Here is a 112042-nt window from a genome sequence, read left to right on the forward strand (position 1 = left end):
GTCCAGCTCGTCCTTGGGGGAGTCCAACAGGTAGCAGGACGACATCTGGGGGTGCCGGGTGCCGGAGTTGAAGAGGGTGGGGGAGGAGGGGAGGTAGTCGAGGCGGCTCATGAGCCGGTAGAGCGCGGCGACTTCGTCCAGGGCGCGCGGGGTGTCGTCCTCGGCGAGCCCGGACGCCACCCGGAGCATGAAGTGCTGGGGGGTCTCGATGACCTTGCGGGTGATCGGGTGCCGCAGGAGGTAGCGGCTGTACAGGGTGCGCAGGCCGAAGTAGCCGAAGCGGTCGTCGGCCTCGGTGTCGACCAGCGCGTCGAGCCGCTCGGCGTGGATGCGCACGAACTCGGCGGTCCGGTCCGCGATGAGACCCTCGCGGTGGCCGACGGCGACCGAGCCGGTGAACGAGGTCACGCCCTGCGAGGCGGCCTCGGCGGCGATGGAGACGGTCAGCAGCCGGGCCGCCAGCCTGCTGTACGCGGGGTCCTCGGAGATGAGGCCGGCCGCCGCCTCGGTGGCCAGCTCGCGCAACTCCACGACCATTTCGGGGGAAGCCGCACGCGAGGAACGGCCCCGCAGCGCGGCGGCGGCGACCCGGCCGGGGTCGGCGTCGGGGAGGTCGGCGGTCAGCGCGGTCAGGGTCCGCAGCAGGGCGGCACCGGGGCCGTCGTGGTCCTGCTGTGCGGTCCGCTCGGTCGCTGAGGCCGGATCGGCCGGCGCGATGGTCACGTGGGGCACTCCCTCGCTGGGCACGGGGGCCTCGCGGAGGGCAGGGGGCAGCACACGAGCGCGCACGGCGTCGCGTCCACCGGCCCATTCCACGAGGCCCGGACGTCATGACACCCGGGCCGGTGCGGCACGGGCGGCTGTCGGCAGGTCCTCGGACTGACGCTCATGTGCGCTTATGCACGCATGAGTACACCGTTGCGGGACAGTTCCGGATTCGCACCGGATTCCCCTGCGGCGACAGCGAGCATGAGCATACATCTTGTGCCGGGTGAGGAAAGCAGGCCCATATGTTGTGTCGCGGTGACTTCAGAGCGTCAACTCATAGGCGAGAAGCGTGAACTCGTCGCCGGGGATCGGCTTCCAGTCGCGCTCGGGGGCGCGGGTGAAGCCGAGGCGTTCGTAGATGCGGTGGGCGGTGTGCATCGTGGGCTGGGTGCACAGGACGATGCCGGTGGTGGCCGCGGTCCCGGCGCGCTCGACGCAGGCCTGGACGAGGGCTTGTCCCACGCCTCTGCCGCGGGCCGCGTGAGCCACCGCGAGCATGCGGATCTCCGCCTCGCCGGGGCGGGCGAGGTCGGCCAGCGGGCCGCCGGAGGGGACGAAGGTGACCGTGCCGAGGACGGTGTCGTCCGCCACGGCCGTCAACACGTCCGCGGCGGCAGCCCGCTTGGCCACGTCCCTGAGCTCTTCGAGGTACCAGTCGCTGTCGCCGAACAGCAGGAGGCCGTCCTGGAGATAGGCCTGGGCGGTGATCTCGCCGAGGGTCTCGTACTCGGCGGGTTGCGCGGTCCGGATCACGATGTCCATGCCGGTGAGTGTGCCCGACGGGTACGACAACGGGCCGCCGGACGACTTCTCCGACGGCCCGTGGACACCGTGACTAGTGGACCGAACCCGCTGTCGCCGGCGGGAGTTCCGTCTGGACCCCCGGGTCGCCCGCGTCCGCCGTGTAGTCCTCCGGCCTGGTCTCGTCCACGCCGTCGGGAGCCTTCAGCGCCTTCAGCACGAAGGTCAGGACCACCGTGACGACCAGGTTGAGCACGAACGCGGTCAGACCGATGTAGCCGATCTCGCCGATGCCCGGGATCTCCTTGGCCGAGCCGCCGAAGTGCTTCTGGGTCGGGGAGGCGACGCCATACGCGGCGACCGTGCCGTAGACCATGCCGACCGCCCAGCCGGCGAGCAGGGCCCAGCGGTGGAACCAGCGGGTGAACAGGCCGCCGACCAGGGCCGGGAAGGTCTGCAGGATCCAGATGCCGCCCAGCAGCTGGAAGTTGATGGCCACCGTCTTGTCCATGGTGAGGACGAAGACCAGCGCGCCGACCTTCACCAGGAGCGAGACCAGCTTGGAGACCTTGGTCTCCTGTGCGGGCGTGGCGTCCGGCTTGATGAAGTCCTTGTAGATGTTGCGGGTGAACAGGTTCGCGGCCGCGATGGACATGATGGCCGCCGGGACCAGCGCGCCGATGCCGATCGCCGCGAAGGCCACGCCCGCGAACCAGTCCGGGAACATGTCCTCGAACAGCTGCGGGATCGCCAGCTGCGGGTTGGTGACCTTGACCCCGGCCGCGATCGCCATGAAGCCGAGCAGCGCGAGCAGGCCCAGCATCAGGGAGTACAGCGGCAGGATCGTGGTGTTGCGGCGGATCACCTCACGGCTGCGCGAGGAGAGCGTCGCGGTGATCGAGTGCGGGTACATGAACAGCGCGAGCGCGGAGCCCAACGCCAGCGTGGCGTACGTCCATTGGCCTGCCTCCAGCGGGACGAGGCCGCCCGCCTTGGCCGCCGTGTACTTCTCGCTCGCCGCGCCGAAGACGTCGTCGAAGCCGCCCAGCTTGATCGGGATGTAGATGATCGCCACCGCGATGACGATGTAGATCAGCGTGTCCTTCACGAACGCGATCATCGCGGGGGCCCGGAGGCCGGAGGAGTACGTGTAGGCCGCGAGGACACCGAAGGCGATCAGCAGCGGCAGGTCCTTGACGAACCAGTTCGTGTTCTCGCCGCCGCCGATGCCCATGACGTCCAGGACCGCCTGGATGCCGACCAGTTGGAGCGCGATGTACGGCATGGTCGCGAGGATGCCGGTGACCGCCACCGCCAGCGACAGCCCCTTCGAGCCGAAGCGGCCGCGCACGAAGTCCGAGGTCGTCACGTATCCGTGCTTGTGGGAGACCGACCACAGGCGGGGCAGGAACGTGAAGATCAGCGGGTACACCAGGATGGTGTACGGCACCGCGAAGAAGCCGGCCGCGCCCGCCGCGTAGATGGCCGCGGGGACCGCGACGAAGGTGTACGCCGTGTAAAGGTCGCCGCCGAGCAGGAACCAGGTTATCCAGGTGCCGAACGAGCGGCCGCCCAGGCCCCATTCGTCGAGGCTGTGCTCGTTCTCGGCCTTGCGCCAGCGCGAGGCCAGAAAGCCCATGACCGTGACGGCCAGGAAGAAGAGGATGAAGACGGTGAGAGCCACACCGTTGACGCCGTCGTTCACTTGGTACCTCCACGGCGGGCACGCTGGTCACGCTGCCACAGCTGGTACGCGATCATCGTCAGCGCGGTGGAGATCAGCACCCACAGCATCTGGTACCAGTAGAAGAACGGGATGCCGATGAACGTGGGGTCGACCTTGGCGTACGAGCCGACCCACAGCATCGCCACGAACGGCGCCAACAGGCAGAGGGCGATGACCACTCGTACCGGCGTCACCACCGGTGGTCCGACTTCAGGTGCATCCGACATGTCGCGACTCCTGCCCCTCACTGATCAGCGCTGATCACCTGCAATGCGCAGGCAATCTAGGCGCTGGTGTCGTGAGAGCGGAAGACCTCGTCCGCATATCGGTATGTCGATTCTGTGAAGCACGCCTGCTGGGCACTCCCAGGGCACTCCTAAGGCACTAGTCGACCGGCCTCTTGAGGCGGGCCACGAACTTGTACCGGTCCCCGCGGTACACCGACCGCACCCACTCCACCGGTTCGCCCGTCCTGTCGATCGAATGACGGGACAGCATCAGCATCGGCAGGCCCACGTCGGTGCCGAGCAGGCCGGCCTCGCGCGGGGTGGCCAGGGAGGTCTCGATGGTTTCCTCGGCCTCGGCGAGGTGGACGTCGTAGACCTCGGCGAGCGCCGTGTAGAGCGAGGTGTACTTGACCAGCGACCTGCGCAGGGCCGGGAAGCGCTTGGCGGAGAGGTGGGTCGTCTCGATGGCCATCGGCTCGGCGTTGGCCATGCGCAGGCGCTCGATGCGCAGCACCCGGCCGCCGGCGGTGATGTCGAGGAGCTCGGCGAGCCGGTCGTCGGCGGTGATGTAGCCGATGTCCAGGAGCTGCGAGGTGGGTTCGAGACCCTGGGCGCGCATGTCCTCGGTGTAGGAGGTGAGTTGCAGCGCCTGGGAGACCTTGGGCTTGGCGACGAAGGTGCCCTTGCCCTGGATCCGCTCCAGGCGCCCCTCGACCACGAGTTCCTGCAGCGCCTGGCGCACGGTCGTGCGTGAGGTGTCGAACTCGGCGGCGAGCGTGCGCTCGGGCGGTACCGGCGTACCGGGCGACTGCGTCTCCGTCATGTCGAGCAGGTGCTTCTTCAGGCGGTAGTACTTGGGCACGCGCGCGGTACGGACGCCTGCCCCTCCCTCGGTCTCCGCACTGCTGACGTCGCTGCTCATGGTCTGCCTTCCCGGCTCCGGATGCGGGTCACATCGTGATCCCTTCTGTATACCGTCGCCGCCTCTTTTGGTCTAGTCCACAGTGGTGAGTGGTATAGCGGACGAGAGTACTCCGCCGCCGCTGTTTTCGCTGGCTTCTTTAGTAATGGTTCCTGCATATGTAGCTCGCATAACGGCTGGTCAGGGCCTTTTCGGCACCTCTTGACAGGCCTTCTGGTCTGGTCCAAGCTCCCCCTACTGGTCTACACCATTGGTCCAGGTCCCGGCTCGTGAGCGGGAGGTGTGGGCATCCCTGAGGAGGGTGGCGTGAAGCGCAAGCTGGCAGCCGCGATCGGCATCGCGGGCATGATGGTCTCCGTCGCGGCATGTGGGGGCAGCGACAGCGGAAGTTCGGACAACAGCGGCGCGGACGCCAAGGAGCTGACCGTCTGGCTCACCGTCGACGCCCAGAACAACTGGCCCGGGCTGGTGAAGGCCGCGGACGCCGCGGTCCAGAAGAAGCACCCCGGCATCAAGATCAACCACGAGTACTACGGCTGGCCGGACAAGAACACCAAGCTCGACGCGGTCCTCGCCACCGACAAGGCCCCCGACGTCGTCGAGATGGGCAACACCGAGATGCTCGGCTACATGGTCAAGGGCGCCTTCGCACCCCTGGACACGTCGGCGTTCACCAACTCGTCGGCCTGGCTCGACGGCCTCAAGGCCTCGGTGACCTACGACGGCAAGACCTACGGCGTCCCGTACTACGCGGGCGGCCGGGTCGGCAACTGGCGCAAGGACCTCTTCGCCTCGGTCGGCGTCAAGTCCACCCCGAAGACCTACGCGGAACTCACCGCCGCCCTGGACAAGGTCCAGAAGAAGGAGGGCGACAAGTTCTCCGCGTGGTACCAGCCCACCCGTGACTGGTACGCGGCCATGTCCTTCGTCTACGACGCCGGCGGCTCCATCGCGGTCGAGTCGGGCGGCCAGTGGAAGGCCAACCTCTCCTCGCCCGAGTCGGTCAAGGGCCTCACCGAGTTCAAGAACGTCGTCGACAAGTACATGCACGGCGACAAGACCAAGGACGAGTCCGACCGCTACATCGTCTACGGCCAGGGCAAGTCCGCCATGATCTTCGGCGCGGCCTGGGAGGGGGCGACCTCGGCCGACCCGAAGAACGACAAGACCGGCAAGCTCAAGGACAACCTCGAGAACTTCGTGATGCCGGGTCCGTCCGGCAAGAACCTGCCCGTCTTCCTCGGCGGGTCCGACCTCGCCGTGCCGGTGAAGTCGAAGGCGCAGGCCGTCGCCGCCGAGTGGATCAACGCCTTCACCGGTCCCTCCGGCCAGAAGGGCCTCATCGCCAAGGGCAACCTGCCCAACAACAAGACCGACCTCGCCACCCTGAAGAAGGACCCGGCGACGGCGGTCCCGGCCACCGCGGCCGAGTCCAACTGGTTCGTGCCGATGGCACCCGGCTGGGGCCAGGTGGAGAAGGCGCAGGTCCTGCAGACCATGCTCCAGAACATCGGCACCGGCAAGAAGTCGGTCGAGGCCGCCGCGAAGGACGCGGACACCGCGATCGACAAGGTCATCAACACCAAGTGACCGGCAGCAGGGCCCCGTTGACACCGGCGGGGCCCTGCCTCCCGTACGACCGTGCGGGCTTCGCTTTCGTAGGACCGGACCGTGCGGGCAACGCTCTCGTACGACCAGAGGGACCGCTGAGGAGCGCGCCATGAGTGCCGCAGACACGACCACCCCCACCGAGGTGCCGCCGCCGATGTCGGTACCCCCGCCGTCCAGGCCGGCCCCACCGGGCAGAAAGCGGACCTTCAGCGCGACGCCCTGGCTGCTGCTCGCCCCCTGCCTGCTGATCCTGGTGCTGGTCCTCGGTTATCCGATGGTCCGTCTGGTCGGTCTGTCCTTCCAGAAGTTCGGGCAGTCCCAGCTGTGGGGCTTCCAGCCGGCCGAGTGGGTCGGCTTCGACAACTTCACGGGCGTGCTGGGCGACAGCGAGTTCTGGGCGGTCGTCGTGCGGACCATCGTCTTCGCGGCCGGCTGCGTCATCCTCACCATGGTCATCGGCATGCTGATCGCGCTGCTGCTCCAGCGGGTCTCCGGCTGGGTGAAGACCCTGATCAACATCGCCCTGGTGGCCAGCTGGGGCATGCCGATCATCGTCGCCACCACCGTCTTCAAGTGGCTGTTCGACGCGGACTACGGCATCCTCAACGCGCTGCTCAGCAAGCTGCCCGGCGTCGAGATGATCGGCCACAACTGGTTCGCGAGCGGCCCCCAGGGCCTGGCCGTGATCATGCTGCTCGTGGTGTGGGGCGCGGTGCCCTTCGTCGTCATCACGCTCAGCGCCGGACTCACCCAGGTCCCGGCGGAGCTGGAGGAGGCGGCCCGGCTGGACGGCGCGAACGCCTGGGGCGTGTTCCGGTACGTCACCGTGCCCGTCCTCAAGCCGATCATCGTGATGCTGACGACCCTGTCGGTGATCTGGGACATGGGCGTCTTCCCCCAGGTGTTCGTGATGCGCAACGGTCACCCGGAGGAGGAGTTCCAGATCCTGACCACCTACTCCTACGACCGTGCCTTCGTGGTCAACGACTACGCGCAGGGCTCGGCGATCGCCCTCATCACCGTGCTGCTGCTGCTCGGGGTCGTCGCCGTCTACATGCGTCAGATGCTGAAGATCGGAGAGGTCGAATGAGTGCGCTCGCCACGGCCGGCGGCCGTCGCCGCGGGAAGTCCAGGCTCGGCTGGAACCTCGTCGGCCTCCTCGTCTTCGTGACGGCCGGCTTCCCGGTCTACTGGATGCTCAACACGGCGTTCAAGCCGGCGAAGGACGCGATCGACCCGGATCCGAGCCTGCTGCCGACCGGCATCACCTTCTCCAACTTCAGCCGCGCACTGGACATCGCCGACTTCTGGGGCCCGGTCGGCCGCAGCCTGATCGTCTCCCTGTCGGTCGTGGTGATCGGCATCGTCGTCGGCACGCTGGCCGCGCTCGCCATCTCCCGGTTCGCCTTCCGCGGCCGGAAGATCGTGATCGTGGGCATCCTGGCGGTGCAGATGGTCCCGCTGGTCGCGATGATCATCCCGGTCTTCCTGCTCCTGAACGACCTCGACCAGTACGACAAGCTGTCGGGCCTGATCATCACGTATCTGACCTTCATCCTCCCCTTCACGGTGTGGACCCTGCGCGGCTTCATCGTCAACATCCCGAAGGAGCTGGAGGAGGCGGCGATGGTCGACGGCTGTTCGCCCACCGGCGCCTTCCTGCGCGTGGTCTTCCCGCTGCTGGCCCCCGGCATGGTCGCCACCTCGGTCTACGCCTTCATCCAGGCCTGGAACGAGTACCTCTACGCCCTCATGCTGCTCAGCCAGAAGAACCAGACCGCGACCGTCTGGCTCGGCAACTTCAGCACCAAGAACGGCACCGAATACGCCCCGATGATGGCCGGTTCGACCATGATGGCCGTGCCGATCGTGGTCCTCTTCCTCCTCGTCCAGCGCAAGATGGCCGCGGGTCTCACCGCGGGCGCCGTGAAGGGATAACGCCCCCCGATGACGACATTCGCCAGCGGCACAGACACCTTGACGCGGGACGCCCTCACCGTCCTCCAGCCCGGCTTCACCGGCACCACCGCCCCCGACTGGCTGCTGCGCCGCCTCGGCGAGGGCCTCGCCTCGGTCGGCCTGTTCGGCCGCAACATCGCCACGCCCGAACAACTGGCTTCCCTGACGGGCCAGTTGCGCGCCGAACGCGACGACGTCCTGGTCGCCATCGACGAGGAGGGCGGTGACGTGACCCGCCTGGAGGTGCGCACCGGCTCCTCCTTCCCCGGCAACCACGCCCTGGGCGCGGTGGACGACGTGGACCTGACGCGCGCGGTGGCCGCGGAGCTCGGCCGGCGCCTCGCGGCCTGCGGGGTCAACCTCAACTGGGCCCCGTCGGCCGACGTGAACTCCAACCCGTCCAACCCGGTGATCGGCGTCCGCTCCTTCGGCGCCGCCTCCGACCTGGCCGCCCGGCACACGGCGGCCTATGTCACGGGGCTGCAGTCGGCGGGCGTCGCCGCCTGCACGAAGCACTTCCCGGGCCACGGCGACACCGCGATCGACTCCCACCACGCCCTGCCGCGCATCGACGTGGACGAGGCCGTACTCCTGGAGCGGGAACTGCGGCCCTTCCGCGCCGCCATCGCCGCCGGCACCCGGGCGGTGATGACCGCCCACATCCTGGTCCCCGCCCTGGACCCGGACCGCCCGGCCACGCTGTCCCCCAAGGTGCTGACCGACCTGCTGCGCGGTGAACTCGGCTACACCGGCCTCATCGTCACCGACGGCATGGAGATGCAGGCCATCGCCGGCACCTACGGCATCGAGCGCGGCAGCGTCCTGGCCGTCGCCGCCGGCGCCGACGCCATCTGCGTGGGCGGCGGCCTCGCCGACGACGAGACGGTACGACGCCTGCGCGACGCCCTGGTCTCGGCCGTGCGCTCGGGCGAACTCCCCGAGCAGCGGCTCGCGGAGGCGGCGGAACGCGTGCGCACGCTGGCCCACTGGACGGCGGCGGGAGCGGCCGAGTCACAGCTGGCGGCCGACGAGGAGGTGGGACTGCGTGCGGCCCGCAGGGCGCTGCGCATCACCGGCGCGGACGGCTTCACCCCCCTCACCACGGCGCCCTATGTCGCCGCCTTCACCCCGGTGGCCAACGTGGCCGTCGGCGACGAGACGCCCTGGGGCGCCGCCGCCGAACTCGCCCGGCTGCTCCCGGGCACGGAGACGGGCAGCTTCGCCGGCGAGGACGCGGGCCTCGCCACCCTGGCCGCCGCCGGCCCCCGGCGCATCGTGGCCGTGGTCCGCGACGAACACCGCCACCCGTGGATGGGGGCGGCCCTGGACACCGTCCTCAGAACCCGTCCCGACACGATCGTGATCGAAATGGGCCTGCCACAGGCCCCCGCCCGAGGAGCCCTGCACATCGCGACCCACGGCGCGGCAAGGGTGTGCGGCAGGGCGGCGGCGGAGGTCATCGCGGGGGAGTAGGGGGTACGACAGACAGGTGCCGGTTCCTTGTGAGGGAACCGGCACCTTGGCGTGCAGGGTCTTAAATCCCCTGCCAGTCAGGCTTGTTCACAAACGTGTGCCGGAAGTAGTCCGCCAGCTTCAACTTGGAGGCGGCCCCCTCGTCGACCACGACCGTCGCATGCGGGTGCAGCTGCAGCGCCGACGCAGGACAGACCGCGGCCACCGGTCCCTCCACCGTCGCAGCCACCGCGTCGGCCTTCCCCTCACCCGTGGCGAGCAGCACCAGATGCCGGGCCTCGAGAATCGTCCCGATCCCCTGGGTGATCACATGGTGCGGCACCTGCGAGATGTCCCCCTCGAAGAACCGCGCGTTGTCCACCCGCGTCTGCTCGGTCAAGGTCTTGATCCGGGTCCGCGAGGCCAGTGAGGAACACGGCTCGTTGAACCCGATGTGCCCGTCCGTCCCGATCCCGAGCAGCTGCAGATCCACGCCCCCGGCATCGGCCAGCGCCGCGTCGTACGCCGCACACGCAGCGGTGATGTCCTGAGCCGTCCCGTCCGGCCCCATGAAGGAGGCCATCGGTATGCCCAGCGGCTCCAGCACCTCGCGCCGCAGCACCGAACGGTACGACTCCGGATGCTCGGCCGGCAGCCCCACGTACTCGTCGAGCTGGGCTATCCGCGCCCGCGAGGCGTCCACGGCACCGGACCGCACCTTCGCCGCCAGGGCCTCGTAGACGGGCAGCGGGGTGGAGCCGGTTGCCACACCGAGCAGGGCGTCGGGCTTGCGCCGAAGCAGCTGGGCCATGGCCTCGGCGATGAGCTCGCCACCCGCCTTGGCATCCGGAACGATGACAACTTCCACGCTGGGCCTGCCGATCTGAGGAAACGGTCTGATCTGTCGAAACGGTCTGAACGGAGAGGGCTCGACCGGACCCCCGGTACGGCCCATGTGGTGTAGACCAATCTAACAGAATCGGGTTCCCCGGCCCAGGTCCCGGAAGGCCGCCCCCGCGCCGCGTCAAGGACAGGCGGCGTTCCGTGCGGGGAGCGGAACGGGGAGTGGGAACAGGGCCATGACCACCGTCACGACACCCGCCCTCGCCTACTCCGGCGCCGACCTGCCGCACAGCCCTCGCCATGGTCGGCAACGTCTCGCCCGTCGTCGCGGTCGTCACTGATGGCAAGGGTGAGGCGCCGCGGGCGGGGCCCTCCAGTCCGTCCTCGACCCACTGCGCGGGCGGGGCTCGCACCTGGTCGTGGTCGTCCCCCGGAGTCAGGTCGGCCGTCCGCACCCGGCCGGCCCGTCCTGGAGATCAACCCCCATCAACTCCCGGCCGCGAGGTGACCGTCACCCGCGGCCAGAACCCGGACGCGCCGCGCGCCCTTCGAGGGTGACGGAGACACAGGCGAGCCCTGGCGAAGGCGACCGACCCGCACTGCGCCCCGCCCGGCGGCTCACGGCATCGAACCCCCCGTCGCGTCCACCCAGCTCCCGGTCACCCACCGCCCGTCGTCCGAGGCCAGGAAGGCCACCACGTCCGCGACATCGGCCGGGGTCCCCACCCGCCCGAGCGCCGAATAGGCCTCCGCCTGCGCCCAGCTGCCCTCGGTGCCATGCAGGAACTCCGCGGTGTTGTCCGTGTCGACCAGGCCCGGTGCCACCGAGTTGACCCGGATGCCCCGGGCGCCCAGCACCTTGGACAGATCCCGGGAGAACACGTCCAGTGCGCCCTTCGTCATGGCGTAGGCCATGTTGTGCGGCATGGCCGCGGTGCGGGCGAGTCCCGACGAGATGTTGATGACCCGGCCGCCGTCGCGCAGCCGTATCGCGCCCTCCTTGACCAGGAAGAACGGGGCCTTCACATTCACCGTGAAGAGACGGTCGTACTCCTCCTCGTCGATCTCCTCGATGGGACGTGAGCTGCCGATGCCCGCGTTGTTCACCAGGATGTCCAGCCCGTCCGCGTGCCGGTCGAACTCCTCCCAGAGGGCCTCGACGGCTCCCGGTGTCTCCAGCTCGGCCCCGATCGTGAAGGCGGAGCCGCCGGCCGCCTCGATCGCGGCGGCCGTCTCCTTCGCCGCCGCCTCACTTCTGCCGTAGTGCACCGCGACCCGCGCGCCGTCCCGCCCCAGCCGCTCGGCGATCCCCCGCCCGATGCCCCTGCTCGCACCCGTGACCAGAGCTGTCCTGCCCGCAAGCACGCCCATGTCGGCGCCCCCTCACATTGTCTAATGGTCGCTACAGAAAACCGTACAGCAGGCGCCGGAAGTTTCTCTAGTACCCGCTATACAATTCACTCCATGGTGAGCAGCGAGGACACCGAAGCGCGGGTCGGGCCCGCCCCCAAGGCGTCCAGGACATCCAGGCCGCGTGGCCGTCCCCGCTCCTTCGACCGCGAGACCGCGCTGGAGAAGGCGATCCTGGCCTTCTGGGAGCACGGGTACGAAGCCACCTCCGTCTCCGACCTCACCCGCGTCATGGACATCGGGGCCCCCAGCCTCTACGCGGCCTTCGGTGACAAGCGGTCCCTGTTCGACGAGGTCGTCCGGGAGTACGGAGAGCGGTACGGCTCCTTCGGTGACCGGGCCCTCGCCGAGGAACCCACCGCCCGGGCCGCGGTGGAGCGGACGCTGCGCGAGGCCGCGGCCGAGTACACGGCCCCCGGCCGCCCGCACGGCTGCCTGGTGATCCATGCCGCCACCAACTGCTCCACCCCCGAGGTCGAGGAGTCGCTGCGGGCGCGGCGCAACGCCAACATCGCCGCCTTTGAGAGCCGTATAAGAGCGGGAATCGCCGCAGGTGAGCTCCCGGCCGGAACCGACGCCGCCGCGCTCGCCCGGCATGCCGGCGCGGTCATCCAGGGCATGTCCCAACAGGCGCGCGACGGCGCGAGCCGGGAGGAATTGGAGGCGGTCGCGGAAATTGCCATGGCCATCTGGCCCCGCACATGAACCCACACGCGTTAGGCTGCGTGGAGGGTGTGAGGACGTCCGACTAGGTGAGTCCGGCGGGGGAAAGCTCCAACAACAAACAGGCTCCAACGCATGGACACACCTAGTGGTCTAGTCCACAATTGAACCGTGACTTCCGTCTTCCCCGCACAGGAAGGCGGACCGAGGAACCGGAGCTCTCTGCCCTGACTGCCCCGGCTCCTCATCCTTCGGCCGACCGGGACCGCACACCCCACGGCCGATATTGCTCCGGGCTGCGGTGCCGGGAAGGTTGAGGGTCCTTCCCAGGCGCCGCGGCCCGCGGGTGTTTTCAGGACGGTGCTTTTAGGTCACTCACATACCCCCAGGTACGCTCGCACCCGTGCCCTCCATGAACGAACTGGTCCGCCAGCACACCGCACTCGACGACTCCGACCTCGAGTGGCTGCATCTGCTGGTCTCGGAGTGGCAACTGCTCTCCGACCTCTCCTTCGCCGACCTCGTGCTGTGGGTGCCCACTCGCGACGGCACCCGCTATGTCTCCGTCGCCCAGATGCGGCCCAACACCGGCCCCACCTCCTACCAGGACGACATGGTCGGCCACCTGGTCCCGCGCGGCCGCCGCCCCCTGCTGGACGCGGCGCACGACGAGGGCCGGATCGTGCGCGAGGGCGACCCGGAGTGGCGCGAGGAGGTCCCGGTCCGCGTCGAGTCGATTCCGGTACGACGGGAGGGGCGCGTCCTCGGTGTCATCGCGCGCAACACCAACCTGTTGACGGTCCGCACCCCGAGCCGACTCGAACTGACCTATCTGCAGAGCGCGTCCGACCTGGCCCAGATGATCGCGGCCGGCTCCTTCCCGTTCCCCAACCAGCAGATGGACATGGACGCGGCCCCGCGCGTCGGCGACGGCCTGATCCGCCTCGACGCCGACGGCATCGTCCAGTACGCCTCCCCGAACGCCCTGTCCGCCTACCATCGCATGGGCCTCGCCTCCGACCTCGTGGGCCAGCACCTCGGCCGGACCACCGCCGAACTCGCCCCGACCCGCGGCCCGGTGGACGAGGCGCTCGCCAAGGTCGCCAGCGGCTGGGCGCCCCGTGAATTCGAGATCGAGGCACACGACGGGGTCATCCAGTTCCGGGCGATCCCGCTCAAACCCAAGGGCATCCGCATCGGTTCACTGGTCCTGCTACGGGACGTGACCGAACTGCGCCGCCGCGAGCGCGAGTTGATCACCAAGGACGCGACCATCCGGGAGATCCACCACCGGGTGAAGAACAACCTCCAGACAGTGGCGGCCCTGCTGCGCCTGCAGGCCCGGCGCATCGAGTCCGACCGCGGCCGGGAGGCCCTCGAAGAGGCGGTACGGCGCGTCGGCTCGATCGCGATCGTGCACGAGACGCTGTCTCAGAACCTTGACGAGCGCGTGGAGTTCGACGAGATCGCCGACCGGGTGCTCGCCATGGTCGCCGAGATCTCCCCGGGCAAGGTCACCGGCCGGCGCAGCGGACGCTTCGGCATCCTGGACGCCGAGGTCGCCACCCCGCTGTCCATGGTCCTCACGGAAATCCTCCAGAACGCCCTGGAGCACGGCTTCCGCGAGGGCGAGACCGGCACGGTCGAGGTCTCGGCCGTCCGCGGCGGCACCACCAAGGAGGCCCGCCTCCTCGTCACCGTCCAGGACGACGGCGTCGGTCTGCCCGAGGGCTTCGACCCGCACACCGGGGGCAACCTGGGCCTGCAGATCGTACGGACGCTGGTGGAGGGCGAGTTGGGCGGTACGTTCGACATGGTCCGGGCACCGGAAGGTGGCACCCGGGTGATCCTGGACGTCCCGGTGCAGGCGCACAAGTAGATCCGCACACGGGGCGGGGCGCCGGCACAGCAAAAAGCCCCGGACCGTTCAGGGGTCCGGGGCTCACATGCTCGTTGCCAGCGTTTGCTGCGCATCGGGGGTACTGCGCGCTGCGGCTCGGGGGCGGGAGAAGCGTACGCGGTGTACGCGCCGCCAAGCTCAGGCTGTTTTAGGGGCGGGTGTCAGGCAGAAGCCTGACGGGCCCGGTTGCGGGCGGCACGGCGCTTCATGGCGCGACGCTCGTCCTCGCTGAGACCACCCCAGACGCCGGAGTCCTGGCCGGACTCGAGCGCCCACTGCAGACACTGATCCATAACGGGGCAGCGACGGCAGACGGCCTTGGCTTCCTCGATCTGCAGCAGCGCAGGACCGGTGTTGCCGATGGGGAAGAAGAGCTCGGGGTCTTCCTCGCGGCAAACGGCGTTGTGACGCCAGTCCATGGCTGCTACCTCTCCTTGGTATTACGTGCAAGTTGCTTGTGAATGTGAACGCTTTCACGAATCCCTCAACAAGTGAAGGGCCGTCCACCGAGTCTTCCTCGGCGTGGTCCTGTGGATTGAAGAGGGGTTCCGGTGGCCTGTGGACGCCGGTGTTGCGGGCTGTCCCGACCGCCACGTAGAGACTCGCAAACCTCAGCGGCGGATACAACCCCTTCTGGAAAGTTTTTTTTGATTCCTCGGTGTCGACTAGGTCACAGCCGTACTTCCATGGGGTGGACCCTGGCCTAAACGTTCGAGTGAAAGGAGTTTAGCCTCTTCTGCTCACACAATCACACGCAGTGCACGGCGTACGCCTGTGAACGTCACGCTCGTACGCAGCCCGAGGTGGTCGCCGTCCATCTGGAGGGGTAGGGGGACCTTCGAATGCAAGGTGAAGCGGTCCAGGTCGTGCAAGGACACGGCGTGCTTGCCATGGGGGCCGCGTTCGGGGGACGAAGTGAGCAACTGGGTGCCATATCGGGCGATCGCGGTCGTCGTCATACGGCTGAGACCGAGTATGTCCAGGCCTTTATCGAACGAGGCCTTAGGCGACGCGTACATCGGGTGATTGCCCAGGAAGGTCCACGGAGAGGTGTTCGAGACTATGGAAAGGACCAGATCGGTCACCGGCTCCGCATCCGGACGTTCCACGGTGATCGTGCCGTGCCGGCGGTGCGCCTCGCCGAAGAACTGGCGCAGTGCCTGGCGGACGTAGAGAGCGTGGGTGGATTTCCTGCCGCGCTCCCGCTGCTGCTCGACCCGGCCGACCACACCGGCGTCGAATCCGAGCCCCGCGTTGAAGGTGAACCAGCGTTCCGGGACGGCTTCGTCCTCGGTGCCGGGCGTCCCCGCGGTCAGCCCCAGGCCGACCGTCCGCTCGCTGCCCTCGCGCAGGGCGTCCAGGAGGGCGCCGGTGGCCTCGACGGCGTCGTTGGGCAGACCGAGGGCGCGGGCGAAGACGTTGGTGGAGCCGCCGGGGACCACGGCGAGGCCGGGGAGGCGCTCGGGGTCGGGGCCGGCGTGCAGGAGGCCGTTGACGACCTCGTTGACGGTGCCGTCGCCGCCGAGGGCCACGACCAGGTCGATGTCCTTGCTCTCCGCCGCCTGGCGGCCCAGGTCGCGCGCGTGGCCGCGGTACTCGGTGGTGACCGCTTCCAGTTTCATCTCGCTCGCGAGCGCGTGGATCAGTACATCGCGCGTACGTGCGCTTGTGGTGGTTGCCGCCGGATTGACCACGAGAAGTGCACGCATGGGTTGCAGCGTACCTACTGGGTGGTACCGGGCACAGGTCGAGGTAGGGATCACGTAAGACTTCGGAGCGTGAACCTTGCCACGGGGGCGTGGGGCAACCCGCGCGCGGCGGTGTGCGTTGCCCGCGCCTCACCCGGGAAGCTTCGGGCGCGAGGGCTACTCTTCAGGAGTGAGCAGCGAGCAGACCCCCGCCACCCCTTCGTCCGCCGAAACCGCCGGTCCGCGCCCGCGGCGCCTGACGTACGCCGCCGTCCTGGCCGGCCTGGAAGGGCTCGCGCTCGTCGCCGGAGGCGTCTGGATGCTCGTGGAGGGCCTGGCCGGTGACCCGGACGACCGGCAGTCGGCCGTCACCGGAGGCGTCACGCTGATCGTTCTCGCCCTGCTGCCGCTCCTCGCCGCGCGCGGGCTGCTCGGCCGGCGCAGCTGGAGCCGGGGCCCGGCCGTCATCACCCAGATCATGGCGCTGCCCGTCGCCTACAACCTCCTCCAGGCCGACAGCGTGGCGATCCCGGCGGGCATCGCCCTCGCGGTCGTCGCGGTGGCCGCGCTGGTCCTGCTGATCAACCCGGCCACGACCCAGGCGCTCGGGATCAGGGGACCGGGCCGGGCGCAGGACGGCAAGCAGTAGCCGTAGGGCCGGCTGCGGCGAGCTGGGCTGTTCCGCCCGAGTGCCGGGTGCGGTGTCGACGGACCGACGTTGCCGCTGGTCCCAGGTGTGGCGACCGCGGTGGCGGGTAAGCGGCCGTAGGGACGGCAGAACTGCGGTGACGGTCCGGGGCCGGGAGAGACGGTGATCGGCCCCGGGCCTGGTTCGCAGGGCCGGGCTGCGGCGACGGGCTTCCCCGACCGGCCGTGCACCGGCACGAGGCGTCGGTCCCCCGGAGCAGGCCGGTGGCCTACTCCTCCACCAGCAGCTTCTCCCGGAGCTGGGCCAGGGTGCGGGCCAGCAGGCGGGAGACGTGCATCTGGGAGATGCCGACCTCCTGCGCGATCTGCGACTGGGTCATGTTGCCGAAGAAGCGCAGGAGAAGGATGCGCTTCTCGCGCGGGGGGAGATCCTCGAGCAGCGGCTTGAGCGACTCCCGGTACTCGACGCCCTCCAGCGCCTCGTCCTCCGCGCCGAGGGTGTCCGCCACCGCCGGCGACTCGTCGTCCGTGTCGGGGACGTCCAGGGACAGCGTGGAGTACGCGTTGGCGGACTCCAGACCCTCCAGGACCTCCTCCTCCGAGATGGCCAGCTTCTCGGCCAGCTCGTGGACCGTGGGGGAGCGGCCGTGCTGCTGGGAGAGCTCCGCGGTGGCCGTCGTCAGGGCCAGGCGCAGTTCCTGCAGGCGCCGGGGCACCCGGACCGCCCAGCCCTTGTCACGGAAGTGGCGCTTGATCTCGCCCACGACCGTGGGGGTCGCGTAGGTCGAGAACTCCACTCCGCGGTCCGGGTCGAAGCGGTCGACCGACTTGATCAGGCCGATGGTGGCGACCTGGGTCAGGTCGTCGAGCGGCTCGCCGCGGTTGCGGAAGCGGCGCGCGAGGTGCTCGACGAGCGGCAGGTGCATCCGGACCAGCTGGTTGCGCAGCTCCGCGTACTCCGGGCTGCCGTCCTTCAGCGCGCGCAGCTCGATGAACAGGGCTCGCGCCCCGCTGCGGTCCTGTGGGTCGTGCCTCGGGACCGGCGTGTTGTTCGCGCCCGCCGCGCCGTCCTCTGCGTTTCGCTCGTGCTCGCTCATCGTCCCGCCCGTCGCCCTTCCACGAGCCCTCGCCTCCGTCGGCACCGGGAGGACCCCGTCCCGCCCTGCCGGAGGCGCACCCTGCACGGCACCCTTCCGCTCTCGCTGCCCGTCGTCCGGGAGGCCGGGCGCCGTCGTGTCGACGACGTCTTCCTCCGGATGCGGCCGGGCCTGCTCGGGGATGCCGTCGATGCCGTCCGCCATGCGGCGGGCACCGCCGGGGCCGTCGTCGCCCAGGCTGTCGGCGCCGCTCGGGCAGGGAGGACGGTGTCCGTCCTCGGCCGGCAGCTCCCTTGTGCCGCGCTCTTCGTCCCGCACCGGCCCGTCCCCGTTCCTCACGCCGGCCCGGGTCCCGCGCCGCGCTGTTTGTAGAGGCTGATCGAAACGGTCTTGTCCTCGTCCACGGCCGAGGAGACCTTGCCCGCGAGGGCCGAGAGGACGGTCCAGGCGAACGTGTCCCGTGACGGTGCGTGACCGTCCGTGGTCGGGGCGGAGACGGTGACCTCCAGCGAGTCGTCGACGAGTCGGAAGACACAGCTGAGCACCGAGCCGGGCACGGCCTGCTGGAGCAGGATCGCGCAGGCCTCGTCCACCGCGATGCGCAGGTCCTCGATCTCGTCGAGGGTGAAGTCCAAACGGGCTGCGAGGCCGGCCGTGGCCGTCCGCAGCACCGACAGGTAGGCACCCGCGGCCGGCAGCCGGACTTCCACGAAGTCCTGGGTCGCGGGCTCGCCTGCGATCTGGGACACCCTCACCTCCAAGGTGGTACAAGCTTTACGGGGGCCGAGGGTCGCCCCCCGGAGTAACGCGACGTGTGGTTCAGCGGTGACGCTACCGCGCTCTCGACTTTCCTGTCCCCGGGACCCCACCCCCTTGCCGTCACTCACAGTAAAACTGTGGACACGCTCCGTGTCTAGGGGTTTGCGGCTCCAATTGGGAAGAACGCGCGCCGGGTTGACGTACCCAGACGTCAGACGGTCGAACCGTCCTGGAACCCGGAGGTCCAGGGTCACACAAGCACGTGGTCCACGAAGCACCAACGCCAGTTCTCACCGGGTTCGTAGGTCCGCATGACCGGGTGGTCGGAGTCCTTGTGGTGCTTCGTCGCGTGTTGTCCCGGCGAGGAGTCGCAGCAGCCGACGTGACCGCAGGACAGGCACAGGCGTAGTTGTACCGGGTGGGTACCGTCCCTCAGACACTCCGGGCACGTCTCGCTGAGCGGCTCGGGCTCGGGGTGCGGCAGCGCGTCGGCGTGCGTGCACTGTTTCATGATTGCCAGGTTACGACGGCCGCGAGGGCGGCCGCGCGGAAAAAGAGGGCGGGCGCACGACGATGAGCGAGGGCGGGCGAGGGCCATGGACGTGATGCCACTGCTGTTGCTGGTGGCGGGGAGCGCGGCGATCGCCGCGGCCGCCCGGCGCACCCCGATTCCCGCGCCGCTGCTGCTGGTCGCGGCCGGCCTGCTGATCTCGTACGTTCCCGGGGTCCCCGAGTACACGCTCGACCCGGACGTCGTGCTGCCCATCATCCTGCCGCCGCTGCTGCACTCCGCGGCCACCGACAGCTCCTATCTCGACCTCAGGGCACAGATGCGGCCCGTGGCGCTGCTGTCGGTGGGATACGTGCTCTTCGCGACCTTGTTCGTCGGCTGGGCGGCGTACCGGATCGTGCCGGGCCTCTCGCTGACCGGGGCGCTGGTGCTGGGCGCGGTGGTGGCGCCGCCGGACGCGGTCGCGGCGACGGCGGTGGCACGCCGCGTGGGGCTGCCCTCCCGGATCACGACCATCCTCCAGGGCGAGTCCCTGGTGAACGACGCCACCGCGATCACCGCCTACCGGGTCGCGCTCGCGGCCGCGATCGGCGAGGGCGCCACCTGGGCCGGCGGTATCGGCGAGTTCCTGCTCGCGGCGGTCGGCGGGGTCGTGGTCGGACTGGTGCTGATGGTGCCGATCCACTGGCTGCGCACGCACCTCAAGGAGCCGCTGCTGCAGAACACGCTCTCCCTGCTGATCCCCTTCGTCGCCTACGCGGCGGCCGAGCAGTTCCACGCGTCCGGCGTGCTCGCGGTGGTCGTCGTGGCCCTCTTCCTCGGACACCGCGCGTGGGAGGTGGACTTCGCGACGCGCCTCCAGGAGGACGCCGTCTGGAAAATGGTCGCCTTCGTTCTGGAGTCGTCGGTGTTCGCCCTCATCGGGCTGCAACTGCCCGTTGTGCTCAGGGGCCTCGGGGAGTACGAGGGCGGCCCCGCCGCCTGGTACGCCATCGCCGTCTTCCTCCTGGTCGTGGCGTCGAGGTTCGTGTGGGTCTATCCGGCCACCTTCCTGCCGCGCATCGTGTCCGCGCGGATCCGCGCGCGTGAGGACAACCCCACCTGGAAGGCGCCTTTCGTCATCGCCTGGGCAGGGATGCGGGGCGTGGTCTCGCTGGCGATCGCCTTCTCGATCCCGGAGCACCTGCACGACGGCGAGCCGTTCGAGGGCCGCAACCTGATCCTCTTCCTGACCTTCACGACGGTCATCGGCACCCTCGTCGTCCAGGGCGTCACCCTGCCCCCGCTGATCCGCCTGCTCAAGCTCCCCGGCCGCGACCAGCAGGCCGAGACCCTCGCCGAGGCCAATGCCCAGGCGCAGGCCTCGCGGGCCGCCGAGCGCCGCCTGGACGAACTCCTCGCCGACGAGCACAACGCCCTCCCGCCGCCCCTCGCCGACCGCCTGCGCATGGTTCTGGAGCGCCGCCGCAACGCCGTCTGGGAGCGCCTCGGCCAGTCCAACCCGCTCACCGGCGAGACCGTCGACGACACCTACCGCCGGCTGTCCCGCGAGATGATCGGCGCCGAGCGCGCGGTGTTCGTCAAGCTGCGGGACCACCGCTACATCGACGACGAGATGCTGCGGACACTGCTGCGCAGGCTGGACCTGGAGGAGGCCGCGGCGTACCGGGAGGCCGCCGAGTAGAGCCGGCCGGACCGACCGGGTGGACGTCAGGGGAAGGGACGGCCGGTGACCACGGCTGCCAGCGTCGTCCCGCGCGGGAAGGCACCCTCATCGGCGAGGGTGACAAGTCCGTAGAGCAACTTGGCGACATAGAGACGTTCCACGGGGACACCGTGACGGTGCTCGAAGTCCTCGGCGAAGGTGTCGAGTTCGGGGGGTGTACGTGCGTAGCCGCCGAAGTGGAAGCGGTCGTCGAGCGTCCAGTCACCGCGTCGGGCACCGAAGGCGCGGCGTTGCAGAGCCTCTATGTCGGCGGGCAGGAAGCCGCCCTTGAGGACCGGGATGCCCAGGCAGCGCTGATCCCGGGCCAGCCCGGCCGCCAGGCCTGCGAGGGTGCCGCCGGTGCCGCAGGCGATCGCGACGACATCGGCCCGCCCCGCCAGCTCCTCGCCCAGTGTCCGGCATCCTCGTACGGCGAGGGGGTTGCTGCCGCCCTCCGGAACGACGTACGCGTCCTCGGCGTCCGCCGCGCGCAGCACGCGCGCGAGGATGTCCGGTTCGGTCTTGCGGCGGTACGTCGCCCGGTCGACGAAGTGCAGTCGCATGCCGTCGGCCGCGCACCGGGCGAGGGAGGGGTTCAGGGGACGGTCGGCGAGTTCCTCACCGCGGACCACCCCGACCGTGGGCAGGGTCAGCAGGCGGCCCGCGGCGGCCGTGGCGCGCAGATGGTTGGAGTACGCGCCGCCGAAGGTGAGGAGCGTACGGCCGGCCGCCGCGGTGAGGTTCGGCGCGAGCTTGCGCCACTTGTTGCCGATCAGCTCGGGGTGGATCAGGTCGTCGCGCTTGAGGAGAAGGCGCACGCCACGCCGGGCGAAGCGGGGGTCCGACAGCTCCTGCAGGGGCGAGGGGAGGCGGGGGCGCAGGGTGTCGAGACCGGTCACGCCCCCATTGTGACCTGCGCGGTCAGTTCAGGCGCTGCCGGATCCGGCCCCGCATCGAGGCCATTGTGAAGCCCCGCGGATCCACCTTGCCCGGCTGCCACTCCAGGTGGCCGATGACCGACCGTTCCGTCCAGCCGTGGTGGCGGCACACCGCCGCGGAGACCCGCTCGATGGCCGTCAGCTGGGCGGCCGGCCAGGGATCCTCGCCGTCGCCGAGGTTCTCGCACTCGAAGCCGTAGAAGTGGCGGTTGCCGTCGGTGTTGGCCTCGTTGTCGACGGGGAGGGCCGTCTCCGCGATCACCGCGCGCAGGACGTCGTCGTCGCCGAGACCGGCGTGGTTGGCACGGCCGTAGCCGACGAGATGGACAGTGCCGTTCTTGGTGATGACGCCGTGGCACAGGGGCCCCGGCAGGTCGGTGTAGCCCTTGCGGCACAACTCCACCGTCGCCGCGCTGCCCTTGGTCACCGTGTGGTGGATCATCACGCCGTGCACCGGTCCCCAGGCGCCGACGTGGTTGCGGTTGTGGTGCTCCCAGTCGCCGACCTCGACGACGGTGGCGCCCTCCGCCCGCAGGACGGCCAGGAATCTGCCCGCGGACATGGGTGAGGCCATGGCTGCCTCCTTCGCGCTGCGTGCCGGCCGCCGAACGCGGCCGGTCCTCCTGGTGCTTGTACCGAAAGCGGCGGACTCCGACTCCTGGGCCGCACAGCGTGCGAGCCGATTCGGACAGTCAAATTCCGTTCAGAAAAGTGGAATTGACTGGACGTCAGGGGATAGGAACCGCGCATATGCCCAACGCCGCGGTGATCCATTCCCGCTCTTTCGGGTAATAGCATCAGCACGCTCCGTGAGGAAGGCTTGCTCCTGCACATCGATGCCCGGGCGTACATCGCGTCCGGGCATGTACCGGGAGGGCAATTCCTTATGTCGGTAGGCGAAGAGGTCCGCACCGAGCAGGGCCGGCCGCAGCAGAGTCTCGGCACAGCGGCCGCGCGGAACCTGGCCACCACCACCAAGTCCGCACCCCAGATGCAGGAGATCAGCTCGCGCTGGCTGCTGCGCATGCTGCCCTGGGTGAACGTACAGGGCGGTACGTACCGGGTGAACCGGCGCCTGAGCTACGCCGTGGGCGACGGCCGGGTGACCTTCGTGAAGACAGGGGACCGCGTCGAGGTGATCCCCGACGAGCTGCGCGAGCTGCCGGCGCTCAGGTCGTACGAGGACGACGAGGTGCTTTCCGAACTCGCCCAGCGCTGTGAACAGCGGGAGTTCACCCAGGGCTCGGTGATCGCCTCGTTCGGCGCCCAGGCCGACGAGGTGTATCTGCTGGCCCACGGCAGGGTGGAGAAGGTCGGCACCGGCCCCTACGGCGACGACGCGGTGCTCGGAGTCCTCGCCGACGGCGCCTACTTCGGTGACCAGGCGCTCCTCGACCCGGACGCCATCTGGGAGTACACCGCCCGCGCGGCCACCGTCTGCACGGTCCTCGTGCTGCGCCGCCAGGACGTCGACCAGGTGGCGGAGCGCTCCGAAGCCCTGCGCGAGCACCTGCAGGAACAGCGCGCGATCCCCTCGCAGCGCACCAACAAGTACGGCGAGAAGGAGATCGACCTCGCGGCGGGCCACGAGGGCGAGCCCGACATCCCGCACACCTTCGTCGACTACGACGCCCGGCCCCGCGAGTACGAACTCAGCATCGCCCAGACCGTCCTGCGCATCCACACGCGTGTGGCCGACCTCTACAACCAGCCGATGAACCAGACGGAACAGCAGATCCGGCTGACCGTCGAGGCACTCAAGGAGCGCCAGGAGCACGAGCTCGTCAACAACCGTGAGTTCGGTCTGCTGAACAACTGCGAGTACGACCAGCGGCTCCAGCCCCACGACGGCGTGCCCAGCCCCGACGACCTCGACGAACTGCTCAGCCGCCGCCGGGGCACCAAGCTGCTGCTCGCCCACCCGCGCGCGATCTCCGCGATCGGCCGTGAGCTCAACAAGCGCGGACTGGTCCCCGAGACCATCGACGTGGGCGGCAACCGCATCCCCACCTGGCGCGGGGTGCCGATCTACCCGTGCAACAAGATCCCGGTCACCTCGGAGCGGACCACGTCGATCATCGCCATGCGTACCGGTGAGGCCGACCAGGGCGTCATCGGCCTCCAGCAGGCCGGGATCCCGGACGAGATCGAGCCGAGTCTGTCGGTGCGGTTCATGGGCATCAACGAACAGTCGATCATCAAGTACCTGGTGACGGCCTACTACTCGGCGGCCGTGCTGGTGCCGGACGCGCTCGGGGTCCTGGAGAACGTCGAGATCGGCCGCTGGAGGTGACGTTCCTGCGCCCGGGAGCCGTGTCCCCGCCCACCTCGGCGGGTACACCCCGGCCGGTCACCGGGGTGGAGACACCTCGCAGGAGCGCGCCCGCCCACAGCGGAAGCACCACCGTCCGCGGCCTGACCGAGGGGGGTTCCATGGCCGAGTTCACGACGGGTACACAGGCGGTGGCGACAGAGGGGGCGGAGGGGCGGGCGCCGGGCAGTGGCGCGATGGAGGCTCGGGCTGCTGGGGGGACGGGGACACGGGCCGTTGGGGGAGTGGAGGTGCGGCCGTCGGCCACCGGGGGGACGGAGGCGCCCGCCACCGGGTGGACCGGGGTGGGAGCACCGGCCGGGGAGACCCGCCCGCTGCCCAGCCCCGGCGACCCACCCAAGCCGCATCCGCACGACGGGCACGAGGCCGGGGTGATTCTGGAGCGGGCCCGGGCGTCGGTCGACCCCGCGTTGCGGTCCGCGCTGGAGTCGTTGCCCGGTTCCCTGCGCAGGGTCGGGCTCTACCACTTCGGCTGGGAGCACGCCGACGGCACTCCCGCGGCGGGCAACGCGGGCAAGGCGATACGGCCCGCACTCGTGCTCACGGCGGCCGCCGCTCTCGGCGGGGACCGGGCGCGGGCGGCGGCCGTCCGGGCGGCCGTGGCGGTGGAGCTGATCCACAACTTCACGCTGCTGCACGACGACGTGATGGACCGCGACACCACCCGCCGGCACCGCCCCACCGCGTGGACCGTGTTCGGCGACGCCGCCGCGATCCTGGCCGGGGACGCCCTCCAGGCGCTGGCGCTGCGGCTGCTGGCCGAGGACCCGCACCCCGCGGCGGGAGCGGCCGCGGCCCGGCTCGCGGACTGTGTCGTCGAGCTGTGCGAGGGCCAGTACGAGGACACCGCCATGCAGGAGCTCGGTCCCGGCGAGGTCACCCTCGACCAGGTGCTCGTGATGGCGGAGGCCAAGACGGGCGCGCTGCTGGGGTGTGCCTGTGCGCTCGGCGCGCTGTACGCGGGCGCGTCCGCCGAGGACGTCGGGGCGATGGACGCGTTCGGCCGGGAGGCGGGGCTCGCCTTCCAGCTCATCGACGACGTGATCGGCATATGGGGCGACCCGAGCCGCACCGGCAAACCGGCCGGCGCGGACCTCGCCGCCCGCAAGAAATCCCTCCCGGTGGTGGCCGCGCTCACCTCGGGCACGGCCGCGGCCGCCGAACTGGCCGAGCTGTACGCGGCGCCGTACGCCCGTCCGGACCTGGCGCGTACGGCCCTCGCGGTCGAGGCGGCGGGCGGTCGTGACTGGGCGCAGGCGCAGGCGGCCGACCGGATGGCCCGGGCGATGGGGCAGCTGGCCCGTGCGGTGCCCGATCCGGAGGCGGCGGGAGGACTGCTCTCCCTCGCGGAGTTCGTGACCCGGCGCAGCGCCTGAGGACTCCGGGGCGCCCGGCACCGCGGTCCTGAGGGTCCCGCACATCCCCACGGTGTGCGGGGCCCGTTAGGCATGCTCACCGGATAGTCTCAACACCCTTGTGACCAACGGTGGTTGAGTTGAAGGGGTGGGCCATGGGCGTGGCGATACGGACGGCCGACGGAAGCGATCGTGAGCGGGTGACGTGGCTGTTGGACTCGGCTTTCCAGGACGATCCGGTCAGTGGGTGGATCTTTCCGGAGGAGCAGTACCGCCGTGCGACGCATCCCCGGTTGATGGCCGCGTTCGTGGACATCGTGATGGCCGAGGGGCGGGTGGATGTCACGGAGGACGGGAGCGCGTGCGCGTTGTGGCTGCCCGTCCCGGCGGACGGGGGTGACGAGCATGATGGCGAGGACGAGTTCGCCGCGCTGCGGGAGGCTCTCGACCCGGACAACGAGCGCATCGAGCTGATCGGGCGGCTCACGGCCGAGGTGCATCCGGCCGGGCGGGCCCATGAGTACCTGTGGATGATCGGCGTGGCTCCCGGGCGGCAGGGGGAGGGGCTCGGGACCGCGCTCATCGGGTCGGTTCTGGAGCGGTGCGACCGGGAGGGGGTGCCGGCCTACCTGGAGGCGAGCAGTGCGCGGAGCCGCGGGCTGTACGAGCGGCTCGGGTTCGAGCTGGTGGAGCGGCCGCTCGAACTGCCTGACGGACCCCGGATGTGGCCGATGTGGCGCGAACCGCGCGCTTCGCGGTAGGGCCGGGTGGGGGGCCTGGTCGCGCCCACGCGGCGGTAGCCGCAGCGCCCCGGACGGCGTCAGGTACTCCAACGGCAGGCCCGCCTGGCGGTGGAACCGGATGCCCTCCCCCAGGCACGCTCGGACCGAATAGCCCAGCGGTCGTGGGTCGCGCGGGCCATCAGGTCAGTTCGGCGAGATTGTCCGGGTCGGGGGCCGGCCGGATGTGGAGCCGTCAGCCCGCGTGCCCCCTCACAGGCGAGCACCGGAAGACGCAGAGGCCGACAGCGGCAGGCGCCGGCGCCCCCCTCGTCCTACCCTGAAGGCATGGGCAGCGACGAACGCGTCTGTCCCGTTTGCGGACAGCCGGTCGAGACAGTCGTACGGCGTCACAAGACGCTCGGTGCGTGGGTCCCCGTGTGGACGGGCGGCCCGTGCCACAACCCCGAGTGCGAGGCGAGCGCCGACCGGGCCGCCGAGTCCGACGAGGACCGCGGCGGCGCACCCGCGGAAAAAAGTTCCTGAACCCGTGTCGAGAATCCGTCCCCGGCTACGACGTCCCCGGTGAGAGCCGCCCCACCGGGTGGCCGGACCGACCGAAGCCGAAGGAGCGGAATCATGAAGTACCTGGTCATGGTGCAGGGAACACAGGCCGACTACGAGGCCATGCGCGGCAAGGGCTCCGAGCACTCCCCGGTCTGGAGCGAGCAGGAGATCCAGACGATGTACGCCTTCATGAGCGCCATCAACGACGACCTCTCCGAGACCGGCGAGATGCTCGACGCACAGGGCCTCGCCGAGCCCGCGAAGATCCGGCACGTCAGCCGGGACGCGGACGGCAAGGCCGTGATCACCGACGGGCCCTACAGCGAGACCAAGGAACTGCTGTGCGGCTACTGGGTCCTGGAGTGCGAGAGCCTGGAGCGTGTCACGGAGATCGCCGAGCGCATCGCCCAGTGCCCCCAGCCCGCCGGCGCCCCCGAGTACCCGGTGGTGATCCGGCCCATCCTGGATGGCGCCGGGGACATCTGAGGACCGTGCGGCCGACGAGCGAGACCGAGGACCTGCTGCGCCTGCACGCGCCGCAGGTCCTCGGCGCGCTGGTCAGGCGGTACGGCCATTTCGACGCCGCCGAGGACGCCGTACAGGAGGCACTGCTCGCCGCGGCCCGGCAGTGGCCGGCGTCGGGGGTGCCCGGCAATCCGCGCGGGTGGCTCATCAAGGTGGCCTCGCGGCGGCTGACCGACACCCTGCGGGCGGAGGAGGCGCGGCGGGCCCGGGAGGAGCGGGTGGCAGTGCTCAGCGTGCGCGACACGGCCGTCACCGACCGGGCGCCGCGCGCGGACGACACCCTGTCCCTGCTGTTCCTGTGCTGCCATCCGCAGCTCACCGCGTCCGCGCAGATCGCGCTCACCCTGCGCGCGGTCGGCGGTCTGACCACGGCGGAGATCGCCCGGGCGTATCTCGTCCCCGAGGCGACCATGGCCCAGCGGATCAGCCGGGCCAAGCAGAAGGTGCGGGGCGTCGGCTTCGGGCGGCCCGACCACTGGGAGGAACGGCTGCCCGCCGTCCTGCACACCCTCTACCTGATCTTCAACGAGGGCCATACGGCGACCTCCGGACCGGCCCTGCAGCGGCGCGACCTCGCCGGCGAGGCGATCCGCCTGACCCGCACGGCCCACCGGCTCCTCCCCGAGGACTGCGAGATCGCCGGCCTGCTCGCCCTGATGCTCCTCACCGACGCCCGCCGCGAGGCCCGCACCGGCCCGGACGGCGACCTGGTCCCCCTCGACGAGCAGGACCGCACCCGCTGGGACAAGGCCGCGATCGAGGAGGGCGTCGCGTTGGTCACCCGTGCGCTGGCCCGCCGCCGTGCCGGGCCCTACCAGATCCGCGCGGCCATCGCCGCCGTACACGACGAGGCGCCCTCGTCGGAGGCGACCGACTGGCGGGAGATCCTCGGGCTCTACGACGTACTCGTACGGTTCGTTCCGGGGCCCGTGGAGCGGCTGAACCGGGCGGTCGCGGTCGCGATGGTGCGCGGCCCGGAGGCGGGGCTAGCGGAACTCGGAGGCCTCGACGACGAGTTGGGACACCGGCTGGACGCGGTGCGCGCGCATCTGCTGGAGCGGGCCGGTTCGCACGAGGCGGCGCGTGCCGCGTACGAGTCGGCGGCGGCGAAGACCCTGAGCCTGCCCGAGCAGCGCTACTTGCAGGGGCGGGCGGCCCGGCTGAGGCCTTAACGTGACGGCATGTCCACAGCGAACCCCATCGTGCACCTGACCGAACGCTCCCTCTGGGAGGAGGCCCGAGTCCGGGGCACGTACGAGATCTCCACGCGTGGTCGCACCCTCCAGGAGGAGGGCTTCATCCACTGCTCGACGCGCGAGCAGCTTCCGGCCACGGCCGCGCGGTTCTTCGCCGATGTGCCGGACCTTGTGCTCCTTGTCATCGACCCCGCCCGGCTGGACGTGCCCCTGAAGTACGAGGCCCCCGAGCCCGGCGCCGAGGAGTTCCCGCACGTCTACGGGCCGATCCCGGTGGACGCGGTCGTCGACGTGGAGCCGTGGGGGTGAGCGGACGCCGTCGCCCATGGCGCTGGGCCCTGCTGGTGTGGGCGGTTCTCGTGGTCGTCGCGGGCGGGCTCACACTCTGGCTGCGGGACTCGACGGAGCCGACGGGGCCGTACGTATGGCAGGAAGCGAGTCCCACCCCCTCGCTTCCGCAAGGGTGGGAGAGGGCGTGCTCCCGCTCCACGCCCGACGCGCAGGGCCGGACCCTCTGCTTCTTCCTCAGGACCCGCTAGGCAGCCCGCCGGTCTCCGGGTCCCGGCCCGTCAGGCAGTAGGTGCCGCCTGCCGGGTCCCTCATCACCGTCCAGTGCCTGCCCTGGGCGACGAACTCGGCGCCCCGGCGCTCGTGTTCCGCCCGCGTCGCCCCGATGTCCGCGCAGGCCAGGTCCAGATGGGCGGAGGCGGGGCGCTCCTCGTCGAGTCGCTGGAGGAGGATGCGGACCGGGAGGCCGGCCGGCGGCTTGAGCACATGGAACTCGGGGAGCGAGCCGGACACCGACTCCCAGTCGGGCAACAGGGCGGTCCAGAAGGCGACTTCGGCGTTGTGGAGGGAGGGTGGGGTGTCCAGGCAGACCTGGTCGAGACGGGTGCCGTGGACCACCGGCGGGCGGACGGAATCGCTGTTCCCCCAAGGCCCGACGCAGAACAACTGCCCGGCGGGCGAGCGCAGCACCGCCCAGTGCGCATGCTCGGTGACGAGCCCTGCCCCGAGGCGGAGCGCCGACTCGACGAAGCCCGGCACGTTCTCCACGGCGAAGTCCAGGTGTGAGCCACCCTCGCCCGAGACCACCCCCTGCACCTTCACACAGGCCTCGGCGTCCTTGGGCAGCAGGGTCACGAACTCCCGCTGTTCACCCCTGAATTCGGACAACCGGGTGTTCGTGACCGCTGCCCAGAACTCGCAAGCCGGGCCGAACAGCTCAAACGGCCGGTCAATGAAGGCGTGGGTCCACAAGACGGGTTGGCTCATGCCGGCGATCGTAGGTCAGCGCGCCTGCATGAACCGCAGCATGTTCCCCGCCGGATCCCTGAACGCACAGTCCCGCACCCCGTACGGCATGTCCGTCGGTTCCTGGATCACCTCCGCGCCCGACTCCCGTACCCGGGCGAACAACGCGTCACAGTCGGTGGTGGTGAAGTTGACGCCTCGCAGCAACCCCTTGGCCAGCAGCCGTGCCATCGCCTCCTTGTCCGCGGGTGACGCGTCCGGATCCGCGGCGGGCGGCTCCAGGACGATGTCCACGTCCGGCTGGAGCGGCGAGCCGACCGTCACCCAGCGCATGCCCTCGTACCCGACGTCGCCCCGCACCTCCATGCCGAGGACGTCCCGGTAGAACGCGATCGCCTTGTCGTGGTCGTCGACGGCGATGAAGCAGTTCTTGAGTTTGATGTCCCTTTTGATGTCCATGGATTCACGTTAGGCCCGCCGGGGCCGGGTGTGCCTGCGGACCACGCACGGCGGGATCCCGGCGATCTCCTCGTGGGAGCGGGCGCGATAGGCGCTCGGCGTCTCGCCCACCAGCTCCGTGAAGCGCGAGCTGAAGGAGCCGAGGGAGGTACACCCCACGGCCATGCAGACCTCGGTGACGGACAGATCGCCCCGCCGCAGCAGCGCCTTCGCCCGCTCGATGCGCCGGGTCATGAGATAGCCGTACGGCGTCTCACCGAACTCCGCGCGGAAGCTGCGCTGAAAGTGGCCCGGTGACATCAGCGCGGTGCGGGCGAGCGCGGTCACATCGAGCGGCTCGGTGTACTCACGGTCCATCCGGTCCCGCGCCTGCCGCAGCCGCACCAGATCCTCGATGCCCACCATCACGCCAGCATCGCATGGAGCACAGCGGGAGGTACCGCGCCTGAGTACCCGTACTCAGGCCGGGGGCGGCGCTCGGCTCTGGCGGGGGCGGCGCGGGTTTTCGATGATGCGAGCCAGCCGCGTCGAAAGAGGTGCCCATGGTTCGCGACCTGCAACTGCGCTCAGCCACGTCGGAGGATCTCGACTGGATCCACGAGCTGCGCCACCGGGTGTACGCCGAGGAGTTGGGCCAGCACCCGCCGGATCCGGCGGGGCGGCTGAGCGACGGTCTCGACGGCGACAACGTCTACCTCGTCGCGGCGCGCGGAACGACCCGCATCGGCTTCGTCAGCGTGACCCCTCCCTGGCTGGGCCGGTTCGGACTGGACAAGTACCTGACCCGCGAGGAACTGCCCACGCCGACCGGCCACGACGTGTTCGAGGTGCGCATCCTCACCGTCGAGCCGCGCTGGCGCACCACCTCGGCGGCGCCCCTGCTGATGTACGCGGCGCTGCGCTGGATCGCCTCCCGCGGCGGTCGCCGGGTGCTCGCGATGGGGCGTACCGAGGTGCTCGACATGTACCGGGCCGTCGGCCTGCGCCCGGTCGGCCGTACGGTCCGCAGCGGGGCGGTGACGTTCGAGGTGCTGACCGGCGGTGTGCCCGAGCTGACGAGGCGGGCGCAGGAGCGGTACGGCAGCGCGCTGGAGCGGCTGCGGTCCGTGGTGGACTGGCGGCTGGACATGCCGTTCGCTCCCCGGCCGGACGGCTGCGAGCACGGCGGTGCCTCGTTCACCGCCATCGGCACGGACTTCCGCACCCTGCACCGGCGTCACGACATCGTCATGGCCGATGTGCTGGACGCCTGGTTCCCGCCGGCCCCCGGAGTGCGGGCGGCCCTCGCGGACGACCCGGACTGGATCGCCCGTACCTCGCCGCCGTCCGGCGCCGAAGGCCTGTCGGCGGAGATCGCCGCGGCCCGTCGACTGCCGCCGGACGCGCTGGCGGTGGGCGCCGGTTCGTCCGACCTGATCTTCCGGGCGTTCGGCCGCCGGCTGACCCCGGAGAGCCGGGTGCTGCTGACCGACCCCTGCTACGGCGAGTACGCGCATGTCACGGAGCGGGTGATCGGATGCCGGGTGGACCGGTTCCCGCTGCGCCGTGAGGAGGGCTGGCGGATCGATCCGGACCGGCTGTCCGCGGCCGTCCACTCCGGCCGCTACGACCTCGTGGTGGTCGTGAACCCGAACAACCCGACCGGGCGGCACGCGCCGGCGTCCGCGCTGCGCGCGCTGATCGAGGCCGCGCCGGACCGTACGCACTGGTGGATCGACGAGGCGTACCTGGGCTACGTCGGCCTGGACGAGTCACTCGCCGGCCTCGCCGCGACGGACCCGCGGGTGACCGTCTGCACCTCGCTGTCGAAGATGTACGCGCTGTCCGGCGTGCGGGCCGCGTACGCGGTGGCCGAACCGGCCACGGCGGCGGAACTGCGCCGCTGGACCCCGCCCTGGCCGGTCGGTCTCCCGGCCCAGCTGGCCGCCGTGGCGGCGCTGCGCGACCCGGAGTACTACCGCGACCGCTGGCTCGCCACGCACGCCCTGCGCCGGGGACTGGCCGCGGATCTGGCCGGGGCGGCGCCGGACGTGACGGTCGAGGAGTCGGTGGCGAACTTCCTCTCGGTCACCCTGCCGCCCGGCGGGCCGAGTGCCGCGCAACTGGTGGACGAGTGCCGCCGTCACGGCGTGTACCTGCGCGACCTGTCGCCGTTGTCGCCGTGCTACGAGGGGCGCACCGTGCGCATCGCGGTCCGCGACACCGCCGAGAACGCGCGCATCGTGGCCGCGTGCCGGGCCGCTCTGGACGTGCTGCGGCCGGCTCTCGCCACGAGCTCCGGCCGATGACCACCGTCGCCTCGCTGGCGCCCTGCCTCGGTGGGGCGCTGGCCCTGGGAGGTGTCGCGGTGGCCGCGTCCCGGCGCCGCGAGCTGATGGTCAGGTGGTGCGCCTGGGCGGTCGGAGTGCCGCTGGTCACCGGGGCCTTCTGGTGGGGCGAGCCGGGTGTCGCGGCCGTCGCCGTCGTGGCCGGGGTGATCGCGGTGCTGGAGTTCGGCGGGCTGATGCAGCTGGGCCGGGTGGACCGTGCGGTGCTGGCCGCGGCGGTGGCGGGCGTGGTGCTGACCGTCTGGCTGGCGCCCGGAGAGGTGCTGCGGGCGCTGGCGGCCGGGGCGCTGGCGGTGGCCGCGGTGCCGTTGGTGAGCGGCGACGCCGACCATGGTCTGCGCCGGCTCTCCGCCGGGCTGCTCGGGCTGGCCTGGCTGAGCGTGCTCGCCGCGCTGGTGCCGCTCGGGGCGAGCGGGCTGGCGTTGTTCGTGGCGGTCTCGGTCGCCGACATCACGGCGTACTTCGCCGGGCGACGGCTGGGCGGGCCGCGCTTGTCGCCGCTGTCACCGGCCAAGCGGTGGAGCGGGACCCTGGCCGGGGCCGCCGCCGGGCTCGGCGTGCTCGCCGCGCTGTCCGCGCTGAGCGGGCCCACGGCGGTCGCGGTGGTGATCGGCGGACCCGCCGGTGACCTGCTGGAGTCCATGATCAAGAGAGGTGCGCGGGTCAAGGACGCCGGTCACTGGCTGCCCGGCTCCGGCGGCCTGCTGGACCGCATCGACTCCCTGCTCGTCGCCTTGGCCGTGCTGCTCGTCCTGAGCTGACGTGCCGTATCGCAGAAGGGCTCGACCGGTATCAGCCGGCCGAGCCCTTCCACACGTTCGCAGACCCGGGAGTCAGGCCTTCTTGGTCTCCTAGTAATGGGCCAGGTCGGTGACCTGCGGGGATCTTTCCTGTGCCGCGCTGACCTGGCCTTTTGGTGATTGGTGGCGATGGGGTGCGACGGTCTTGATTGGGTGTCTTGCGGACTGTGTGCGGACTGGGCGGCGCAGTCGGATCGAGTGCCCGATCAGGCAGTTAGCTGCATGCTTGTAACTCTCGTGCGGGAGCGGACACAAACAAGGTGAAGCCATCGCGTAGGGGGAGGGGCGGGCGTGAGCAGACCGATGGAGGACCCGCGAGGGTTCGAAGAGGTCTATCGGCGTACGTATCTGCCCGTGCTGCGGTTCCTGCGCAGGCGCCTGCCCCCTGCCGCGGCCGAGGATGCCGCAGCAGAGGTCTTTGTGGCGGCCTGGCGCCATCTGCGCGAGGTTCGTGGCAAGGAGTTGCCGTGGCTCTACGGCATCGCTCGTCGCGTTGCGGCCAACGCGTTACGGGCCAGGGACCGTGCCGACAGGCTGGATGACCGTGTACGCGCGGACTACGAGGACGGGGCTGAACCCGCGGCTGAGGAAGCAGTCATGCGGAGGCTGGGGGCGCAAGGGGCGTTGGACCGGCTCCCGGCGCAGGACCAGGAGGTGCTGCTCCTTGTGGCCTGGGACGGACTGAGCGCGCACGACGCGGCCAAGGTTCTCGGCTGTAGCAGCGGAGCCTTCAAGGTCCGCCTGCATCGAGCCCGTCGAATGCTGGAAGCGGCGGTGGCCGAGGACCGGGCTCAACTACCCGAGGTGGGACTGGCAGCGGACGGGAGGACACGGTGAGGGGAGATCTCAGGAAGGTGCGGGAGCTGATGCCTCCTGACCCGGAGGCCGAGTTCGCGAGGGAGGAGGCTCTCCCAGAACGTGCCGAGCGGGAGTTGGCAACGCTGCTGACGGTGGAGGATCCGAAACCTCAGGTACGCCCAGGTGTGCCTCGTCGGCGTGTTCTGCTGGCGGGCGGCGTGGTGGCCACGGTGACTGCGGTGACCGCGTCCGGTGAGTTGGGCCGGTTGCTGGGTGCGCAGGGTGGGGAAGCAGAGACCATGACGACGCCACCGGTTCTGGCGCTGCGGAGGATCGCCGGGAAGTCGCCGCACGAGGTGCTGACCGAGCTCGCTGAAAAGGTGGGCAGGCTCGCTCCCGAGACCGCGCACGGCCCGTACCTGTACATCAAGAGCTGGGGATGGGCGCTGAACTCAGCCGGTGATGTACCTGGCGGAGTCGCCAACGCGGCTGTGCCGACGGTGACGGAGCAGTGGATCAGGACATCGGACGGTGCCGGCCGTGAGCGTCGAAAGTACGGCAAGCCCTATTTCCCCAACCCGGACCAGGAACGGGACGCCCGCGAGGCGGGCCTGATCGAAGGCAAGGGCGTACAGGACAAGACCTATGGCGCAGGGCACTTCACGCAGGACTACGGATGGAACAGGCTGATTCCCTTCTCGACCGACCCCGATCGGCTTCTCAGGCAGATGAAGGAGGTCAACTGGGAGGGCGGGCGGCTGATCTGGGGCGTCTCCGCCATGCTGGCAGCAGCCCAACGGGCTTCGGACGGCAACGTCGAGCCGGAGCTGCGCGCGGCAGCGCTCCGAGTCCTCGCAAAACGTACTGACGTGACGGTGGCCACAACAACCACGTGGCAAGGGCGGAATGCGCTCGCCGTCACGCAGGAAGGCAGGCGCAAAAAGGCTACCTTCAGGGATTCGCTGCTCATCGATACGGCGAACGGTTACCCGATCGGTGGTGAGGAAGCGCTGCTCGGTGATTCGCTGGCACTGAAAATCGCGGTTCCTGGAACGGTTTCGGTGAGTGAGGTTTTGTCGCGGGGCACGGTGAAGGACGCCAAGAGCAGGGTGTGACGTGAAGCCGTGTGCCCGCAGCGGGCATGAAACCTTCGCTGTGGGCACACCAATTCAGCGCTTCAGGTAACCGTCAGGGGCCAGGATTCGACGAATCGGGCCTTGTTATCGTGCGGCAACTGGCTCATTGCATTAGCCGTTGTAAAGTATAACGCGCTAGCCGCTATGTCAGAGAAGGGGTCGCTGACCCGTTGGCTGAATCCCCCGCCTCATCAATGAATACTGGAACTCCGTGAACATGCCGCATGGGATGAGAATTTCTCTCGCGGGTTGCAAATTTCTCCAAGAGTTCATACCCCACGCACAGCACAACTTCATTCCCTCGATATGATTCAAGGTTAATGACAGCAGCCTCTAGAGAGCCAATCTCGGTGACGAGAAAAGGAATGTTACAGGCCCCTTTGATCGACGCCAAACCAACTCGCGCATAGAGCGAAGGCACCAGTAGGTGTCCGCTGGCATTGTCGATCACAGCCCCATCCGCGTCACTCAATTCGGAAATGCGGTCATGAGCATGCTCGAAAATCCCCACGAGGGTTACTATTTCTTGAACGGTAACCGCAATTACGTCTGAGGCGGCTGACGCCGGGGGATCGGGCCTGCCGCTACGGCGTGGACGCATTTATGCGCTCCTGGAAAGTCTGCAGCAAGGAAAGGGCTGCGTCTTGTACGTCTAACTCCCTCGCGGCAGAGCTAGGTTACCCAGGAGTCAGGTGGCAATCGAGAGTCTAGCGCAAGCGCTTTCTCGATCGCCTGTCACACAGTGTCAACGATGTGATATTCATCACCGCTACATGCTGAGGCGTCACCGCTAGCGCCATCAGTCCGTGCCGCGCAGTCGAAGACAGCGGCCATGCTCTTACTAATGACAGCAGGCCAGCTTCGCGAGGAAGCCGGCCTGCTGCGGTTCTTCAGCTATGCGCGCCGTCTCTTGCGAGTTCTACGCAGGATGTCTCCCACGTACGTCGCGCTTCCCGCCGCAAAGAGAGCAGCGAGGATCGATTCTCCTTGCATGGCCAGCCACAGGGTAAAACTGGCCAGCAGGATCGCCATCACGGCTTCACCAATGACTTGGATCTCGCCGCGTCTGAGATTTCTCAACTTCCCCTCCCTTCTGAGGAATCACTCAGCATCTGACTGCCCAAGCATTCCATGTGGCAAGCACGGTCCCCCTGACTGCGCCAGCGTATAGCTTGGTGCACTTCCTGCGGGACGCGGCGAAGGCCGATACGGCGGATATGTACCAGGCCACCGCCCGAACGGCTGCGATGACGTGCGCGTACCTCTTCGGCAGGTAGTCCTTGACGATGGACAGCATGGTGCCAACCACACCTCCGCCGATTGCCATGTCTCTTGTCTCACGCCTATTGAATTTTACGGTGATGTAGTAGACCGGGGAATACCAGGGACTCCACCACGACACTCGGAAGGCTCCGGTTAGGTCGGTGCATCCTGTGGGGTCTGCTGCGCAGTACTCGTAGGCGGTGGCGTTGCCGTTCGGAATGGGGTCGGCCGAGAGGAACCGCCCGGCGGTCGGGTCATAGAGGCGTACGCCCATGAGCATCGCACCGCTGGGTGTTTCGCTGGAGCGCTGTTTGCCGCCGAGCCAGCCGTAGCGGGTGGGGTCGGTGCCGGGCAGCAGGTTGCCGTACTCGTCGTAGGTGTTGACCACCGGGGTGGTGCTGTCGACGAGCGGGATCTGGGTGGCAACGTCTCCGTGCAGGTTGGTCAGTTGCAGGATGACGTCTCCGGTCGCGCCGGTTATAGCGATCAAGTCGCCTGTCAGGTCCTTCACGCTGCGGCTGATGCTGCCGTTGTTCGCTGCGGTCCAGTCCGGGCTGTCGCTGCCGTTGCCGTAGTGGTTGGTCAGGGTGGCGGAGTTGCTCCAGGTGCCGTCTTCTGCCTGTTCCTCCGTGGTCCAGGAAGCGAGGCGCCCGGCGGCGTCCAGATTCCAGGTGGTGCGCTTCGAGTTCGCTGTGCTCTGGCGAACCATGTCGTTGGCGTAGTAGGCGTACTGGGCCCCATTGGCCTGTTTGGTACGGCCGAAGGCGTCGTAGTCGATGCCTGTGCCGATCAGTCGGTCCGCTGTGTCGTAGGCGTAGTTGACGGTCTTCGTGTCGGCTGCTCCTCCATCGACGTCATCGATCGTGGTGGTCAGAGCCTTGCGGTTGGTGTTGTCGTCGAACGTGTACGCGCGGTGGGTGGTGACGCCGGCCTGTGAGTCGTCTACCCGGAGGAGACGGCCGGCCGCGTCGTTGGTCTGCTCCTGGTAAGCGCCGCCCCCGGTATAGGTGGTGCGGTTGGCGACCTGGCCGTGGATGTCTCGGCTGGTGGATTCGCCCTGGACAGTCCATCCGGATTCCCAGTGCCAGTAACGGGAGGTTTCGGTGCCCGTGGGGTCGAGGTTGAACTCGACGTCCATGTTCCACGGCAGCTTCTGCTTGTAGAGGCGGCCGTCGGAGTCGTAGGAGCCGGTGACGTCGCCGATGGTCCCCATAACGGAGTCATGGATTCGTGTGGGCATGCCCCCGAGGTCGTCGTAGTCGTAGGTGATTGTTGACGGCGCCGAGTCGGCCACCCGAACCTTGCGGTCGCGGCTGTCGTACTCGGTTCGGGTGGTGTTGCCCGCGCCGTCGTCGTAACTGATCTCCCGGCCGAGCAGGTCCATCGTGTGACGGATGGTGGCGGTGCCATCTGAGGCCGTCGCTACCCTGCCGTTGGCGGAGTCGTATGTAGTGGTTTGAGTAGCTATTGCTGTGCCCACGCCGCCGGTGATCTGGGTCTGCTTCGCGCGCCCCGCGTCATCGTAGGTGTGAACCGTCGTGCGGGTCACGCCGCTGGCAGTCTCGGTGATCTTGGCGGGGTTGCCCCATCGGTCGTACTCGATGGTGCTGGTGGGCAGTTCATCGGGGTTCGAACCGCCTCCGGTGATCTTGGCAGCCGGGCCCGTCGAGCAGACAAGGTCAGCCCATTCTGGGCGCCCCTCGCACGTTCCGGTTCCGGTACCGGACCAGTATCGTGTGGTGGTCGCGCCAGCATCGGAGCCGTTGGACTTCGGCGTCGTCGTCTTGGCGATGCGGCCTTGGGTGTCGTAGCTCATCGACGAGGTGAGCTTCAGCCCGTTGGGGTCCACCACGGCGGAGGTCGGCAGCCCCTTCACCCAGTCGTAGACGGTTGCCGCAGTGCGGGTGTCGCCGTCGGTCGGGTAGCCGTCGATCACAGCTCCGACGGTTGTGCTCGTGACCTGGTCAGACACCGTGGCGGTGCCGTCGGTGGGCCGGCCTTCGTCGTATCGGATGCTGGTGTGCGCCCGAGCCGCGACCTGAACTCCGGCCGGGAGATCGGGGCTGTCCGCGTCGCCCTGGAGAGCCTTTGTCAGGGTGACGAGGTGCAGCGGACCGTACTCCTCGAGCTTGCGCGTGCCGTCGGCGGAGAACACCGAGACGGTACCGAGCTGGCGGGCGCGTTCAGCCGGGGAGGCGGCGAGGATGCCGAGTTCGCTTTGGGTGGTGACCTGGTAGTCGGCGGTGCCCAGTGCCAGCTCACGGTTGGTGGCCAGCAGCTCGAAGGTGGTGTTGCCGAATCGGTCGTACTGCGCCACGGTCAGGTGCCTGCCCGGCAGGCCGGTGTTGACGGACCTTCCCGAGGCGTTGGTGTAGGTGATGGTGGCCTTGTCGTAGTCGGTTGCTCCCAGATCACCTCCGGTGTGCGAGGAAGGAACCTGGTCGGCGGGGAAGACGGCGGTGGCGTCCGTGGGCGCGTCCGTCTGGCTCCACTTCGCGGCCTCGCCAGGGGAAACCTGGTTGGGGGCCTTGTCACCGGACAGCGGCACGTCGTAGACGAGGGAGGTGATGGCCTTGTTGCCGTCCTGCTCGTCCTTGGTGCCGGCTTTGAGCGTGGGGCGGGAGACCGCCAGCAGCATGCCGTCGCCAGATACTGCGTTGGAACCGGCCTTGCCGTACTCGAACGTGTATGGCAGTTCGCCGGGTGGGGTGAGGGTGAGCACGCGGCCGGCGCTGTCGTAGGTGTATGTGGTCTTCAGCGCGGGGGAGATGCGCGGGTCCCATTGTTCGCGCAGGCGGCTCTGGCTGTCGTAGCCGTACTGGGAGACGGCCGTTGCGGTGGAGGTCGATGCCCCCGGAACAGTGGTCCAGAGTCGGATCCCTGAGACCTGTCCCGCCACGTTGCCGAGCGAAGTACCGCTGGCTGTGGTCGTGGTGGCGTACTGGTACTCCAGGATCCGGCAGCCCTTAGTCGACGGTGTCGCGGCGCACGTGGCTGCAGGCACCGCCGAGGACGGTGCGATGACGTACTTGGGACGGGCTAGGGTCTTGCCGTCCACGGTGACCTTCTCCGAGATCACGGTCGTGGTCGAGTTGTCCGTGGGCAGGAAGGTCCGGGACAACTGCCAGGCAGTGGCGGCCGAGTCCACCTTGGTGAACACGGACGTGGCACCCTTTGTGTCCTTCAGTGTGAAGGAGCCTGTCAGCGTGCCGGTCAGTGCCAGGCCCTCCGCGCCTGTCTCAGGCTTCCAACCGCCACCCGTGGTCGCGGTGAATCCGAGTTCCGCGCCTTCCACGTCCACTACGGCCACCGAGGTGGCCGAGGTCGTGCGCACATATGCCCAGTCGCTCTCGGAGAGTTTGGCCAGGGTGCCCGCGGTCCACTGCGGCCCGAAGATGGCCACCTGCCCCTCCTGCTGAGAGCCGTAGGCGGGGCGGCGGGAGGAGAAGGAACGCGTAGCGGTCAGGTCGAAGCCGGAGGCGTCGGTGGCTGACAGTCCGAGGTCGCCGGTGAGCGTGTTGACGCTGCCAAGTTCGAGGTCCTCGCTGGGGGCCTCACCCGCGTTGCGGTCCACCGTGATCGTGGTGGGCGGGGACGTGTCACTGGTACTTCCATCCGTGAAGACCGAGCGCACATCCACTGGACCGTCTTCGCTCAGGGTGTCAGTGACGTTCCAGGTCAACGCTTCGGCATCCCCGCCGGCGACCTTCGCGGGCCAGGCAGAGAGAGTCGAGCCGTCCGCCTTGCGGCGCACATCCTTGACGGGAACGTCCTTCCAGGTGTCCGTTTCGCCGCGGCGGTACTGGTAGCGGACCCCGGTGTCGCTGGTCTTGCCCTGGCCGGTCAGCTCGGTGCGGCGTGCGGGACGGTCTCCGTCCCCAGGGGTGAGCAGCGCGGCGCCGGACCCTGCGTAGAAGGTGTACCCCGTATCCACCGAGACGTTTCCGGCTGCGTCCTTGGTCCGCGCGGTCAAGACGTGCTTGCCGGCGCGGAAGACGGGCTTCTGAGTGACAGCGGTACCGGTCGTGGCAGCCGACTGCCAGGTGCCTGAGTCCAGCTTCCACTGGACTTCCTTCACATCGCTGGTCGGCGGCGTGAAAGTGAACGTGCCGGCGAAGTCCCCATTGCTGTCTGGCGTACCGGACCACTGGCCGGCCGGGAACGCGGTGGAGGACACCGTTGTCGTGGCGGGTGCCGTGGTATCGACAGTGAGCGCGCGGAAGGCGGAGTAGGCGCTGTTCGCAGAACCGTCCGAGGAACGCGCACGCCACTTGTAACTGCCCGCCGGCAGGGCTGCGGGCTTCCAGGAGGCTTGCGCACCCGAGGCCACATAGGCGCTAGAGCCCGTACGCAGCGCGGAGGTTCCGTTGGAGGCCCATACCTCGAAGTCGAACTTGACCTGTGAACCGTCGCCATCCAGAGCCTTCGCTGACAGCGTGGGCGTGGTGACGTTCGTGGCGGCCGCGGCTGCGGGGGATATCAGCGTCGGGACGCCGGGGATCGAGTTGTAAGTCACCTACAGGTAGGGGGTGTTGCTGGCGGCGTTGCCCGAGTTGAACCGCTTCCATCCATAGGGATCGGACTCGTCGGAAGCACGCAGGCCCAAGTGGTTGGTGGCGTTGCCGTTGGCGGCCCACGCCTGCACCAACGAGGTTGCGTCTACATTGACCCAGCCGTCGTTGCATGAACTTGAGAAACCCTTGGTCTGCGTGCTGGTGGCGTACTTGGTGCCCCAGCTCGGCTGGTCCGTCCAGCGGGCGCTCGTCGAGGCAGCCCCCGTGCTGTACAGGTCCCAGCCCTTGGCCGTGCACGACCAGGAGTGGTACTCGAACAGGTTGAGCTTCGCGGCGCTGATCTGCTTCCCGCTGATGTTCTTCATCGGGAAGGACAGGAAGGAACGGGCAACCTGACTCGACCCGTTGTTGCCGATCTTCAGTTCGGTGGCGGTGGACTGGTCCGTGGTGTAGCCCTGCTGAACGAACGTGTCAAAGCTGGCCCCGACGTTGATCGACGGATCGATTGTGACCGGGAACTGGGTCTTGTCGTCGGCCAGGAACTCGGCGTCCGGCGTCAGGGTGATCGTGATCGTGTCGCCGTCCTGGGCCACCTTCACGCCGACCTTCGCGGTGCGGGTGTGCTCACCGGAGTTCTTGTCGACGGGGGCGTCCCACATCACCGGCGACGGCAAAACCCCCGCGGCCTTGCCCTTCGAGTCGGTGAAGGTGATCGATCCGTCTTCGTGCGCCTTGGCCTTCAGTCCTTTGGCCTGCAAGCTGTAGGAAACCTGGCCATTGGCGTCGACGGCGGAACGATCCTTCAGCTCCAGGAACTGCTCGTAACCGGTCCGCGTTGACTCGATGAGCATGTCGGTCGCCGGCATCACGTTCTTGTACCGGGCGACCGTGTCCCCAGCGCCTTCAATCATGGGCGCAGGCAAAGACCCGTACCAGCCGAGCTGCATCTGCCGACCCGTACGATCGTCCAACGTCACCAGCGGCACACCCTCCGAGGCGTTTGCCGCCCCGGTCGCCTTCAGTCCCTTCGGGGCAGCCTTCTTGCCTGCAAGGGTCAGCCCGTGAGGATGCCCTTTCGCCCTGATCGACCCGTCCTTGGACAAAGTCAACGAAAGATCGACGGCGTGCCACTCGCCGTCGTCTCCGTGGAAGCGGATCGGGCCGGCATACATCTCGGTCGTGACCGTGCCATCGGCGTTCACGTAGGTGGTCGACGTCTCCGAGCGGGCGTCAGTGACCTCGATCCGGCGGTTCTGAATCTTGGCCTTGAGCCGCGCAGCCGCCTCGGAAGCGGCAGTCGCTGGTCCCAAGTTCTTGGGCTTCCCCGGCGCCTTCGCAGTCTCAGCCTCGCTCGACAGCGCGACGGCCGTACCGGTGGACTCGATGAGCACGGCCGCCTGCACGGCCATCAGAAGCGTCAGCGCCAGGGCAACGGGCCGCAGATTCTGCTTGGAGGGCAGCGGTCGGAACGGTTGGACAGAGTCCGTGGGTCTGTGCCGCGTACCTCTATGAAAGACGGGTGACATGTGAAGTCCTCACTGGTGCAGACGCTCTGCACCGGCTGGTGATCTTCACACAGCGATCACGACGTGTCATTACCCTTTCATGACTACGGCCTAAACAAATGCATTCCTTACGACAGGCTGTTTACTCCCCAAATCGTGCACCATCAGACCCCAGCCGCCTTTACTCGCAAGATTAGAAACCGGGCATAGATGCTCAAAATGTCAACAGTTGAACCGTCATGTAGCGGGTGAGATTTCGCCAAATCCGCCAACAAGATGAGGCGTGTTTCATCCCATATGCTCCACTTGGCCGCCGAGGCCCGCTCGGCGGGTACTACAACGGCGCCCTTCGGCTGGGTGCACTCCGAATTCCACCCCCACCAGCCTCCACATCGGCCGACACGGCTGGAGCTCCTGGACTTCGCCCGCGCCTTCACCGGCCCCGGCCTGCTCGACCTCGCCAGCTGGCACGGCACCCTCGACACAACCAGATGGTGACCGGGTCGTCGGCGCTGCGGCCGGTAGGGACGATCAACGCCGCCCACGGCCCCATGCTCATGGAAGTGATTCGTACCGGCATGGTCGTGGACACCTTGGCCAGTGCCCTCCATCACTACCTCACCGGGGGATCCCAGGTGTCGTTGGACGGCTGGAAGACATCCTGATCCCCGTGCCGGGCTGCGGGCTGAGCACCTGACCGAAGCCCGAGCGTGGGCCTGGCGGCTGCTCGCCGTGCGGACTGGTGCACCCGCTGCTCCGAGCGGAACCGAAACAGCCTGACGCGAAGCCGTGGCAGAACAGTCGATGCCCCCGCCGCGCCGCATGGCGAGGGCATCTGACCGGGATCAGTGGCGACGACCACGTTTTTCGGGCGTCATGTTCACTGGTGTGGCCGGAGGATGTGGAGCGGCGGACACGGACGACGTGCCGCTGACGGTGCTCCGCCTACCTGCTGCCTGAGCGCGCCTGTTCGGTTGAGCGGTGATGCGCCAGTTGAGGACTTCGGTGGGATGCTCGGCACTGTCGAGTTCCCGCCGGGCGCCGACCTCGGACAGGAGGCGCCGCGGGTTGTGGCCGGCGGTCTCGGCGCGGGCGAGGGTCGTGGTCAGGGCTGGCCAGGCGGGATCGGCGAGGACGCGGTCGGCCTGGTCGGGGTGTACTGCGCGCAGATCCTGCTCGAAGCGGCTGGCGGTTGTGGCGCGCGGTGCGCGACGGGCGAGATCCGCCAAGACGGGCTGGGCGGCCTGCTGGTAACCGGCCTGCAGGTGGCGGAGAGCTTCTTCGGCCGCTGCGGCTTGCTGCTCGTGACCCCGCTGCTCATGCCACGTGGCGGCGGCGCGGGCCACGTGGAGCGCGGCGACGATCAGGGCAATGGCGAGTCCGCCCGGATCGTGTGTGGCGTAGGCGAGTTCCTTGGCGGCTTCCCGCAGGGCGGTGGCAGCCCGATGATCGGCTCGGATCGCCGAGCGACGGGCGCGGTTGAACGCCCTTGCCGCAGCTTGTAGTTCTGCCCGGTGTGCGCCCTGGGTGGCGAGGGCCAGGTTGTGGAGGGCGTCGCCGAAGGCATCCAGGTGGCCCTGGGCCACGGCGTCGTCGCCCGAGTCGAGGACGGTGTGGGTGTGGCGGATGGCGGTTTCGGCGCGGTGCCACGGTTCGGCCGGGTCCGCCAGCGGCTCGGGGCGGTCGGCCAGGTCCTGGGCGGGGAGACGTTCGCGCAGGCGGTTGTAGGACAGGTCGGGGGCGAGCTTCGAGCCGCCGTACCAGACCGGCTCGCCGCTGGTCGTGTCGCCGGGCGCGGCCAGGCTGTAGCCGGTCACCTCGCCGGTCTCGGGGCCGATGCGTGGCCTGACCTGGATGCCGAGGGAGCGCAGCACGGTGAAGTACTCGTCGATGCTGCGTACGGCGGCGGCGACCGCGTATGCCTGCTCGCGCAGCCACTCCCGTGCGGCCTGCTCCCGGCCCTGGCGCTCGGCCTTGGCCCGCTCGGCGCCGGTGGGGGTGCGCGGGGCGGTGAGATCGCCGGACTTCAGGCGGCGCAGCCCGAACTCGGCCTCGATCTTGCGGCATTCCCGCTGGGCCCGCCAGCCGTCCCGGTTCGTACGGGGGCGGCGGCCGTCGGCCCGAACGGTGGTCGCGAGGATGTGGATGTGGTCGTCGGCGTGCCGTACTGCGATCCACCGGCACGCCTTCTCGTCCCCCTCGGGAGCGATGCCCGTGGCAGCTACGACCCGGCGGGCGACTTCGGCCCATTCGCTGTCGGTGAGGTAGCGGTCGCCGGGCGCGGTGCGCACGGGGCAGTGCCACACGTGCTGCTGTGGCTTCTCACCGCCCAGTTCACGGGTGCGCAGGTCGACGTGATGGTCCAGGCGCCGAGTCAACTGGGTGTACGTAGCCTCGGGGTTGCGGCCGGGGTCCGGGGCGCCAGCCATGTCCCAGGCGGCCACGATGTGCGGATCGGTGTGCTCGTCGCGCCGCCCCTTGCCGAACAGGTAGTTGATCAGGCCGAGTGTGCTGGAGCCGGTGGAGACGTCAGGCATCATGCGGGATTCCCTCCGTCAGGAGCCGGTCGATGAGCTGGTAGCTGTTCTCGGCTGCCTGCTCGACGAAGGCCAGCACGGCCTCGGCGTGCTCGGGAACAGTTCCGCAGTGGATGGCCCCAGTGATCTGGTTGAGGTTGTTGCCGGTGCGGTTAAGCGCGACCGTGTGAGCCTCGATGGCTTCGATCAGCGGGCGTATGGGATCGTCCTCCGGGCTACCGACCAGACCTGCCTTGCCCAGGGCGACAGCCAGAGCGGCGTCGCCGACGAACCCTGCGAACTTCTGTCCACGCCGCTCGGCTTCCTCGGTGATGATCCGGACCGCGGTCGGGGTGAAGCGGACGGTCTTCTCCTGGTCGCGCTTCTCGGTGGTGCGCTTGCGGTTCATCAGCGCGGGGAGCGTCGGGGCTTCGGGTTCGCGCCAGGAAGGCTGCTCGATAGGCGGGGGTGTGTCGGCGGGCGGCTCGACGGGGGAGGACGCGGGGTCGGCGACGGGTGTGGTCATCTCCTTTCCCGGCTCGTGCGCCCGCTGGCGCCCGGCCTCCTCCTCCGCCACCCCTGGGGCGGGGGCAAGCGCGGACGAAGCCTCGTTAGAGGCTCGTTCGCTCCAGCTTGCTGCTGTTCGTCGGGCCAGGCCGAACAGTCCCCTGTGGCGGCTGCTGTGGGCGCGGTTGTCGTGCATGGTGGTGCTCCGATGGCGTGTAGGCGGGGCGGCGTCGCGGTCCGTCGCGTCCGTCGCACGCCTGGTCGGCACAGGTACGGACACGGGCGGAGGTACGGAGAGATCCGTATCGGCCAGGAAATCCGTCCCCGCGCTGACCTGCGCGGGGACGGATGCGACGGAGTGCGCCGGGCCCCGCGGAAGGTGGGTTAGCGGGCGCGCTTGGGTCCTGCGGCGCCGCCGGGCGGGCCGACAGGCAGGGTTCCCGTCGCAGTGGCGGGCGGCAGGCCCTTGGCCGGAGGTACGGGGGCGCCCTTCTGCATGGGCAGGGCGGCCGGTTGGGCGGTGTCGGGGCAGTAGCGAATCCAGGCATCGAGGAACCGGTTGCGCATGTACGCCTTGGCCTGCCTGCCCTCCTCGAAGCGGTAGTTGGCCGGGCTGATGTTGAAGTCCCGCAGCAGATTGGCCAGGTGGTAGGCGTTCAGGCCCTTGGTGCGTACTCCGCCCAAGGCGCTTCCGCATCCACGGTGAGTTCATGGACCAGGTCATGGGTGCGTAGGGCCTCGGGGTTGTCCCGCTCAGCGAAGACGCGGCGGATGTCCCGCAGCAGCCGCGTCTTCAGGCTGCTCTGCTCGTCCTGGACGACTTCGTTGCGGGTCATCGCCACGCAGGCTGCCCGAGCACTCGCGGGCCAATGACCACCGCCCATGTCGGCGACGATGACCAGGGGCTCCCAGGTGTCCGCAGCTCGGTCCTCGACCGGCATCGTCGGCACCAGGCGGGCAGCGGTGGCATGCAGTGGGGTCAGCCATGCAGCCAGCTTGTCCCGCAGCGCGTTCAGTTCCGGTACGGCGTAGCGCGAGCGGAACGGGGTGACCTTCTCGCCCGGCTTGCGCTTTTGCATCCGCAGCACGACCGCCCGGTCCATGATCGTGTCGGGCAGGTCGCCGATCGCGGCCAGTGCTGCCATCGCGAAGGTCGGATACGGGGTCGGCTTGTGCTCCGGACCGGAGATGCGCCAGGCGGGCCGGTTGCGTTGGTGTCCGGCGTTCAGCAGGCCGCGCAACTCCTCGTTCTCTCCGGCCTTGGGGCCGAATATGGTGTCGGCCTCGTCCACCAGGATCGTGCGCGGGACCTTGCCGATGACCCGGAAGAGCACCGCCGTGGACATGTTCACCGTCATGATCGGCTTGTGGACGGTCTCGTGGAGCACGTCCAGGACGCGGGACTTGCCGCACCCCTTGGTCGGCCCGACCACTGCCAGGCGAGGAGCGTGCTGCAGCGCGGGCTGGATGTGGGTGGCCGCCACCCACAGCGTGACCGCGTTCAACGCCTCCTCGCTCGGCAGCACCACGTACTTGGTGATCGCCGCCCGCAACTCGTCCAGCAGCGCGGCACCGTCAGCAGCCGACGCGGTGTCGGAGCCTTTGTGGTCTCCGGAGCCCGACCCGTCATCGGGGACCGGGGCGTCATGCTGCACGGTCCCCTCCACGGGACCGTCGGTCCCCATCGACCGGCGGGGACCGCGATCACGGTCCCCATTGCGGTCCCCTGGTGCAACTTCCGTGTCTTGGGGACCGGTCCCCGTTGTCACGTCGCTGGCCTGCACGTTTCCGCCGGATGCAGATATCGGGACGACGGCTTGCGGGGACGGGGACCCGGGCACATCGCGGCGTCGGTCCCCGCGGTGCCAGGGGATGCCCTGGCCGGGGACCGCAGCGGGAGGCCAGGCGGTGGTCAGGGATGTGTTCGTGGTGTTGGGGGACGTAGAGTCCTCCATAGACGTTCCTCTCCGGTGGGGGTAGGGCGGGCAAGGCCCCACCCCTCACCAGCTCGTTCGTTCAGGGATGGGCGATCAGTTGGGGAATCTCCGGCCCTCGGCGTTGGCGCGTCGAGGGCCGTTGTCGTGTTCGGGTCTTCCGGCAGCTCAGGAAGCCAGACCCCACTCGTCTCGGCCGTCGGCCAGCGTGCGCTCGTACCGGAGCAGCTCGGCCTCGGGGTACAGCACCCGCTTGCCGATCTTGATGCCGCGCGGGCCTTTGCCGATCTGGCGCCAGTAGCGGACGGTGCTCTCGGCCGTGCGGTAGCGCTCGGCGACCTCGGCGGTGGTCAGGTATCGCATGCTTTCCAATTCGACTAGGCAGCAATCCGTTCTGTATAAAGTGTCGATGATCGCCGGTTAGCCAAATCGCATAGGGTGTGTTTCAATATGGATAGGGATGGTCATGCTGGAGGTGTGATGACAGGCGACAAGCGCGACGGCGGTGAAGTGCCGCTGCTCTACAGCGAAGGCAACATCGCCGGGCGGGTGGCACTGGAGCGTGAGGTCAGAGGGTGGAGTACGACCGAACTCGCAGACCGGGTGTCCAAGGCCGGCGTCAAGATGAACCAGACCGCGGTCTGGCGCATCGAGAACAGCACCCCTCGTCGCCGCATCAACGTCGACGAGGCGCTCGCCTTCGCCCGCGTCTTCGAACTGCCCCTCGAAGAGCTGATGTCCCCGCCCCTGGAGGGGCTGGACCTCGACAGTAGACGGCTCGTCCAGGAAGCCGTCGAGGCGTACTACGAGACCCGCGACGCCGAAGACCGCCTGCATCGCGCCGTCGTAGGCATCGCCGAGCACGTCCAGGCCCGCCCCGACAGCACACGGGCCATCCACGAACAGTGCCTTCGTCTCATGGGCGACGAGCGCGACGCCCGCACCCTCACCGACTACATCGAGGGCGGCGGCTACCACCGATAACCAACCAAGGGAGAAGCCACTTGGCGAACATCCAGAAGCGCCCCAACGGCAAATGGCGTGCCCGCTACCGCGACCTCGACGGCAAGGAGCACGCCCGCCACTTCGACCGCAAGCTCGACGCCCAGCGCTGGCTCGACGAGGTCACGACCAGCATCGTCATGGGTCAGTACGTCGACCCCCGCGCCGGACGGACCACGTTCGAGACGTACGCGAAGAAGTGGGAGCAGTCGCTCATCGCCAGCGAGGCGGGCGAGCGCATCACCGACAACGCGCTCCGGCTCCACCTGGTCCCGGCGCTCGGCTCCCGCGCCATGGCGGCGATACGCCGCAACGACCTCCAGGTGCTCTTCAAGAGCCTGTCGGAACAGCTCGGGCCCGGAAGCGTGCGCAACGTCTACGACGTCCTCGTACGCCTCATGACCGCGGCCGTCGAGGACAAGGTCATCGCGTCCAGCCCGTGCCGCCGCATCACTCTCCCGCCCATGCCGGACGAGGAGGTCACCCCGCCCACGGTCGCGCAGGTCGAGGCCATGGCCCGCGTGATGCCACCGTACATCCGCGCGGCGATCGTCATGCTCGCCGGATCAGGATTGCGCATAGGCGAGTTGCTCGGCCTCAAGATCTCGGACGTCGACTTCAAGGCCGGCACCATCCGCGTCGAGCGGCAGCGCCTCCAATCCGGGAAGATCGGGCCGCCGAAGACCGCCAAGTCCCGGCGTACCGTCCCGGTAGGCGAGGTCGTCACCGATGTGCTGCTCGCGCACCTCGCCGCACGCCCCTCCAAGGAGTGGCTGTTCACGATGGAGGAGGGCGAACCGCTCAGCTACCGTCGCTGGAAGACGGAGTGGAACTGCGCCCGCAGGACGCTCCAAGCGGCGGAGAACGAGGCGGCCGAACGCGAGGGCCGCAAGCCCGTCGAGCTGCCACACATGGTGACCCACGACCTGCGCCACTTCTACGCCTCCGCCCTCATCGCCGGCGGAGCGAGCGTCAAGCAGGTCCAGCTGGTCCTCGGCCATGCGTCCGCCGTCATCACGCTGCGGATCTACGCGCACCTGTGGCCGGGCGAAGAAGACCGCACCCGGACCGTCATGGACGCCGTTCTCGGCGGCCTGCGGACCGGGTGCGGACAGGTAGGCGATGCGACCCGCGAAACCGCAGGTCAGATGGCCTAGCCATAGATCAAGCCTTCTTGGTCTCCCAGAAGATCTTGTCGATCTGGGCGATGTAGTCCAGAGCCTTCTGACCGGTGGCCGGGTCGGTCGACGCCTTGGCGGCCGAGAGGGCCTTGAGGGTGTCGTTGACCAGCTGGTGCAGCTCCGGGTACTTCTCGAAGTGCGGGGGCTTGAAGTAGTCGCTCCAGAGCACGGAAACGTGGTGCTTCGCGAGCTCGGCGCGCTGCTCCTTGATGATCGTGGCACGCGACTGGAAGTGCGGGTCGTCGTTGGCGGCCATCTTCTCCTGCACGGCCTTCACCGACTCCGCCTCGATGCGGGCCTGGGCCGGGTCGTACACACCGCAGGGCAGGTCGCAGTGTGCGCTGACCTTGACCTTGGGGGCAAACAGGCGGGAAAGCATGGAGCATTCCTTCCTCGTGATCGTCTTCTCAGGTGCGACATTACTCCCTGGGAGAGGCGAATTCGCGGGTGCCCCCATGGGCTTAGGACAAAAGTCCGGGGTCAGACTGAGACTGGTGGATGAACGTACCGGGGAGGTGCCGGGGATGCCGGAGCTGTCGCAGGAGACCGAGCGGGAGAGGTCGTTGCTGCCCTTCGTGGGGGTGGCCGAGGTGACCGGGCCGTCGATGGTGCCCACGCTCCAGCACGGCGACCAGCTGGTCGTGCACTGGGGGGCCAGGATCGTCCCCGGCGACATCGTGGTCCTGCGGCATCCGTTCCAGCAGGACCTGCTCGTCGTCAAGCGGGCCGTCGAGCGGCGCGAGGGCGGCTGGTGGGTGCTCGGGGACAACGCGTTCGCGGGCGGCGACAGCACGGACTACGGCGTCGTCCCGGAGGAACTCGTCCTGGGGAAGGCCCGGTTGCGTTACCGGCCCCTCAAGCCGGGTCAGCGCTCGCCGCTGGCCGCCGCGCGCTGGGCGCTGTCCGCCGTACGGCCCGTCTTCCCCGACCGGTCGGCCTCCAGGCGTTTGCGGGCCCGGTAGGCGGCCACGTTGGCGCGGGTGGCGCAGCGGTCGGAGCAGTAGCGCCGGGAGCGGTTCGTCGAGGTGTCGAGGTAGGCGTTGCGGCAGGGCGCGGCCTCGCACAGGCCCAGGCGGTCCACGCCGTACTCGGTGAGGTGGAACGCCAGGCCCATCGCCGCGATCGCCGCGTACCCGGCGGTGGCGTTGGACGGGTGGTCCGCCAGGTGCATGTGCCACAGCGGGCGGCCGTCGTCGTCGCGGAAGTCGTGCCCGGAGATCTGCGGGCTCACCGGGAACTCCAGCAGGAGCGAGTTCAGCAGGTCCACCGCGAGCGTCTCGTCGCCCTGGTCCGCCGCCTCGAAGACCGACCGCAGCCGGGCCCGCACCGAACGGAACCTCGTGACGTCGGCATCGGTGGCCCGGCGGGCGCCCGTGCCGTTGCCGCCGAACAGGTCGCGGACGGCCTCCACCGAGGTCAGGGTGTCCTTGCCGCGGGCCGGGTCCTCGCTGTTGACCAGACGCACGGCGTAGTCCGAGTAATAGGCCAGTTCCACTTGTAGTCCTTACGGAGGCGTTCTATCGTCGTGGCACGGTCGGGTAACAGCTGATCGTGCTTCCAGGGTATTACGACAGTGAGCGGACAGGGGGCTCCCATGACGACTGGTGTCGGCACCGACTGGCAGGCCTGGCAGGAGAGCTGGGACCGGCAGCAGGAGTGGTACATGCCGGACCGCGAGGAGCGGTTCCGGGTCATGCTCGACATGGTCGAGGCCCTCGTCGGACCCCGGCCACGCGTGCTCGACCTCGCGTGCGGCACGGGAAGTATCACGGCCAGGCTGCTCGCCCGGTTCCCGGAGGCCACCAGCACCGGCCTCGACCTCGACCCGGCGCTCCTCACCATCGCCGAGGGCACGTTCGCGGACGACGAGCGGGTGACCCTCGCGACGGCCGACCTCAAGGACCCCGACTGGCCGGCGAAGCTGCCGTACGACTCCTACGACGCCGTCCTGACCGCCACGGCCCTGCACTGGCTGCACAGCGAACCCCTCGCGGCCCTCTACGGGCAGATCGCCGGACTCGTCCGCGACGGCGGTGTCTTCATGAACGCCGACCACATGATCGACGAGACCACACCCCGCATCAACGCGGCCGAACGCGCCCATCGCCACGCGCACATGGACCGGGCCAAGCGCGACGGCGCCCTCGACTGGGCCGAGTGGTGGCAGGTCGCCGCCGAGGACCCCGTCCTCGCCGGACCGACGGCGCGCCGCTTCGAGATCTACGGCGAGCACGCCGACGGGGACATGCCGTCCGCGGCGTGGCACGCACGCGTGCTGCGCGAGAAGGGCTTCGGGGAGGCCCGGCCGGTGTGGTGCTCGCCCTCGGACACGCTGCTGCTCGCGCTCAAGTAGGCGCGCCTGCGGCCCTGCGCCCATGCGGCCCTGCGCCCATGCGAAAGGGGCGGTACGGGAATCCCGCACCGCCCCTTCGTCGTCGTACCGCTCAAGAGCTTTCGATCAGAGGACCTTCGACAAGAAGGCCTGGGTGCGCTCGTGCTGAGGGTTCGTCAGGACCTCGCGAGGGTCGCCGGACTCGACGACCACGCCGCCGTCCATGAAGACCAGGCTGTCGCCGACCTCGCGGGCGAAGCCCATCTCGTGGGTGACGACGACCATCGTCATGCCGGACTCGGCGAGGTCGCGCATGACGTCGAGGACGTCACCGACCAGCTCCGGGTCCAGGGCCGAGGTCGGCTCGTCGAAGAGCATCAGCTTCGGGTCCATCGCCAGCGCCCGGGCGATGGCCACCCGCTGCTGCTGGCCGCCGGAGAGCTGGGCGGGGTAGGACCCTGCCTTGTCGGCCAGGCCGACCTTCTCCAGCAGCTCCCGCGCGCGCTCCCGGGCCTGGGCCCGGCTGGTGCCCTTGACCTGGACCGGCGCCTCCATGACGTTCTCGGCGGCCGTCATGTGCGGGAACAGGTTGAACCGCTGGAACACCATGCCGATGTCCCGGCGCTGGAGCGCGACCTCGCTGTCCTTGAGCTCATACAGCTTGTCCGCCTTCTGGCGGTAGCCGACCAGCTCGCCGTCGACGTAGAGCCGGCCGGCGTTGATCTTCTCCAGGTGGTTGATGCACCGCAGGAAGGTCGACTTGCCGGAGCCCGAGGGGCCGATGAGGCAGAACACCTCGCCCTGCTTCACTTCCAGGTCGATGCCCTTGAGGACCTCGACCAGACCGTAGGACTTGTGGACGCTCTCGGCCCTGACCATGGCCGTCATACTGCCGCACCCCCTTCGCTCCGGAGCGACAGCAGGTTCGCCCTGATCTTCTGGAACGGCGTCGGCGGCAGGTTCCGCGACGAACCGCGGGCGAAACGGCGCTCCAAGTAGTACTGGAAGACGCTGAACACGCTGGTCATGACCAGGTACCAGATGGACGCCACGAACAGCATCTCCATCACGGCGTACGAGGTCGAGCCGATCGTCGAGGTGGCGCGCAGCAGTTCGTTGTACGTCACCGCGTACACCAGCGACGAGGTCTTCAGCATGTTGATGAACTCGTTGCCCGTCGGCGGCACGATCACCCGCATCGCCTGCGGGATCACGATCCGGCGCAGGGTCTTGCCGTGGCTCATGCCGAGCGCGTGCGCGGCCTCCGTCTGGCCCTCGTCGACGGCCATCAGACCGGCGCGGCAGATCTCCGCCATGTACGCGGCCTCGTTGAGACCCAGGCCCAGCAGGGCGCACATGAACGGGGTCATCACGTCCGTCATCTCGTCCTTGTAGATCGGACCGAGATTCAGCATCGGGAAGATCAGCGCCAGGTTGAACCAGAGGAGGAGCTGGACGTAGACCGGGGTCCCGCGGAAGAACCAGATGTAGAACCAGGCCACCCAGCTCGTCACCGGGTTCTTGGAGAGCCGCATCACGGCCAGCACGACGCCGAGGACCACGCCCACGATCATCGCGAGGACGCTGATCAGCAGGGTGCGGCCGGCACCGGCGAGGACCGTGGAGTCGAACAGCTTGTCGCCGACCGCGCTCCACTGGATCTTCTCGGCGGTGGCGAACGCGTTGACCAGCAGGGCCACCAGCGCCAGCACGATGACCGCGCTGACGTAGCGGCCGTAGTGGCGGACCGGGATGGCCTTGATGGTCTCGGGGGCGGGGGAGGTGTGCGGCGGTGTGTCCGCCGGCCCCTTGTCGATCTTGTCAGTCACCGTGACTGCCCTTCAGTGGTACGGGGTCCGTCACTTGCCGCCGTTGACCGCGGCCTTGTCCACGGCGCCGGTCTGGGCGCCCCACTTGTCCAGGACCTTCTTGTACGTGCCGTCCTGGATGATGGCGTTCACGGCGGCCTCCAGGGCGCTCGTGAGCTCCTTGTTCTCCTTGTTCACAGCGATGCCGAACGGACCTGCGTCCACCTGCTCGCCTACGACCTCGAAGGCGTTGCCGCCATCGGCCTTGCGGGCGAGGTCGACGGCGACCGGGTAGTCGTTGACGCCCGCGACCGCGCCGCCCGACTTCACCCGGGTCTGGGCCTCGGTGTCGTTGTCGAACGACTCGATCGTCATCTTCTTCTTGCCGGCCTCGGTGCACGCCTTGGACTGCTTCTGCAGGGCCTGCTCGTAGGTCGTGCCGCGCTGCACGGCGACCTTCTGGCCGCAGAGGTCCTCGATCGAGCCGATCTTCTTCGGGTTGCCCTTCTGGACGTAGATGGCGGTGCCGGCCGTGAAGTAGTCGACGAAGTCGACACCCGGGCCGAGCTTCTTGCCCTTGTCGTCCAGACCCTCCTGGCGCGCCTTGGTGTCCGTGATGGAGGACATGGCGACGTCGTAGCGCCCGGAGTTCAGGGAGCTGATCAGGCCGTCGAAGGAGCCCGAGGTGAACTGGAACTCCACGCCCAGCTGCTTGCCCAGCGCGGCGGCGATGTCGGGGTCGACGCCGACGATCTTGCCGCCCTCCTGGTACTCCATGGGGGCGTACTCGGCGTTGGTGCCGACCTTGATGACACCGGCCTTCTGGATCTTCGCGGGCAGCTTGTCGAACAGCGGGGCCTTGCTGGACGACGCCGACTCGTTGCTGCTGCTGCCGCCGCTGTCCGTCTGGTCACCGCAGCCGGTGAGAAGCAGGGCGCCAGCGACCGCGATCGCACCTACCGCGGCTGTCCTGGTGCGCGCGACGGTCGTACGACGGGTGGAGCTTGCGGTCATGGTGGGTTCCTCCGGCGGATGGGTGGAGTTGCCGATGGGCGGGGCGGCTGCCGATCGGTTCGGCAGCGCTGCCTTCATTCCTCAGGTCGACGAGAGCACACGCCTTCGAGTGTCGCGACCTCGTGTGATGACGGCATCTTGCCATTCGGACTGGACCATTCAGGACGCCGGTCATGTCAAAATCGGATAACGGGTGACCCCCGAACCGCACCATGTCCGTACATCGCGACCGGACCATCTGCGGGAATCTGGCATTCCGGCCGGAAGATCTTCGGTGTGCGCGGTCGCTCGAGCGCCTCTCCAGTGATCGATGATCGATTTTCCGTTCGGGCATGTGACCTTGGACGTATTGGACTCGTCCTCGACGCCGGTCGTCCGGTAAGAAGGTTCTTTACACCCCTCATCCGGGGCTCAGGGCGCGTGTGCGGCGCGCCCGTCGCGTACCGGCCCGTACGCATCAGTGACCAGGGCCGTACGCGGTGCCCGCCCACTTCTCAACCAGGAGTGGCCACCCTCAGACCAGAAGACCTAAGGGGTAAGACAAAGTGGCAGCGGAGATCGTCAATCCTCGCAGCGACAGCGATACGGGACAGGACGGAGGGGCGGAGCCCCTCGATTCCTTCGACCCCGCGTTCGCGCTGCACCGCGGCGGCAAAATGGCTGTGCAGGCCACCGTGCCGATCCGTGACAAGGACGACCTGTCCCTCGCGTACACGCCCGGCGTGGCGAAGGTGTGCAGCGCCATCGCCGAGCAGCCGGACCTCGTCCACGACTACACGTGGAAGTCGTCGGTCGTCGCCGTCGTGACGGACGGTACGGCCGTGCTGGGGCTCGGTGACATCGGGCCCGAAGCCTCCCTCCCGGTGATGGAGGGCAAGGCGATCCTGTTCAAGCAGTTCGGCGGGGTGGACGCGGTTCCGCTCGCGCTGGCCTGCACCGACGTCGACGAGATCATCGAGACCGTGGTCCGTCTCGCCCCGTCCTTCGGCGGCGTGAACCTCGAGGACATCTCGGCTCCCCGCTGCTTCGAGATCGAGCGGCGGCTGCAGGAGCGGCTCGACATTCCCGTCTTCCACGACGACCAGCACGGTACGGCCGTGGTGACGCTGGCGGCGCTGCGGAACGCGGCGCGGCTGAGCGGGCGGTCGATCGGAGATCTTCGTGCGGTGATCTCCGGTGCGGGCGCGGCGGGCGTGGCCATCGCCAAGATGCTTGTCGAGGCGGGCATCGGGGACGTGGCCGTCGCCGACCGCAAGGGTGTCGTGTCCGCCGACCGGGACGACCTCACGTCCGTGAAGCGGGAGCTTGCCGGGTTCACGAACAAGGCGGGTCTGTCCGGGTCCCTGGAGGACGCGCTGGCGGGCGCGGACGTCTTCATCGGCGTGTCCGGCGGGACGGTGGCGGAAGCGGCCGTGGCCTCCATGGCCTCCGGTGCCTTCGTCTTCGCCATGGCCAACCCGGATCCGGAGGTGCACCCGGAGGTCGCGCACAAGTACGCGGCCGTGGTGGCGACCGGGCGGTCGGACTTCCCGAACCAGATCAACAACGTGCTGGCGTTTCCGGGGATCTTCGCGGGGGCGCTGCAGGTGCGGGCCTCGCGGATCACCGAGGGCATGAAGATCGCGGCGGCCGAGGCGCTGGCGGCGGTCGTCGGTGACGATCTGGCGGCGGACTATGTGATCCCGTCCCCGTTCGACGAGCGGGTGGCACCGGCGGTCACGGCGGCGGTTGCGGCGGCGGCGCGGGCGGAGGGTGTTGCTCGGCGCTGAGTGGTGTTTTCGGCGTGAGGTGGTCCCGTCCGGGGTGTTTCCGGGCGGGGCCGTTTCTTTGCCGTGGGGTGGGGCCGATTGGGTGGCGGGCGGCGGTGCGGGTGGGTGGGTGCGGGTTCGGTGGGGGCGGGCGTTGTGCGCAGTTCCCCGCGCCCCTGAGTGCCTGCGGCGTCCTGTTGCGGTTCGGTCGGTGACTGGAGCCCCTCAGGGGCGCGGGGAACTGCGCGACCAGCCCCCACCGGCCCGCACTCGCCCGACAGCCTCACCCGGCACCCCCATACGCGCCCCGTTCCGCAACAGGGCATGTGTCACAACGTGTTCCTGTTCCCCGTGCCGGCGGCGGACCCTATCGTCAAGGTCATGTTCGCTGTCTATGCCGCCCGAATCGACCGCGACAACCCGCTCTCGGGACTGGAGTTGGGGGAGCGTCCGGCCCCCGAAGCCCGGCCGGGTTGGAGCGTCGTCGATGTCAAGGCCGCTTCCCTCAATCACCATGACCTCTGGTCCCTGCGCGGCGTAGGCCTCGCAGAGGACAAGCTTCCGATGATCCTCGGCTGTGACGCCGCCGGTGTCGACGAGGACGGCAACGAGGTCGTCCTGCACTCCGTCATCGGGCAGAGCGGGCACGGGGTCGGCCCCGAGGAGCCGCGGTCCATCCTCACCGAGCGCTACCAGGGGACGTTCGCCGAGCAGGTGGCCGTGCCGACCTGGAACGTTCTGCCCAAGCCGAAGGAGCTGTCCTTCGCGGAGGCCGCCTGTCTGCCCACCGCCTGGCTGACGGCGTACCGGATGCTGTTCACGAATGCCGGGGTGCGGCCCGGTGACTCCGTGCTCGTGCAGGGCGCGGGAGGCGGTGTCGCCACGGCCGCGATCGTGCTGGGGAAGGCGGCGGGACTGCGGGTGTTCGCCACCAGCCGGGACGAGGCCAGGCGCAAGCGTGCGGTGGAGCTCGGAGCCCTGGAGGCCGTGGAGTCGGGTGCCCGGCTGCCGGAACGGGTCGATGCCGTCATCGAGACCGTGGGCGCGGCCACGTGGTCGCACTCGGTCAAGTCGCTGAAGCCGGGGGGCACGATCGTCATCTCCGGTGCCACGAGCGGCGACCGCCCCTCGCACGCCGAACTGACCCGGATCTTCTTCCTGGAGCTCAAGGTCGTGGGGTCGACCATGGGGACCAAGGACGAGCTGGAGGACCTGCTGGCGTTCTGCGCGGCCACCGGTGTGCGGCCCGTCATCGACGAGGTGCTGCCCATGGACCGCGCCCGTGAGGGCTTCCAGCGGGTGGAGTCCGGTGAGCAGTTCGGGAAGGTCGTGCTCACCAACGGCTGATCCCTTCCGTTCGCCGAGTCCGTTCGCCGAGGTTGTCAACTGTGGTTGACATGCCGAAGTGTGTCAACCATAGTTGACGTCATGACCGAAGCAACGGATCTCGCCGAGCGTGCCGGTGATCGCGATCCCCGGGTCGGACTGCGTGCCGTCGCCGCGCTGCGCAGGCTGCTGGAGCAGCTGGAGGCGGTGCAGGTGCGCAGTGCGCGCCATCAGGGCTGGTCGTGGCAGGAGATCGCCGCGGAACTCGGCGTGAGCAGGCAGGCCGTGCACAAGAAGTACGGGAGGCATTGATGTTCGAGCGGTTCACGAAGGATGCCCGGGCAGTTGTCGAGGGCGCGGTCGAACATGCCGAGGGGGCAGGGGCCGTGGACGACGGGCATCTGCTGCTCGCCCTGCTGGACCGGGAGGGCAGTCGCGGCTCCTTCGCCCTGGCCGCTCTCGGGCTCGCCGAGCGCGGGGACGCCGTACGGGAGGCGCTGGGCGAGGCCCGGCGGCGGGCCGGGCTGTCCCAGGCGGACGCCGAGGCACTTGCCGGGCTCGGTATCGACGTCTCGGAGATCGTTGCCCGCGTGGAGGAGGTGCACGGGGTCGGGGCGATGTCCGGCGACCGGAAGGGCAAGGGGTGGCGGTCCGGGCGGCATTCCTTCGGGCGGAGCGCCAAGGAGATCCTGGAGAAGGCGCTGCGTATCGCCGTGGCCCGGCGGGACCGGCATATCGGCGACGAGCACATTCTGTTGGCGCTGACGGTACGGCCGGGGGTGCCGGGGGAAGTGCTCGCCGATCACGGGGTGACCTACGAGTCGGTCGTGCGCGTCCTCTACGGCGAGGGAGAGGCGAAGGCCGGCTGAGCCCCGCCGGGCGCCGATGTCGGAGACGGCGGCGCCCGGCCGGTTCACACCTTCGGTGCCCGCAGCAGTGCCCCGATGTGGGCCGCCGCCGTCGACAGATGGCGGCGCGCGTCGTGGAACTGGTCGGCCGTGATCCCGTGGTCGCGGGCCGCGTCACGGATGTCGTCGCGGAAGCGGTCGAGGAGGCGGTCCAGATCGCGGGCCGGGTCCCCGGTGGAGTCCTCGTGGGCCCAGGAGGGCTCGTACTCGGCGGGGAAGTCCTCCGGGGTGTGCGAGTACTCGGGGCCGGACGGTGTCCCCTCGGCCTTCTCGGACCTCGCGCGGCCCCGGCCGAAGCCGAAGTCCTTCCCGAACTCCTTGCCGTAGTCCTTCCCGAACTCGCCGAACTCCTTGGCCAGTTCGGTCAGGCCCTCGCGCACCCCGGTCGGCCAGTCGCCGCGCGCGAAGTGGTCCTGCACCTGCTCCTGCACCCGCCGGGCGATGCGCTGCACCTCCTCCTGTGCCTGCTCCCGGGCCCGGTCCTGGGCCTCCTTGGCCTGGCGGCGGGCCCGCTGGGCCTCCTCGCGGGCGCGGCGGCTCTCGTCCTTGGCGCGCCGGGCCTGTTCCTTCCACTCCTGCTTGACGCGGCGCATCTCCTCCTTGGCGGCGCGCCACGCCTCGTGGTCGGTGTACTCCGTGAAGTCCCCGAAGGGGCCCTCGTGTTCGCCGGTGCCCGCCTTGGTGCCACCGCCTCGCCGGGCCTCGGTGGCGGCCGCCCGTACCTCGCGCCGCAGATCACCCGCCGCGCCCCGCACATCGGCGCGGATCTCGGCGGCGAGCTCGGCGACCGACTCGCGGATCTCCAGTTCCAGGTCGGCCAGTTCACCGCTGCGGTCGGCCAGCTCGGCGCGGCCCGCGTCCGTGATGGCGTACACCTTGCGGCCGCCCTCGGTGGTGTGGGTGACCAGGCCCTCCGTCTCCAGCTTGGCCAGCCGGGGGTAGACGGTGCCCGCCGAGGGGGCGTACAGGCCCTGGAAGCGCTCCTCCAGGAGCCGGATCACCTCGTAGCCGTGGCGCGGGGCCTCGTCCAGGAGCTTCAGCAGGTAGAGGCGGAGGCGGCCGTGGGCGAAGACGGGGGGCATGTCAGAGCACCTTCTTGTCGGTCGTGCCGTCGGCCGGGGCGCCGGGTGAGGAGTCGCCGTCCGGGCCGGAAACGGAATTGTCCCCCGAGTCGCTCTGTGCGCCGTCCGCCGGGGAGTCCGTCACCGGAGCCTGCGCCTCCCATGGCTCCTCCTCGTCCTCCCGGGGTGGGCGGCGCAGGAGGGCGATGGAGCCCGAGACGGTGGTCGCGCGGAGCTTGCCGGTGCCGGCGCCGAGGCGGCCGGTGACCTTGTGGGCGCCCCACTGGCCGTGCACGCGCAGGCCGTCGAAGGCGTTGGAGATCGTCCCGCTCGCGGTGTTGGCCTCCACCTCCGCGTCCGCGGGCTGGGGGAGCCGGATGGCGATCTCACCCGAGACACTGGTCAGCCGGACGTCGGTCGGGCCCTCCGGGTCCAGGTCGACGATCATCGAGCCGCTGACCGAGTCGGCCCGCACGGAGGGGCCGGAACCCTCCACGACGGTGAGATCACCGGAGACCGAGTTGAAGCGCAGGTCGCCGGTGACGGCCTGGGCCTCCAGATTCCCGGAGACGGTGTCGGCGCGGACGGAGCCCGACAGTCCCACGAGGGTCGTGTCGCCGTTGACCCCCTTCACCACCGACGGGCCGCGCAGCCCGGACACGACGGCGGCGGCGCTGACCACTCCCACCTCGACGCGGGTGTCGGCCGGCACGGCCAGCGAGACGACCGCGCTGCGCCGCCAGCCCTTGCGGTCGAGCCACTTGAGGAAGCCCTTCCAGGGCAGGTCCTCGTAGGCCACCGTGAGGGTGCCGCCCTCTTGCGTGACGACGAGAGGAGGTCCCTCGATCTCGGACACCTCCAGGCGTGCGGAACCTTCGTCCGTGCCCACCACGTTCACCGTTCCGTTGACGGTGCGTACGTGGAGTTCGCGTACGGGCTCGTCGAAGGTGAGCTTCCTGGGCTCCGTGACGGACCACTCGGGCATGGTGCAGACCTCCCCGTAGCAACGCGCCATATCGCGTCTCCTGCAATTCACGATATATCGTGGACGTCGAAAGTCAAGACACTCGTTCTGGGGATGCGGAGGGTGTAAATATGACCAATCGGAGTGAATCGCCCTAGCGTGTGATCATGTCGACGGAAGCCACCTCCCGTGCCGGTCGCACCGGTCCCGCCCCCGGCGCCCTGCTGCTGTGCCGCGCTGAGCCGGATTCTGTCGCTCCCGTCGCCCGGCTGCTGCGCGAGCGGATGCTGCTCACGCGCGCGGGGCAGGGGTGGAGCGTCCTCGTGCCGGAAGGCGGGCCGTGGCTGCGCGGTGAGGAGCCGGTCGACCGTGTCATGACCGGTTGGGCCACCGCCCTGGCCGTCGGCGCTCCCTGGGCCGTCCTCGCGCTGTGGTGGGACGCGGAGCGCGGCGGCTACACCCTCGCCTCCGGCTTCCGCCGCCCAGTCGGCTACATCTGGCTCACCAACGGCACGCCGGCCGGCGAGGACGAGGCCATGCGTACCTTCGCGGCCCGTCTCGGCCTCGACCCCGTCCTGGACGTCCAGTCCCTGGACCGCCTCACGCAACCGGACCCTGCCTCGGACGCCCGCGCCCGCCTGCGCGGCCTGCTCGCGATCCTCACGCGCGTGGGCCTCAGCCTCCCCGCAGGTCTCGCTCCCGGCGAACCGGCCGACCGCCTCCGCGAGGTGGTCCGGGACCGGCCGGACGCCGTCCCGATCGAGTGGGAGGGCGGGTGGGAAACGGTCCGCGACGAACTCCAGGTGGCCGCCGGCCGCCGCCTCACGCCCTGGCTCCCCTGGTCAGGCGACCCGAAGGCGCGCACCCTAGCCCTGGCCCAGCTGGCAGCAGGCCTCCCACTGGCCGCCTGGGGCCTACGGCACCGCAGTGCCGGCTGGCTGACGGCGGGGACGCTGCTGCTGGCGCACGGCGCGCTCGGAGTCTTGTACGACCTGTCGCATCCCCGCGACTGACCCCCGGGCCTGATCGCCGGCACGACAACTCGCCCTGGACCCGTCCCCGTTGGCCACCTGGGGCCTACGGCACCGCAGTACCGGCGGGGCTGCGGCCGACGCAGTGTGCGCTGGGGGTGTCGTACGACTTGACGCACCCCCGCGGCTGACGCCGGTGCAGGATCGCGCTGGCCTCCGGCTGGTCGCCTGGGGCCTACGGCATCCCGGCGGCTGGCTGGCGGCGGAGACGCTGCTGCTAGGGGCAGGTGGGCTGGGGGTGTCGTACGACTTGATGCACCCGCGCGACTGACGCCGATGCTGGATCGGGCCGGCCCGCCTCCGCTGGTCGACTGGGGCCTACGGCGCCCCGGCGGCGGCCGGCTGGCGGCGGGGACGCTGCCCCTGGCGCACGGCGCGCTCGGGGGTCGTACGACCTGACACGCCCCCGCGACGCCCCCCCAACTGACCCCCTCACCGGACCGCCGGCACCAAAACCGGGGCGTCTCAGAGGGCCCCGCGGTCGGCGAGCCGTACGGCCTAGTCGTCGTCCTCGTCGTCCAGGCGGGCCAGCCATGTGGCCAGTCGTTCCACCGGTACCTCGAAGTCGGGATTGAGGTCGACGAAGGTTCGCAGTTGCTCGGCGAGCCACTCGAAGGTGACCTCCTCCTCACCGCGCCGCTTCTCCAGTTCCTCGATGCCACGGTCCGTGAAGTACATGGCTCAAGGATAAGTGCGCCGAAACGGCCGGGCCGCACCCCTCGGGAGAGGGATGCGGCCCGGTCACGTACTGCCCCGAAGAGGGGTTACGCGTCGAACACCTCGCGCACCAGCTGCTCCTGCTCCGCCTGGTGCCGCTTGGCGGAACCGACCGCCGGGGACGAGCTGTGCGGGCGGGAGATCCGCCGCAGCCGCTCGCCGTGCGGAACCTCCGCGCCGACCGCGAGGTCCAGGTGGTCGATCAGGTTGAGGGCGATGAAGGGCCACGCGCCCTGGTTCGCCGGCTCCTCCTGGGCCCACAGGTACTTCTCGGCGTTCGGGTACTTGGCGATCTCCGCCTGGAGCTCGGCACCCGGCAGCGGGTACAGGCGCTCGATGCGGATGATCGCCGTGTCCGAGATGCCGCGCTTCTGACGCTCGGCCTCCAGGTCGTAGTACAGCTTGCCCGCCACGAAGACGACCTTGCGGACCGCCGCGGCGTCCACGGACGTGTCGCCGATGACCGGGCGGAACTGACCCGTCGTGAACTCCTCCGTCTTCGACGCGGCGGCCTTGAGGCGCAGCATCGACTTCGGGGTGAAGACCACCAGCGGCTTGTGGTGCGGGTTGTGCACCTGCCACCGCAGGAGGTGGAAGTAGTTCGACGGCAGGGTCGGCATCGCGACCGTCATGTTGTTCTGGGCGCAGAGCTGGAGGAAGCGCTCCACGCGCGCGGACGAGTGGTCCGGGCCCTGGCCCTCGTAGCCGTGGGGGAGGAGCAGGGTGACGCCGGACGTCTGGCCCCACTTCTGCTCCGCCGCCGAGATGTACTCGTCGACGATCGTCTGCGCGCCGTTGACGAAGTCGCCGAACTGCGCCTCCCACAGCACGAGCGCGTCCGGGCGGGCCAGCGAGTAGCCGTACTCGAAGCCCATGACCGCGTACTCGGACAGCAGGGAGTTGTAGACGTTGTAGCGGGCCTGGTCCTCGTTGAGGTACTGGAGCGGGGTGTGCTCCTCGCCCGTCTCACGGTCGATGAGGACCGCGTGCCGCTGCCCGAAGGTGCCGCGCTGCGAGTCCTGGCCGGACAGCCGGACCGGCGTGCCCTCCAGGAGCAGGGAGCCGACGGCCAGCGTCTCGCCCATGCCCCAGTCGATCGTGCCGTCCTCGACCATCGACGCCCGGCGCTGCAGCTGCGGCAGCAGACGCGGGTGGACGTTGAAGGTGTCGGGGATGTTGACCTGGGACTCGGCGATCCGCTTCACGACCTCCGCGGAGATCGCGGTGTTCACGGCGACCGGGAACTCGGCCCGCGGGTCGGAGACGGGACCGGCGGCCGGCTGGGCCGTGGCGGCCTCGCGGACCTCGGTGAAGACCTTCTCCAGCTGGCCCTGGTAGTCCTGCAGCGCCTGCTCGGCCTCTTCCAGGGTGATGTCGCCGCGACCGATGAGGGACTCGGTGTAGAGCTTGCGCACCGAGCGCTTCTTGTCGATCAGGTCGTACATCAGCGGCTGGGTGAAGGCCGGGTTGTCCGACTCGTTGTGACCGCGGCGGCGGTAGCAGATGAGGTCGATCACCACGTCCTTGTTGAACGCCTGGCGGAACTCGAAGGCCAGGCGCGCGACGCGGACCACGGCCTCCGGGTCGTCACCGTTCACGTGGAAGATCGGGGCCTCGATCATGCGGGCCACGTCCGTGGCGTACATCGAGGAACGCGACGACTCGGGGGCCGCCGTGAAACCGACCTGGTTGTTGATGACGATGTGGACCGTGCCGCCGGTGCGGTAACCCCGCAGCTGCGACATGTTCAGGGTCTCGGCCACCACGCCCTGGCCCGCGAAGGCCGCGTCACCGTGCAGGGCGACCGGCAGGACGGTGAAGTCCGTGCCGCCCTTGTTGATGATGTCCTGCTTGGCGCGGACGATGCCCTCGATGACCGGGTCGACCGTCTCCAGGTGGGAGGGGTTCGCGGCCAGCGAGACCTTGATCTGCTCGCCGTCCAGGCCGGTGAAGGTGCCCTCGGCGCCCAGGTGGTACTTCACGTCGCCGGAGCCGTGCATCGACTTCGGGTCGAGGTTGCCCTCGAACTCGCGGAAGATCTGCGCGTACGACTTGCCGACGATGTTCGCCAGGACGTTCAGCCGGCCGCGGTGGGCCATGCCGATGACGACCTCGTCCAGGCGGGACTCGGCGGCCGAGTCCAGCACCGCGTCGAGCAGCGGGATGACGGACTCGCCGCCCTCCAGGGAGAAGCGCTTCTGGCCGACGTACTTGGTCTGCAGGAAGGTCTCGAAGGCCTCCGCGGCGTTCAGCCGGCGCAGGATGCGCAGCTGCTCCTCGCGCTCGGGCTTGGTGTGCGAGCGCTCGATGCGGTCCTGGATCCAGCGGCGCTGCTTCGGGTCCTGGATGTGCATGAACTCGACGCCGGTGGTGCGGCAGTACGAGTCGCGCAGCACGCCGAGGATGTCGCGCAGCTTCATCAGGGACTTGCCGGCGAAGCCGCCGACCGCGAACTCCCGCTCCAGGTCCCACAGGGTGAGGCCGTGCTCGGTGATGTCCAGGTCGGGGTGCTTGCGCTGGCGGTACTCCAGCGGGTCGGTGTCGGCCATGACGTGGCCGCGGACCCGGTAGGAGTGGATCAGCTCGAAGACGCGGGCGGCCTTGGTGACGTCGTCGTCGTGCGAGGCGTCGATGTCCTTGAGCCAGCGGACCGGCTCGTAGGGGATGCGCAGGGCCTCGAAGATCTCGTCGTAGAAGCCGTTCTCGCCGAGCAGGTAGTTCGCGACGATGCGCAGGAACTCGCCGGAGGCGGCGCCCTGGATGACCCGGTGGTCGTAGGTCGACGTGAGCGTCATGACCTTCGAGATACCGAGCTTGTTCAGGGTGTCCTGGGAGGTGCCCTGGAACTCCGCCGGGTAGTCCATGGAGCCGACGCCCATGATGACCGACTGGCCGGGCATCAGACGCGGCACGGAGTGGACCGTGCCGAGGCCGCCGGGGTTGGTCAGGGAGACCGTGACACCGGTGAAGTCGTCCATCGTCAGCTTGCCGTCACGGGCGCGGCGGACGATGTCCTCGTAGGCCTGCCAGAACTCGAAGAAGTTCAGCGTCTCGGCCTTCTTGATGCCCGCGACGACCAGCTGGCGGTCGCCGTTGGGCTTCACCAGGTCGATGGCGAGGCCGAAGTTGACGTGCGGCGGCTTGACGAGGGTGGGCTTCCCGTCCTTCTCCGCGTAGTGCCAGTTCATCGACGGCATGGCCTTGATGGCCTGCACCATCGCGTACCCGATCAGGTGCGTGAAGGAGATCTTCCCGCCCCGGGCGCGCTTGAGGTGGTTGTTGATGACGATGCGGTTGTCGAAGAGCAGCTTCACCGGGACCGCGCGCACGGACGTGGCCGTGGGCAGCTCCAGGGAGGCGTTCATGTTCTTCGCGACCGCGGCGGCGGGGCCGCGCAGCGTCACCAGCTCCGGGCCCTCCGCGGGGGCGGCCTCGGCGGCCGGCTTCGCGGCGGGCTTCGCAGCCGCCGGCTTGGCGGCCGGAGCGGCCTGCGCCGGAGCGGCGGCCGGTGCTGCGGCCTTGGCCGGGGCCGGAGCCGCGGCGGCCGGCTTGGCGGCCGGAGCAGCGGCCTGAGCCGGCGCGGCAGCCTGGGCCGGGGCGCTGGGAGCCGGGGCGGCCTGCGCCGGAGCGGTGGTGGTCTCCGCGGCCCCCGCGGCCGCGGTACCCGCCGCAGCCGGGGCGGCACCCCCCGACTTGTAGTCGGCGAAGAAGTCCCACCAGGCACGGTCTACGGAATTCGGATCCTGGAGGTACTGCTGATAGATCTCGTCGACGAGCCACTCGTTCGGCCCGAACGCGGCAGCGGGGTTCTTGCCCGCTTGGTCTGCGTCGGTCGAGATGCTCGAGTTACTGGGGGACTGTGGCGACACGGCGGCAACCGCCCTCTTCCGCTTCTCACAAGGTGATGGACAGCGGGAATAAAGGCTACGCCCCCAAGACCGCGAAGGTCAGGCCGGGCCCGTCCATCGTCGTGTAAGTCACATCGAAGAGCGTGTTTCGCGGGTGGAAATGGCGGGAAACAAGCGTGGTTCCGGTACGCGCGTCCGCCCCAGGGAAGGGCCGAGCGGGGCTCTGCGCGACTGCGGCGCGGCCCTCTGCCTGATCACACGTGTCCGTCAGCGCGGAACAGAGATGGATCTTGCGGCTCCGCTTCGAACTTTACGTCAACTTGGCAGAGAGGGAAGTCCCGGAAGGGTGACAAGGATCCGGCAGCCCCGCTCGGATTCGGCCACTCCGATCCGGCCGCCGTGCAGATCCACCGCCCAGCGGGCGATCGCGAGCCCGAGCCCGGTGCCGCCGTCGCTGCCCGGACCGTGCGGCCGCATGACCTGACCGCGGTTGAACCGCTCGAAGACGCGGTGCCACTCCGAGCGCGGAATGCCGGGGCCCTCGTCGAGGATCTCCAGTTCGAGCGACTCGGGCAGGGCCCCGCGCCGCGCCTTGACCGTCACCCGTCCGTGTGCCGGGCTGTGCTTCACCGCGTTGTCGATCAGGTTGGCGACGACCTGGTGGATGCGCTCCGGGTCGGCGTGCGCGGTCAGCTCGGGCGGCGAGACGTCGAGGTGCAGATGGACGTCGTTGCGCGTGTGGCTGCCGGATCCCGAGGCGATGCCCGCGCGGGCCGTGGCGACCATGTTGGCCTCCTTGAGCACGCCCGAGAGATACGGCCACACCTCGAACCGGCGCTTCTTCAGCGGTACGACGCCGTTGTCGAGGCGGGACAGGTCCAGCAGCGTCTCCACCAGCCGGCCCAGCCGCTCGGTCTGTTTCAGAGCCGTGCGCATGGTCTCGGGATCGGCCTGGGTGAACCCGTCGACGATGTTCTCCAGCACGGCGCGCAGGCCCGCGATGGGTGTGCGCAGCTCGTGGGAGACATTTGCCACAAGTTCCTTGCGCTGGCGTTCCTGGGCCTCCAGGTCGTCCGCCATGCGGTTGATCGTCTGGGCCAGGTCACCCAGTTCGTCCCGGCGGTTCTCGCGGACCCGGCGGGTGTAGTCGCCGTGCGAGATGGACCGGGCGACCGCGTTCATGTCGTCCAGGGGCGCGGTGAGCGAATGCGCCACGAACTGCGTAATCAGGAGTGTGGCGATCATCGAGAAGACCGTGATGAAGCGCAGCTCGGTGGCTGTGCGCATCGCGATCATCATCAGCCCGGTGGTGATGAGGACCGCGATGACGACCAGCGCACCCAGCTTGGTCTTGATCGAGAAGGGGCTCACTCCGCCCCAGGGTTCCCTGGGGTTTCTCCGGCCGGCCGGACCCTCGCTCATGGCGTCGGCGTCTCCAGGGCGTAGCCCACGCCGTGCACCGTGCGGATCCGCTCGGCGCCGATCTTCCGGCGCAGGGCCTTGATGTGGCTGTCGACGGTCCGGGTGCCGGAGGCGTCCGCCCAGTCCCACACCTCGGCGAGCAGCTGCTCACGGGAGAGCACCGCGCGCGGGGTGTTCGCCAGGCACACCAGGAGGTCGAACTCGGTGGGCGTCAGGTGGACGTCCTCCGAGCGGACCCGCACCCGGCGCTGCGCGTGGTCGATCTCCAGCTCGCCGAGCCGGAGGATGCCGGAGCGCGGCGTGGTGGCGGCCAGCGCGGCCCGCTCGACGCGCCGCAGCAGGACGTGCACGCGCGCGGCCAGCTCTCGCATCGAGAACGGCTTGGTCATGTAGTCGTCGGCGCCGACACCGAGACCGACCAGCATGTCGGTCTCGTCGTCACGGGCCGTCAGCATGAGCACCGGGACCGGACGGGCGGCCTGCACGCGGCGGCAGACCTCCAGACCATCGAAGCCGGGCAGCATGATGTCGAGGATCAGCAGGTCCGGCTGCCAGGCCTCGGCCGTGTCGACCGCTGACGGACCGTCCACCGCCGTTTGCACGAGGAATCCCTCGGCGCGCAGGCGGGTCGCGATGGCGTCGACGATCGTCGGATCGTCCTCGACGACCAGGACCCGGCGCTGGGCGCCGGGAGTGGCCGTCGAACCGTTGTGGGAGGTGTGTGTCTGCTCCATCGCCCGCCCCTGGGGAGTGCTTTCCGGAACCATGTGGGGTGATTCCTTGTCTGCGCATGACTGCGATTGACGCTTGAATGATCGGCGTAGGGAAGCAGAGTACGGGGAGCCGTCACCCCTTTGCTATCCAGGTCGGACGGCGAGATGGACGACGTCGGGTACGCCCCGGGCAACGGGGATCTCCTCGGTACGTACCTGTTGGAACCCGGCATTTGCCAGTGATTGCTCAAATTCCGGAGAGGGTTTGGCCGACCACACGGCCAGTACACCGCCCGGCTTCAACACCCTTGCGCAGCTTGTGAGTCCGGTACGCGCGTAGAGTCCGCCGTTGCTCTCCGTGACCGTCCAGTCGGGTCCGTTGTCGATGTCGAGGCACAGCACGTCAAAAGTGGCGCATGTCTCATTGACGAATTCGACCAGATCCGTTTTCAGAATGTTCGTCCGGGGATCGGCGAGCGCCTTCGCCGTGAGCGCCGAGAGCGGGCCCGCGCGGTGCCAGTCGATGATCGCGGGTTCCCGCTCGACGACCGTGATCCGGCCCCACCGGGGGTTCGCGACCGTGTGTGCGAGCGAGAAGCCGACGCCGAGGCCGCCGATGAGGACGTGCGGATCGGGACGGTCGTCGAGCGCGGCGAGCGCCGCGTCGACGAGCCTCCGCTCCGAGCGTCCGTCGGAGGTGTCCATCAGGAAGCAGCCGTTGGCGATGATCTGGAGCAACTCGCCGTGCCGCCGCAGGACGACCTCTCCGTACGGGCCCTCGCGACGGTCCAGGACTTCGGGAATGTCGTACGAGGTGGGCATCGGCCCATCTTGGCAGGTACGGCGACCGGGCCGGGGCTCCTTGAGAAGTCCCTGTGAATCGGGGCCGGGGTGGCGTCGGTCACAGACAGCGGGCGGGTGGGGCGCGAAGGGTGGGGTGGGACGGAAGGAGCAGCTCACCTTGGAACGGACCACGCCCCCAGCCCCTTCCGACCCGCCCGCACCGAAAGCTCCTGCCCCGGACGCGTGCTTTCCGGACGTGGCCGCGCTCCTCGACGGGGTGCCCCGGCAGCGGGGACGGGCCGAGCGGTGTGCCGCCGGGACACCCGCGACACCCCCGGCAACGACCGCCCCGGACACCGGATTTCGCGTCCTCCGGCTCCAGCGGCTGCTCCCCACTCCCACCGGGACACCGTTCACCTTCGTCTACGGCGCCGTCCTGGCCGCCGTCTCCCTGGTCGCCGCGCAACTGGACCCCGCCCTCGTGCACACCCTGTACCAGGGCTCCAGCACCGATGTCGCGCACCTCGTGCGGATGCCCGTCCTGGTGCTGGTGGCCAGCGCGCTGTGGATCGCGGGCGGGATCCTCTCGCCGTACGCCCTCGCCCTGCTGTTCGTCCTCACCGCGCTGGAGCGGCGGATCGGCGGAGTGCGCACGGCGGGTGTCTTCCTGCTCGGGCATGTCGGGGCGACCCTCGCCACGGAGGTCCCGACAGGCCTCGCGGTCCTGGCCGGGCATCTGCCCGCCAGTTCGCTGCACCGCCTCGACTACGGCGTCAGCTTCGGCGTGGCCGCGTGCCTCGGCGCGCTGGCCGGACTGCTCCGGCCGTGGCTGCGCTGGTCCTTGCTGGCCCTCTTCGGCTGGCTGCTGGTGACCGACCTGATCGCGTTCACCGACCCGATGACCGACTGGGGTCACCCGATCGCCCTGGCGATCGGTGTCGCGACCTGGCCGCTGCTGCGGCGCCGCGGCGCAGTCAGCGGGCCGGCGGGGTCCAGACGTACGGCGTAGTCGTGGTGATCGCGTGGAAGCCGAGTCGGCGCAGGATGGGCGCGCTGTCGTCCGACGCGTCCACGTGCAGACAGGTGACCCCGCGGGAGACGGCGAGAGCGGCGCGTACGGCGACCAGGGCGCGGTAGATGCCCCTGCCCCGCCACTCGGCGAGCGTGGAGCCGCCCCACAGGCTCGCGAACTCGGTGCCCGCGCGGAACACCAGCCAGGCGGCGCACACCACTTCGCCGCCTGCCTCGGCGACGTACACCGCGATGTCGTCCGGCGCGGTGGCGACCCGGCCGATCAGGTCGTCGGCGAGCCAGCTCCGGTCCTCTCCCCACACCGTCGACTCCATCGCGGCGATCCGGCGCATGTCGGCGTCCGCCATGACGCGACGCACGGTGACGCCTTCCGGGAGCACGGGCTGTCGTACGGCCAGCTCGGCGGCCCGGCCGACCAGGACGGTCTCCCGCTCCTCGGGCACGAAACCGGCCGCGCGGAGTCGTTCGGTTAGGTCGGCCGGGGTGTCGTGGGAGCGGGTCTTCCACTCGACGGCCTCGCCGCGCGCCGCGAAGAAGTCCCGTTGCCGCGCGATGAGTTCGTCGAGCGCGTCGCCCTCCACGCCGAGGTCGCGCGGCCCGCTCACGAACCCTCGGAACTGACCGACGATCCGCAGCAACGGCCCGTCCTGCTCGTACGTCACCCCCGCGGGCGGGGTCGGGGGAGCACCGCGCATCTGGTCGTCGTAGGCGGAGAGGAGCGGGTGTGTGCCTGCCGTGATGATGGTCGGCCTCTCGGTCGTGATGGTCGTCCCCCGCGCGCGTGTCTCGTGGCCGTCGGGAAGAGGAAGGGCCGGCCCGGTGTTGCCCGTCGTGCGGCCGGTGGGAACCACCGGAGCATGACAGAGACCGTCCTCTGCCGTCTCCGGATTTCCCGCGGGCGGTGACGGGCCGTCACCCGGCGTCCGGTCCCACGAACTTCGCACTGGTGAGCGGAGCTTCCACATGCCAGCCCAGAGCCTCGTACAGGCCCCGGCCCGCGGGCGTCCCCGCCAGTACGCCGGTCTGCGCCCCCGTGGCGGCCGCCACGGCCTGGAGGGTGCGCATGACGAGACTGCCCAGTCCCCGGCGCCGATGGGCGGCCGCGGTCTCGATCTGGTCGAAGACGGCGGTGGCGCCGGTCGGGGCGACCTGGCCGCGCGCCGCGAGGGAACCGTCGGGCGCGGCGACGAGCATGCGCGTGACGCCGCGGACGGTCCAGGTGCGCAGCCGGTATCCGGCGGGCGCGGCGGGGCGTTCGGCCGGCGTGGTCGTGGTTGTGGCCGTGGTCAGGGGGACCGTCATGAGGAAGCCGGGTTCGGGATCCACCCACCAGCCCTCGCCGAGCCAGCCCCCGACCACCTCCGGGTCCTGGAACACCTTGAGCCACACCCCGGCCCCCGTCACCCCGTCCGCCACCTGGCGTACGGCCTTCTCGTCCACGTCGTCGCCGAGCGCGTCGAAGACGTGCCGGGACACATGCGCGAGCTGTCCCACGTCGATGGTGAAACCCCACGGCTCATGCTCCGGAGCCGCCGCCCCGCGGGACACGACCCAGCCGGTCACCCACGCCTTTACGACTCCGTCCATGACATCCATGACATCCCCCTGTAATGGTCGCTCGCGGTAGGTGGCTATTACCTGTCCGGTACCGGACGACCATAGGGCCCTACCCGCCGATTCCGGCAGTCGTGATCGCCGACAGCGAACAGGCAAACGGGTGGGGAACATTCGAAGGCCGCGGGGCATTGAGTCGGCATAGCTCAACTTGACTGCCTAAGGGGAGATCATGGCTTCGACGTCCACACCGCTCACCCTGCCCGTGCTGCCGCTCGACGACGAGGTCGTGCTGCCCGGAATGGTGGTTCCGCTGGACCTGAACGACACCGACGTACGCGCCGCGGTGGAGGCCGCCCAGGCCGCCGCCCGCTCGGAACCCGGAAAGCCCAAGGTCCTCCTGGTGCCACGCATCGACGGCACCTACGCGAGCACCGGAGTGCTCGGCACCGTCGAGCAGGTCGGCCGGCTGGCCGACGGCGACCCCGGCGCGCTCATCCGCGGCCGGAGCCGGGTGAAGATCGGTGCGGGGACCACCGGCCCGGGCGCCGCGCTGTGGGTCGAGGGGACCACGGTCGACCAGACCGTCCCCGACCCGCTGCCCGGCCACGCGACCGAACTGGTCAAGGAGTACAAGGCACTCGCCACCGCCTGGCTGCGCAAGCGCGGCGCCTGGCAGGTCGTGGACCGGGTGCAGGCCATCGACGACGTGTCCACCCTCGCCGACAACTCCGGTTACTCGCCCTTCCTGACCACCGAGCAGAAGGTCGAGCTGCTGGAGACCGCCGACCCGGTCGCCCGCCTCAAGCTCGCCACCCAGCAGCTGCGCGACCACCTCGCCGAGCAGGACGTCGCCGAGACCATCGCGAAGGACGTCCAGGAGGGCGTCGACAAGCAGCAGCGGGAGTTCCTGCTCCGCCGTCAGCTGGAAGCCGTACGCAAGGAACTGCGCGAGCTCAACGGCGAGCAGGAGGGCGAGGAGTCCGACGACTACCGCGCCCGCGTGGAGGCCGCCGACCTGCCCGAGAAGGTGCGGGAAGCCGCCCTCAAGGAGGTCGACAAGCTGGAGCGGTCCAGCGACCAGTCCCCGGAGGGTTCCTGGATCCGCACCTGGCTGGACACCGTCCTCGAACTGCCGTGGAACGAACGGACCGAGGACGCGTACGACATCCAGGGTGCCAAGGAGATCCTCGACGCCGAGCACGCGGGCCTGGAGGACGTGAAGGAGCGGATCACCGAGTACCTGGCGGTGCGCAAGCGCCGTAACGAGCGGGGCCTCGGGGTCGTCGGCGGCCGGCGCGGTGGTGCCGTGCTCGCCCTCGTGGGCCCGCCCGGCGTCGGCAAGACCTCGCTCGGCGAGTCCGTCGCGCACGCCATGGGCCGCAAGTTCGTCCGCGTCGCCCTCGGCGGCGTCCGGGACGAGGCGGAGATCCGCGGCCACCGGCGGACGTACGTCGGCGCGCTGCCCGGCCGGATCGTGCGGGCCATCAAGGAGGCGGGGTCGATGAACCCGGTCGTCCTGCTCGACGAGATCGACAAGGTGGGCTCCGACTTCCGCGGCGACCCCGCGGCGGCCCTCCTGGAGGTCCTGGACCCGGCGCAGAACCACACCTTCCGCGACCACTACCTGGAGGTCGAGCTCGACCTGTCGGACGTCGTCTTCCTCGCCACGGCCAACGTGCTGGAGGCGATCCCGGAGGCGCTGCTCGACCGGATGGAGCTGGTCCGGCTCGACGGGTACACGGAGGACGAGAAGATCGTCATCGCCCGTGACCACCTGCTCCCGCGCCAGCTGGAGCGGGCGGGACTGGAAAAGGACGAGGTCGTCATCGACGAGAGCGCCCTGCGCAAGCTCGCCGGCGAGTACACGCGCGAGGCGGGCGTCCGCACCCTGGAGCGGTCGATCGCGAGGCTGCTGCGCAAGGTGGCGGCCCAGCACGAACTGGGCGAGCGGGAGCTGCCGTTCACGGTCACGGACGAGGAGCTGCGCGGTCTGATCGGCCGGCCGCACCACGTGCCCGAGTCGGCCCAGGACCCGGCGGAGCGCCGGACCGCGGTCCCCGGTGTCGCCACCGGACTCGCGGTCACCGGAGCGGGCGGGGACGTGCTGTTCGTCGAGGCGTCGCTGGCCGACCCGGAGACGGGCGCGGCGGGTCTGACGCTGACCGGCCAGCTGGGTGATGTGATGAAGGAGAGCGCGCAGATCGCGCTGAGCTTCCTGCGCTCGCACGGCGCTGAGCTCGAACTGCCGGTCGCTGACCTGAAGGACCGGGGCGTGCACATCCACTTCCCGGCGGGCGCGGTCCCCAAGGACGGCCCGAGCGCGGGCGTCACCATGACGACGGCGCTGGCCTCGCTGCTCTCCGGCCGGCTGGTCCGCACGGACGTGGCCATGACGGGCGAGGTCTCGCTGACCGGCCGGGTCCTGCCGATCGGCGGCGTGAAGCAGAAGCTGCTCGCCGCGCACCGCGCCGGGGTGAGCACGGTCATCATCCCCAAGCGCAACGAGGCCGACCTGGACGACGTCCCGGCGGAGGTGCTGGACAAGCTCGACGTCCACGCCGTCACCGACGTCCGACAGGTCCTGGAGCTGGCGCTGTCCCCGGCGACGAACGGGGCCGCGCCGGAGGTCCCGGTGGCGGCGTGACGCCGTAGCCCGTCAGCGGGCTGCGGCCGCCGACACCGGTTGAGGTGGAGGCCCGGGTTCTCGTGAGGGAGGCCCGGGCCTTCGCCGTACCCGGGGCGGGTCAGCCGTTGGCCAGCGCCTGTACGCGGTCCGGGGCGCCGTTGAAGCGGTCGTGGTCGCCGACCGTGGGGCCGGTGGAGGTGTACTGCCACATGGTGTACGTGCTCCAGCCGGCCGGGAGGGTGCCGGCGGTCGAGGCGTAGTGGGCGATCCAGAGCGGGTTGGCGGAGAAGCCGGCGTAGTTGCCGGTGCACTGGTTCCACCAGCTGGTGGCGGTGTAGATGACGGCCTGCCGGCCGGTGCGCGCCTTGTACTGGTTCAGGAAGTCGCGGATCCAGGTGACCATCGCGCTCGGCGACTTGTCGAAGCAGGCGTCGCCGTACGGGTTCCACTCGATGTCGAGCACCCCGGGGAGGGTCCTGCCGTCATTGGACCAGTCACCGCCGTGGTCGACGAAGTAGTCGGCCTGTGTCGCGCCGCTCGTGGTGTCCGGGGTGGCGAAGTGGTAGGCCCCGCGGATCATCCCGACGCCGTGGGCGCCGGTGTACTGCTGGGAGAAGTAGGGGTTCGTGTAGTACGTCCCCTCGCTCGCCTTGGTGTACGCCCACCGGACGCCGTTGTTCCACAGGGTCGGCCAGGCGACGTTGCCCTGATAGCTGGCGACGTCGACCCCCTCCGTCTGGGTGGCACGGATGTCGGCGGGCAGGCCGTCCTGGCCGTCGTGCGCCACGACGCCCATGCCCATGTGGGCGTCGCCGCGGGCCGGGGTGGCGGTGGCGGTGGCGGTGGCGTCGGGGGCTTCCGCGGCCGGGGCGGGGGCCGCGAGGAGCAGGGAGAACGCGGTGAGCAGGAGACCTATGAGGAAGAGGCGTCGGGGACGTATCTGTTCGGGTCTGCGCACGGGCATGGCGTGCCTCCGGGGGCTCGGTGACGCTCGGTGGGACATGACTGAGTGACCTTTGGGGATGACGTGGGCATGCCAGTCACCTCTCTGAAGACGCTCCGTACGAGGACGACGGGTCGGGAAGTGGGACCGGCGGCTGCCATTGGTCCAGCCCTGCGAAATACTTACGGGGCTGCGGTGATGTCGCAATCTGGCGGAACATTCACGGCCGGGAAATTCAAGGCAGGGGCTGACGTGCACGAAGAGGAAAACGGCGGCGGTGTCCCGGGCGGGGCCGAGGTGGCGCCGAGCGGTGTGGACAAGCCCGGATTCCTGGCGCTGGAACGTGAGTTGACCGTCCTGCTGCGCCGTGCCCGGGCCAACCAGGGGGAGATGGCCCGCGAGGTCCACCCCGACCTGGAGTCGGCGGCTTACGGGCTGCTCGTCCGTCTGGATGAATGCGGCCGTCAGCGCGCCACCGAACTGGCCGCCTACATCGGAGTCGGCAAGGCCACGATGTCCCGTCAGCTGCGCGCCCTGGAGGACCTGGGCCTGGTCGCCCGCGCGCCGGACCCGGCGGACGGCCGGGCCTGGCTGGTCGACCTCACGCCGGAGGGCCGCTCCCGTGTCCAACGGGTCCGCGACGCACGCCGGGCCCGGTACGCGGGCCGCCTGGCGCACTGGGACTCGAGAGAGGTGACGGAACTGGCGCGACTGCTGCACCAGCTGAACCGGGGCATGGAGAAGTAGGTGGCGTTCCACCATGTGAGGTAGCGGGGCGTCCGTTGGTGGTGCCGTTGAGCAGGCCGTGCGGTGGTCTGCTCCGAGCGGGTGCCGTCTGCTGGTCCGGTCCGGCTGGGTGTCCGTGGTGGTGGTGCCGGGTGGGTGCCGTCGAGTGCGTTGGTGGTCTCGTCCGGCCGGGTGTCCGTCGAGGTGGTGCCCGGTTGGCACCGAGGGCGCCGCACGGCGGTCTGTTCCGCCGTGCCGGTCGCCGGTCGACGCAGTCGAGGATGCCGTGCAGGGTCCGCTCCGGCTCGGCGTCCGCGGTATCGCTGCCCAGCCGACGCACGCGCGTCCGCTCCGCCGGGCCGTACCCCGACCGTCAGGCGGGTCGGCGACCGCTCGTGCGGGCCGACGGGGCCGATCTTCTCGCGCCGCTCGGCAGGCCGCAGCCCTGGCCGTGTCCTCGCCCGTGCAGCGTTCGGGGTGACCCGCTCACGGGCCTGTCTGCGACCGCCCGTGCGGCCCAACGCGGCCGGGGTTCCCCACCGCTCTCCGGGACGCAGTCCGGACCGTGCCGCCAACCCGTCAGGGCTCGGGGTGACCAGTCACGGGCCGGCCGGTGACCGTCGGTGCGGGCCGACGTGGCTGGGGTTGCCCACCGCTCGGCGGGACGGGACGCGGTCCTGTCCGTGCCGCCAGCCCCGTCCAGGGTTCGGGGTGACCCCCCGCTCACGGGCCGGCCGCCGCCGGCGCGCCCGGGCTCTCCGTATGGATCTGCGGGACGCGACCCTGGCCGCCTGCCTCCGATCGCCCAGGGTTCGGAGCTACCGGTACTGCCACTACCGACCGGCGTGGCCGGGATTCGCGCCTGGACGTGCGTCCCGACCTCCCAGGGCGGGCCGGGCTCACAGTTCCGCGTACACCACCGTCGCGTCGTCGTGGGTCTTGCTGCGGCCCAGGTGCGTCCGGGGCTTCGCGTCCGCCCGCTCCAGCTCCCGGACGCGGTCCACCAAGGCCTGTGCCCCCTCCTTCCGGACGAAGGTGAAGCAGTCGCCCCAGCCGCCCTCGTGGAACTTCTCCACCCACCGGGCCGCCCCGTCCGTCAGCGCCAGCAGGGTGCGTACCGACGACCGCGGCAGCACCCCCGTCACCGCGCGCCCCGCCACCGACGGATCCGCCGCCGCCGTGAAGAAGCCCCCCTCCTTGTTGCGCAGGTGGGCGTCGATCAGCGCGTCCGTGGCCAGGGAGGCGTGGGGGAGACGGGAGAGACGGTCGTCCAGCACCGCCGTGACCCTGCCGTCCGGCGCCTCCACCAGCAGTGCCGAGTCCGACAGGACCAGGTACTCGACCGACTCCGGGGACCACCGCGCCATCACCACCGTCGCCTGCGGCGTACGCGGGTGAGAAAGGTCACAACCTTCACCATGTGTCTCAGCTGTGCGTGCGATGGCGCGGGACAGCACCTCGGCCGGCGGAACATCCATGAGCGAAACGGCCAGTTCGGTCAGCGCCCCGCCGAGCCGGGCCGTGAACCAGGGGACGGAATGCAGACAGCCGGTCGGACCGGTGGGCGGGGTGACCCCGTCGAGGGCCACCAGGACGCCGCCCCGTCCGGACGCGGGGAGCGCGACGCTCGCGAAGTCCTCGTTGGGCCGCTGGACATCGCCGGGTTCCGAGACAAGTTCCGTACGCATTCGGCCAGTCTGCACGAGCCCTTCACAAGCTTCGCCAAAGCATGGCAACGATCCCGGAATTGACGCAGTCGCGCAGGTCAGCCGCCAGGTTTGAGGTGGAATGGCTGCCCCCGGGCACGCGTGGTGGCGAATCCTGCCATCGGTCTTCGCCGGCGTCCAACCGGCCCGCCGCCCCGGGTCCGTGCGTGTGCCGCGGGAACTTGCCCGCCAACTCCCCTCCGGGGTTCACTCCTTCGGGTGGCGGCTCAGGCGATGGGCGACCACCGCCCACCGGCGCTGGGAGGGTCGGGAACCGTACCCCGGTGTGCACACCAGTTGACGGAGCGTCACCCCGGGCCCATGGGTATCACGAGTTCAGGAATGCGAGCAGCGGTGCAGAAGACGCGGCCTCGTCGCACAGGCAAGCAGACGGCCTCCGGCAACGGCGCGGAGCACACATCCGCCACGCCGGGCGCCCCCGGGACTCCTGTCGGCAAGGGCCGCCCCACCCACGTCCGCACCCGGCTGATTCTCGCCGCCGCCGTCGTGGCCGCCGCGATCGCCGGGGCCGGCGCCCCCTCCCTCGTCACCGCCTCCGGAGAACTCCACGACTCCCAGGACCTGGTGACGCTCGCCGAGCAGACCCAGGACGCCCTCGACCTCGCCCACGCGCTCGCCGACGAACGCGACGAGGTCACCCCCTACATCGCGGCCGGACGGCCCAGGGCGAAGGCGCCCGGCGAGCAGTCGAGCGCCCGCGTCGACCGCCAGGCCGAGGAACTGCGCGCCGACAGCGACCTGTCCCCGACCCTGCGTGCCGACCTCGACGACATCGCCGCCGTACGACGCTCCGCGCTCACCGGCAGGACCACCGCGCTCGAGACGCACAACGCCTACTCCGCAGCCATCACCGAACTGCACCGCCTCGCCGAGGAACTGGCCGAGAAGATGCCGGCCCGCGCCGGCTCCGGCGCCTACTCCCTCGCCGAGCTGGACTCCGCCGTACAGCAGGCCGCCGCCACCCGCGGACTGCTGCTCGCGGCGCTCGGCGTGCCGACGTCGACCGAGAGCGACTACGACCCGATCACCGGCCTGACGACCACCAGGAAGGTCTCCTCGGCCGCCGACGCCAAGCAGCGTGAGGCGCTCAGCGCCGCCGCCCAGCAGGCCCGGCTGCGCTCCGACGCGGCCCTCGCCGACTTCCGGGAGTCCGCGCCCGCCGCCGCCAAGGCGAGCTACGACTCCACGGTCACCGGCCCCGAGGTCAACTCCGCCGACAAGTACCTCGCCGCCCTCACCGACCAGCCCACCTTCACCGACGGCGAACTCGGCACGAGCACGAGCAAGGTCGACGCCGCCCTGTCCGCCCGCGTCGACCTGATGCGCGGCGCCGAGTCCGCGCTCTTCGACCGCCGCGTCAAGGCGCTGGAGCAACTGCGCGACGACGACGTCACCGCGCTGGAGCTGCGGGTCGCGATCCTCGGCGCCCTGATGCTGCTGGCCGTCGGTATCACCACCGCCATGGCCCGCACCCTGACCCGGCCCCTGTCCGTGCTGCGCCGCGGCTCCGCCCGGCTCGCCGGGGCCGAGGACCCCACGACCCAGGAAGCGGTCTCCTTCACCGGCCGCAACGACGAGTTCGCCCAGGTCGTCCGCTCCGTCAACACCCTGCACGCGCACGCCGTCGCGCTCGCCGAGCGGATCGCCACCCTGGAGTCCGACCGCAAGCACCTGGTCGGCCAGCGCCAGAAGATGGCGGACGCCCGCGAGCAACTGAAGGAGGAACTCGCCGAGTCCGCCGCCCAGTTGGAGCGCCTGCGCACCACCATCGGCGCCACCTTCGTCAGCCTGGCGCTGCGCACCCTCGGCCTCGTCGAGCGGCAACTGGCCGTCATCGAGGGCCTGGAGGAGCGCGAGCAGGACCCGGAGCGCCTGGCGACCCTCTTCAAGCTCGACCACTTCGCCACGGTCATGCGCCGCCACAGCGAGAACCTCCTCGTCCTGGCCGGCACGGAACACGTGCAGCAGAGCGCCGGGCCGGTCCCGCTCGTCGACGTGGTCCGCGCCGCCGTCAGCGAGATCGAGCGCTACGAGCGCGTCCGCATCGCCGCCCTGCCGCCGCACGCCCACGTGGCCGGCTTCGCCGCGGACGACCTCTCGCACCTGCTGGCCGAACTGATGGAGAACGCCACCTCGTTCTCCCCGCCCGACCTGCCCGTCGAGGTCTCCGGCTGGCTCCTGGAGAGCGGCGAGGTCATGCTCTCCGTGCAGGACGAGGGCATCGGCATGACCGCCGAGCGGATGACCACCCTCAACTCCCGCCTCGCCGACTTCGATCCCGAGGCCGCCTACGAGTCGCGCGACGAGGGCGACGAGGGGCTGGGCCTCGGCCTGTACGTCGTGGCCCGCCTCGCCCACCGGCACGGCGTCCGCGTGCAGCTGCGCGAGCAGAAGCAGGGGGGTGTGGCCGCGGTGGTGGTCCTCCCCAAGCCGCTGCTCACCGCCGCACCCGCGTCCGCCGTACCGGCCTCCGGCACCGGCCCGGTCACCGGCGCGACCCACTCCTTCTCCCTCCCCGGCGCGGACGCGGAGGCCAACTCCAACGTCCTCAGCGGCCGTTCGGAGGGCGGCGACCCCCTGGTGGCCCTGGCCGAGAACGCCGTACGCGACGCAGAGGCGGAAGCGGAGCCGGAGTCGAAGCCGGCGCCGGAGTCCCCCGCCGAGACGACGATGGAACTCCTCGCCCCGGTACCGGCACAGGGAGAGCCGGACCCCGTACCGGACGAGCCGTCGGCACCGGAACCCGCCGCCGCAGGCGAGACCGAGACCGAACACACCCGCGCCGACGAGGAGCCCCTCACCGACAAGGGCCTCCCCAAGCGCACCCCCAGGATCACCGCACCCACCACCCCGGCCCCGCGCCGGCGCAACGCGTCCGTGGACGCCGACGCACTCCGCCGCAGGCTCGGCGGCTTCCACCGGGGGGCGGAAGCCGGACACCGCGACGTGGCGGCGGAGATCAAGGAACAGACCGGCGAGACCCAGCTGCCGGCCGCAGAACACCGCACACAACGCACCGCATCCGAAGAAGCCACGGGGGGCACAGCCGAGGAGGCAAGCAGTTGACCGCGCCCAGTACCTTCGGACTGAGTCGTGAAGCCCGCAATCTCCACTTCCTGCTGACCAACCTCGTCGAGGAGGTCCCCGGCGTCCAGTCCGTCGCCGTGGTCTCCTCCGACGGCCTGCTCCTGCTCTCCTCCGACGCCGAGCGCAACGCGGAGGCACGCGAGGCCCGGGACGGCAAACCCTCCGGCCCGCGAGGCTCCGCCGCCGACCTCGCGACCATCGTCTCCGGCATCGGCAGCCTCACCCTCGGTGCCGCCAAGCTCATGGACTTCGGCGCGACGAAGCACACCATGATCGCGATGGACGAGGGCAGTCTGTTCGTGATGTCGATCAGCGACGGCTCGCTGCTCGGTGTGCACGGCTCGGCGGACTGCGACATGAGCGTCGTGGCGTACCACATGGCCCTGTTCGTCGGCCGTGCCGGACACGTCCTGACCCCCGAACTCCGCAGCGAGCTACGGCAGTCGCTGGAGCACGACGCGACAGGGAGCGCCCGATGACGAACAGGCCCGAGCTCCCGGTCCGCGGCGGCGACCGCAAGGCCGCCCGGGTCCGCCCGTACTCGCTCACCGGCGGCCGGACCCGCTTCGGCCACGTCCTCCTCGTGGAGACGTTCGTGGCGAGCACAGCGGCCCTCGAAGCCGCCGAGGAGCGCAAGGAGCTCACCAACGGCGGGCTGCGGTCGGTCATGCCGGAGCTGCGGGCCATCGTCGAACTGTGCCGCCGGATGCGCACGGTGGCCGAGATCGCCGCGCTCCTGAAGATGCCGCTCGGCGTGGTCCGGGTGCTCCTCAGCGACCTCGCGGACCAGGGAAAGATCCGTGTGTACGGCACCGGGACCGGTCACGGTACGGGCCGTCCCGACCGCGCTCTGCTGGAAAGGGTGCTGAGTGGACTCCGTCGTCTCTGACGCCGCCGCCTCCCAGGCGTTCGGCGTCACCCCGTTCGTCGATGTCGAGACCGACGACAACCTCAGGTCCTGGCAGACGGACCGCACCCGGGCCCCCATCGCCACGAAGATAGTCGTGGCCGGCGGCTTCGGCGTCGGCAAGACCACCCTCGTCGGCACCGTCTCGGAGATCGAGCCCCTCCAGACGGAGGCGCTGATGACCGAGGCCAGCGAGCAGGTCGACGACCTCACCGGCACCCCGGAGAAGGTCACCACCACCGTGGCCATGGACTACGGCCGCATCACGCTCGACGACGACCTGGTCCTGTACCTGTTCGGCACACCGGGCCAGGAGCGGTTCTGGTTCATGTGGGACGACCTGGTGCGCGGCGCGATCGGCGCGGTCGTCCTCGCGGACACCAGGCGGTTGAAGGACTGCTTCCCGGCGCTGGACTACTTCGACGGCTGTGGGATGCCCTACGTTGTCGCGGTCAACCACTTCGACGGCAGCGATCGCTTCGAACCGGAGGACGTGCGGGAGGCCTTGACCATCCCCGCCCACATACCTGTCATGATCATGGACGCGCGGCGGAAGATCTCGGTGATCGAGACGCTCCTGTCCCTGGTCGGCCACGCACTGGATGTCACCCCCGAGTAGGAGAACAGCACCCGCATGCGGAAGATACTCGTCGTCGGAGCCGGCCAGTCCGGCCTCCAGCTCGCCCTCGGCCTCCAGTCGCACGGGTACGAGGTCACCCTGATGTCCAACCGGACGGCGGACGAGATCCGCGCCGGCCGGGTCATGTCGACGCAGTGCATGTTCCACACGGCACTCCAGCACGAGCGCGATCTCCAGCTGAACTTCTGGGAGTCCCAGGCCCCGAAGATCGAAGGACTCGGCGTCTCGGTGGCGGCCCCCGGCTCGTTCGACCCGGGCCCCTCGCAGCGCGCGATCGACTGGCTGGGACACCTCGACGGGTACGCGCAGTCGGTCGACCAGCGCGTGAAGATGGCCGGCTGGATGGAGACGTTCGCCCAGCGCGGCGGCCAGCTCGTCATCCACGGTGCCGCGGTCGGCGACCTCGACTACTTCTCCCGTACGTACGACCTCGTGCTGGTCTCGGCCGGCAAGGGCGAGCTGGTCTCCATGTTCGCGAGGGACCCGGAGCGCTCCCCGTACCGCGAGCCGCAGCGCGCGCTCGCCGTCTCCTACGTCCACGGCCTGGGCCCGCGCCCCGAGCACCCGGACACCGAGGCCGTGCGCTGCAACCTCGTCCCTGGTGTCGGCGAACTGTTCGTCATGCCGACGCTCACCACCTCCGGGCGTGCCGACATCCTCTTCTGGGAGGGCATACCCGGCGGCCCGCTCGACGTCTTCAACGGCGTGAAGGACCCGGCGGAACACCTCTCCCTGACCCTGGAACTCATGGAGACGTTCCTGCCCTGGGAGTACGCGCGCGCCACGAACGTCGAACTCACGGACGCCGGTGGCACGCTGGCCGGCCGCTACGCGCCCACCGTGCGCAATCCGATAGGCCGCCTGCCCGGTGGGGGACTGGTCCTGGGCGTGGCCGACGTCGTCGTCGCCAACGACCCGATCACCGGGCAGGGCTCCAACTCGGCGTCCAAGTGCGCGGCCTCCTACCTCGCGTCGATCCTCGACCAGGGCGAGAAGGAGTTCGACGAGGAGTGGATGCGGGCGACGTTCGAGCGGTACTGGGCCACCGCCCAGCACGTCACCAAGTGGACCAACGCGATGCTCGCGCCGCCGCCGGAGCACATCCTGAACCTGATCGGCGCGGCCGGACAGCTGCAGCCGGTCGCCGACCGCTTCGCCAACGCCTTCAACGACCCGGCCGACTTCGAGAACTTCTTCTACGAACCGGAGAAGACGCAGGCCTACCTCGCCTCGGTCGCGGGTGCCTGACCGGCGCCGTCCGGACGTACGGCCCCGAGCAGCGGGTGGGACGCGAGCGGGGACAGCTTGATCTTCTCGCCCGTCCTCGGGGCCTCGATGACCTCGCCGCGGCCCACGTACAGCGCCACATGCGTGGCCCCGGGGAAATAGAGGACCAGGTCGCCCGGCCGCAGGTCCTTCAGCGGAACCCTCGGCAGCCGGGCCCACTGCTCCTGGCTGGTCCTCGGGATCCGGGTGCCGGCATGCGCCCAGGCCCGCGAGGTCAGCCCCGAACAGTCGTACGTCCTCGGACCCTCGGCGCCCCATTGGTACGGCTTCCCGAGCTGGCGCCGGGCGTACTCCAGGGCCTTGTCGCCCTTGCGGGTGGGTCCACGGTTGTCGTCGCCGAGGGCGCCCGAGGTGGTCAGCTCCTGCTGCGCCTTCTCGATCCCCTTCTCCTCGAACTCGGCCAGCCGGGTGAGCTGTTCGGCGGTGAGGGAGGCGAGGAGATCCTCCACGCCGGCGAGCTTGCCCCGTACGGCGTCCCGCTCCTTCTTCTGCCGGTCGGCGAGCGTGAGCTGGTCGTCGAGCGCCTTGCGCGCCTTGCGGGCCAGTTCGTCGGCGCGGTGCTCGGTGCCGGACAGGCGGCCCACCGTCTCGGCCCGGTCCCGCGCCAACCGGCCGATGACATGGCCCTGTTCGAGAGCGTGCTGGGGGTCGCGGGCGAGCAGGAGACGGACGTACGGCGAGATACCGGTGCTGTTCTGGTACTGCTGGCGGGCCAGCCGCCCCGCGGCACCCCGGCTGTCGTGCAGCGAGAGCCGGGCCTTGGAGAGCGCGGCGTCCAGCCGGCTCACCTCGGCGCGCTTCGCCTTCAGCTTCTCCTCGGTGGCGTTGTAGGTCTCGGTGGCCTCCTCGGCCTCCCGGTACAGCCGCTGAAGATCCGTCAGCAGCTCGGCGACGGACCGCTCACGCGGCTCCGGCTCCGGTACGGCCGTCGCGGGCGCCGGTGCCAGGGCGGTGCCGGCCGCCACCGCCGCCGTACACACCAGACGCAGAAGCCTTCCTGACATGCCATCACCTCCCGTGCGGAGCAGCCCCTCTGTTCCGCACGGTGAGCATCAGACGGGGTCGGCGTCCTCGCGCGCCGGGTGGGCGGTTCGGCGCAACCTCGTCACCCGTCGGTGTCAGCCGGCTTGTCGGGCCGGGGCCTGTCGGGCTTGGACCACGGCCACTTCAGCCGGTCGTCCGCCTTCCCCTCCGGGTCGTACGCGTACTTCCACCCCTTCGGGATCCCCAGCCTGCTGTGGCCCCTGGGCACGCGGTGGTAGACCAGCACGGTGGCCGGGCCGCCGGTCGCGTCGGGGACGGGGATGCGGTACGTCTTCGGCGGATGACCGGTCGGCCCCAGCAGCACGGGCAGTACCCGGCCGTCCATGGGACCGCCCTCGAAGGGGGTGTCTTCGCTCTTCACGGCACCAGTGTCAGGCATCCATCGCGAGGGCCGTGACCAGCGCGGCGGTCTGCGGATCGCGGTTCGCGGTCACGGAGAGCACGGCGACGAACTGCTCGACCAGCCAGTCGCGCAGTTCCCCGACGGGGGGCTGCTTGCTCTCGTCGAGCCAGATCAGGGAGGCCGCCTCCACCGCGGTGATCCACATCCGCACGGTCATGCGCAGCCGCAGACCGGGCTCGGTGACGCCGAGGTGGCTGAGGATGTTCTCGGCGGCGGCCCGTCGTACGCCGTCGACGATGGCCGTGGTCCGGGACGTCTCGACGACACTGCCGCCCTGCAGCAGGGCGCTGAAGCCGGCGTCGTGCTCGTCGACGAAGGCGAGGTAGCGGTCCAGGGCATGGGAGAGGCGGACGAGGAGGGGGCCGTCCAGGGGTTCGTCGAAGCACTGCTCCAGTTCGTCCGCGGCGGACCGGAGCGCGGCCTCGTACAGCTGCTGCTTGCCGCCGGGGAAGTACCGGTAGACGAGCGGACGGGAGACTCCGGCCGCCTCGGCCACATCGTCGAGGGAGACCTCCTCGGGGGCGCGGTGCGCGAAGAGGGTCAGGGCGGCTTCGAGAAGCTGGCTCCGGCGCTCCTCGACACTCAGCCGACGATAGGCGGGCGCGGCAGGGGTCATGGGTGCAGCGTAGTCGGCGGCCGCGGGTACGTCGTGGCTGGTCGCGCAGTTCCCCGCGCCCCTGAGTGGGTGCAGTCAGGCATGCCTGGCAGGTCCCCACCTCTTAGGGGCGCGGGGCTGTATCGATGTGCGGCTCCGCCGCGTGGGCGCGACCGGCCCCCACCGGCCCGCACCCGACCGTCAAGCCAGCAGCCCCGACGACCTCCACAGCCGACGCCCCACACCCCGCAGCACCCCGATGTCGTCCAGGAAGTCCGTCAACCGCTTCGCACCGGTCTGCATGACCTCCCGTCGATGCCCGCTCGCCTTCACCTGCGCGAGAGCCTCCCGCTGGTCCAGGCCGACATTCGTGTACACCTCCGGATTCACGAACGCCACGGAGAACACACGCGCGAACTCCCCGGACGTGACCCGCGTGAACTCCTGCGACCACCGCGGAGCGGAGACCATCTGCCGCCGCAGCTCCTCCCGGGCATAGCGCACATGCCGGGCCTCCTCCACCACATGGATCCGCGTCACGCCCCGGACCAACGGCTGCACCCGCTCGTCCGGGAACGTCAGCCGCTGCATCCAGTCGAGGATCTCCTCACCGAGCAGCGTCGCCGTGAAGGACCCCGGGGTCGTGGAGATCGTCTTGAACAGCCGCCCGAGCTGCTGGTGGGCCCGGCTCACCGGATACCAGGGCGTCCCGCCCCGGGTGATCAGCCGCGCGAACATCTTGGAGTGGCGGCACTCGTCCTCGATCTCGGTGAGCGCGTACCGCACATGCGCGCTCGTGGCCGCCTTGTCGTAGATATGACGGCACAGCAGCTGCATGAGGATGATCTCGAACCAGATCCCCAGTGAGGCCAGCGCCGCGGCCTCGTGCTGGGAGAGCAGGATCCGCTGCTCCTCGCTCATCCGCTTCCACATCGGGGTGCCGTAGAGCGAGACCAGTTCCGGCGGCCAGAACCACAGGCCCTCCTCGAAGGGCGCGTCCCAGTCCAGTTCCTCGTCCGGATCGAAGGAGTGCTTCGCGGAGGAGTCGAGCAGCCGCTCGGCGACCTGCTCCCGGTCCTTGAGCAGGCCGAGGGCGTCGCGCAGCCCTTCGAGCGCGTCGACTTCTGTCAGACTCGTCATGGCTCTTATGAGACTGCCTGTCAGCAAGACCGTCAATCCCTTGCGCACGACTTGTTGACCCGGCGTCTACGAAGGGGCAGCCTGCGGAACATGCCGACTTTCGACCTGTACACCACGGACCCCGGGGACCCCCACTGGCAGGTACCGGCGACGGGCAAGGCCCGGTTCAGCTGGGAGTACGACGACGGCCGCGACCGCCTCCTCGCCCTCTACCAGAAGGGCAAGGACAAGCAGTGGGACGGGCAGAAGCGCATCGACTGGGACCTCGAAGTCGATCCCCACGACCCCCTCGGCACCCCCGACGAGGCCATCTCCGTCTACGGCACCAAGTACTGGGCGAAGTTCACCGACCAGGACAAGGGAGAGCTGCGCAAGCACCTCGCCTCCTGGCAGTTCAGCCAGTTCCTGCACGGTGAGCAGGGCGCGATGGTGTGCGCCGCGCGGATCGTGGAGTCCGTGCCCGACCTCGACGCCAAGCTGTACTCGGCGACCCAGGTGATGGACGAGGCGCGGCACGCGGAGATCTACGGCCGTTTCCTCCACGAGAAGATCGGGATGCTGTACCCGATCAACGACAACCTCCAGTCCCTGCTGGGCGACACGCTGAGCGACTCGCGCTGGGACATGCCCTACCTCGGCATGCAGGTCCTCATCGAGGGTCTCGCGCTGGCCGCCTTCGGCATGATCCGCGACACCACCGACAAGCCCCTGCCCAAGCAGATCCTCGCCTACGTCATGCAGGACGAGGCCCGGCACGTGGCCTTCGGCCGGATGGCCCTGCGCGACTACTACAAGCAGCTCTCCGGCGCCGAACTGCGCGAACGCGAGGAGTTCGTCATCGAGGGCTGCTACCTGATGCGCGACCGCCTGCGCGGAGTCGAGGTCCTGGAGAACTTCGGCATCCCGAAGGCGGAGGCCGAGGAGTACGCCGAACGGTCCGAATTCCTCGCCCTCTTCCGCCAGTTGCTCTTCTCCCGGATCGTCCCCTGCGTCAAGGACATCGGCCTGTGGGGCAAGCGCCTCCAGCAGGCCTACGTCGACATGGGCGTCTTCGAGATGGGCGATTCCAGCCTCGACCTCCTCATGGCCCAGGACGAGGAGATCGCCGAGAAACTGGACGCGGAGCGCTTCGCGGCGGAGGAGCGGGAGCGGGTCGCGGAGGTGAGTGAAGCGATCGAGGAGGGGGCCGCTCACATGGAGTGACGTACCGGTGACGAACACCGCGACCACGGACGCCCCCTCGGACGTGCACCTCGACAAGCCGGCCGCGACCCCCCTCCGGATCCGCTCGGAGATGCGGAAGCCGGTCTAGACCGAGCAGCCCAGGTCGTCCGGGAGCTCCAGGGCCGTGACCGGCTCAGCCCCCTGCGCCGGGAACGGCGTCCGCAGCGTGAACGCGTACGGCGTGGGCCCGTTCGTGCGCAGGTGCAGCAGCCGGGACTCGGCCTCGGCGACCGTGGGGCGGTGGCCGGCCGGAACCCACCACAGGGCCACCATCGCCTCCTGGACCCGCTCGAAGAACTCCCTGCGGCGGGCGAGCATCTCACGGTGCCGGCCCTGGTACATGTACGCCGTCAGCGCGTCGGCGTCCCGCCACACCGACATGTTGATGATCAACCACTTGTCGCCGAAGACGGCGATGTCCGTCGCGTCGCCGGACTCGTCCTCCAGTCGCCAGACAAAGCCGTCGGCGGCGTCCGCGTCGGCGTTCACGGGGTCGAGGTTGTCGACGAAGTCCTTCAACTGCGCGGAATCCAGCGGGGCTTTGAGACGGCCGATGTTCACCTGGGCGAGTTGGTATGCGGTGGTTTCCATCATGGACCGAACGGTAGGTCGGTCCTCCGGCGGGCTTCAACCCCCGTCTCACTCCTTGGAGTTGAGCACCGCCTCCATCACCGCCCGCGCGATCGGCGCCGCCACCCCGCCCCCCGTGATGTCCCCCCGGTCCGCCGACGCGTCCTCCACCACCACCGCCACCGCCACCTTGGGCTCCATGTCCCGCTCGCCCTGTGCCCACGCCACGAACCAGGCGTACGGCACCCCGGCGTTGCCGATGCCGTGCTGGGCGGTGCCGGTCTTGCCGCCGACGATCGCGCCGGGAATGGCCGCGTTGGTGCCGGTGCCCTCGGTCACCACCTGGGTCATGAGCTCCTTCAGTACCGCGGCCGTCGCCGGGTACATCGCCTGCCGCAGCGGACGCGGACCCGCCGTGTCCACGATGCTGCCGCCGGCCGTGGTGGTCCGCTCCACGAGGTAGGGCGTGCGGATCTGCCCGCCGTTGGCGACGGCCGCCGAGACCATCGCCATCTGGAGCGGGGTCGCGCGGGTGTTGTACTGGCCGATCGACGACAGGGCCAGCTGCGCCCGGTCGACGGACGGGTCGAAGGTGCTGCGGACCACCGAGAAGGGGATGCGCAGGGAGTTGTCGTTGAAGCCGAAGGCGCGCGCGGTCGCCGTCATGTGACGCACCCCCACGTCCACCCCGAGCTTCGCGAATACCGTGTTGCACGACCACCGGAAGGCCTCCCGCAGGGACAGGTCCTCGCAGCCGTCGGACTCGTTGCTGAGCGAGGTGGTGGTGCCGGGCAGGGTGTACGGCGCCGGCGAGTCGGTCGCCTCGTCCACGTCCGTCACCACACCCGCGTCCAGCGCGGCCGCCGCGGTGACCACCTTGAACGTCGAACCCGGCGGATAGGTCTGGCGTACCGCCCGGTTGAGCATCGGCTTGTCCGGATTGCTGTTGAGCCACGTCCAGGACCGGCCCACCCGGGGGTCGTTGCCCGACAGCACCCCCGGGTCGTACGACGGCGAGGACACCAGCGCCAGGATGCGTCCCGTCGCCGGGTCCAGGGCGGCCACCGCGCCCTTGCGCCCGGCGAGCCCGCGGAAGGCCGCCTCCTGCGCGGCCCCGTTCAGCGTCGTGACGACGTTCCCGCCCGGCGTGCGTCTCCTGGTGAAGTCGTTCCACAGCGGGAACGGTGTCAGCAGCGGGTCCGAGCCGGACAGGACCGCGTCCTCGGTGTGCTCCAGGAGGGTCGTGCCGTACTCCTGCGAGGCGAAGCCGGTGACCGGCGCGTACAACGGCCCGTCCGCGTAGGTCCGTTCATAGCGCAGCTGCTCCCCGGTGTCCCGGGAGCCGGTGACCGGACGCCCGCCGACCAGGATGTCGCCGCGTTCCCGGCCGTAACGGGCGATGTTCTCGCGGCGGTTGGCGGGGTTCGCGTCGTGCGCGCCGGCCTGGAAGAGCTGGACCCGGGTCGCGTTGACGAGGAGTGCCACGAGCAGCAGGGCGCAGAAGCGGGCGGCGTGCCGGATGTAGCGGCTCATGCCGGGGGCCGGCGTTGTCACGGGGTCTCCTTCCCGTCGTACTGGCGGCGGGCCGAGTCGCTCACCCGGATCAGCAGGGCGACGATCGCCCAGTTGGTGACGACCGACGAGCCGCCCTGTGCGAGGAACGGCATCGCCATGCCGGTGAGCGGGATCAGTCCGCCGACCCCGCCCGCGATCACGAACACCTGGAGCGCGACGATCGAGGCGAGGCCGGTCGCCAGGAGCCGTCCGAAGGGGTCGCGCAGGGCGAGGCCGGCCCGGTAGCCGCGCTCCACGAGGAGGGCGTACAGCAGGAAGATCGCGGACAGGCCGGCCAGGCCCAACTCCTCGCCGGCCGTCGCCAGGATGAAGTCGGACTTCACGGCGAAGCCGATCAGGACGGAGTGGCCGAGCCCGAGCCCGGTGCCGAGGACCCCGCCCGCCGCGAAGGCGAACAGGGACTGCGCGAGCTGGTTCGGCCCCTGGCCCGCCGCGATCGACGCGAACGGATGCAGCCAGTCCTGCACCCTGCTGTGCACATGCGGTTCCAGCCAGCCCACGGCGAAGGCGCCGACGGTGGCCAGCAGCAGGCCCAGCGCGATCCAGCCGGTGAGCCCGGTGGCGACGTACAGCAGAACGACGAACAGCCCGAAGAACAGCAGCGAGGTACCGAGGTCCCGCTCCAGGACCAGGACCCCGACGCTGATCAGCCAGATGGCGAGCACCGGGCCCAGCACCCGGCCGGTGGGCAGCTGAAGCCCCCAGAACCGCCTCCCCGCGAACGCCAGCGCGTTCCGGTTGGCGGCGAGGTACGCGGCGAAGAACACCGCGAGGAGCACCTTCGCGAACTCGCCCGGCTGGATGGAGAACCCGGCGACCCTGATCCAGATGCGGGCGCCGTTCACGGAGGGGAACAGGATCGGGAGGATCAGCAGGGCGAGCGCGGCGGCGACACAGACGTAGGCGTACCGCTGGAGCACGCGGTGGTCGCGCAGTATGAGGACGACCACGATGAACAGGGCCACCCCGACCGTGGACCACACGAGTTGGGTCGGGGCCGCGCGGTCGCCGGGTGTCTCCAGATCGAGGCGGTAGATCAGCACCAGGCCCAGGCCGTTGAGCAGCACGCCGATGGGCAGCAGGAGCGGATCGGCGTACGGCGCCCTCAGGCGCACCGCCAGATGGGCGAGGAGCGCGAGCACACCGAGCCCGGCGCCGTAACCGGCGGCGCCGGGCGGGACGGTGCCGTTCCTGGCGAGACCGACAGCGCAGTAGCCGTACACCGACAGCAGGACGGCGAGGACGATGAGGGCCAGTTCGATGCCACGGCGCCGGGGCAGGCGTACCGCGCGAGCGGAGGGGTCCGCGGGGGCCACGGTGGTTCCGGCCTTGGTCATGTCCGGAACTTACCCAAATAGGGCGTGATGTCTGCCTAGATTGACCGGGATGTCAGCACCAGCGTGGCGTCGGGCCGATGGTCCTGATGTACCGGGCCGGGCCCCAGGCCCAGGTGCCGTCCGTGAGGAGGTACCACTGGGGGTTGCCCTGGACGCTCTGGCCCCTGGTCTGGCAGAAGATGGAAACGACCTCCCCCCGCTCGGCCCAACGGATGATCTGCCCGCCCCGGTTCGGCGCACTGCGCAGCGCCAGCGAACCGGCCGTCACGACACCCCTGGACAGGCGGGAGTTCTGGCCCTGGCCCTGGCCCTGGCCTTGGCTCTGGCCTTGGTTCTGGCCTTGGTTCTGGTTCTGGTTCTGGCCCTGGTTCTGGCCTTGGCCCTGCGCCTGCGCCTGCCCCTGCGCCTGCCCCTGGCTCTGGCCTTGGCTCTGGCCTTGGCTCTGGCTCTGGCCTTGGCCCTGCGCCTGGCCCTGGCCCTGGCCCTGCGCCTGGCCCTGGCCCTGCGCCTGGCCTACGCCCTGGCTCTGGCCTTGGCCCTGCGCCTGGCCCTGGCCCTGGCCCTGGCCCTGCGCTACGCCCTGGCTCTGGCCTTGGCCCTGCACTTGGCCCTGGCTCTGTCCCTGACCCTGGTTCTGTTGGGTTCCCGTGTCGCTGTGCGGGTCGGTGCCCCAGTCGTCGTCGGCGACGGCCGGCGTGGCGAGGGCGGTGACGGCGAGGGCGCCGGCGGCGACGGCTATGGAGATGCGGGAGCGCAGGGACATGGGGGGCCTCCGTGACGTGGGTGGCGAACCTGACTAACCGCCACGTTAGGAGGGCCGCGCCCGGGCCGCCTTTCAAGCTGGGCCATAGGAGCTGCCGTTCGGGGGCACCGATCGGCTACCGCAACGCCAACGTGGCGACCGCCCCGCCGTCATCCGCGTTCGCGAACGAGAGCCGGGCCCCGAGAACCTCCGCCTGCCCCACGGCGATGGTCAGCCCCAGCCCGTGGCCCCGCGCCCCGCCTTCCGTCCGGAACCGCTGCGGACCGTGCTCGACGAGGTATTCCGGAAACCCGTCCCCGTGGTCCCGGACGGTCACCACGGTCCCGTCCACCGTCAGCGTCACCGGCCCCCGGCCGTGCCGGTGCGCGTTGGCCACCAGATTCCCCAGCACCCGCTCCAGCCGCCGCCGGTCCGTCTCCACGGCGACATCCCGCAGGACGACCACCTCGGTGTCGGTCCCCGACGCCCGCACCACCCGCTGGGCCACCGTGGCCAGACGTTCCGTGTCCAGCTCCACCGTCTCCCGGCCCGTGTCCAGCCGGGAGATCTCCAGCAGGTCCTCCGTCAGCGTCCGCAGCGCGGCCACCCGGTCCCGCACCAACTCGGTCGGCCGGCCCGACGGCAACAACTCGGCCGCCGCGTGCAGACCCGTCAACGGCGTCCGCAGCTCATGGGCCACATCCGCGGTGAACCGCTGCTCGCTCAGCAACTTGCCCTGCAACGACCCCGCCATGGAGTCCAGCGCGGCGGCCACCGCGGCCACCTCGTCCTGCGGCCGCGACGGATCCTTCGTCCGCGGATCGCCGACCCGCGCGTCGAGGTCGCCCGCGGTGATCCGCCGGGCCACCCGGGCGGTCGTGTGCAGCCGCTTCGTCACCCGGGTGACCGCGAACGCCCCGAACAGCAGCGTCGCCGTGATCGCCAGCGCCGACGACCACAGGATCGCCCGGTCGAGGCCCGCGATCGTCCGCGCGCCCTGCGAGTAGTCGACCTCCACGGCCAGCGCCCGGTTCCCGTCCACCGGCCCCGCCGCCCACATCGTGGGACGGCCGCGGTGCTCGCCGACCATCGTGCCGCGGTCCCCTGCCACCGCCAGCGTCCGCAGCGACCCCGGCAGGTCCGGTGGATCCACGCCCGCGTCCCACGTCAGCGTGTCCCCGGCCTCGTACGCCTCGGTCGCCTCCTTCAGCCGGCTCAGCGCCAGGCCGCGGGCCTCGCCGACGGTCTGGTTCGTCACCGAGACGTGCACGAGGACACCGAGCAGCGCGGCGAGGGCGCAGCACATCACCGTGATGAAGACGGCGGCCTTCACGGCCAGCGTGCCGGACCAGCGGGGCAGTGCGAGCCTCATCGCGAGCTCGCGGACGGGCCGGGCACCGGGCTCGGCGCGTCCCCGAGGGCACGGCTGCCGGTGCGGAGCATCTCGTCGTGCGTCAGGAGCATCGACTTCTGCTGCGGGTCCCAGGTCCACTGGAGCCGGTACTCGTATCCGGCCACCTCGGACGGCGAACGGATGATCACCGACCGCCCGGCCAGCTCCACCCCGCTGACCGCGTCCTCCCAGTGCATGACCCGCACGAGCCGGTGCTTCTCCACGGTGTAGACGCGTACGGCGGTGACATTGCCGGGCAGTTGCCGAAAGCCCAGCGTCAGGTCCTCGTGCCCGTCACCGGTCAGGTCGCGGTAGTACGGCCGCAGGACCGGACACCTCTTCCCGGCCGGCCCCTTCTTCCCGCAGTCCGCCATCCTGCGGGCCGTCTCGACGTAGCCCTCGCCGGCGTAACTGCCGGCGTCCTCCTTGATCTCGGCGCGCACGAGCGCGACCGGGTCCACCGTGCGGATGTCGTCGCCGGGCACGGTGACGCCCGCCACGACCTCCGAGTCCACCTCGCCGATCTCGAAGGCGGGGCTGGAGGCGGGCGTCAGCTGCGGCCACAGCCGGTCGGGGCTGATCGCGGTCGGCGTGGAGCCCGCGCCCACCAGGTCGCCCGCGTCGCCACAGCCCGACGCGACCGCGAGCAGCAGGGCGACGGCGGTGACGGTGGTGACGGCACGGGTCGTACGGGGTGCGCGGCGGGCGGGTGGCACTGTGCTCCTGGGATCGGGGCCGTCCGGGGTGTCGGCCCGTACACATTATTCGTACGGACGTCCTTTTTGCCGTCCGGTGGGCCCGGGCCGCCCTAGTCGGTCAGCTCCTCCAGCAGCCGGGCCGTCGGCAGGCCGGCCTGGAGGTACTCGACGAACAGTTCGTTGTGCAGTGCCCACGGTGAGCGCCGGCCCCGGATCAGCCGGATCGCCGCGTCGGCCGTGTGCCCCCTGCGGACCAGGGCGTGCGCGACGACCAGGCCCGCGCGGTTGTAGCCGTGGTAACAGCGGACGAGGACCTTTCGGCCCTCGTCCAGTGCGTCGCTCGCGGCCCGTGCCAGGCGCATCACGCCCGCGAGCTGGGTCCCGTCCAGCGGGCCGTCCGGAATCGGCCACACATGGTGCTCGACGCCGGGATCGGGGCCGTGGCCGGGCAGCCGCAGCAGCGTCTGCACGAGCTCGAACTCGTCCCGTACGACAGCGAACTCCCGTCGCCCGGAAAGGCCCTGGAACTCATGTCCGCCCATCCACAGCCCGGGCACGATCTCGTCCCACGCCCTGTCCGGAGCCGGTACGTCGGGTTGCTTCCTGCGGGTCCGCAACAGCGCCTCCCCAAGTCGCTGCGACTCACCCCAAAGGTAACCGGCTTCTTGCCTGCGCAGCACCCCGCCTGTTCCCATGGACCATGGGGTGATGGTGCATGAGCGGACTGCGCGTCGTACCGACCTGGCGCCATGGTCAGGAGCGGCTCTACGTCTGCCTCACGGACGGCAGGAACATCGCCTGGTACGACCGTGAGGCGGCCCGGATCAATCTGCTGAGCGAGGACCGCAGAGAGGATGTGCTGGACGTCCTCGGGCCCTTCCTGACCGGCCGCGTGGCTGTCGGCCCGCCTCCGGTGCCGACGCCCGCCGAACTGGCCCGGCTCTCCCTCCACCCTGACGACGACCTCGCGCCGAACCGGCCCGGTGAGGCTCTCCAGATCGCCCTGGACCGGGATCCCGGCTCCCCGCACCTGATCCGCCGCGACCCCCGTCGGCGCGCGCTGGAGGCGGAACAGGCCGTGGGGGAGGCGCTGGACCGCCTGGACGGCGTGGGCTGGCACACGCTGCACTCCGTGCCGCTGCCCGGTGGTGACCGGATCCACCATCTGGCGATCGGTCCGGGCGGGCTGTTCGCGGTGCACACGCTGTACGCCCGCAAGCAGCGGGTCACGGTCGCCGACCCGATGGTCGCCCTCGGCCGCCGCGACGGGCAGCCGCTGCTGCGCCGCGTCCGCGCGGACGCCGACCGGGCCTCCTACGCCCTGACGGCCGAGGTCCATCCGGTCCTCGCCCTCGTGGGGGCCGCCGATCTGGCGGTGACTCTCCCGCCCCGCGAGGTCCGCGTCCTGCGGGACACGGACCTGGAGGGTTTCGCCCGGCTGGGCGGCGTCCTCAAGCCGGCGGACGTGGAGGCGCTGCACGCGATGGCCCGCGACCGGCGTACGTGGACGCAGGTCTGACTCCGGGTGCGGGTCCGGTGCGCAAGGGCGTTGTGCGCAGCTCCCCGCGCCCCTGAATGCCTGCGGCGGCCCGTGCGGCCCCTTCCTGGCGCAGGTGACTGCAACCCCCCAGGGGCGCGGGGAACTGCGCGACCAGCCCCCACCGGCCGATAGCCGCCCGACAACGCTTCCCTCAGGGCAACCGCGTCGCCCGGTCCGCGTCGAGGAGAGGTGCGAGGAGGTCGCCGTAGTCCTGGAGGCGGGACGGCATGTCCGGGGCCTGGAAGGTCAGTCCGTCGGGGGTCGTGCAGTTCTCCACCTCCGTCCAGGTGACCGGCGCCGACACCAGGGGGCGGGCCCGGGCCCGCAGGGTGTACGGCGTCGCCGTGGTCTTGCGGGCGGCGTTCTGGCTCCAGTCGACGAAGACCTTTCCCGGGCGCAGGTTCCGCGTCATCCGGTGCAGAGCCAGCCGCGGCATCGCCCGCTCCGCCTCCACGGCGAGCTGCTTGGCGTACTCCGACACCTCCTCGGACGACGCTCCCCGCACCGCCGCCAGCAGATGCAGCCCCTTGGAGCCGGCCGTCTTCGGGTACGCCTCGATCCCGTCCGCCGCCAGCCGCTCCCTGAGCCACAGGCCCACCTCGCAGCACTCGACGATCGTCGCGGGCGCACCCGGGTCGAGGTCGAGGACGAGGCGGTCGGCCTCGTCGGGGGAGTCGACCAGCCACTGGTGGGTGTGGAACTCGGTGACCAGGTTGGCGGCCCACATCAGGCTCGGCAGGTCCTGGACCAGGACCATGCGGGCCGGGCCCTCGGAGCGGGGCACCTCGGCCGTGGTGACCCAGTCGGGCGTACCCGGCGGAACGTTCTTGGCGAAGAAGACCTGCCCCTCGGGGCCGTCCGGGTAGCGCAGGAAGGAGACGGCACGGTCACGCAGATGGGGGAGGAGGACGTCGGCCGCGGTGGCGTAGTAGTGCAGCACCTCGCCCTTGGTGAAGCCGGTGGCCGGATACAGCACCTTCTCCAGATTGCTGAGCGCGAGCCGTCGCCCCTCCACCTCTGTGATCGGCGTCATACGATGAGAATCTCACGCATAAGTGGGCAGAACGGCTTGATTCGTCAGAAAGGGTGCTGCCGGTGAGATCCATTTGGAACGGTGCCATCTCGTTCGGCCTGGTCAGCATTCCGATCAAGCTGGTCAACGCCACCGAGAGCCACTCGATCTCCTTCCGCCAGATCCACACCGAGGACGGCGGCCGCGTCCGCTACCGCAAGGTCTGCGAGCTGGAGGACCGGGAGATCAGCCAGGCCGAGATCGGCAAGGGGTACGAGGACGCGGACGGCACGATCATCCCGATCACCGACGAGGACCTGGCCCACCTGCCGCTCCCGACGGCCAAGACCATCGAGATCGTCGCCTTCGTGCCGGCCGACCGGATCGACCCGCTCCAGATGGACGCGTCGTACTACCTCCAGGCGGGCGGCGCCCCCGCGGCCAAGCCGTACACCCTGCTCAGGGAGGCGCTGAAGCGCAGCAACAAGGTGGCCATCGCCAAGTACGCGCTGCGGGGGCGGGAACGGCTCGGGATGCTGCGGGTGGTGGAGGACGCCATCGCCCTGCACGGGCTGCTGTGGCCGGACGAGGTCCGCGCGCCCGAGGGACTCGCCCCCGACACCAAGGTCACCATCAGCGACAAGGAACTCGACCTCGCCGACGCCCTGATGGACACCCTCGGCGAGATCGACCTCGACGAACTGCACGACGAGTACCGCGAGGCACTGGAGGAGGTCGTCGCCGCGAAGGCCGCCGGCGAGGCACCCCCGGAGGCACCCGAGCGGGCGAAGGGCGGCAAGGTCCTCGACCTCATGGCCGCGCTGGAGAAGAGCGTGCGGGAGGCGAAGGAGTCGCGGGGCGAGGAGGCGGGGGAGGTGACACGGCTGCCGCAGCGGAAGTCGGCGCGGGCGGCGCCGAAGCAGACCGGTGGCAAGAAGTCCACGTCCGCCACGAAGAAGACGGCGGCCGCCAAGAAGACGACGGCCAAGTCGGCACAGGGCACGAAGAAGACCGCGGCGGCCAAGAAGGGGACGGCCACCAAGAAGACGGCGGCCAAGAAGACGACCGCCCGCAAACGGACCGCGTGACCCGCGCACCGCCGTAGGCACCGCGCAGGTCGCGTCAGTCTGCCGGCGCGGTCAGTCGACGACCTTGGCGGACTCGATGATCACCGGCTGCGTCGGCACGTCACCGTGACCGCGGCTGCTGCCGGTCCGTACGCCCTTGATCTGGTCGACGACGTCCTGGCCCTCGGCGACCTTGCCGAACACGGTGTAACCCCAGCCGTTCGGGTTCTTGGCCGTGAAGTTCAGGAACTCGTTGTCCGAGACGTTGACGAAGAACTGCGCGGTCGCCGAGTGCGGGTCGCTGGTGCGCGCCATCGCCACGGTGTACGCGGTGTTCTTCAGACCGTTGTCGGCCTCGTTCGGGACCGGCGCGAGCGTGGGCTTCTGGACCATGTCCGGGGTGAAGCCACCGCCCTGGACCATGAAGCCGTCGATCACCCGGTGGAAGATCGTGCCGTCGTAGTGCCCGTTGCCGACGTACTTCAGGAAGTTCTCGACGGTCTTGGGCGCCTCGGCGTCGGCGAGCTCGAGGACGATACGGCCGAAATTGGTGGTCAGCTCGACCCTGGACATGGGAATCGTCCCTTTCTGGTGGGGCATGACCGAAGCATCTTGTCACACGGCTGTGCGGGTGCCGGTGGCGTTCCGCGTGGGGAAGGAACGGCCGACGGCGACACCGGGGCGGCGCCGGTGGGCGGGGCCCCCGCAACCGGACCTCAGGCACGGACCGCTCGCGTCGGTTCCCGTCGGAAGGCCCACCGCAGCTCCGGTTCCACCACGTACCGCAGGGCCCGGCGGACCGGTGGGGTGCACAGGGCCGTCACGGCGGTCGCGGCGAGCAGGGTGGCCGCGGCCGCACCCAGGGGACCGTGGACCCAGGCGGGGCCGTACCAGCCCCAGGACCGGGCGCCCTGGACGAGGAAGCCGTGCAGCAGATAGCCGTACAGCGTGCCCGCGCCCAGTGCGGTGAACCAGGTCCGCCGCCCGGGCACCAGCGCGAGGAAGCACCCGACCAGGACCAGCGAACACCCGAAGGCGGCCGACGTCATCACCGGTCCGGACCAGGCGGGCGCGCCCAGCTCCTGGGCGCTGTCCCGGTGGTAGAGCCAGGCCGCGCTCATCCGCGGCACCACCCAGTAGGCCGCCACGAGCGCGCCGGCGAACACCGGCCCGGCGAGCAGCCGTACCGCCCGCCGGCGGACCAGCCGGAAGTGCTCCGGCTTCAGGGTCAGGCCCAGCACGAAGTACGGCAGGAACTGCAGGACGCGCTGAAGGTCGAGGTCGTCGCCGATGGAGGGCGTGAGGGTCGCGAGCATCGCCACGGCGAGGGCGACCGGCACCGGATGACGTACCCGCTGCCACAGGGGGGTGGTCAGCCGCCACACGAACAGCGCCACCAGGAACCACGTCAGATACAGGGGATCCAGCAGACTCACCGGCCGGTCCGGCACCCGGTCCGTCCACCGCGTGAAGAACGTGTACGCCGTCTCGAAGACGACGTACGGCACGACGAGCCCTGTCACCAGCCGCCGCAGCCGCCCCGGGCTCGCGTCGAAGTTCCGCGAGAAGTAGCCGGAGACGACGATGAACGCCGGCATGTGGAAGGCGTACACGAGCAGGTACAGCGCGGACACGCTCCGGCTCCCGGCCCGCAACGGCTCCCACGCGTGCCCGACCGCGACCAGCACGATCGCCAGGTACTTGGCGTTGTCGAAGAAGGGGTCCCGCTCACGGGGGGCGGCGGTGGCGGGGTGCGCAAGGTGCTCGTCGTGCATCCCGGGCGCCTCACCACACCGGGAGGGGCCCAAACTCCGTACGTGTGTGCCGGCCATGCCCCGTTCGAGCCCGTCGTGCCCGTCAGGCGGCCGTGCTCAGCGCTTCCCGTCCCGCCACCTCGCCGCCCGGCTTCGCCGGCAGGGACACGGGCTCCAGGGCCCGGCGCCCCCGTACCAGGAAACCCGCGCCGATCGCGCCGGCGATGAACAGGCCACCGGTCACGAGCGCTCCGCGCGCCCCGGCCAGTTCCATGAGCAGGCCCAGCGCGGGCGGGCCGCCGAGGCTCCACACCGTGCCGATGCTGCTCCACACGCCGAGGACGCGTCCGCGCAGGTGAGCGGGCGGGTCGGTCTGGAGGACGGCCGTGCCGGCGGTGTCGGAGACGGACTCCACCACGGCCATGGGCAGGACCAGCACCAGCAGGACGGCCAGCGACGGTGACAGCCCCGCCGCCAGTTGCAGCAGCGCACCCGCGGCGGCCAGCGTGCCCACCAGCCGGACGGAGGGCCGTCGCAGCCGGGCGCCGAGGAACGCGCCCAGGATGCCGCCGACGGCGAGGACCGCGGAGACCGTGCCGAACGCCCCCGCACCGCCCGCGAGCGGCCCGGTGACGAGCACGGCCAGGGTCAGCCCGTAGTTCCGGCCGAAGACCGAGCTGATCCCGGTGATGCCGGCGAGCGCGACCAGCCGGGGACGGGCCGCGAAGAAGCGCAGGCCTTCGCGCACGGTCGTGCCGGGCCCGGCCGCGACGGTCGCCTCCGGCCCCGCCGGAGGTGCCGCACCGGGGGCGGGGCGCAGGAACGGCACGACCGCGGCGACGAACAGGAAGGACAGCCCGTTGGCCGCGTACGCGGCGGCCGTGCCGAGGAAGCCGACCGTCACACCGGCCAGGGCGGTCCCGACGAGCCGGCCGGCGCTGTGCACCATCGAACCGATGCCGATGGCGGAGGGGACGTCCTCGGCCGGGACGAGATCGTTGCCCAGCAGGGCGCACGCCGGTCCGTCGACGGTGGCGATGGTTCCGGTCACCGCGGCCAGCACCAGCAGGGACGTCATGTCGAGCCGGCCCAGCGCCACGAGCACGGCCGTGACGAAGGCGACCGCCCCGAGGAGCGTCTGGCTGACGGCCGCCGTCAACTTGCGCGACCAGCGGTCCACCGCCGCTCCGCCCAGCAGGCTCATGAACAGCGCGGGGCCGGCCTGGACGGACATCGACAGGCCCGTCGCGGCGGCGGACCCGGTGATCTGCAGAACGAGCAGGTTCTGCACCGTGAGCTGCATCCACGTGCCGGCGTTCGACACGAAGTTCGCGACGGACCACCAGCGCATGCTGCGGTGTCTCAGGGACCGCCACGGCGAGCGGGAGGCAGCGGAAGGGCAGGCAGGGACAGGAACGGAAGACACAGTGCGGTACCCGAGAGGCGAAGTGGCAGGTCAGACAGGTAGGCGAAACCGAAGAACGCCGGCTGCGCTGCGCGGTCATCCACCGAGTCGGTCACGGCGCGCACCATCGTGGCAGACGTGACCGGTGAGTCCGCCGCGGTACGCCGTACGACCGTGCCCCCACGGGCTCAACGGCCGCTCGCCCCACGCGCACTTGCGGTGCCGAGTGCGGTTGCTCACAGGTATCGGTCGCGACCTGCTGCGGTCATGTGCACAATTAGGGATCAACGTGTGAAAACTACTCGCCTGGGAACCCAGCGTTCGTGCCGTCGGGAAAACGGCGGCCTCGGCCCATACCGGCCCTGTTCCTGACACGTGTCCCGTGTATCCAGTCCGTTTCTGTCACTTTCGCTCTCTTCCCGTGAGCCGCTCGCGCCGCACCGGACACATGCGCGGCGCTCCGGCCCGGCGAGCGCGGCTGAAGGACGTCCCATGACTGATGCCACCCCTCGTGTGCCCTGGCGCCGTGCCCTGGTGACCGGCGGCGCCGGCTTCCTAGGCAGCCATCTGTGCGAGCGCCTGCTGGATTCAGGTGTCGAAGTCGACTGCGCGGACAACCTGGTGTCCGGATCGCGCCGGAACATCGCCCACCTCGACGGCCGCGCCGGATTCGGGTTCGTCGAGTGCGATGTCTCCGTGCCCGAGTGTCTGCGGCACCTGCCCGGGCCGTACGACCTCGTCCTGCACTTCGCCTGTCCCGCCTCGCCCGCCGACTACCTGCGGCTGCCCCTGGAGACACTCGACGCCGGCAGCCTGGGCACCCGCACCATGCTGGCCCTGGCCGAGCGGGACAGGGCCCGCTTCCTGCTCGCCTCGACGTCCGAGGTGTACGGCGACCCCCTGGTGCATCCGCAGCGCGAGGACTACTGGGGCAACGTCAACCCGGTGGGTCCGCGCAGTGTGTACGACGAGTCCAAGCGGTTCGCCGAGGCGCTGGTCACCGCCCATGTGGGGGCCCGGGGCGCCGACGCGGGCATCGTGCGCCTGTTCAACACCTACGGGCCCCGCATGCGCGCCCACGACGGCCGCGCCGTGCCGACGTTCGTCTGCCAGGCGCTGGCCGACGAACCGCTGACGGTGGCGGGTGACGGCAGCCAGACGCGGTCCCTGTGCTATGTCGACGACACGGTCGACGGAATCCTGCTGGTGGCCGCGAGCCACTCGGTACGGCCCGTGAACATCGGCGGGACCGACGAGGTCACGGTCCGCGACATCGCCCGCCGGGTGGTGGAACTGGCGGGCTCCTCCTCGCGCATCGAGTTCATCGACCGCCCCGTCGACGACCCGCAGCGCCGCCGCCCGGACACCCGGCTGGCCCGTGAACTGCTGGGCTGGGCCCCCAAGGTGCCCTGGGAGGAAGGGATCAAGCAGACCATCGCCTACTTCGCGGCGGCGCGGCCGACGCGGGAGCCGGCCAGGCAGGTCTGAGCCCGCAGCCCCCGAAGTCGTCCACCCCGCCGCCCCGGAGGAACCGTATGCGTGTCCTGGGAATCAACGCCCTTTTCCACGACCCGGCCGCCGCCCTGGTCATGGACGGCAGGATCGTGGCAGCGGCGGAGGAGGAGCGCTTCAGCCGTCGTAAGCACGGCAAGCGGCCCGTCCCCTTCTCCGCGTGGGAACTGCCCGAACTGTCCGCCCGCTGGTGCCTGGAGCAGGCCGGTCTCACCCCGGCCGAACTGGATGCGGTCGCCTACTCCTACGACCCCGAACTTGCCTGCCCCGCAGAGCAGTTGGGCCTGAACGACCCCTGGGACCACCTGCGTCAGGAGTACGCCCGCCGCGCCCCCGAGTTCCTGGCCGAGGCCCTGCCCGGACTCGACCCGGCCAAGGTGCGCTTCGTCCCGCACCACGTCGCCCACGCCGCCTCCGCCGGCCAGGCCTCCCCCTACCCGGACTGCGCCGTCCTCGTCCTGGACGGCCGCGGCGAGTGCGGCTCCCACCTCGCGGGCCGCTACGCGAACCGCGAACTCGCCGTCCTCGGCACGCAGTCACTGCCCGACTCCCTGGGCCTGTTCTACGAGGAGCTCACCCAGCACCTCGGATTCCTGCGCAGCAGCGACGAGTTCAAGGTGATGGCCCTCGCGTCCTACGGCCGGCCGCGCTTCCTGGAGCAGCTGCGCGTGTACGTCCACCTGGCGGGCGAGGGCGGCTTCCGGGCCCGTCCGGTGCCCTGGTCGTCGCTGGTCCCGCCCCGTGCGGCGGGTGACCCGTGGACGCAGGACCACGCCGACGCGGCGGCCAGTGCCCAGGCGTGTCTGGAGGAGGTCCTGCTCGGCCTGGTGGGTTGGCTGCACGAGCGCACCGGCGAGGAGACGCTGACCCTGGCGGGCGGTGTGGCGCTCAACTGCGTGGCCAACACCCGGCTGTACCGGGACGGACCCTTCCGCCGCATCTGGGTGCAGCCCGCGGCCGGGGACGCCGGCACGGCCCTCGGCGCCGCGCTCCACGTCGCCCACCAGAAGGAGACGGTGGAGGCCATGCCGACGGCCGCCCTGGGCCGTGGCTGGAGCGACGACGAGCTGCGCACCTGGCTGGAGACCGCCGCCGTCCCCTACGAGGAGCCCGCCGACATCGCCGACACCGTCGCCGACGAACTCGCCCGCGACGGCATCGTGGCCTGGTTCCAGGGCCGCAGCGAGTACGGTCCCCGGGCCCTGGGCCACCGGTCGCTGCTGGCCCACCCCGGTCATGCCGCGAACCTGGAACGCCTCAACGCGGTGAAGGGACGGGAAGAGTTCCGTCCGGTCGCTCCCATGGTGCTCGCGGACCGGGCGGCGGAACTCTTCGACGGGCCACTGCCCAGCCCCTACATGCTGTTCGTGCACGACGTCGCCGCCGCGTGGCGCGACCGCATCCCGGCCGTGGTCCACGTGGACGGCACGGCCCGGATCCAGACCGTGGAGCGCGACACGGAGCCGCTGGTGGCCCGCATGATCGACGGCTTCGAACGCCGCACGGGGCTGCCCGTGGTGGTCAACACCAGCCTCAACACGGCCGGCCGGCCCATGGTCGACGACCCGCGGGACGCCCTGGAGTGCTTCGGGTCCGCGCCCGTGGACCTGCTGGCCCTCGGGCCGTTCGCGATCCGGCGGAAGGAGATGTTCGCATGACGGACGCCCCGGCCTCCGCCCCTCCCGCGTACGCCGTCGTCGTACCGACGATCGGGCGTCCCTGTCTCGCCGACTGCCTGGGTGCGCTCGCCGCGGCCACCGGTCATCCGCCCACCGAGGTCTTCGTGGTCGACGACCGCCCGGACCCGGACGGGAAACTGCCGCTGGAGGCCGCGGGCGACCTGCGCGGGCGGGTGCGGACCCTGCGCAGCGGCGGACGCGGCCCCGCGGCCGCCCGCAACACCGGCTGGCGCACCGTCACCGCCCCCTGGACCGTCTTCCTCGACGACGACGTCCAGGTGCTGCCGGACTGGTCCCGCCGGCTCGCCGAGGACCTCGCGGCGGCCGACGCCGTCACGGGCGGGATCCAGGGCCGGCTGACCGTCCCGCTGCCCACGGACCGCCGTCCGACGGACTGGGAGCGCGGCACGGCCGGACTGGAACAGGCCGCGTGGGCCACGGCGGACATGGCCTACCGGACCGCCGCGCTGGCGCAGGTCCACGGCTTCGACGAGCGGTTCCCCCGGGCCTTCCGTGAGGACGCCGACCTGGCGCTGCGGGTGCGGGACGCCGGCTGGACGCTGCGCCACGGCCGGCGCACCACCCGCCACCCGGTGCGCCCGGCCGACCGCTGGGTGTCGGTACGCGCCCAGCGCGGCAACGCGGACGACGCCCTGATGACCCGGCTGCACGGGCGCGACTGGTGGACCCGCGCCCAGGCACCCCGGGGACGGCTCGCCCGGCACACGCTGGTGACGGCCGGCGCGCTCGTCGCCGCCGGGTGCGCGCTGACCGGCAGACCACGGGCCGCCGGTGGAGCCGCAGCGCTGTGGGCGCTGGGCACGGCCGAGTTCGCCCTGGCCCGTATCGCACCGGGTCCGCGGACCGCCCGCGAGATCGCCACCATGCTCTCCACCAGCGTGGTCATCCCGCCCCTCGCGGTCCGCCACTGCGTCGACGGCCTGATACGCCATCGACGCGCCGCACAGCTGGGGAGCATGCCGTGAACCATCCGACCCCACCCGCCACTGGGCCCGCCGCGGTGCTCTTCGACCGCGACGGCACCCTCGTCGAGGACGTCCCCTACAACGGCGACCCCGACCAGGTGCGCCCCCTGCCCGGCGCAGGACAGGCCCTGGACCTGCTGCGTGCGGCGGGCATCGCGACCGGCGTGGTCAGCAACCAGTCGGGCATCGGCCGCGGACTGCTCACCCACGCCGACGTACAGCGGGTCAACGCCCGGGCGGACGAGCTGCTCGGCGGTCTCGGCACCTGGGTGTACTGCCCGCACCTGCCCGAGGACGGCTGCACGTGCCGCAAACCCCGGCCGGGTCTGGTGACCGAGGCGGCACGACGCCTGGGAGTGGCTCCGTCGGACTGCGTGGTGATCGGCGACATCGGGGCCGATGTCCTGGCCGCACAGTCCGCGGGCGCCCGCGGCATCCTCGTACCCAACGCGGCGACCCGGCCCGAGGAGATCGGGACGGCTCCCCGGACCGCACCCGACCTGCTCACGGCGGTCCGCGAACTCCTTGCGGAGGAGCCGCGCGACAGCTGCGGCAGGGCACTGGTCGTGCGGCTCGACAGTTTCGGTGACGTCCTGCTCGCCGGGCCCGCCGTCCGGGCGGTCGCCGCGCACTCCACCCGGGTGACGATGCTCTGCGGCCCGCTCGGCGAACCCGCCGCACGGCTCCTGCCCGGCGTCGACGACGTGATCGTGTGGGCGGCCCCGTGGGAGGGCGTGAACGCGCCCTCCGTCGCCGACGCGGACGTCGACGGACTGGTGGAGCGCCTGAAGACCGACGCGTTCGACACCGCGCTGATCCTCACGTCGTTCCACCAGAGCCCCCTGCCCACGGCCCTGCTGCTGCGGATGGCCGGTGTCGCACGGATCGGCGCCGACAGCGTCGACCACCCCGGCCGCCTGCTCGACGTGCGGCATCAGCGGCTGCCCGGCCGGCACGAGACCGAGGCCGCGCTCGACACCGCCGCCGCCCTGGGCTTCCCCCTGCCCCCGGGGGACGACGGCCGGCTGCGCGTCCTCCCGCCCCCGGACACCGTCGCGCTGACCGGCAACGGCCCCTACGTCGTCGTACACCCCGGGGCCAGCGCGCCCGCCCGCGCCTGGAGTCCCGAACGCTGCGCCGAGGCCGTGGCCCTGCTCGCCGACGCCGGTCACCGCGTCGTCGTCACCGGCGGCCCCGACGAGACGGACCTCACCCGGCGGGTCAGCGGTGACTGGGCCGTGGACCTCGGCGGCAGGACCGTCCCGCAGACCCTGGCCGGCGTCCTGCGCACCGCCGACGTCGTGGTGTGCGGCAACACCGGCCCCGCTCATCTGGCCGCCGCCGTCGGCACGCCCGTCGTCTCCCTGTTCGCGCCCGTCGTCCCGGCCGGGCGGTGGGCGCCGTACGGCGTGCCCCATGTGCTCCTCGGCGACCAGAACGCGCCCTGCGCGGACAGCAGGGCCCGGCACTGCCCCGTGCCCGGTCATCCGTGCCTGGACGAGGTCACCGCCCAGGACGTGGTGCGCGCGGTGCAGAAACTCCTCAAGGAGAGCGCATGAACATCCTCGTCTGGCATGTGCACGGCTCGTGGCTGACGTCGTTCGTCCAGGGCCCCCACACCTTCCTGGTCCCGGTGACGCCCGATCGCGGCCCTGACGGACTGGGGCGGGCCCGAACCTGGCAGTGGCCGGCGAGCGTGCGCGAGCTGAGCCCCGCCGAGCTGCGCGAGGCCGACATCGACCTGATGGTGCTGCAACGGCCGCACGAGCCGGAGCTGGCAGAGCGCTGGACCGGCCGCCGGCCCGGCACCGACGTACCCGCCGTCTACGTCGAGCACAACAGCCCGCACGGGACGCCCGTCGACACCCGCCACCCCCTCGCCGACCGGAGCGACATCCCGCTCGTCCACGTCACCCACTTCAACCGCCTGATGTGGGACAACGGCCGCGCCCCGACCGAGGTGATCGAGCACGGCATCATCGACCCGGGGCCCCTGTGGACCGGCGAGGAGGCCCGCGCCGCCGTCGTCGTCAACGAACCCGTGCGGCGCGGCCGTACCACCGGAACCGATCTGCTGCCACGGTTCGCGCGCTCGGTGCCGCTGGAGGTCTTCGGCATGCGCACGGACGGGCTCGCCGACCACCTCGCACTGCCCGCCGACCGCTGCCGCAGCCGGGACCTGCCCCAGGGCGAACTGCACCCGGCGATGGCCCGCTGCCGCCTGTACCTGCATCCCGTGCGGTGGACGTCGCTCGGACTGTCGCTGCTGGAGGCCATGTTCCTCGGGATGCCCGTGATCGCACTCGACACCACGGAGGTCAGGGAGGCCGTGCCCGAAGGGGCCGGAGTGGTCTCCAACCGGTTCGACGTACTGGAGGAGGCCGTCCGCGGGTTCCTCGCGGACCGGGCCCACGCCCGGCGGACCGGGGAGGCAGCCCGGGCCGCGGCACAGTCCCGCTACGGAGAGCGGCGTTTCCGGGACGACTGGGAACGCCTGATCAAGGAGGTCACCCGATGAGCCCCAGGCAGCCGTCGGCCGGCCGCGTCGCCATGGTCTCCGAGCACGCCAGCCCGCTGGCCGAGCTCGGTGGTCCCGACGCGGGCGGCCAGAACGTCTACGTGGCCCAACTCGCCGCTCAGCTGGCCCGCCGCGGTCATGAGGTCGTCGTCTACACACGCCGTGACGACCCGCGGCTGCCGGAACGGGTCGTCACACCCGACGGGGTGAAGGTCGTCCACGTGCCCGCCGGGCCGCCGGCCCCGATACCCAAGGACGAACTCCTGCCGTACATGGAGGAGTTCGGAGCGTGGCTGGCCCGTGAGTGGGCGACGGAGCCACCCGACGTGGTGCACGCCCACTTCTGGATGTCCGGCATGGCGGCGGTGGCCGGGGCGCGCGCCGTGGGCGTGCCCGTGGTGCAGACGTACCACGCGCTCGGCACCGTCAAGAAACGGCACCAGGGCGCCGCCGACACCAGTCCGCCCGACCGCGTCGCGATCGAGACGGCCGTGGGCCGGGAGTGCGGCGGCATCATCGCCACCTGCGAGGACGAGGTGCGCGAACTCGTCGCCATGGGGCTGCCCCGCCGGCGCATCCACGTCGTGCCCTGCGGTGTGGACCCCGTGCAGTTCGCGCCGGTCGCCGCAGCCCGCCGGGCCCCGTCCGCGCGCCGGCGACTGCTCACCGTCGGCCGGCTCGTGCCCCGCAAGGGCTTCGACCGGGCGATCCGCGCCCTCGCGGACGTACCGGACGCCGAACTCCTCGTCGCCGGGGGCCCCGAACCGGCCCTGCTCTTCGCCGAACCGGAGACGGAACGGCTGTGCGCGATCGCCGAGGAGTGCGGTGTCGCCGACCGCGTGACGCTGCTGGGCGGCGTGAGCCGTACCCGGATGCCCGCACTGATGTCCGGCGCGGACCTCGTGCTGTCCGTGCCCCGCTACGAGCCCTTCGGCATCGTCCCGGTCGAGGCCATGGCCTGCGGCACCCCCGTCGTCGCCACCGCCGTCGGCGGCCAGCTCGACACCGTCGCCGACGGCGTCACGGGCGTCCTGGTCCCGCCCGACGACGACCACGACCTCGCCGGGACCGTCCGGGAGCTCCTCGACGACCCGCGCCGGCTCAGCCGCTACGGCGCCGCCGGACGACGCCGGGTGCTCGCCCGCTTCACCTGGGACCGCGTCGCCGACGGGGTGACCCGGGTCTACAGCGCCGTTTCCTCCGTTCCCTCGCTCTCGGGAGTCGTGCGATGACCCTCGCTGCCGACGCCGCACACTGCGACGACCTGATGAAGGCCCTCGAAGGGTTCCGCGAATACGCCGCCCCCGTCGTCCGGCGCTGGGGCTCCTCCCTCGCCGAACGCCTGAGCACCGGCGCCCGGCTCCTCGTCGCGGGCAACGGCGGCAGCGCGGCCCAGGCCCAGCACCTGACCGCCGAGCTGGTCGGCCGCTACCGCGAGGACCGTCCGCCGTTCTCCGCGCTCTCACTGCACGCCGACACCTCCTCGACCACCGCCATCGCCAACGACTACGGCGTGCAGGAGATCTTCGCCCGGCAGGTCGCCGCGCACGGCCGGACCGGGGACGTGCTGATGCTGCTGTCGACCAGCGGCGCCAGCGCCAACCTGCTCGTCGCCGCGAAGGAGGCCCACCGGCTGGGCATGACCGTCTGGGTCCTGACCGGTCCGGCGCCGAACCCGCTGGAAGGATCCGCGGACGAATCCCTGTGCGTGGACGCCGCGACGACCGCCACGGTCCAGGAACTGCACCTCGTGGCCGTCCACATGCTCTGCGAGTCCTTCGACCGCACCGTGGAACGACTGGTGACGGCTGACGGCCGACGGGCGGACAAGGCTCCGGAGGGCGGCGTATGAGCGCCCCGGCCCCGCTGCTCGTCGTCGGAGACGCGCTGCTCGACCACGATCTGTGCGGACGGGTCGAGCGACTGGCCCCCGACGCGCCCGTCCCGGTCGTCAGCTCGCTCCGGCGCATCGCGCGACCGGGCGGAGCCGCGCTGGCGGCCTGCCTCGCCGCGGCCGACGGGCGGCAGGTCACCCTCGTCACCGCGCTCGGCGACGACGAGGCCAGCGAGTCCCTGTGCCGGCTGCTGGCCGACCGGGTGCGCCTGGTGCGGCTGCCCCTGACCGGCACCCTGTCCAGCAAGACGCGGGTCCTCGCGGAGGACCGGCCGCTGCTGCGCCTGGACGACGGCGACGGGCGGGCCCGGGAGCGCACCGACGAGGCGTGCCGGGCGATCGCCGAGGCCGGTGCCGTACTCGTCGCCGACTACGGCCGCGGCACCGCCGACGTCCTGCGCGACGCGCTGGAGTCCGCGGCCGCACGGGTGCCCGTCGTCTGGGATCCCCATCCGCGCGGCAACCCGCCGGTGCCGGGCGTCCGGCTGGCCACGCCGTGCGCCGCCGAGGCGCGTGGCTTCGCCGAGCGACCGGGCACCGGCGAGGAACCGCAGAACGGCAGCTCCCTGCACACCGCGGCCCGCCACGCCGACACGCTCGTACGGGCCTGGCGTGCGGCCTCCGTGGCCGTGACGCTGGGCGGGCGGGGCGCACTGCTGTCCCACGGCGAGACTCCGCTGCTGGTGCCGTCGCCGGTCACGGCCGAGGGCGACGCCTGCGGGGCCGGGGACCGGTTCGCGGCGACCGCCGCCGGATTCCTCGCCGACGGCGAACTCACCGAGACCGCCGTACGGGCCGCCGTGCACGCCGCCACCCGGTACGTCGCCGAGGGCGGCGCCCGCGCGCTCGCCGTGGACACCGCCCCGGCCGCCCCGCCGCGACCCTCCGACGACCGGGAGCCGACGGACGACGCCCTGCGCACGGCCGCCCGGGTACGGGCCGCCGGCGGGACCGTCGTCGCGGCCGGCGGCTGCTTCGACCTGCTGCACGCCGGTCACGTCGCCCTGCTGCAGGCCGCCCGCCGTACCGGGGACTGCCTGGTGGTGTGCGTCAACTCGGACGCCTCCGTACGCCGGCGCAAGGGGAGCGGCCGGCCCCTGGTCCCGCTGGCGGACCGGGTCCGGGTGCTGCGCGCACTGGAGTGCGTCGACGCGGTCGCCGTCTTCGACGAGGACACCCCGGAGCGACTGCTCGGTGAGCTGCGCCCGCACATCTGGGCCAAGGGCGGCGACTACGCCTTGGCCCGGCTGCCGGAGGCGTCACTCGTGGAGAGCTGGGGCGGCCAGGTCGTCCTGTTCCCCTACCTGGACGGCCGCTCCACCACCGGCATCGCCGAACGCGCGGCAGCGGCACCCCGGCCCGCCCGCCGGCCGGCGCGTACGAGCGGACGGAGGGGCCGATGACCGCCCTACCCCGTCGGCCCCGCCTCCTGGTGCTGCGCGCGCTGGGACTGGGCGACCTGCTCGCCTCGGTGCCCGCGCTGCGCGGCATCCGCCGGGCCTTTCCCGGACACCACGTCGTCCTGGCGATCCCCCCGGCGCTCGCCGAGGCAGCGCAGGCCACGGGAGCGGTGGACGAGATCCTCCCGGCCGAGGCCCCGGAACGGGCCGTACCCGCACTGGACCGGTGGACGGGCCCGCCACCCGACATCGCGATCGACCTGCACGGCAACGGGCCGGAGAGCCGCGACGCGCTGGCCGCCCTGGCCCCCCGCCGGCTCCTGGCCCACGCCCAGCCGGACCCGGTCCTGCCGCGGCCTCCGGTGTGGCGGCCGGACCAGCACGAACGCGAGCGCTGGTGCGGCTTCCTCGCCGCCTACGGCATCGCCGCGGACCCCGCCGACCTGCGGCTGCCACCGCCGGACGCGCCCTCCCCGGCGCCGGGAGCCGTGGTCGTCCATCCCGGCGCGCAGTCCGCGTCCCGCCGCTGGCCCGCCGAGCGCTTCGCCGGTCTCGCACGGCGCCTGCGCGCCGCCGGTCACCCTGTCGTCCTCACCGGTGGCCCGGCCGAGGACGCCCTGGTCCTGGACGTCGCCGCACGCGCGGACCTGCCCGAGCGCGACGTCCTGCGCGGCGGCCTGCCGTTCGGCGAGCTCTCGGCGCTCGTCGCCCACGCCGCGCTCGTCGTCAGCGGCGACACCGGACTCGCGCACCTCGCCGTGGCCCACGCCACACCCTCCGTGACGCTCTTCGGACCGGTGTCACCCCATCTGTGGGGCCCGCCCCGCACCGGGCACCACCTCGCCCTGTGGAAACCCGGACCGCCCGGCGATCCGCACGGCGACGCCCC

At 70.5% G+C, this 112042-nt stretch carries 103 protein-coding genes, 4 pseudogenes and 1 riboswitch (2 of these 108 only partly in view); of the genes and pseudogenes, 52 read left to right on the top strand and 55 right to left on the bottom strand.

Annotation, left to right across the window (positions count from 1 at the left end; genetic code table 11):
* The 5 genes from ACGFWE_RS19855 to ACGFWE_RS19875 form a co-directional block, all read right to left on the bottom strand.
* Positions 1-723, bottom strand: partial view of a ribonucleoside-diphosphate reductase subunit alpha gene (locus tag ACGFWE_RS19855; protein ID WP_393600593.1) — the 5' end (the start) only. It extends 1659 nt beyond the left edge of the window; only the first 723 of its 2382 coding nucleotides appear in the window; its start codon is at positions 721-723; its stop codon lies beyond the left edge, outside the window.
* A gap of 124 nt (positions 724-847) precedes the next feature.
* Positions 848-1007, bottom strand: a riboswitch (cobalamin riboswitch).
* A 22-nt stretch (positions 1008-1029) separates the two neighbouring features.
* Entirely contained in the window at positions 1030-1530 is a 501-nt protein-coding gene (locus ACGFWE_RS19860) for a GNAT family N-acetyltransferase (protein ID WP_352390242.1), read from the bottom strand.
* 73 nt (positions 1531-1603) lie between these two features.
* Positions 1604-3214 (bottom strand): monocarboxylate uptake permease MctP, encoded by a 1611-nt coding sequence (gene mctP / locus ACGFWE_RS19865; protein WP_352390241.1) that lies wholly within the window; start codon positions 3212-3214, stop codon positions 1604-1606.
* Positions 3211-3462 (bottom strand): DUF3311 domain-containing protein, encoded by a 252-nt coding sequence (locus tag ACGFWE_RS19870; protein WP_352390240.1) that lies wholly within the window; start codon positions 3460-3462, stop codon positions 3211-3213. The genes mctP and ACGFWE_RS19870 overlap by 4 nt, the downstream gene beginning before the upstream one ends.
* 157 nt (positions 3463-3619) lie before the next feature.
* Complete coding sequence (locus tag ACGFWE_RS19875; protein WP_352390239.1) at positions 3620-4384, bottom strand: GntR family transcriptional regulator; 765 nt, start codon at positions 4382-4384, stop codon at positions 3620-3622.
* Positions 4385-4690: 306 nt separating this feature from the next.
* Here ACGFWE_RS19875 and ACGFWE_RS19880 point away from each other — a divergent pair, with 306 nt between their 5' ends.
* The 4 genes from ACGFWE_RS19880 to ACGFWE_RS19895 all read left to right on the top strand — a co-directional run bounded on the left by ACGFWE_RS19880 (position 4691) and on the right by ACGFWE_RS19895 (position 9427).
* Entirely contained in the window at positions 4691-5974 is a 1284-nt protein-coding gene (locus tag ACGFWE_RS19880; RefSeq protein ID WP_352390238.1) for an extracellular solute-binding protein, read from the top strand.
* Between the two features lie 130 nt (positions 5975-6104).
* Positions 6105-7085: a sugar ABC transporter permease gene (locus ACGFWE_RS19885; RefSeq protein ID WP_352390237.1), complete on the top strand. Its 981-nt coding sequence runs from the start codon at positions 6105-6107 to the stop codon at positions 7083-7085.
* A complete protein-coding gene (locus ACGFWE_RS19890; RefSeq protein WP_352390236.1) occupies positions 7082-7933 on the top strand; it encodes a carbohydrate ABC transporter permease in 852 nt (283 codons plus the stop codon). Before ACGFWE_RS19885 ends, ACGFWE_RS19890 begins: the two co-directional genes overlap by 4 nt.
* A 9-nt stretch (positions 7934-7942) precedes the next feature.
* The gene (locus tag ACGFWE_RS19895) at positions 7943-9427 is read left to right on the top strand and encodes a glycoside hydrolase family 3 protein (protein WP_393600594.1); all 1485 of its coding nucleotides are present in this window, start codon (positions 7943-7945) and stop codon (positions 9425-9427) included.
* A 61-nt stretch (positions 9428-9488) separates the two neighbouring features.
* Here the strand turns inward: ACGFWE_RS19895 and nagB are convergent, their stop codons facing one another.
* The gene (gene nagB / locus ACGFWE_RS19900; RefSeq protein WP_352390234.1) at positions 9489-10274 is read right to left on the bottom strand and encodes a glucosamine-6-phosphate deaminase; all 786 of its coding nucleotides are present in this window, start codon (positions 10272-10274) and stop codon (positions 9489-9491) included.
* 205 nt (positions 10275-10479) lie between these two features.
* On the opposite strand from nagB, the pseudogene ACGFWE_RS19905 reads away from it, so the two are divergent.
* A pseudogene (locus tag ACGFWE_RS19905) lies at positions 10480-10818 on the top strand (glucosamine-6-phosphate deaminase); the annotation flags it as partial.
* A 49-nt stretch (positions 10819-10867) separates the two neighbouring features.
* Here the strand turns inward: ACGFWE_RS19905 and ACGFWE_RS19910 are convergent.
* Entirely contained in the window at positions 10868-11620 is a 753-nt protein-coding gene (locus ACGFWE_RS19910; RefSeq protein WP_393600595.1) for an SDR family oxidoreductase, read from the bottom strand.
* Positions 11621-11713: 93 nt separating this feature from the next.
* On the opposite strand from ACGFWE_RS19910, the gene ACGFWE_RS19915 reads away from it, so the two are divergent.
* Together ACGFWE_RS19915 and ACGFWE_RS19920 are read left to right on the top strand one after the other, a co-directional pair.
* A complete protein-coding gene (locus tag ACGFWE_RS19915; protein WP_352390232.1) occupies positions 11714-12364 on the top strand; it encodes a TetR/AcrR family transcriptional regulator in 651 nt (216 codons plus the stop codon).
* A 361-nt stretch (positions 12365-12725) separates the two neighbouring features.
* Complete coding sequence (locus ACGFWE_RS19920; RefSeq protein ID WP_352390231.1) at positions 12726-14201, top strand: PAS domain-containing sensor histidine kinase; 1476 nt, start codon at positions 12726-12728, stop codon at positions 14199-14201.
* A gap of 182 nt (positions 14202-14383) precedes the next feature.
* Here ACGFWE_RS19920 and ACGFWE_RS19925 read toward each other — a convergent pair whose 3' ends face one another.
* Positions 14384-14641 carry a WhiB family transcriptional regulator gene (locus ACGFWE_RS19925; RefSeq protein WP_006142322.1) on the bottom strand — a complete coding sequence of 86 codons (258 nt, stop codon included), beginning with the start codon at positions 14639-14641 and terminating at the stop codon, positions 14384-14386.
* 321 nt (positions 14642-14962) lie between these two features.
* On the bottom strand, positions 14963-15931 hold the full coding sequence (locus tag ACGFWE_RS19930) for a diacylglycerol kinase family protein (protein WP_352390230.1): 969 nt from the start codon (positions 15929-15931) through the stop codon (positions 14963-14965).
* 169 nt (positions 15932-16100) lie between these two features.
* Between ACGFWE_RS19930 and ACGFWE_RS19935 the strand changes: the two genes are divergently transcribed.
* Positions 16101-16559, top strand: a complete 459-nt coding sequence (locus ACGFWE_RS19935; protein WP_352390229.1) for a hypothetical protein — start codon at positions 16101-16103, stop codon at positions 16557-16559.
* A 268-nt stretch (positions 16560-16827) separates the two neighbouring features.
* Here the strand turns inward: ACGFWE_RS19935 and ACGFWE_RS19940 are convergent, their stop codons facing one another.
* From ACGFWE_RS19940 to ACGFWE_RS19950, 3 genes are all read right to left on the bottom strand, one after another.
* Entirely contained in the window at positions 16828-17973 is a 1146-nt protein-coding gene (locus ACGFWE_RS19940) for a SigB/SigF/SigG family RNA polymerase sigma factor (RefSeq protein ID WP_352390228.1), read from the bottom strand.
* 17 nt (positions 17974-17990) lie between these two features.
* Complete coding sequence (locus tag ACGFWE_RS19945; RefSeq protein ID WP_004925829.1) at positions 17991-18404, bottom strand: anti-sigma regulatory factor; 414 nt, start codon at positions 18402-18404, stop codon at positions 17991-17993.
* 260 nt (positions 18405-18664) lie between these two features.
* Complete coding sequence (locus tag ACGFWE_RS19950) at positions 18665-18925, bottom strand: UBP-type zinc finger domain-containing protein (RefSeq protein ID WP_352390227.1); 261 nt, start codon at positions 18923-18925, stop codon at positions 18665-18667.
* Between the two features lie 85 nt (positions 18926-19010).
* Here ACGFWE_RS19950 and ACGFWE_RS19955 point away from each other — a divergent pair, with 85 nt between their 5' ends.
* Positions 19011-20609, top strand: coding sequence for a Na+/H+ antiporter (locus tag ACGFWE_RS19955; RefSeq protein ID WP_393600596.1), 1599 nt, complete (start codon positions 19011-19013; stop codon positions 20607-20609).
* A gap of 26 nt (positions 20610-20635) precedes the next feature.
* On the opposite strand, the gene ACGFWE_RS19960 is transcribed toward ACGFWE_RS19955, so the two are convergent.
* On the bottom strand, positions 20636-21529 hold the full coding sequence (locus ACGFWE_RS19960; RefSeq protein ID WP_393600597.1) for a 1-aminocyclopropane-1-carboxylate deaminase/D-cysteine desulfhydrase: 894 nt from the start codon (positions 21527-21529) through the stop codon (positions 20636-20638).
* A 22-nt stretch (positions 21530-21551) separates the two neighbouring features.
* Entirely contained in the window at positions 21552-22142 is a 591-nt protein-coding gene (locus tag ACGFWE_RS19965) for an N-acetylmuramoyl-L-alanine amidase (protein WP_352390224.1), read from the bottom strand.
* A gap of 312 nt (positions 22143-22454) precedes the next feature.
* Here ACGFWE_RS19965 and ACGFWE_RS19970 point away from each other — a divergent pair, with 312 nt between their 5' ends.
* The 7 genes from ACGFWE_RS19970 to ACGFWE_RS20000 all read left to right on the top strand — a co-directional run bounded on the left by ACGFWE_RS19970 (position 22455) and on the right by ACGFWE_RS20000 (position 28571).
* Positions 22455-23861: a family 2B encapsulin nanocompartment shell protein gene (locus tag ACGFWE_RS19970; RefSeq protein ID WP_352390223.1), complete on the top strand. Its 1407-nt coding sequence runs from the start codon at positions 22455-22457 to the stop codon at positions 23859-23861.
* 140 nt (positions 23862-24001) lie between these two features.
* Complete coding sequence (locus ACGFWE_RS19975) at positions 24002-25276, top strand: family 2 encapsulin nanocompartment cargo protein polyprenyl transferase (RefSeq protein ID WP_393600598.1); 1275 nt, start codon at positions 24002-24004, stop codon at positions 25274-25276.
* A gap of 134 nt (positions 25277-25410) precedes the next feature.
* The gene (locus tag ACGFWE_RS19980) at positions 25411-26016 is read left to right on the top strand and encodes a GNAT family N-acetyltransferase (RefSeq protein WP_393600599.1); all 606 of its coding nucleotides are present in this window, start codon (positions 25411-25413) and stop codon (positions 26014-26016) included.
* Positions 26017-26322: 306 nt separating this feature from the next.
* A complete protein-coding gene (locus ACGFWE_RS19985; RefSeq protein WP_352390220.1) occupies positions 26323-26520 on the top strand; it encodes a hypothetical protein in 198 nt (65 codons plus the stop codon).
* Between the two features lie 93 nt (positions 26521-26613).
* Positions 26614-27027: a YciI family protein gene (locus ACGFWE_RS19990; RefSeq protein WP_352390219.1), complete on the top strand. Its 414-nt coding sequence runs from the start codon at positions 26614-26616 to the stop codon at positions 27025-27027.
* Between the two features lie 5 nt (positions 27028-27032).
* A complete protein-coding gene (locus ACGFWE_RS19995) occupies positions 27033-28238 on the top strand; it encodes an RNA polymerase sigma factor (RefSeq protein WP_393600600.1) in 1206 nt (401 codons plus the stop codon).
* A 9-nt stretch (positions 28239-28247) separates the two neighbouring features.
* The gene (locus tag ACGFWE_RS20000) at positions 28248-28571 is read left to right on the top strand and encodes a DUF952 domain-containing protein (protein ID WP_352390217.1); all 324 of its coding nucleotides are present in this window, start codon (positions 28248-28250) and stop codon (positions 28569-28571) included.
* Positions 28572-28787: 216 nt separating this feature from the next.
* Here the strand turns inward: ACGFWE_RS20000 and ACGFWE_RS20005 are convergent, their stop codons facing one another.
* The 3 genes from ACGFWE_RS20005 to ACGFWE_RS20015 are packed head-to-tail and all read right to left on the bottom strand — an operon-like array spanning position 28788 to position 30380.
* A complete protein-coding gene (locus ACGFWE_RS20005; RefSeq protein WP_352390215.1) occupies positions 28788-29537 on the bottom strand; it encodes a VOC family protein in 750 nt (249 codons plus the stop codon).
* 15 nt (positions 29538-29552) lie between these two features.
* A complete protein-coding gene (locus ACGFWE_RS20010; protein WP_352390214.1) occupies positions 29553-29975 on the bottom strand; it encodes a VOC family protein in 423 nt (140 codons plus the stop codon).
* A 9-nt stretch (positions 29976-29984) separates the two neighbouring features.
* Positions 29985-30380, bottom strand: a complete 396-nt coding sequence (locus tag ACGFWE_RS20015) for a helix-turn-helix transcriptional regulator (protein ID WP_352390213.1) — start codon at positions 30378-30380, stop codon at positions 29985-29987.
* Between the two features lie 137 nt (positions 30381-30517).
* On the opposite strand from ACGFWE_RS20015, the gene ACGFWE_RS20020 reads away from it, so the two are divergent.
* From ACGFWE_RS20020 to ACGFWE_RS20035, 4 genes are all read left to right on the top strand, one after another.
* On the top strand, positions 30518-32263 hold the full coding sequence (locus tag ACGFWE_RS20020; RefSeq protein ID WP_352390212.1) for a histidinol-phosphate transaminase: 1746 nt from the start codon (positions 30518-30520) through the stop codon (positions 32261-32263).
* Positions 32260-33063, top strand: coding sequence for a phosphatidate cytidylyltransferase (locus ACGFWE_RS20025; RefSeq protein ID WP_352390211.1), 804 nt, complete (start codon positions 32260-32262; stop codon positions 33061-33063). Before ACGFWE_RS20020 ends, ACGFWE_RS20025 begins: the two co-directional genes overlap by 4 nt.
* A 330-nt stretch (positions 33064-33393) precedes the next feature.
* The gene (locus ACGFWE_RS20030; RefSeq protein ID WP_393600601.1) at positions 33394-33939 is read left to right on the top strand and encodes an RNA polymerase sigma factor; all 546 of its coding nucleotides are present in this window, start codon (positions 33394-33396) and stop codon (positions 33937-33939) included.
* A 29-nt stretch (positions 33940-33968) separates the two neighbouring features.
* On the top strand, positions 33969-35015 hold the full coding sequence (locus ACGFWE_RS20035; protein WP_393600602.1) for a hypothetical protein: 1047 nt from the start codon (positions 33969-33971) through the stop codon (positions 35013-35015).
* A 163-nt stretch (positions 35016-35178) separates the two neighbouring features.
* Here ACGFWE_RS20035 and ACGFWE_RS20040 read toward each other — a convergent pair whose 3' ends face one another.
* The 3 genes from ACGFWE_RS20040 to ACGFWE_RS20050 all read right to left on the bottom strand — a co-directional run bounded on the left by ACGFWE_RS20040 (position 35179) and on the right by ACGFWE_RS20050 (position 42222).
* A complete protein-coding gene (locus ACGFWE_RS20040) occupies positions 35179-35547 on the bottom strand; it encodes a hypothetical protein (protein WP_393600603.1) in 369 nt (122 codons plus the stop codon).
* Positions 35548-36141: 594 nt separating this feature from the next.
* Positions 36142-40815 (bottom strand): RHS repeat-associated core domain-containing protein, encoded by a 4674-nt coding sequence (locus ACGFWE_RS20045; RefSeq protein ID WP_393600604.1) that lies wholly within the window; start codon positions 40813-40815, stop codon positions 36142-36144.
* On the bottom strand, positions 40816-42222 hold the full coding sequence (locus ACGFWE_RS20050) for a DNRLRE domain-containing protein (protein ID WP_393600605.1): 1407 nt from the start codon (positions 42220-42222) through the stop codon (positions 40816-40818).
* A gap of 405 nt (positions 42223-42627) precedes the next feature.
* Between ACGFWE_RS20050 and ACGFWE_RS20055 the strand changes: the two are divergent.
* Positions 42628-42801, top strand: a pseudogene (locus tag ACGFWE_RS20055) (aminoglycoside phosphotransferase family protein); the annotation flags it as partial.
* A gap of 362 nt (positions 42802-43163) precedes the next feature.
* Here ACGFWE_RS20055 and ACGFWE_RS20060 read toward each other — a convergent pair.
* The 4 genes and pseudogenes from ACGFWE_RS20060 to ACGFWE_RS20075 form a co-directional block, all read right to left on the bottom strand.
* Entirely contained in the window at positions 43164-44858 is a 1695-nt protein-coding gene (locus tag ACGFWE_RS20060; protein WP_393600606.1) for a relaxase/mobilization nuclease domain-containing protein, read from the bottom strand.
* On the bottom strand, positions 44848-45360 hold the full coding sequence (locus ACGFWE_RS20065) for a hypothetical protein (RefSeq protein ID WP_393600607.1): 513 nt from the start codon (positions 45358-45360) through the stop codon (positions 44848-44850). Before ACGFWE_RS20065 ends, ACGFWE_RS20060 begins: the two co-directional genes overlap by 11 nt.
* Before the next feature lie 365 nt (positions 45361-45725).
* A pseudogene (locus ACGFWE_RS20070) lies at positions 45726-47026 on the bottom strand (DUF3631 domain-containing protein).
* A 417-nt stretch (positions 47027-47443) separates the two neighbouring features.
* Positions 47444-47638: a helix-turn-helix domain-containing protein gene (locus tag ACGFWE_RS20075; protein WP_356028112.1), complete on the bottom strand. Its 195-nt coding sequence runs from the start codon at positions 47636-47638 to the stop codon at positions 47444-47446.
* A 117-nt stretch (positions 47639-47755) separates the two neighbouring features.
* Here ACGFWE_RS20075 and ACGFWE_RS20080 point away from each other — a divergent pair, with 117 nt between their 5' ends.
* Together ACGFWE_RS20080 and ACGFWE_RS20085 are read left to right on the top strand one after the other, a co-directional pair.
* Positions 47756-48259, top strand: a complete 504-nt coding sequence (locus ACGFWE_RS20080) for a helix-turn-helix transcriptional regulator (RefSeq protein WP_393600608.1) — start codon at positions 47756-47758, stop codon at positions 48257-48259.
* A gap of 20 nt (positions 48260-48279) precedes the next feature.
* Positions 48280-49434, top strand: coding sequence for a tyrosine-type recombinase/integrase (locus tag ACGFWE_RS20085; protein ID WP_393600609.1), 1155 nt, complete (start codon positions 48280-48282; stop codon positions 49432-49434).
* 7 nt (positions 49435-49441) lie between these two features.
* Here ACGFWE_RS20085 and sodN read toward each other — a convergent pair whose 3' ends face one another.
* On the bottom strand, positions 49442-49837 hold the full coding sequence (gene sodN / locus ACGFWE_RS20090; protein ID WP_352390210.1) for a superoxide dismutase, Ni: 396 nt from the start codon (positions 49835-49837) through the stop codon (positions 49442-49444).
* A 145-nt stretch (positions 49838-49982) separates the two neighbouring features.
* Here sodN and sodX point away from each other — a divergent pair, with 145 nt between their 5' ends.
* The gene (gene sodX / locus ACGFWE_RS20095) at positions 49983-50420 is read left to right on the top strand and encodes a nickel-type superoxide dismutase maturation protease (protein ID WP_352390381.1); all 438 of its coding nucleotides are present in this window, start codon (positions 49983-49985) and stop codon (positions 50418-50420) included.
* On the opposite strand, the gene ACGFWE_RS20100 is transcribed toward sodX, so the two are convergent.
* Positions 50324-50953, bottom strand: a complete 630-nt coding sequence (locus ACGFWE_RS20100; RefSeq protein WP_352390209.1) for a CGNR zinc finger domain-containing protein — start codon at positions 50951-50953, stop codon at positions 50324-50326. The two genes, sodX and ACGFWE_RS20100, sit on opposite strands and share 97 nt — an antisense overlap.
* A 99-nt stretch (positions 50954-51052) precedes the next feature.
* Between ACGFWE_RS20100 and ACGFWE_RS20105 the strand changes: the two genes are divergently transcribed.
* A complete protein-coding gene (locus tag ACGFWE_RS20105) occupies positions 51053-51811 on the top strand; it encodes a class I SAM-dependent methyltransferase (protein ID WP_393600610.1) in 759 nt (252 codons plus the stop codon).
* 105 nt (positions 51812-51916) lie between these two features.
* Here ACGFWE_RS20105 and ACGFWE_RS20110 read toward each other — a convergent pair whose 3' ends face one another.
* From ACGFWE_RS20110 to ACGFWE_RS20120, 3 genes are read right to left on the bottom strand one after another with little or no spacing between them, the layout of a single operon-like run.
* Positions 51917-52678, bottom strand: a complete 762-nt coding sequence (locus tag ACGFWE_RS20110; protein ID WP_352390207.1) for an amino acid ABC transporter ATP-binding protein — start codon at positions 52676-52678, stop codon at positions 51917-51919.
* On the bottom strand, positions 52675-53619 hold the full coding sequence (locus ACGFWE_RS20115) for an amino acid ABC transporter permease (protein ID WP_352390206.1): 945 nt from the start codon (positions 53617-53619) through the stop codon (positions 52675-52677). The genes ACGFWE_RS20110 and ACGFWE_RS20115 overlap by 4 nt, the downstream gene beginning before the upstream one ends.
* A 30-nt stretch (positions 53620-53649) precedes the next feature.
* Positions 53650-54612, bottom strand: a complete 963-nt coding sequence (locus ACGFWE_RS20120) for an ABC transporter substrate-binding protein (RefSeq protein WP_352390205.1) — start codon at positions 54610-54612, stop codon at positions 53650-53652.
* Between the two features lie 545 nt (positions 54613-55157).
* On the opposite strand from ACGFWE_RS20120, the gene ACGFWE_RS20125 reads away from it, so the two are divergent.
* The 4 genes from ACGFWE_RS20125 (at position 55158) to ACGFWE_RS20140 (ending at position 58555) form a co-directional block, all read left to right on the top strand.
* Positions 55158-56381, top strand: a complete 1224-nt coding sequence (locus ACGFWE_RS20125) for an NADP-dependent malic enzyme (RefSeq protein ID WP_352390204.1) — start codon at positions 55158-55160, stop codon at positions 56379-56381.
* A 360-nt stretch (positions 56382-56741) separates the two neighbouring features.
* Positions 56742-57707 (top strand): zinc-binding dehydrogenase, encoded by a 966-nt coding sequence (locus ACGFWE_RS20130; RefSeq protein ID WP_352390203.1) that lies wholly within the window; start codon positions 56742-56744, stop codon positions 57705-57707.
* Positions 57708-57788: 81 nt separating this feature from the next.
* Complete coding sequence (locus tag ACGFWE_RS20135) at positions 57789-57998, top strand: helix-turn-helix domain-containing protein (RefSeq protein WP_030038196.1); 210 nt, start codon at positions 57789-57791, stop codon at positions 57996-57998.
* Positions 57998-58555 carry a Clp protease N-terminal domain-containing protein gene (locus ACGFWE_RS20140; protein WP_352390202.1) on the top strand — a complete coding sequence of 186 codons (558 nt, stop codon included), beginning with the start codon at positions 57998-58000 and terminating at the stop codon, positions 58553-58555. Before ACGFWE_RS20135 ends, ACGFWE_RS20140 begins: the two co-directional genes overlap by 1 nt.
* Before the next feature lie 44 nt (positions 58556-58599).
* On the opposite strand, the gene ACGFWE_RS20145 is transcribed toward ACGFWE_RS20140, so the two are convergent.
* On the bottom strand, positions 58600-59676 hold the full coding sequence (locus ACGFWE_RS20145) for a helix-turn-helix transcriptional regulator (protein WP_352390201.1): 1077 nt from the start codon (positions 59674-59676) through the stop codon (positions 58600-58602).
* Between the two features lies 1 nt (position 59677).
* Complete coding sequence (locus ACGFWE_RS20150; protein WP_352390200.1) at positions 59678-60640, bottom strand: DUF4097 family beta strand repeat-containing protein; 963 nt, start codon at positions 60638-60640, stop codon at positions 59678-59680.
* 146 nt (positions 60641-60786) lie between these two features.
* On the opposite strand from ACGFWE_RS20150, the gene ACGFWE_RS20155 reads away from it, so the two are divergent.
* Complete coding sequence (locus ACGFWE_RS20155; RefSeq protein WP_393600611.1) at positions 60787-61632, top strand: hypothetical protein; 846 nt, start codon at positions 60787-60789, stop codon at positions 61630-61632.
* Positions 61633-61926: 294 nt separating this feature from the next.
* Positions 61927-62049 (top strand): hypothetical protein, encoded by a 123-nt coding sequence (locus tag ACGFWE_RS20160; RefSeq protein ID WP_393600612.1) that lies wholly within the window; start codon positions 61927-61929, stop codon positions 62047-62049.
* Between the two features lie 99 nt (positions 62050-62148).
* On the opposite strand, the gene ACGFWE_RS20165 is transcribed toward ACGFWE_RS20160, so the two are convergent.
* From ACGFWE_RS20165 to ACGFWE_RS20185, 5 genes are all read right to left on the bottom strand, one after another.
* Positions 62149-62328: a DUF6104 family protein gene (locus tag ACGFWE_RS20165; protein WP_030049542.1), complete on the bottom strand. Its 180-nt coding sequence runs from the start codon at positions 62326-62328 to the stop codon at positions 62149-62151.
* 86 nt (positions 62329-62414) lie between these two features.
* Complete coding sequence (locus ACGFWE_RS20170; RefSeq protein WP_393600613.1) at positions 62415-66236, bottom strand: multifunctional oxoglutarate decarboxylase/oxoglutarate dehydrogenase thiamine pyrophosphate-binding subunit/dihydrolipoyllysine-residue succinyltransferase subunit; 3822 nt, start codon at positions 66234-66236, stop codon at positions 62415-62417.
* A gap of 294 nt (positions 66237-66530) precedes the next feature.
* Positions 66531-67637 carry an ATP-binding protein gene (locus ACGFWE_RS20175; protein WP_352390196.1) on the bottom strand — a complete coding sequence of 369 codons (1107 nt, stop codon included), beginning with the start codon at positions 67635-67637 and terminating at the stop codon, positions 66531-66533.
* Positions 67634-68371, bottom strand: a complete 738-nt coding sequence (locus ACGFWE_RS20180; protein ID WP_352390195.1) for a response regulator transcription factor — start codon at positions 68369-68371, stop codon at positions 67634-67636. Before ACGFWE_RS20180 ends, ACGFWE_RS20175 begins: the two co-directional genes overlap by 4 nt.
* Positions 68372-68494: 123 nt before the next feature.
* Positions 68495-69172, bottom strand: coding sequence for a spermidine synthase (locus ACGFWE_RS20185; protein ID WP_352390194.1), 678 nt, complete (start codon positions 69170-69172; stop codon positions 68495-68497).
* A 139-nt stretch (positions 69173-69311) separates the two neighbouring features.
* Between ACGFWE_RS20185 and ACGFWE_RS20190 the strand changes: the two genes are divergently transcribed.
* A complete protein-coding gene (locus tag ACGFWE_RS20190; RefSeq protein ID WP_393600614.1) occupies positions 69312-70142 on the top strand; it encodes a rhomboid-like protein in 831 nt (276 codons plus the stop codon).
* Here the strand turns inward: ACGFWE_RS20190 and ACGFWE_RS20195 are convergent.
* Together ACGFWE_RS20195 and ACGFWE_RS20200 are read right to left on the bottom strand one after the other, a co-directional pair.
* Positions 70108-70860 carry a GNAT family N-acetyltransferase gene (locus ACGFWE_RS20195; protein ID WP_393600825.1) on the bottom strand — a complete coding sequence of 251 codons (753 nt, stop codon included), beginning with the start codon at positions 70858-70860 and terminating at the stop codon, positions 70108-70110. The genes ACGFWE_RS20190 and ACGFWE_RS20195 overlap by 35 nt on opposite strands.
* A gap of 217 nt (positions 70861-71077) precedes the next feature.
* Positions 71078-71752 carry a GNAT family N-acetyltransferase gene (locus ACGFWE_RS20200; protein WP_393600615.1) on the bottom strand — a complete coding sequence of 225 codons (675 nt, stop codon included), beginning with the start codon at positions 71750-71752 and terminating at the stop codon, positions 71078-71080.
* 199 nt (positions 71753-71951) lie between these two features.
* Here ACGFWE_RS20200 and lon point away from each other — a divergent pair, with 199 nt between their 5' ends.
* Complete coding sequence (gene lon / locus ACGFWE_RS20205) at positions 71952-74366, top strand: endopeptidase La (RefSeq protein ID WP_352390192.1); 2415 nt, start codon at positions 71952-71954, stop codon at positions 74364-74366.
* 100 nt (positions 74367-74466) lie between these two features.
* On the opposite strand, the gene ACGFWE_RS20210 is transcribed toward lon, so the two are convergent.
* On the bottom strand, positions 74467-75312 hold the full coding sequence (locus tag ACGFWE_RS20210; protein WP_393600616.1) for a lysozyme: 846 nt from the start codon (positions 75310-75312) through the stop codon (positions 74467-74469).
* A gap of 231 nt (positions 75313-75543) precedes the next feature.
* On the opposite strand from ACGFWE_RS20210, the gene ACGFWE_RS20215 reads away from it, so the two are divergent.
* The gene (locus ACGFWE_RS20215) at positions 75544-76038 is read left to right on the top strand and encodes a MarR family winged helix-turn-helix transcriptional regulator (protein WP_393600617.1); all 495 of its coding nucleotides are present in this window, start codon (positions 75544-75546) and stop codon (positions 76036-76038) included.
* Positions 76039-76916: 878 nt separating this feature from the next.
* Here ACGFWE_RS20215 and ACGFWE_RS20220 read toward each other — a convergent pair.
* The gene (locus tag ACGFWE_RS20220) at positions 76917-77705 is read right to left on the bottom strand and encodes a hypothetical protein (RefSeq protein ID WP_393600618.1); all 789 of its coding nucleotides are present in this window, start codon (positions 77703-77705) and stop codon (positions 76917-76919) included.
* Between the two features lie 372 nt (positions 77706-78077).
* Here ACGFWE_RS20220 and ACGFWE_RS20225 point away from each other — a divergent pair, with 372 nt between their 5' ends.
* Genes ACGFWE_RS20225 through ACGFWE_RS20245 form a run of 5 tightly spaced genes read left to right on the top strand, consistent with a single transcriptional unit; the run spans position 78078 to position 83626 of the window.
* Positions 78078-80810 carry a nitrate- and nitrite sensing domain-containing protein gene (locus tag ACGFWE_RS20225; protein ID WP_393600619.1) on the top strand — a complete coding sequence of 911 codons (2733 nt, stop codon included), beginning with the start codon at positions 78078-78080 and terminating at the stop codon, positions 80808-80810.
* Complete coding sequence (locus tag ACGFWE_RS20230; protein WP_352390187.1) at positions 80807-81310, top strand: roadblock/LC7 domain-containing protein; 504 nt, start codon at positions 80807-80809, stop codon at positions 81308-81310. Before ACGFWE_RS20225 ends, ACGFWE_RS20230 begins: the two co-directional genes overlap by 4 nt.
* Positions 81307-81720, top strand: a complete 414-nt coding sequence (locus ACGFWE_RS20235; protein ID WP_352390186.1) for a DUF742 domain-containing protein — start codon at positions 81307-81309, stop codon at positions 81718-81720. Before ACGFWE_RS20230 ends, ACGFWE_RS20235 begins: the two co-directional genes overlap by 4 nt.
* Complete coding sequence (locus ACGFWE_RS20240; protein WP_393600620.1) at positions 81701-82357, top strand: ATP/GTP-binding protein; 657 nt, start codon at positions 81701-81703, stop codon at positions 82355-82357. The genes ACGFWE_RS20235 and ACGFWE_RS20240 overlap by 20 nt, the downstream gene beginning before the upstream one ends.
* Positions 82358-82372: 15 nt before the next feature.
* Positions 82373-83626, top strand: a complete 1254-nt coding sequence (locus tag ACGFWE_RS20245; RefSeq protein ID WP_352390184.1) for a styrene monooxygenase/indole monooxygenase family protein — start codon at positions 82373-82375, stop codon at positions 83624-83626.
* Here ACGFWE_RS20245 and ACGFWE_RS20250 read toward each other — a convergent pair.
* From ACGFWE_RS20250 to ACGFWE_RS20265, 4 genes are all read right to left on the bottom strand, one after another.
* The gene (locus ACGFWE_RS20250; RefSeq protein WP_352390183.1) at positions 83599-84669 is read right to left on the bottom strand and encodes an NlpC/P60 family protein; all 1071 of its coding nucleotides are present in this window, start codon (positions 84667-84669) and stop codon (positions 83599-83601) included. The genes ACGFWE_RS20245 and ACGFWE_RS20250 overlap by 28 nt on opposite strands.
* Positions 84670-84770: 101 nt before the next feature.
* Positions 84771-85088, bottom strand: a complete 318-nt coding sequence (locus ACGFWE_RS20255) for a hypothetical protein (RefSeq protein WP_352390182.1) — start codon at positions 85086-85088, stop codon at positions 84771-84773.
* Entirely contained in the window at positions 85081-85728 is a 648-nt protein-coding gene (locus ACGFWE_RS20260; RefSeq protein WP_352390181.1) for a helix-turn-helix domain-containing protein, read from the bottom strand. Before ACGFWE_RS20260 ends, ACGFWE_RS20255 begins: the two co-directional genes overlap by 8 nt.
* Before the next feature lie 180 nt (positions 85729-85908).
* Complete coding sequence (locus ACGFWE_RS20265; protein ID WP_393600621.1) at positions 85909-86847, bottom strand: diiron oxygenase; 939 nt, start codon at positions 86845-86847, stop codon at positions 85909-85911.
* A 90-nt stretch (positions 86848-86937) separates the two neighbouring features.
* Between ACGFWE_RS20265 and ACGFWE_RS20270 the strand changes: the two genes are divergently transcribed.
* Positions 86938-88050: a ferritin-like domain-containing protein gene (locus tag ACGFWE_RS20270; RefSeq protein WP_352390179.1), complete on the top strand. Its 1113-nt coding sequence runs from the start codon at positions 86938-86940 to the stop codon at positions 88048-88050.
* A 105-nt stretch (positions 88051-88155) separates the two neighbouring features.
* On the opposite strand, the gene ACGFWE_RS20275 is transcribed toward ACGFWE_RS20270, so the two are convergent.
* From ACGFWE_RS20275 to ACGFWE_RS20305, 7 genes are all read right to left on the bottom strand, one after another.
* Entirely contained in the window at positions 88156-88665 is a 510-nt protein-coding gene (locus ACGFWE_RS20275) for a DUF3291 domain-containing protein (protein WP_393600622.1), read from the bottom strand.
* 45 nt (positions 88666-88710) lie between these two features.
* Positions 88711-90174, bottom strand: a complete 1464-nt coding sequence (locus ACGFWE_RS20280) for a penicillin-binding transpeptidase domain-containing protein (RefSeq protein WP_352390379.1) — start codon at positions 90172-90174, stop codon at positions 88711-88713.
* Between the two features lie 17 nt (positions 90175-90191).
* Positions 90192-91553, bottom strand: a complete 1362-nt coding sequence (locus tag ACGFWE_RS20285; RefSeq protein WP_352390177.1) for an FtsW/RodA/SpoVE family cell cycle protein — start codon at positions 91551-91553, stop codon at positions 90192-90194.
* Between the two features lie 52 nt (positions 91554-91605).
* Entirely contained in the window at positions 91606-92316 is a 711-nt protein-coding gene (locus ACGFWE_RS20290; protein WP_393600623.1) for an SH3 domain-containing protein, read from the bottom strand.
* Positions 92317-92431: 115 nt separating this feature from the next.
* Positions 92432-93667, bottom strand: coding sequence for an ATP-binding protein (locus ACGFWE_RS20295; protein WP_393600624.1), 1236 nt, complete (start codon positions 93665-93667; stop codon positions 92432-92434).
* A complete protein-coding gene (locus tag ACGFWE_RS20300) occupies positions 93664-94404 on the bottom strand; it encodes a hypothetical protein (protein ID WP_393600625.1) in 741 nt (246 codons plus the stop codon). Before ACGFWE_RS20300 ends, ACGFWE_RS20295 begins: the two co-directional genes overlap by 4 nt.
* A 92-nt stretch (positions 94405-94496) precedes the next feature.
* Positions 94497-95003, bottom strand: coding sequence for a protein phosphatase (locus ACGFWE_RS20305; RefSeq protein WP_352390174.1), 507 nt, complete (start codon positions 95001-95003; stop codon positions 94497-94499).
* 98 nt (positions 95004-95101) lie between these two features.
* On the opposite strand from ACGFWE_RS20305, the gene ACGFWE_RS20310 reads away from it, so the two are divergent.
* Complete coding sequence (locus tag ACGFWE_RS20310) at positions 95102-95905, top strand: nuclease-related domain-containing protein (RefSeq protein WP_393600626.1); 804 nt, start codon at positions 95102-95104, stop codon at positions 95903-95905.
* 172 nt (positions 95906-96077) lie between these two features.
* On the opposite strand, the gene ligD is transcribed toward ACGFWE_RS20310, so the two are convergent.
* A complete protein-coding gene (gene ligD, locus ACGFWE_RS20315) occupies positions 96078-96959 on the bottom strand; it encodes a non-homologous end-joining DNA ligase (protein WP_393600627.1) in 882 nt (293 codons plus the stop codon).
* A 53-nt stretch (positions 96960-97012) separates the two neighbouring features.
* On the opposite strand from ligD, the gene ACGFWE_RS20320 reads away from it, so the two are divergent.
* The gene (locus tag ACGFWE_RS20320) at positions 97013-98026 is read left to right on the top strand and encodes a Ku protein (RefSeq protein WP_393600628.1); all 1014 of its coding nucleotides are present in this window, start codon (positions 97013-97015) and stop codon (positions 98024-98026) included.
* A 51-nt stretch (positions 98027-98077) separates the two neighbouring features.
* Here the strand turns inward: ACGFWE_RS20320 and ACGFWE_RS20325 are convergent, their stop codons facing one another.
* The 3 genes from ACGFWE_RS20325 to ACGFWE_RS20335 all read right to left on the bottom strand — a co-directional run bounded on the left by ACGFWE_RS20325 (position 98078) and on the right by ACGFWE_RS20335 (position 101110).
* Positions 98078-98578, bottom strand: a complete 501-nt coding sequence (locus ACGFWE_RS20325; protein WP_393600629.1) for a peptidylprolyl isomerase — start codon at positions 98576-98578, stop codon at positions 98078-98080.
* Positions 98579-98721: 143 nt separating this feature from the next.
* Complete coding sequence (locus ACGFWE_RS20330) at positions 98722-99780, bottom strand: acyltransferase family protein (RefSeq protein ID WP_393600630.1); 1059 nt, start codon at positions 99778-99780, stop codon at positions 98722-98724.
* An 82-nt stretch (positions 99781-99862) separates the two neighbouring features.
* On the bottom strand, positions 99863-101110 hold the full coding sequence (locus tag ACGFWE_RS20335; RefSeq protein ID WP_352390169.1) for an MFS transporter: 1248 nt from the start codon (positions 101108-101110) through the stop codon (positions 99863-99865).
* 546 nt (positions 101111-101656) lie between these two features.
* Between ACGFWE_RS20335 and ACGFWE_RS20340 the strand changes: the two genes are divergently transcribed.
* The 10 genes and pseudogenes from ACGFWE_RS20340 to ACGFWE_RS20385 all read left to right on the top strand — a co-directional run.
* Positions 101657-102652 carry an NAD-dependent epimerase/dehydratase family protein gene (locus ACGFWE_RS20340; RefSeq protein WP_393600631.1) on the top strand — a complete coding sequence of 332 codons (996 nt, stop codon included), beginning with the start codon at positions 101657-101659 and terminating at the stop codon, positions 102650-102652.
* A 47-nt stretch (positions 102653-102699) separates the two neighbouring features.
* The gene (locus ACGFWE_RS20345) at positions 102700-104334 is read left to right on the top strand and encodes a carbamoyltransferase (protein ID WP_393600632.1); all 1635 of its coding nucleotides are present in this window, start codon (positions 102700-102702) and stop codon (positions 104332-104334) included.
* A complete protein-coding gene (locus ACGFWE_RS20350; RefSeq protein ID WP_393600633.1) occupies positions 104331-105341 on the top strand; it encodes a glycosyltransferase family 2 protein in 1011 nt (336 codons plus the stop codon). The genes ACGFWE_RS20345 and ACGFWE_RS20350 overlap by 4 nt, the downstream gene beginning before the upstream one ends.
* A 35-nt stretch (positions 105342-105376) precedes the next feature.
* A pseudogene (locus tag ACGFWE_RS20355) lies at positions 105377-105781 on the top strand (D-glycero-alpha-D-manno-heptose-1,7-bisphosphate 7-phosphatase); the annotation flags it as partial.
* 207 nt (positions 105782-105988) lie between these two features.
* Entirely contained in the window at positions 105989-106900 is a 912-nt protein-coding gene (locus ACGFWE_RS20360) for a glycosyltransferase family 9 protein (protein WP_393600828.1), read from the top strand.
* Positions 106897-107859 (top strand): glycosyltransferase, encoded by a 963-nt coding sequence (locus ACGFWE_RS20365; RefSeq protein ID WP_393600634.1) that lies wholly within the window; start codon positions 106897-106899, stop codon positions 107857-107859. Before ACGFWE_RS20360 ends, ACGFWE_RS20365 begins: the two co-directional genes overlap by 4 nt.
* Complete coding sequence (locus ACGFWE_RS20370; protein ID WP_393600635.1) at positions 107856-109091, top strand: glycosyltransferase; 1236 nt, start codon at positions 107856-107858, stop codon at positions 109089-109091. The genes ACGFWE_RS20365 and ACGFWE_RS20370 overlap by 4 nt, the downstream gene beginning before the upstream one ends.
* Complete coding sequence (locus tag ACGFWE_RS20375) at positions 109088-109711, top strand: SIS domain-containing protein (protein WP_393600636.1); 624 nt, start codon at positions 109088-109090, stop codon at positions 109709-109711. Before ACGFWE_RS20370 ends, ACGFWE_RS20375 begins: the two co-directional genes overlap by 4 nt.
* Positions 109708-111156 (top strand): D-glycero-beta-D-manno-heptose 1-phosphate adenylyltransferase, encoded by a 1449-nt coding sequence (gene rfaE2, locus ACGFWE_RS20380; protein WP_393600637.1) that lies wholly within the window; start codon positions 109708-109710, stop codon positions 111154-111156. The genes ACGFWE_RS20375 and rfaE2 overlap by 4 nt, the downstream gene beginning before the upstream one ends.
* Positions 111153-112042: the 5' portion of a glycosyltransferase family 9 protein gene (locus ACGFWE_RS20385; protein WP_393600638.1), read on the top strand. Its footprint extends 130 nt past the window's final position; 890 of the gene's 1020 nt are visible here — the first part of the coding sequence; the start codon lies at positions 111153-111155; its stop codon lies off the right edge, out of view. Before rfaE2 ends, ACGFWE_RS20385 begins: the two co-directional genes overlap by 4 nt.

The organism is Streptomyces sp. NPDC048523 (genome assembly GCF_043199815.1).
GTDB lineage: Bacteria > Actinomycetota > Actinomycetes > Streptomycetales > Streptomycetaceae > Streptomyces.

Bases quoted from the DNA above. Each gene is read 5' to 3' on its own strand.
- ACGFWE_RS19860 (WP_352390242.1), bottom strand. From the start codon at position 1,530: ATGGACATCGTGATCCGGACCGCGCAACCCGCCGAGTACGAGACCCTC.
- ACGFWE_RS19870 (WP_352390240.1), bottom strand. From the start codon at position 3,462: ATGTCGGATGCACCTGAAGTCGGACCACCGGTGGTGACGCCGGTACGA.
- ACGFWE_RS19875 (WP_352390239.1), bottom strand. From the start codon at position 4,384: ATGAGCAGCGACGTCAGCAGTGCGGAGACCGAGGGAGGGGCAGGCGTC.
- ACGFWE_RS19885 (WP_352390237.1), top strand. From the start codon at position 6,105: ATGAGTGCCGCAGACACGACCACCCCCACCGAGGTGCCGCCGCCGATG.
- ACGFWE_RS19890 (WP_352390236.1), top strand. From the start codon at position 7,082: ATGAGTGCGCTCGCCACGGCCGGCGGCCGTCGCCGCGGGAAGTCCAGG.
- ACGFWE_RS19895 (WP_393600594.1), top strand. From the start codon at position 7,943: ATGACGACATTCGCCAGCGGCACAGACACCTTGACGCGGGACGCCCTC.
- ACGFWE_RS19910 (WP_393600595.1), bottom strand. From the start codon at position 11,620: ATGGGCGTGCTTGCGGGCAGGACAGCTCTGGTCACGGGTGCGAGCAGG.
- ACGFWE_RS19915 (WP_352390232.1), top strand. From the start codon at position 11,714: ATGGTGAGCAGCGAGGACACCGAAGCGCGGGTCGGGCCCGCCCCCAAG.
- ACGFWE_RS19925 (WP_006142322.1), bottom strand. From the start codon at position 14,641: ATGGACTGGCGTCACAACGCCGTTTGCCGCGAGGAAGACCCCGAGCTC.
- ACGFWE_RS19930 (WP_352390230.1), bottom strand. From the start codon at position 15,931: ATGCGTGCACTTCTCGTGGTCAATCCGGCGGCAACCACCACAAGCGCA.
- ACGFWE_RS19950 (WP_352390227.1), bottom strand. From the start codon at position 18,925: ATGAAACAGTGCACGCACGCCGACGCGCTGCCGCACCCCGAGCCCGAG.
- ACGFWE_RS19955 (WP_393600596.1), top strand. From the start codon at position 19,011: ATGGACGTGATGCCACTGCTGTTGCTGGTGGCGGGGAGCGCGGCGATC.
- ACGFWE_RS19965 (WP_352390224.1), bottom strand. From the start codon at position 22,142: ATGGCCTCACCCATGTCCGCGGGCAGATTCCTGGCCGTCCTGCGGGCG.
- ACGFWE_RS19970 (WP_352390223.1), top strand. From the start codon at position 22,455: ATGTCGGTAGGCGAAGAGGTCCGCACCGAGCAGGGCCGGCCGCAGCAG.
- ACGFWE_RS19975 (WP_393600598.1), top strand. From the start codon at position 24,002: ATGGCCGAGTTCACGACGGGTACACAGGCGGTGGCGACAGAGGGGGCG.
- ACGFWE_RS19980 (WP_393600599.1), top strand. From the start codon at position 25,411: ATGGGCGTGGCGATACGGACGGCCGACGGAAGCGATCGTGAGCGGGTG.
- ACGFWE_RS19985 (WP_352390220.1), top strand. From the start codon at position 26,323: ATGGGCAGCGACGAACGCGTCTGTCCCGTTTGCGGACAGCCGGTCGAG.
- ACGFWE_RS19990 (WP_352390219.1), top strand. From the start codon at position 26,614: ATGAAGTACCTGGTCATGGTGCAGGGAACACAGGCCGACTACGAGGCC.
- ACGFWE_RS20000 (WP_352390217.1), top strand. From the start codon at position 28,248: ATGTCCACAGCGAACCCCATCGTGCACCTGACCGAACGCTCCCTCTGG.
- ACGFWE_RS20005 (WP_352390215.1), bottom strand. From the start codon at position 29,537: ATGAGCCAACCCGTCTTGTGGACCCACGCCTTCATTGACCGGCCGTTT.
- ACGFWE_RS20010 (WP_352390214.1), bottom strand. From the start codon at position 29,975: ATGGACATCAAAAGGGACATCAAACTCAAGAACTGCTTCATCGCCGTC.
- ACGFWE_RS20015 (WP_352390213.1), bottom strand. From the start codon at position 30,380: ATGGTGGGCATCGAGGATCTGGTGCGGCTGCGGCAGGCGCGGGACCGG.
- ACGFWE_RS20020 (WP_352390212.1), top strand. From the start codon at position 30,518: ATGGTTCGCGACCTGCAACTGCGCTCAGCCACGTCGGAGGATCTCGAC.
- ACGFWE_RS20025 (WP_352390211.1), top strand. From the start codon at position 32,260: ATGACCACCGTCGCCTCGCTGGCGCCCTGCCTCGGTGGGGCGCTGGCC.
- ACGFWE_RS20035 (WP_393600602.1), top strand. From the start codon at position 33,969: ATGCCTCCTGACCCGGAGGCCGAGTTCGCGAGGGAGGAGGCTCTCCCA.
- ACGFWE_RS20050 (WP_393600605.1), bottom strand. From the start codon at position 42,222: ATGGCCGTGCAGGCGGCCGTGCTCATCGAGTCCACCGGTACGGCCGTC.
- ACGFWE_RS20060 (WP_393600606.1), bottom strand. From the start codon at position 44,858: ATGATGCCTGACGTCTCCACCGGCTCCAGCACACTCGGCCTGATCAAC.
- ACGFWE_RS20065 (WP_393600607.1), bottom strand. From the start codon at position 45,360: ATGACCACACCCGTCGCCGACCCCGCGTCCTCCCCCGTCGAGCCGCCC.
- ACGFWE_RS20075 (WP_356028112.1), bottom strand. From the start codon at position 47,638: ATGCGATACCTGACCACCGCCGAGGTCGCCGAGCGCTACCGCACGGCC.
- ACGFWE_RS20080 (WP_393600608.1), top strand. From the start codon at position 47,756: ATGACAGGCGACAAGCGCGACGGCGGTGAAGTGCCGCTGCTCTACAGC.
- sodN (WP_352390210.1), bottom strand. From the start codon at position 49,837: ATGCTTTCCCGCCTGTTTGCCCCCAAGGTCAAGGTCAGCGCACACTGC.
- sodX (WP_352390381.1), top strand. From the start codon at position 49,983: ATGCCGGAGCTGTCGCAGGAGACCGAGCGGGAGAGGTCGTTGCTGCCC.
- ACGFWE_RS20105 (WP_393600610.1), top strand. From the start codon at position 51,053: ATGACGACTGGTGTCGGCACCGACTGGCAGGCCTGGCAGGAGAGCTGG.
- ACGFWE_RS20110 (WP_352390207.1), bottom strand. From the start codon at position 52,678: ATGACGGCCATGGTCAGGGCCGAGAGCGTCCACAAGTCCTACGGTCTG.
- ACGFWE_RS20120 (WP_352390205.1), bottom strand. From the start codon at position 54,612: ATGACCGCAAGCTCCACCCGTCGTACGACCGTCGCGCGCACCAGGACA.
- ACGFWE_RS20130 (WP_352390203.1), top strand. From the start codon at position 56,742: ATGTTCGCTGTCTATGCCGCCCGAATCGACCGCGACAACCCGCTCTCG.
- ACGFWE_RS20135 (WP_030038196.1), top strand. From the start codon at position 57,789: ATGACCGAAGCAACGGATCTCGCCGAGCGTGCCGGTGATCGCGATCCC.
- ACGFWE_RS20140 (WP_352390202.1), top strand. From the start codon at position 57,998: ATGTTCGAGCGGTTCACGAAGGATGCCCGGGCAGTTGTCGAGGGCGCG.
- ACGFWE_RS20145 (WP_352390201.1), bottom strand. From the start codon at position 59,676: ATGCCCCCCGTCTTCGCCCACGGCCGCCTCCGCCTCTACCTGCTGAAG.
- ACGFWE_RS20150 (WP_352390200.1), bottom strand. From the start codon at position 60,640: ATGCCCGAGTGGTCCGTCACGGAGCCCAGGAAGCTCACCTTCGACGAG.
- ACGFWE_RS20155 (WP_393600611.1), top strand. From the start codon at position 60,787: ATGTCGACGGAAGCCACCTCCCGTGCCGGTCGCACCGGTCCCGCCCCC.
- ACGFWE_RS20160 (WP_393600612.1), top strand. From the start codon at position 61,927: ATGCTGGATCGGGCCGGCCCGCCTCCGCTGGTCGACTGGGGCCTACGG.
- ACGFWE_RS20165 (WP_030049542.1), bottom strand. From the start codon at position 62,328: ATGTACTTCACGGACCGTGGCATCGAGGAACTGGAGAAGCGGCGCGGT.
- ACGFWE_RS20175 (WP_352390196.1), bottom strand. From the start codon at position 67,637: ATGAGCGAGGGTCCGGCCGGCCGGAGAAACCCCAGGGAACCCTGGGGC.
- ACGFWE_RS20180 (WP_352390195.1), bottom strand. From the start codon at position 68,371: ATGGAGCAGACACACACCTCCCACAACGGTTCGACGGCCACTCCCGGC.
- ACGFWE_RS20185 (WP_352390194.1), bottom strand. From the start codon at position 69,172: ATGCCCACCTCGTACGACATTCCCGAAGTCCTGGACCGTCGCGAGGGC.
- ACGFWE_RS20195 (WP_393600825.1), bottom strand. From the start codon at position 70,860: ATGCGCGGTGCTCCCCCGACCCCGCCCGCGGGGGTGACGTACGAGCAG.
- ACGFWE_RS20200 (WP_393600615.1), bottom strand. From the start codon at position 71,752: ATGGACGGAGTCGTAAAGGCGTGGGTGACCGGCTGGGTCGTGTCCCGC.
- lon (WP_352390192.1), top strand. From the start codon at position 71,952: ATGGCTTCGACGTCCACACCGCTCACCCTGCCCGTGCTGCCGCTCGAC.
- ACGFWE_RS20210 (WP_393600616.1), bottom strand. From the start codon at position 75,312: ATGCCCGTGCGCAGACCCGAACAGATACGTCCCCGACGCCTCTTCCTC.
- ACGFWE_RS20220 (WP_393600618.1), bottom strand. From the start codon at position 77,705: ATGCGTACGGAACTTGTCTCGGAACCCGGCGATGTCCAGCGGCCCAAC.
- ACGFWE_RS20235 (WP_352390186.1), top strand. From the start codon at position 81,307: ATGACGAACAGGCCCGAGCTCCCGGTCCGCGGCGGCGACCGCAAGGCC.
- ACGFWE_RS20245 (WP_352390184.1), top strand. From the start codon at position 82,373: ATGCGGAAGATACTCGTCGTCGGAGCCGGCCAGTCCGGCCTCCAGCTC.
- ACGFWE_RS20250 (WP_352390183.1), bottom strand. From the start codon at position 84,669: ATGTCAGGAAGGCTTCTGCGTCTGGTGTGTACGGCGGCGGTGGCGGCC.
- ACGFWE_RS20255 (WP_352390182.1), bottom strand. From the start codon at position 85,088: ATGCCTGACACTGGTGCCGTGAAGAGCGAAGACACCCCCTTCGAGGGC.
- ACGFWE_RS20260 (WP_352390181.1), bottom strand. From the start codon at position 85,728: ATGACCCCTGCCGCGCCCGCCTATCGTCGGCTGAGTGTCGAGGAGCGC.
- ACGFWE_RS20265 (WP_393600621.1), bottom strand. From the start codon at position 86,847: ATGACGAGTCTGACAGAAGTCGACGCGCTCGAAGGGCTGCGCGACGCC.
- ACGFWE_RS20270 (WP_352390179.1), top strand. From the start codon at position 86,938: ATGCCGACTTTCGACCTGTACACCACGGACCCCGGGGACCCCCACTGG.
- ACGFWE_RS20275 (WP_393600622.1), bottom strand. From the start codon at position 88,665: ATGATGGAAACCACCGCATACCAACTCGCCCAGGTGAACATCGGCCGT.
- ACGFWE_RS20280 (WP_352390379.1), bottom strand. From the start codon at position 90,174: ATGAGCCGCTACATCCGGCACGCCGCCCGCTTCTGCGCCCTGCTGCTC.
- ACGFWE_RS20285 (WP_352390177.1), bottom strand. From the start codon at position 91,553: ATGACCAAGGCCGGAACCACCGTGGCCCCCGCGGACCCCTCCGCTCGC.
- ACGFWE_RS20290 (WP_393600623.1), bottom strand. From the start codon at position 92,316: ATGTCCCTGCGCTCCCGCATCTCCATAGCCGTCGCCGCCGGCGCCCTC.
- ACGFWE_RS20295 (WP_393600624.1), bottom strand. From the start codon at position 93,667: ATGAGGCTCGCACTGCCCCGCTGGTCCGGCACGCTGGCCGTGAAGGCC.
- ACGFWE_RS20310 (WP_393600626.1), top strand. From the start codon at position 95,102: ATGAGCGGACTGCGCGTCGTACCGACCTGGCGCCATGGTCAGGAGCGG.
- ligD (WP_393600627.1), bottom strand. From the start codon at position 96,959: ATGACGCCGATCACAGAGGTGGAGGGGCGACGGCTCGCGCTCAGCAAT.
- ACGFWE_RS20325 (WP_393600629.1), bottom strand. From the start codon at position 98,578: ATGTCCAGGGTCGAGCTGACCACCAATTTCGGCCGTATCGTCCTCGAG.
- ACGFWE_RS20330 (WP_393600630.1), bottom strand. From the start codon at position 99,780: ATGCACGACGAGCACCTTGCGCACCCCGCCACCGCCGCCCCCCGTGAG.
- ACGFWE_RS20335 (WP_352390169.1), bottom strand. From the start codon at position 101,110: ATGCGCTGGTGGTCCGTCGCGAACTTCGTGTCGAACGCCGGCACGTGG.
- ACGFWE_RS20340 (WP_393600631.1), top strand. From the start codon at position 101,657: ATGACTGATGCCACCCCTCGTGTGCCCTGGCGCCGTGCCCTGGTGACC.
- ACGFWE_RS20345 (WP_393600632.1), top strand. From the start codon at position 102,700: ATGCGTGTCCTGGGAATCAACGCCCTTTTCCACGACCCGGCCGCCGCC.
- ACGFWE_RS20350 (WP_393600633.1), top strand. From the start codon at position 104,331: ATGACGGACGCCCCGGCCTCCGCCCCTCCCGCGTACGCCGTCGTCGTA.
- ACGFWE_RS20360 (WP_393600828.1), top strand. From the start codon at position 105,989: ATGCTCTGCGGCCCGCTCGGCGAACCCGCCGCACGGCTCCTGCCCGGC.
- ACGFWE_RS20365 (WP_393600634.1), top strand. From the start codon at position 106,897: ATGAACATCCTCGTCTGGCATGTGCACGGCTCGTGGCTGACGTCGTTC.
- ACGFWE_RS20370 (WP_393600635.1), top strand. From the start codon at position 107,856: ATGAGCCCCAGGCAGCCGTCGGCCGGCCGCGTCGCCATGGTCTCCGAG.
- ACGFWE_RS20375 (WP_393600636.1), top strand. From the start codon at position 109,088: ATGACCCTCGCTGCCGACGCCGCACACTGCGACGACCTGATGAAGGCC.
- rfaE2 (WP_393600637.1), top strand. From the start codon at position 109,708: ATGAGCGCCCCGGCCCCGCTGCTCGTCGTCGGAGACGCGCTGCTCGAC.